We start from the raw sequence: 115,343 nt of genomic DNA, 5'->3' as shown, positions 1-115,343 counted from the left end.
TGTGGCCCAGCGGGCGGTCCGCCACCACCTCCGCCGGGCGCGGCGCTGAGCCTGGGAGGGTGCCCCTGGCCTTGCGGCCCCTGGCGCTCCGGCGCCCCCAGGGCTGGCGCCCCGCGTTGCCCGTCACCCGACGGCTTCGGTGCTGTGCCCACCCGTTCCGCCCTCTGGGCGGACCAGCTGCCCACAGCGGGGGGGGGGGGCTCCAAGGCTGCCGCTCCGCCCGCCGCGGGCCAGTTGCCCACAGCCGGGGGCGGGGCTCCGAGGCTGCCACGTGCCCTCGCCGCGGAGCGGCGGAGTGGTGTGGGCGGTGCGTGTGCTGCCGGGAAGGCTCGCCGCGGAGCGGCGGAGCGAGTGGGGGTCACCGCGCTGCGGGGAGGGGCGGGCGGGTGGGAAGGCCCGCCGCGGAGCGGCGGAGTGGTGGTGCGGTGCGCGTGCTGCCGGGAGGTGGGCGGGCGGGTGGGAAAGCCCGCCGCGGAGCGGCGGAGGTTCGCGCCGCGGAGCGGCGGAGGGCCGGGCCGGGGGTCGGGGCGGAACCCCGGGGTGCGAGGGGCCTGGGGGCCGGCCCGGCAGGGTAAAACCGCTCACTCGGACGCGCCCGGTTCGACACGCCGAAGAATCTCCCTTTTCGTGTGGGTATCGGCTCATTCGATCCCCAGGAGGGCACTGTGCGGCCGGAGGGCTACGACTACGACACCCACAGCCGGCTCGCCGGACCGCTCACCGAGCCCGAGAGCGGCGGCGAAGGCTACCGGGTCCAGTACCGGTCCCTCCTCGCCCACGAGCCCCGCCGAATACGCGCCGTCCTGCTGATGACGCTGGCCCCCCTCCTCACCGGCGCCCTGCTCGTCTACCTCGTCTGGCCGACCCACTGGACCAAGCGCGAGGGCGGCGACCGCTGGCTGGTCTGGCTCGACGTCACGATGCTGGTGGCGATCGGTCTGATCGAACTGTTCATGCTGGTCAACGTCGTGTCGATCGCCCACGCCACGATGGTGGCCCGCGACCCGGTGCCCGTCGTGCCCGAGCCGGGCACCCGCGTCGCCTTCCTGACGACGTACGTCCCGGGCAAGGAGCCCCTCTCCATGGTCCGCGCCACCCTCGAGGGCGCCGTGCGGATACACCACACCGGGCCGCTGGACGTCTGGCTGCTCGACGAGGGCGACGACGACGAGGCCAAGGCCCTGTGCGCGGAGCTCGGCGTGCGCCACTTCACCCGCAGCGGCGTACCGGAGTGGAACCGCAAGAAGGGCCCCCACAAGGCCCGTACCAAGCATGGCAATTACAACGCCTGGCTCGCCATGCACGGCGACGCCTACGAGTTCTTCGCCTCCGTCGACACCGACCACGTGCCGCTGCCGGGCTTCCTGGAGCGCATGATGGGCTTCTTCCGCGACCCGGACGTGGCGTTCGTGGTGGGGCCGCAGGTGTACGGCAACTACGTCTCGCCCGTCACCAAGGCCGCCGAGTCCCAGCAGTTCCTGTTCCACGCGCTGATCCAGCGGGCCGGGAACCGCTACCGGGCCCCCATGTTCGTCGGCACCAACAACGTGGTGCGCATCGCCGCGCTCAGACAGGTCGGCGGGCTCCACGACTCCATCACCGAGGACATGGCCACCGGCTTCGAACTGCACCGCCACCGCAACCCGGCGACCCGCCGCCACTGGCGGTCGGTGTACACCCCGGACGTGCTCGCCGTCGGCGAGGGCCCCGCTTCCTGGACCGACTTCTTCACCCAGCAGATGCGCTGGTCGCGCGGCACCTACGAGACGCTGTTCAAGCAGTACTGGAAGGCGCCCTTCACGATGCCTCCCGGGCGGCTCTTCTCGTACACCCTGATGCTCGTCTACTACCCGATGACCGCGGTGAACTGGCTGCTCGGCATCCTCAGCTGCGTGCTCTTCCTGTGGTTCGGCGCCTCCGGGACGCAGGTCGCCGCCTCCGTCTGGCTGATGCTGTATAGCGACGCCGCCGCCCTCCAGATCGGGCTCTACCTCTGGAACCGGCGGCACAACGTCTCCCCGCACGAGCCCGCGGGCTCCGGCGGGCTCGCGGGCATGGCGATGTCCGCCCTGTCCGCGCCCATCTACGCCAAGTCGCTCGGCGCCGCCCTCGTGCGCCGCCCCAGCCGCTTCGTCGTCACCCCCAAGGGCGGCGACGCCACCTGCGACCGGCTGCTGACCTTCCGCATCCATCTCTTCTGGGCGGCGGTCCTGGCCAGTTCGCTCGTCGCGTCGTTCGTGCTCGGCCACACCCATGTGGCGATGCGCACCTGGGCCGTGCTCGCCATGGCCATCTCGCTCGCGCCGGTCACGGTGTGGGGCGTCACCGCGGTCAGGGATCGCCGGGCCCGCAAGGCGGCGCGGCAGCGGCTCGCCGAGCGCGGCACCGACGGCGAGCCGGAGCCCGCGTTCGCCACCGGCACGACCACTGGAGGTAACTGACGTGGCCATGCGGCTCTCCAAGCTCTCCCCGCGCACCCGGAAGATCGCGCTCGGCGCGGGCGCGGGCGCCCTGCTCATCGGCCTGAACGCCCCGGCCGCCGTCTCCTTCGCCGAGGAGAAGTACCACGCGTACAAGATCGCCCAGCCCGGCTACAAGAAGAAGTACGGGTCCTGGAAGCAGCTCGCCATTCCCGAGGAGTTCCGCACCAACGCCATCCACGCGGCGCTCCTGCACACCGGCAAGGTGCTGATCGTCGCGGGCTCCGGCAACGAGCAGAAGAAATTCGACGCCGGGTCCTTCGACACCGTGCTGTGGGACCCGAAGCGGAACACCTTCAAGAAGGTGCCCACGCCCGCGGACTTCTTCTGCGCCGGACACGCCCAGCTGCCCGACGGACGGCTGCTCGTCGCCGGGGGCACCGCCCGCTATGAACTCCTCGACGACGAGGTGGAGCGCGCGGGCGGCGGCATGCGCGTGAAGAACGAGAACCCCGACGAACCCGTCGTCCTGAAGAAGGGCACGAAGTTCCGCTCCCCGTCGGGCGTCGAGTACGTCAGCAAGTTCGAGGTCGAAGTCCCCAAGGCCAAGCGGGACTTCGAGATCACGTACTCCAAGGCCGGAGTGATGCAGCCCTGGAAGACGAAGGTCACCGCGAGCGAGGCGCGCGTCTTCGTGGAGGCCGTGCGGGAGGGCGCGCAGTCCGTCACCGAGAAGTCCGCGCAGTACGAGATCGAGGGCCTCACCGGCAAGGAGGCCGACAACACGTACGGCATCGCCGAGAAGATCACCATGGAGAAGCAGGACTTCCAGGGCATCAAGGCGGCGTACGAGTTCGACCCGAAGGCCGAGCGGTACGTGCCGGTGGAGCCGATGGACAAGGCGCGCTGGTACCCCACGCTCGTCGGTCTGGAGGACGGGCGGGTGCTCGCGGTGTCCGGGCTCGACGACGTCGGCGTCATCGACCCTGGCGACAACGAGATCTACGACCCGAAGAGCAAGAAGTGGACCGACGGGCCCAAGCGCTACTTCCCGACCTATCCCGCGCTGTTCCTCACCAAGGGCGGCAAGCTGTTCTACCCCGCGTCCAACGCCGGGTACGGGCCCGCCGACAAGGGCCGCAAGCCCGGCCTGTGGGACCTGAAGACCAATAAGTTCACCAAGGTCCCCGGCCTCACCGACCTCGACCAGACGGAGACGTCCTCCTCGCTGCTCCTGCCGCCCGCACAGGACCAGAAGGTGATGATCCTCGGCGGCGGAGGCGTCGGCGAGTCCGACAAGGCCACCCGCCGCACGGCCGTCATCGACCTGAAGGAGGCGAACCCGTCCTTCAAGACGGGACCGCGACTTCCGCAGGGCACGCGGTACTTGAACAGCGTCATCATGCCGGACGACTCCGTCTTCACCACCAACGGCTCCAGCGACTACCGCGGCCGCAGCGCCAGCAACATCCTCAAGGCGCAGTTCTACGACCCGAAGGCCAACGCCGGCCGGGGCGCCTTCCGCACCGCCGCCGACCCGCTGGTGGGCCGCAACTACCACTCCGAGGCGCTGCTCCTGCCCGACGGGCGCGTCGCCACCTTCGGCTCCGACCCGCTCTTCGACAACGAGCAGAACACCAAGCTCGGCCACTTCGAGCAGCGCATGGAGATCTTCACCCCGCCCACGCTGCACAAGGCGGGCAAGGAGCGGCCCGTCCTCGGCGAGGGACCCGAGAACCTCCCGGCCGACGGCCGCGCCACCTTCCGCACCCCGCACCCCGAAAAGCTCGTCTCGGCCCGTCTGATGCGCCCGAGCGCGGTCACCCACACCACCGACGTCGAGCAGCGCTCCATCGCGCTGGGCCTGACCAAGGGCCCTGGCTCGGTGACGGTGGAGGTCCCGCGCGGGGACCCGGCGCTGGTGCCGCCCGGCTGGTACATGCTGTTCGTGACGGACGCGGGCGGCGCCTCCTCCGAGGCCCGCTGGGTGCACATCAAGTAACCGGCCGCCGGGCGGGGCGCGTTCGGGCGCGCGGCCCGAGCCGGAGCCGCGCCGCGGCCGGGAGCGCTCAGGCCGGGACGAACGCCCCGTGCCGAAGCACCGGCACCTGCTCGCACGCGTCCAGCTCCGTGGCGACCGCGACGTCCTCCGCGAAGCCGTCCTCGGTGAGCTCCCTGCCGGAGGCGCTGGCCGCGACGGCGGCCCCGACGGCCCTCTCGTCCCCGGCCGCCGCGAACGCCGCCGCGGCGGCGGCCGCCTCCGGCGACAGCGGCCCCCGGTCGTGCCCGCGCAGCGCGGCGATCACCGCGCCCGCCCCGAGCAGGTCCTCCACGGCGGGCCGCAGGCTGCCGTCCGGCCAGCGCTCGCCCGCGGCGATCACTCCGACGGGGCGTGCCGCGGTGCCGTGCCCCTGCGCGGCGAGCCACCGCCCGACGGCGGAGCCGTTGCGCAGCGACCCCGCGGCGACGGCCGCCCCGCCCGCCGCGGCCGCCGCGATGGCCGAGCCGTTGGGCGAGGGAAGCACCAGACGGGCCGCGAACGGCGCGCGGCGCAGCGCGGCCGGGGACAGCGACCACGGCGAGGCCTCGGTGACGGCGCGGCGCCCCACGGCCAGATGGGCGTCCATCTGGCGGGCGAAGGCCGTCGCGGTCTCGTCCCGCCACGGGTAGGGGAAGACTCTCGCCCCGGACTCCACGGCGACCGACACCGAGGTGGAGAACGACAGGACGTCCACGATGACCAGGCAGGACACCTGGGGGGCGAGCTGTTTCGCCCCGGCAGGACCCCACTCGAACCGTATGCCGTAGCCCGCTTGCGACAAGTCTTCCCGCATGGGCCACGAGGCTGCCACCCGCCGCCCCGCTTGGCCAGCGCGGACAGCGCGCCTCACGCGTCCCGGGAGTGACCTCCACACTTCGTCCACCTGGCCAACAGCGCGGCTACGCCTTCGCGTTGCGCGCCAGGCCGAGCGCGTAGTCCGGCCACCACTGTCCCGCCGCGGGGCCGCCCCGGCACGGGCCGTCCGAGTCTCCCGGCCGCTTGATCCACAGGTAGGCGTCGAGCAGCGGATCGCCCGTGCGGTCCGTGGGCCGGGTGCCGAGCCCGCGGCCCGGCGGGTTGCACCAGGCGTCCTGGCGGTCGCCGGCGAGCGGGCCGCGGCCGTTGCGGCTGCTGTCCATGACGAAGTGCTTGCCGCCGACGGCGGCGGACAGCGAACGGCCGTACGCCGTGGTGGTCTCGTCGCTCTGGAAGTTGGAGACGTTGAGCGAGAAGCCGTCGGCGGCGTCCACGCTCGCCCGCCGCAGCGGCCGCGCGAGCTTGCGGGCGTCGGCGATCCAGCCGGGGTTGCCCGCGTCCAGGTAGACCTTGACGCGCGGCTGCCGCTTGAGGCGCTGGATCGCCTCCGAGAGCAGCTGGTAGCGCTCCTCGTGGTACTCGGCGGGCGTGCAGCCGTCCACGATGTGCGCGACCGCGTCCGGCTCCAGGATCACCAGGGCCGGTCTTTCACCGATGGCGTCGGCGAAGGAGCCGAGCCACTGCCGGTAGTACGCCGCGTCGTGGGCGCCGCCCGCCGAGTGCTGCCCGCAGTCGCGGTGCGGGATGTTGTACGCCACGAGCACCGCCGTGCGGCCCTCGGCGGCGGCGCCCGCGGTGGCCTCGCGGATGTCCGGGGCCGGGTCGTCGCCCGCGGGCCAGACCGCCATCGGCTGCTCGGAGATCCGCTTGAGGGCCTCGGCGTCCTGGGTGCGGCCCTGTTCCTCCCAGGCGCGCACCTGCCGGGCGGCGGGGCTCTGCGGGTCCACCCAGAACGGGTGCGGCGGCGCCTTCGCGCCGGTGGCGGGCGTCTTGTCCTTCTTCTCCTTCTCGCCGGAGCCGCCCGAGCCCGGTCCGGAGGAGCACCCCGCCGCGAGCCCGAAGGCCGCGACGGCCGTGAGTGCCGTGAACGTGCGGAGCAGCCGGTGCATCCAGCCCCCTAGGGCGGTGGTGACGGTCGGGTGGGTGCCCGGCAATCGTGACATAGGGTACTAATCGCCCATGGGTGCGACACCGCCGACGCCCGGGGCGTCAGCCGCCCGCCGCAAGCGCGATGCCGAGCGGCGTCCGCTCGTACAGGACCTGGCGCCCGTACCGGCGCGAGACCAGCAGGCCCGCCGCGCGCAGCGCCCCCAGGTGCGCCGAGACCGACGACGGCGCGAGCGCGAGCCGCTCGGCAAGGGCGGACGTCGTGGCGGGCTCGGCGAGCGCGGCGAGCACGGCGGCGCGGTTGCGCCCGAGCAGCCGCACCAGCGACTCGGGGGCGCGGGTCTCGGACGTGGCTGACGCCGACGGCCCGGCCCACAGCCCCCCGATCCCGCGCGCCGGATACACCAGCGTCGGCTGCCACGGCGGGTCGAAGCCGCTCACCACGTCCGGCCAGCTGAACACGCTCGGCATCAGGACCAGGCCCCGCCCCTCCAGGCGCCGCGCGTGCCGCCCGCGCCACCGCACGGTCAGCGTCCCCGGCTCCCACGCGAGACGCCGGTCGAGCTCGGGAAGCAGCGCCCCGAGGCCGACCTCCGCGAGCCGCCGCGAGTGATAGGTGACATCGGCCTCCAGGAGCGCCCGGAGGCGGGGCCAGTGCGGCTCGACCAGGGCGTGCCAGGCCGCCTCCAGCGCGTCCGCCAACTCCGCCACCGCGCGTGCCGGTTCGGCCAGCATCCGACGGCCCAGGGGGCTCGCGGCGGCACCCGGCGTGTCCGCGAGCGCCCGCTCCATGTCGGCGCGCGCCGCCGTGGGCTCCGCCGCGCGCACTGCCGCGATCTCCTCCTCGAACGCCGCCGCCGGGCCCAGCGGCGGCGGCCCCAGGAAGTCCGGGCTGTGCCCGCGCGCGGGCATGAGCAGCCAGAGCGCCGCCAGGTCCAGGCGCGCGCACGCCGCCCGCGTTTCGCGCAGCCACCGCGGGTGGTAGCCGTGCCGCTCGCGCCGCTTGAGGGTGCGGACCGCCTCCTGCGTCTCCCACAGCGGCGACACCGCGAAGCGGCAGCGCAGCAGGTCGGCCTCGCCGAAGAACAGCTGGAAGGGCATCGGACCTCACGGGACGGCCGGGGCGCGGGCCGGGTGGATTCGGCTGGAGCCGAAACTCTAGGAGGCCCGATCCGGCTCCGCCAGGGTGGGCGCATGCCTGGAGAACCACCACCGCCCGCCGGTCAGGGCGGCTATCGGCACGTCTTCGCCGTCCCCGAGTTCAGGGCCGTCTTCGCCGCCCACGCCCTGTCGCTGCTCGGCGTCGTCGTCAGCGAGATCGCGCTCACCGTCCTCGTGTACGAGCTGACCGGGTCGCCGTTCCTGAGCGCGCTCGCCTTCGCGCTCGGCATGCTCCCCTACCTCGTCGGCGGCACGCTCTTCGCCGGGATCGCCGACCGCTACCCGCCGCGCCGCGTCCTCGTCACCTGCGACCTGCTGTGCGCCGCCTGCGCCGTGCTCATGGCGCTGCCCGCGACACCGGTCGCCGCGCTGCTCGCCCTGCGCTGCGCGATCGCCGCCGTCGCGCCCGTCTTCAACGGCACCCGGATGGCGACCCTCGCCGACGTCCTCGGCGACGGCGACCTGTTCGTCCTCGGGCGCTCGCTGCTGCGGATGGTGTCGCAGAGCGCCGTGCTCGTCGGCTTCGGGCTCGGCGGGGTGCTGCTCACCCTCGTCCCGCCGCGCGGGGCGCTCGTGATCACCGTCGGTACGTTCGCGGCGTCGGCGCTGCTGCTGCGCTGCGGCACCCGGCGGCGGCCCGCACGCGGCGGCACGGGCCCCGCCCTCCTGCGCTACTCCCTCGCCGGAGCCCGCCAGGTCCTCGGCGACCGGCGCGTCCGCTCCCTGGTCCTGCTGCTCTGGGCGCCGCCCATGTTCGCCGTCGTGCCGGAGGCCCTCGCCGCGCCCTACGCCGACCAGATCGGGGCGGGCTCCGCCGGGGTGGGGCTCCTCATGTGCGCCATGCCGGTGGGCACCATCGCCGGTGAGCTGTACGCGGGGTCCGCGCTCTCGGCCGCCACCCGCTCCCGGATCGTGTTGCCGCTGGCCGCCACCACGCTGCTGCCGCTCGCCGCCTACGCCCTCACGCCCGGCCTCGCCTGGGCGGTGCCCGCGCTGGTGCTCGCCGGGGCCGGATCGGCGTACACCCTCGGACTCGACCGCTGGTTCGTCGACTCCGTGCCCCCGGAGCTGCGCGGCCGGGCCATGACCCTGCACACGGCCGGTCTGATGACCCTCCAGGGTGTCGGCATGGCGCTCGGGGGCCTCGCGGCGGAGCTCCTCGCCGTGAGCACCGTCGTCGCCGGGGCCGGGGTGCTCGGCGCCGTCGTCTGCGCGCTGCTGTGCCTGCCGGTCCGCTCCACGGGGCGGCCAGCGCGCCGTGCGCGCCCCGCCCGGGCCCCCGAGCGGCCGAAATCCGAGACGGGGGCTGACCGGTATGGGGCCGACGGCTAAGGTCGACGCTGTGCCGAAGCCGCTCAGTCTCCCCTTCGATCCCATCGCCCGCGCCGACGAACTCTGGAAGCAGCGCTGGGGGTCCGTGCCCGCCATGGGCGCCATCACCTCGATCATGCGCGCCCAGCAGATCCTCCTCGCGGAGGTCGACGCGGTCGTCAAGCCGTATGGCCTGACGTTCGCGCGGTACGAGGCGCTGGTGCTGCTCTCCTTCTCCAAGGCGGGCGAGCTGCCGATGTCCAAGATCGGCGAGCGGCTGATGGTGCACCCCACGTCCGTCACCAACACCGTGGACCGGCTCGTCCGCTCCGGGCTCGTCGACAAGCGCCCCAACCCCCGGGACGGGCGCGGCACCCTCGCCTCCATCACGGAGAAGGGGCGCGAGGTCGTGGACGAGGCCACGCGGGAGCTGATGGCGATGGACTTCGGGCTCGGCGTCTACGACGCGGAGGGGTGCGGGGACATCTTTGACCTGCTCCGCCCCCTGCGCGTAGCCGCAGGCGACTTCACGGACTAGCCCACCGGCCCCTGACCGCGCAGCCACGCTGGTCCTCAATCGCCGGACGCGCTCTCTTCCCCACCCACCCGCCCCTTCCTCGCGCGTGCGCGCTTGTCCTCAATCGCCGGACGGGCTGAATACCTGCCGGTTGCGGCGAGATTTCAGCCCGTCCGGCGTTTGAGGACGAGGCGCGGAGCGCCGATGGGGTTTGGGAGCCCGTCCGGCGCTTGAGGACGAGTGCGGAGCGCGATGAAGGGGCGGGTGGGCGGGAGGAAAGAGCCTGCCCGGCGATCCGGCGGCGAAGGGGCGGTCGAAGATCGTGCAAAAGGGGCGGCTACGCTCGGGGGCATGAAACGCAGCGTGCTGACCCGGTACCGGGTAATGGCCTACGTCACCGCCGTCATGTTGTTGATCTTGTGCGCCTGCATGGTGGTCAAGTACGGCTTCGACAAGGCCGAAGGCCTGACGCTCGCCGTCTCGCAGATCCACGGCGTCCTCTTCATCATCTACCTGGTCTTCGCCTTCGACCTCGGCTCCAAGGCGAAGTGGCCGTTCGGCAAGCTGCTCTGGGTCCTGGTGTCCGGCACCATCCCGACGGCCGCGTTCTTCGTCGAGCGCAAGGTCGTCCGCGAGGTCGAGCCGCTGCTCACGGACGCGTCGCCGGACCTGGCCAAGGCGTAGCCGCACCGCCACGGAGCGTTCCGTGGCGGTCAGCCATCGACATTTACTAGGACGTCCAAGTAAATTGGTGGCATGGACGCTGACGCCATCGAGGAGGGCCGCCGCCGCTGGCAGGCCCGGTACGACGCCGCCAAGAAGCGCGACGCCGATTTCACGACGCTCTCCGGTGACCCGGTCGAGCCTGCCTACGGGCCCAGGCCCGGGGACACCTACGAGGGCTTCGAGCGCATCGGATGGCCCGGCGAGTATCCGTTCACGCGAGGGCTGTATCCCACGGGATACCGAGGGCGTACGTGGACCATCCGCCAGTTCGCTGGCTTCGGCAACGCCGAGCAGACCAACGAGCGCTACAAGATGATCCTCGCCGCCGGTGGCGGCGGCCTCTCCGTCGCCTTCGACATGCCGACGCTCATGGGCCGTGACTCCGACGACCCGCGCGCCCTCGGCGAGGTCGGCCACTGCGGTGTCGCCATCGACTCCGCCGCCGACATGGAGGTCCTGTTCAAGGACATCCCCCTCGGCGACGTGACCACGTCCATGACGATCAGCGGTCCCGCCGTCCCGGCCTTCTGCATGTACCTGGTCGCCGCCGAGCGGCAGGGCGTCGACCCCGGCGTCCTGAACGGCACGCTCCAGACCGACATCTTCAAGGAGTACATCGCGCAGAAGGAGTGGCTCTTCGAACCCGAGCCCCACCTGCGCCTCATCGGCGACCTCATGGAGCACTGCGCCCGCGAGATCCCCGCCTACAAGCCGCTGTCCGTCTCCGGCTACCACATCCGCGAGGCCGGGGCGACGGCCGCGCAGGAGCTGGCGTACACCCTCGCGGACGGCTTCGGATACGTGGAGCTCGGCCTCAGCCGGGGCCTCGACGTCGACGTCTTCGCCCCCGGCCTCTCCTTCTTCTTCGACGCCCACGTCGACTTCTTCGAGGAGATCGCCAAGTTCCGCGCCGCCCGCCGGATCTGGGCCCGCTGGATGAAGGAGGTGTACGGCGCCAAGACCGACAAGGCCCAGTGGCTGCGCTTCCACACGCAGACCGCCGGGGTCTCGCTGACGGCCCAGCAGCCGTACAACAACGTGGTGCGCACGGCGGTGGAGGCCCTCGCCGCCGTCCTCGGCGGCACCAACTCCCTGCACACCAACGCCCTCGACGAGACCCTCGCCCTGCCCAGCGAGCAGGCCGCCGAGATCGCCCTGCGCACCCAGCAGGTCCTCATGGAGGAGACCGGCGTCGCCAACGTCGCCGACCCCCTCGGCGGTTCCTGGTACGTGGAGCAGCTCACCGACCGCATCGAGGCCGACGCCGAGAAGATCTTCGAGCAGATCAAGGAGCGGGGCCGTCGCGCCCACCCCGACGGGCAGCACCCCATCGGCCCCATCACCTCCGGCATCCTGCGCGGCATCGAGGACGGCTGGTTCACCGGCGAGATCGCCGAGTCCGCCTTCCAGTACCAGCGGTCCCTGGAGAAGGGCGACAAGCGCGTCGTCGGCGTCAACGTCGCCCACGGCTCCGTCACCGGAGACCTGGAGATCCTGCGCGTCAGCCACGAGGTCGAGCGCGAGCAGGTACGGGTGCTCGCCGACCGCAAGGGGCGCCGGGACGACGCCCGCGTGCGGGCCTCCCTCGACGCGATGCTCGCCGCCGCGCGCGACGGGTCCAACATGATCGCGCCCATGCTGGACGCGGTGCGGGCCGAGGCGACGCTGGGGGAGATCTGCGGTGCGCTCCGCGAGGAGTGGGGCGTGTACACGGAGCCGCCCGGCTTCTGACCTCGCGTAGTGCCCCAGGCCCGCCCCTTCCCGAACCGGGGGCTGCCGCCCCCGTCTCCCCGCTCAACAGCAATTGGCGCTTCGCGCCTCGTCCTCAAACGCCGGACGGGCTGAAACCATCCGGCTCGGGCCGCGAAGATTCAGCCCCTCCGGCGTTTGAGGAGCGGGGTCTGGGGCGGAGCCCCAGTTCGGGAAGCCCCGATGCTCGTTAGTAGGAGTTCTGAGGGTAGTGCCATGTCAGAGCGTGCAAAAGCCCCGCTCGGGATGTGGCCGAGCGGGGCGTGGTCTTCGGTGAGCTGATCAGTGCTGTGAGGTCCAGCGCAGTGCGGGCAGTTCGTCCCACTGCGCGAGCGGCCTGTAGCGGTGGATGCAGCCGGGGCACACGTAGTGCGTGAACCAGCCTCCACCGCTTTGCTGCTGCACCTCACCCACGGGCACGGGGGCCGTCGTCTGGTGGCCGCAGATGCCGAGCACGGACTGTGTGGGGGGTGTGTGCTTGCTGGTGGCTCCGTCGGGGGTCATGCGGTTACCCGCCGGACGGGAGTGATGTTCGTGGTGGGGTGGTCGTAGTCCAATCCGAGTTCTGCGAATGCTGCCGCGCGCCACCGTTCGCGTTGCAGGTAGGGCAGATCGGGGCGCTGTTCGAAGATTTCCCGGACTGTCTTGGCGCTCGGCGTCCGCCAGGGCTTGAACCACGCGGGGACGGGGCCAAGCTCCGGTTCGGGCTGCCGCAGAGGGGCAGTAGGCGGCGGCAACGGCGGGGTGGGCTGCCTTTCGGATCCTCGCCGACCGCCAAGGAATCTGGCGGTGTGGCGTCCCTTCTTGGCGCGGCGGGCGCGGGGCAGCAAGGCGAGCACCCAGATGAGTGCTCTGGCGATAGCATCACGCACGGTCGTTTCAGCTCCTTGGAAGCTGTCTCGGCAAGCCCCGGTGGACCGGTCCTACGCGGTCTGTCGGGGCGCTTTGGCTGCCTGGTCCCGTCTCGGCGGGCACGACGGGCGCCAGGACGGCGAAGCCCCGTCCATCCGCAGTGGAGAATTGCCGGGACGGACGGGGCGACGAGAGGTCAGCGCAGGGCGGCGAGGACGCGGCTGCGTAGCGTCTCGTCAGCGATCATGTCGATTCCCCGCCATGCGTACCCGCTGACCTCTTCCTCTTGGAGTGTTACGGAGTGTTCGCCCGTCACCTGGAAGACGTAGCGGAAGTCTGCGTGCCAGTGAGCGGGCTCGTCCTTGCTGTCGTTGGCGGGGATGGGGTGGACGTCCACGTGGATCGGGGTCGGCTGGACGGGAGCGACGCTCAGCGTGATCCCGGTTTCTTCGACCAGCTCGCGCAGGGCGGCGTGCATCAGGTTCGTGTCCTCGGGCTCTAGGTGCCCGCCAGGGGTCAGCCACTTGTTCAGGGCGACGTGGTGGATGAACAGTGCTTGGCGCTGGTCGTTGACGAGTACGGCGCCCGCGGTGGCGTGGCCCCGGAACTCCTTCCGGCTGGTCACGTCGGCTCCCTGGTCCAACAGCTCCGACAGGGGCGCGAGCGTGTGCTTGTCTTCCGGATGCGCGTCGGCGTACTCGGCGAGGGTGGTGCGGATGTGGCCTGTCGTGATGGGCATTCGATCACCTGTTGTAGTAATGGAGCCAGGTAGCTGCGATGGCTGCCCGGTCGGTAGCGGGGACTTCGTGGAGGGTGGCGTCAAGGCCGCCGCGAGCGAGCATGGCCGCGCCCGCGATGATTTCGGCTTGGACGAGGAAGATGAACGGTCCAACGCTCGCGCCGTGCAGGAAGTTGACGGCGTTGCCGCCGTTCAGCAGGTAGAAGTAGTGGCCCGTGGTGGTGTACCGGGTCACGTTCTCTCCGGCGCTGTCCCTGACGTAGCCCGCAGGCAAGCCGTCCAGCTCCAGCTCGTCTTCCGAGCTGGTCACAGTGGCCACGTAAGCGCCGTTCTTCAGGCGGGGGAAGTCCTCGCCGCGCAAGCTGAGTCCGCCGGTGGCGCACAGCACCAGTCCAGCGGTCTCAAGAGCCTGGTCACGGTCTCGGGCCACTTCGAACCCGTGTGACATGGCCTGTGTCTGCCGTACCGGGTTGATGTCGTAGACGATGACCCGCACACCCTTGACGTGCAGCAGCCGGGCGATGCTGGAACCGAGCTTGCCGAACCCGAGGACCAGCGCGGGGCGTCCGTGAAGGATGTCGCCACGCCCTCGGAGGAGGGCTTCGGCGGAGAAGACGACCGACTGCCCTACCAGGAAGTCTTCCGGGTCTTTGAGAGGCGAACGCGCGACGGACACCACAGGGCACGGCAGCTTGTCCCGGTCGGCGTACCGCTTGTGGCCGTTCTCGGTGTCCTCGACCACGCCGAGGATGTGTCCGGTGAAGCGGGCGCACAGCGCGTCCAGCGAAGGTGCGAAGTACCCGCCTACGTCGAGCAGCACGACCGGTTCCCCGGCCGCCCTCGTCTCCAGGTAGGTCACGGCGGTGTCCGGGTCGGCGAACGTCTCTCGCGTCAGTTCGTCACACGCCACGGCCTGTTCCACCTCGCGCCGGGCCGCCGCGTTGATGGACTTCGGTTTGGGCAGCACAGCCCGCAGGCTGGTCGCCTTACCGACCGCCCTGATGAACGCGGGGCGCTCAGGCAAGAGGTGTGTGATCAGCAGTGTGGACGGCCGCTCGGGCGGCGTGAACTCATCAGCGATCCTGCTGAAGTAGCTTTCCAGTCGCGCACGGTCCGTGGCTTCCATGGGGCCTCTCTCTCGGGTCCAGGCGAGAGCTGTTCGACTGCCCATCCAGGGAGATCCAGACGGCTTCAAAGAGCGCTTCGCCGATACCCCGTCTTGGGCGATTCACCAGTACAGGGCCGGGCATCATGAGGTGCCAGCGCGGGAGTGCCGCATCTCTGCCGCATCTCTGCCGCATACTGGACTCAACGGACCCTCTGACCTGGTACAACGGCAAGCCGGAGAGCGGGGAGGCGACATGGCCAGGCGAGAGAACTTCGTGAAGCGCCGCAAGGCGATGGGTTTCAGCCAGGAGTCGCTAGCTGAAGCCATCGGTGTGGAGCGAACAACCGTCAGCCGCTGGGAGACCGGTGAAACCGCTCCGCAATCCTTCCATCGACCGGACCTTTGCCGAGAGTTGAAGGTCTCCGCATCTCAACTGGATTCATTGATCCACTGTGTAGATGGCGTCCCTCAGACAGCACCCGCGACAACTGCCCAGTCGGCGTCGCCTCTCCCTGCACATGATGACGAAATGGAAGCTCTGGAACTTGTGCGGCGAGTGGCAGCCAGTGACGTCGGGGGTGAAACACTCTCACGCCTTGAGCTGGTTTTTGATGAACTAGCGAGGCTGTATCCGTCTTCTGCTCCGCAGGACCTCTTGGCGCGGGTGCGTAAGTATTCGGCGTACGTCAGTCACTTGCTGGACGCGAGGAAGACCCTGGCCGAGCATCGGCAGTTGCTGGTCCTCGGTGGTTGGTTCTCACTGTTGGGAGCAACACTCCATATCGACCTGAACCAGGAGCATGCCGCGACGGCACGGTTGCACACAGCCATGACGCTGGCCAAGCACGCCGGGCATGCTGAAATCCAAGCCTGGTGTTTCGAGACGGACGCGTGGCGGGTTCTTACTTCCGGTGATTATGTCAAGGCTGTAGAGCTGAGCAAGGCGGCTCAAGCTCTTGCACCGAAGGGGAGTTCCGTTGAAATCCAGGCGACGGCTCAAGAGGGGCGCGCGTACGCCAGGCTCGGACAAGCCAATGAGACGTACGGCGCCATAGGTCGAGTCAACACACTCGTCTCCCTCATGCAATTCCCCGATCACCCTGAACATCATTACCAGTACGACCCCGGCAAGTCCGTGTCCTACACCGCGACCACTCTGGCTTGGGCAGGTGACCCGGCAGCTGAAGATTACGCCCGCGAGGTGATCAACCGGCTCGCCCCATCGAATGACATCTCGAAATGGCCGCGCCGCGTAGCCTCGGCGAACATCGATCTCGCACTGTCGCTCGTCGTTTCCGATCGAGTGGACGAAGCCTGCGATGCAGCGCAGCGAGCCATTCTCTCGGGGCGAGTCGTTCCCTCCAACCGCTGGCGTGCCCTGGAAGTCGTACAGGCCGTTGAGTCTCGTAAGATTTCGGATGCTAGTGACCTGCGAGAGGCGTATGAGGGAATGCGGCAACCCGCAATAGAGGCACGCTAGTTAGCCTCCAAGTCACGCCAAGATCCCCCGTACTCGCCACCCTGATAAGGGTGACAAGTACGGGGGATTTGAGTGGGTTAGCCGTTGAGGGCGCCCGTCAGCCGCGCGGCTGCCTTGCCGCCGAACAGGGCGAGTCCGCAGTAGAAGTCGATGCGGGTGCGGCAGACGGGCTTGTCGTGGGACTCGCCGAGGTCGGCGACCTGGATGCCGCCGTTGGTCAGACCGGCGACAGCGGCATCGGCTTCGGAGGACCTGAAGCGCACGGCGTAGATGTCGCCGGTCTGCTTGCCGCCCGCGCCAGTGGCCAGCGGCAGAACGTCAGTGCCGTCGAGCTTCTGCCCTGCGTCCAGGAGCGGGATGCCGTTCCACGCGACCGTACGCTTCCCTGCGATTTCGGTGGGAAGGAGTTCCCCGCCGCCAAGCCGACGGAACCCGGACACGATCTTCGCGCGGATCTCGGGGTTCATGTAGAGCGCGCCGTTGGCGCCGTTGATGCCGCGCACCTGCGTGGTCAGCGCGTCCAGGGCATCAAAGAAATCCTAGCCGTTGGCGACCGGACCAAGCTCCTTCGCGTCCAGCACCTGTGCGCCGAGCAGCCTCTTACGCAATCCGTCGAACCCCTTGGGGTTCACCTCGGCGTCGCCGTTGAAGGACTGGTCCGCGAAGTGGATGGAAGCGGCCTTGACCTTCATCGTGGCCTGAATTGCTCGTTGATCATTGATGTTTCCCCGGGTCTGCACGATGAACTTGTCCACGTCCGCGTCACCGCCGAGGATGGCCAGCGTCTCGATGCGCTGGTTTACGGCACCGGTGCTCTCCGGGTACGTCTCGTTCACTGTACGGAAGGAAACTCCGGGCAGCTTTGATTCCTCGTTGTAGCGGTAGGCGTTTCCTTCCACGTTGATGAGCGGAAGCCGGTCCAGGATCGGGGACTCCTGAACGAACGTCTCGATCACTCCGCGTCGCAGATCGTCCTGCGAGAGCTTCGCGGACTCAGCCAGGGTCAAAGTCATGAGAATTCTCCTCAATGGTTAGCCAGATTCGGCACATCAAGTGAGCGCCAGCCGAAGGGGCGGCATGCACAGCTCACAGGAACGCTCAAATGAGCCATGCGAGTTTTTTGGCTCCCTGCCGATCAATCTCGGCGGGGTGAGGGAGTCCCCCTGGTCGCCGAGTCAGAGCCGGCGAGGCTTCACGCGCTCGGCAGCCCAACCGCCCGGTTGCCGCTTCGCGGTCTCACGGTTGTGGCACGACGTGCACAGCGGACGCAGACGAGAGAACGCGTCCGGATCGGCGACGCCCCGAGCGACCAGCGAGCGGCCCGACTCGGGGAAGTGGTCGGCCACGGTCGCGATGCGCGAGCACAGCACGCACCACGGATGCGCGTACAAGTAGCGGCGCCGGATGCGCTGCCAGCGGGTGTCATAGCCACGCTCGGCTGTCGTGCCGCGCTGTTGCTGTGCCTCACGCTCGTGCGTCGGGCAGCGTCCCCCGTTCGTCAGCTCGGGGCACCCGGGGATCGTGCAGGGGGTACGGGGCTTACGGGGCAAGGGAGGTCACCTCCAAACGGGGGATGGGCGCGATGGGATGGGCAGACCCGAAATGCCTCTACCGCAGCCTTCGCCCCTGGGACTAGCCAGGGGGCGCATAGCACCCGCCCTCAAGGAGCATCTGAGTTGCCCCGATGCGCTTATCGAGCCTACCCATGGCTGATAGCAGCCTTGCCCGCTAAACGATCATGCTCAAGACTGCACGTGCTGCAAAACGCAGTAACTCAACACAGGCGCCGGAGGCATAGATGCAACGCAAACTCACGAACGATCAAATTCTTGTCAACTTCATCGATCCCGACAAAGACATGCCGCAAGACTTCCAGTGGCCTTACGGTGCACGGGAAACCCATGTGTTGGGGGAGGTCGTCGCCGTTAGCCCCGGAAAGGTTCTGAACTCTGGTGAACTTCAAGCTCTGGACGTCAAGGTAGGCGACAAGGTCATCTTTGAGAAGCGCAGTGGTACCGAAATCAAGGTGGACGGTGAATCGCAATGGGTACTGCGTGAGATCGAGATAACGGGGGTCATCGAAGACTGACCAACATTGCAGCTCGGGCCGTTCTCACCCCGAGGTACGAACGGGCCCAGCAAAACCGCTGCTTCTCAGGAAGCAACGGTCTTGCTGTAACGGGACCGAACCGGAACCGCCAGGGCGGCGTCCACACCCATACCGCGCCCCTTCCGCTCTCCCGGCACAGCTCCGCAGAGTTGGCTGAACTCCGTACTCGTCTTCAGCCCGTGGCAGCCACGACACAGGACCTGAACGTTGCCCGCCGTGTCCGTCCCGCCCATCGCGAGGGGCCGCCCATGGTCCACGTCCACCGCATCCGCGGGGAAGTCGCCCAAGCACCAGTCACACCAGGCGTGACCGCGCTCCTGTACCCGTACGCGGAGCCGCGCCGCCGCATCATGGCGTCTCGCTCGGCGCCTACCGCGTGCACGTCGGGCACGCACCGAGGGACGCGCCTGGTGCTGCGCATCGTGAACGTCGCAGCGTCCGCGACGAGTTGCTGTGTCGTGGCACTCAATGCATGGGGTCATGGGTCACCGCCTGGTCGTCGTTGTCATGGAGTGCCCGCCCCCGGACTCGAACCGGGGAACTCTGCGGACTGCTTCTGGGTCTCCCCGAGGGGGCCGGTACCGCGCACCTATGCCGTTGGGTCAGCGAGCGTGGGCGCCCTCGCCGGCTCGGGCCGGTCCGGACGTTGTGGGGGCCGTACTGGCTTCCAACCCCGTTCGGCGCACTCGCGGACGAGTGGGTTACTGATGGGCGGTACGGCCCCCGCACGCTGCCTCACGACCCCCGCGGCCACCCCGAGTAACGCGGGGTGCGTGGTGCATGAACAGCGCTACGCGTGAGAGTGGGCACTCGGTCCGCCGAGGTCCCCCATGGGCATCATGAGCTGCCCCATGGGGTCCATGGGGTTGCGGAAGTCGAACACGAGCCGACCCCCGCCGATGCCCTCGGCAAAGACGATCATCTTGCGGTGGCTGCGGGCCCACTTGGCAAGCTCGTGCATGTCGTCCATGTCCCGGATGGCGCGGTCGAAGCGCCAGAACACCAGGGCGTCAAAGTCCTCGGGGCGCTTGAGCCATCCGCCGAGCTGCGGACGGTCGAAGGGGCCGACCAGGGACGCGGACACGTCCAGGTCGACCGCTTCACGCAGGGCGGCACCCTCGCCGAACTCAATACCGAGGGCCGCCGCCGCAATGTCGTCTGCCTCGCGCTGCCGCTCCGGGCTCGTCGTCTCATCCGTACGGACGGACAGCCGGATACAGCGGACGCCCCGCAGGGTCTCAGTGTTGGTCTGCCTTGTACTTCCGTTCCAGTCCTCCATGCCTCCCGGGAGGAGCGGAGGTTGCTGTACGTCCCTGACCTGCGCGGATGCCGCCATGACCCGACCACTCCAGAAGTGTCACTCTGGAGCACCGGGAAGGGGCGGGCCTGGGGCGTCCCACGCGGGCTACGGCCACGTCAGGCGGAAGCGGGCGCCGCCCCCCGGGGCCCGTTCCGCGAGGAGTTCCGCGCCGTGGGCGTGGGCGATCTGGCGGGCCATGGCCAGGCCGAGGCCGGAGCCGGGCAGGGCGCGGGCCTTCTCGGCGCGGTAGAAGCGGTCGAAGACGTGGGGGAGGTCCTCCTCCGCGATGCCGGGCCCGTGGTCGCGTACCGTCAGTTCGCGGCGGGAGAGGGAGACGTCCACGGGAGCCCCCGACGGGCTGAACTTCGCCGCGTTGTCCAGCAGGTTGGTGACGAGCCGGGCGAGCCGCGCGGGCACCCCCGCCACGGTGACGTCGGCGGCGTCGGGCGCGACGGCGAGCGTGAAGACGGTCCCCGGCCAGTGCCCGCGCGCGGCCTCCACCACGTGCGCCACCAGCGGCGCGAGCGCCACGTCCTCGACGAGCGGCCGCGGCTCCTCGTCGCGGGCCAGCTCGATCAGGTCGTTGACGAGGCCCGTGACCTCGCGGAGCTGACGGCCGAGCGCGGCTGAGGCCCGGTCCCGCTGTTCCGGCGTCAAGCGGTCGGCGCGGCCGAGGAGTTCCGCGTTCGTACGCAACGACGTCAGCGGCGTCCGCAGCTCGTGCGAGGCGTCGGCGACGAGGCGGCGGCGGGCCGCGACCGATTCCTCCAGCTCGCCGAGCATGGTGTTGAAGGCCGTGGCGAGCCGCGTCACCTCGTCCTCGCTGCGTCCGCCGGGCGGGCCGGGCGGCAGCTCGATGCGGTGCCGGGCGTCGCGGGTCGCCGCGATGCGCTCGGCGGTCGCGGTGAGCCGGGCCACGGGGGCGAGACCCGTGCGGGAGACCCAGTAGCCGCCGAGCGCCGACAGGAGCACGCCCGCGCCGCCCACCACCGACAGGATCGCGGCCGTCTGCCGGACCCCGCGCTCGGCGATGTCCGCGCGCAGCGCGACCTGCACGGCCGCGCCCTTGCCGTAGGTGGTGGTGAACATGCGCCCAGGCTTGCCGCCGGGGAGGGTGAAGTTCGAGTAGTAGGGGGCGAGTTCGCCCGCCGCGACCTGGCGCGTGGAGCGGTTCACGGGTAGCAGGTACGGCTTCTTCGGGTCCTCGGCCGCGGCGGCGGGGACGACCTGCGCGCAGGCCGGAGCGCCCAGGAAGCGGCACTCGCCCGCGAGCACGCCGTAGCCCCGGTCCTCGGAGCGGTGCTGCTGTGCGGCCAGGGTCGCGGACTGGGCGAGGTTCTGGTCCAGCTGCTGGTAGAGCTTGTAACGGAGTACGAAGAACGATGCCGTGCAGACGCAGATCGCTACCAGCGCCACCGCGGCGGACGCCGCCACCGCGAGGCGGGTGCGCAGCGGGCGGCGGCGCCGCCAGGGGGCGCCGAGACGGCGGCGGGCGGTCACGGCGTACCGAGCCGGTAGCCGACGCCGTGCACCGTGTGCACCAGGCGGGCCTCGCCGCCGGACTCCAGCTTGCGCCGCAGATAGCCGACGTACACCGCGAGCGAGTTGGAGTCCGGGCCGAAGTCGCGTCCCCACACCGCCTCGTGGATCAGCTCGCGCGGAAGCACCTGGCCCGCGTTGCGCAGCAGCAGTTCCAGCAGCGTGGCCTCGGTGCGGCTGAACTCGATGCGGCGCCCGGCGCGCACCCCGGTGCGGGTGCGCGCGTCGAAGCGGAGGTCGCCGTACGCCAGGTCGTCCCCGTCGGGCCCCGCATCCGCCGGGTCCGGGGCGGCGCGGCGCAGCAGCGCGCGGACGCGGGCGGCGAGCTCGTCCAGGGCGAACGGCTTGACGAGGTAGTCGTCGGCCCCCGCGTCGAGCCCGTCGACGCGGTCGCTCACCGAGTCCAGGGCGGTCAGGACGAGCACGGGGGTGCGGTCGCCCGCCGCCCGCAGCTGACGGCAGACGGCGAGGCCGTCCATGACGGGCATCATCACGTCGAGCACCAGGAGGTCCGGCTCCCAGCGGACGACCGCGGTCAGCGCCCGCTGCCCGTCCCCGGCGCCGCGCACCCGGTACCCCTCGATCGTCAGCGCGTCCTCCACGGCGGCCCGCACCTCGGGGTCGTCGTCGACGACGAGCACCTTCGGGGCGGGGCCCCGGAAGCGGGGCGGCGCGGGGGTCACGGCGCCGCCACCGGGCGGGTACGGGTGGTGCGCAGGGGGCGCTGGGGGCTCAGGCACAGGCTCATGCACCCAAAATGCCAAACGCGGCTCTTAAAACCCTCTTAGGGCGGGCCCCGACGCTGAGCCGGTATGAAACCACCAGCGCTCTCCTCCGCCCCCAGCGCCACCCGCCGCCCGCTGTCCGTCGTGATCGGCGCGGGCGGCACCGGCGGCCACATCTACCCCGGGCTCGCCCTCGCCGACGCCCTGCGCCGGGCCGTACCGGACGCGGTGATCTCCTTCGTGGGCACCGAGCGGGGCCTGGAGACCCGGCTCATCCCCGAGGCCGGGTACCGCCTGCACACCGTCGACATGATCCCCTTCGACCCGGCGCTCGGCGCGAAGCGCTATCTGCTGCCCGCCGCCCTCCTGAAGTCTGGCGCCCAGTGCCGGGCGATCCTGCGCGACCAGGGCGCGCACATCGCCGTCGGCATGGGCGGCTACCCCAGCGCGCCCGCTATCGTCGGCGCCCGCATGGCAGGCCTGCCGAGCCTCATCCACGAGTCCAACGCCGTCCCCGGCCGCGCCAACCGCTTCGCCGCGCGCCTCACCCCGCATATCGCCGTCGCCTTCGACCGCAGCCGCGCGCACCTGCCCGGCGGCCACCGCGCCCACACCACCGGCATGCCCATCGCCGCCGCCCTGGCCCGCCTGGACCGGACCGCCCTGCGCACGCGGGCCCGCCACGCGCTCGGCGTGCCCGACGGGGCGCGGCTCCTCCTCTTCAACGGCGGCAGCCTCGGCGCGACCCGCCTCACCGAGGCCGCCCTCGGGCTCGCCGCCCGCTGGCGGCACCGCAGTGACGTCCACCTCCTGATCAAGACGGGGCCCGCCGCGCTCGACGAGACCCGGGCGCGCCTCGCGCACGAGGGCGGGGACGCGGTCGCCCGCGTCGTGCCCTACCTGGACCGGATGGACCTCGCGTACGCGGCCGCCGACCTGGTGGTGTGCCGCGCGGGCTCCGCGACCGTCGCCGAGCTGGCCACCACCGGCGTGCCCGCCGTCCTCGTGCCCTACCCGCACGCCCCCGGCGACCACCAGACCCACAACGCGCGCGTCCTGTCCGACGCCGGGGCGGGCCTGCTGCTCCCCGACGCCGAGACCACCGCCGAGCGGCTCGACGCCCTCGCCGGACCGCTCCTCGCGGACCCCGCCCGGCTCGCGGCCATGAGCGCGGCCGCCGAGCCAGGACCCCACGCCCACGCGGCCGACCTCCTTGCGGCCCGCGTCCTCGACCTCGCCCAGGGCCACCAGGCCCCCTCCACCCCCGCCAACCACTGGGAGAACGCCGCATGACCACCTTCGACTGGCACGACCGCACCGTCCTCGTCACCGGCGCCGAGGGCTTCATCGGCTCCACCCTCGTCGACCTGCTCCTGGCACGCGGCGCGCGCGTGCGTGCCTTCGTCCACTACAAGCCGTACGCGGAGAAGGGCAACCTGGCGCATCTGCTCGGCGACCCGCGCGTGGAGTTCGTCGCCGGTGACGTGCGCGACCCGGGGCGCGTGAGCGACGCCGTCGCCGGCTGCGACACCGTCTTCCACCTGGCGGCGCTCATCGGCATCCCGTACTCGTACGACTCTCCCGGCGCGTACGTGCAGACCAACGTCGTCGGTACGGAGAACATCGCGGAGGCCTGCCGACGGCACGCGGTGCGGCGGCTCGTGCACACCTCCACGAGCGAGGTCTACGGCACCGCGCGCACCGTTCCCATCAGCGAGAGCCACCCGCTGCAGCCGCAGTCCCCGTACTCCGCGTCGAAGATCGGCGCCGATATGACCGTGCTCTCGCACTGGCACGCCTTCGAGCTGCCCGTCGCCGTCGTCCGCCCCTTCAACACCTACGGCCCCCGGCAGTCCGCCCGCGCCGTGATCCCCACCATCCTCGCCCAGCTCCACTCGGGTTCCCGCGAGATCAAGCTCGGCTCGCTCACGCCCACGCGGGACTTCACCTACGTCACCGACACCGCGCGCGGCTTCCTCGCCGTGGCGGAGAGCGAGCGGACCCTCGGGCACGTGGTGAACCTCGGTGTGGGCCGGGAGATCTCCGTGGGGGACCTGGCGCGGGCGCTCATCGCCGCGAGCGGGCGGCAGGCCGAGGTCGTGGTCGACCCGGCGCGGCTGCGGCCCTCCGGGAGCGAGGTGGAGCGGCTCGTCTCCGACAACGCGCGGGCGCGGGAGTGGGCCGGGTGGGAGCCGGAGGTCTCCCTCGCCGAGGGGCTGCGGCGCACGTCCGCGTGGGTCGCGGAGAACCTGGCCCTCTTCGCCCCCGGCCGCTACCAGGTCTGAACCCCGGGGGCGTTCAGCGCTCGCCCACGGCGGCGAGGCCGCCCAGGAGCAGCGCGGTGAAGCGGCGGGCCCACTCCGCGTCCACGGGCTCGGCGCTGACGAGCGCCCGGTGCACCACGGACCCGGCGATCACGTCGAAGATGAGGTCGGCGGTGCGGGCGGCGGCCTTGGCGTCGGGCTCGACGGGGAGTTCGCCGCGTGCCTGCGCGCGCTCGCGGCCCTCCAGGACGAGCCGCTTCTGCCGGTCGACGATGGACGCGCGGACCCGTTCCCGCAGCGGGGCGTCCGTCGTCGACTCGGCCACCACGGCCATCAGCGCCGTCTTCGTCTCGGGCCGCGCGAGGAGCGCCGCGAACCGCAGGACCACCTCTTCGATGTCGGTGGCGAGGCTGCCGCTGTCGGGGAGTTCGAGCTCGTCGAAGAGCTCGGCCACGGCGTCCACGACGAGTTCGCTCTTGCCCGGCCAGCGCCGGTAGAGCGTGGTCTTGGCGACCCCCGCCCGCGTCGCCACGTCGCCCAGGGTCAGCTTCGTCCAGCCGAGGTCGACCAGGGCCGCGCGGGTCGCTTCGAGGATGGCGGTGTCCGCCTCGGCGCTGCGCGGGCGGCCACCGGCGCGCGCGGGCGGTGTGCTGCGGCTCTGCATGCCCGCGACCATACCGGTGGGTACGGCTCCGGTGGCCAGGCGCGAGTGAGCTAGATCACCTGGAGCGCGCTGCCGCCCCGGGCCCCCTCCCGTTACGCTACGACCCGTAGCGAAAGCGGCGTTCGAAGGCCGCCCGGCCGTCCGTGACGGCACGGCGTCGCGCACGAACGAAGCGTTCCACCGCCCCAGAGGCGGCAACCACCACGCGGGGTGGGGACCCCGCGGACACAGCGGTCCTCCTCGGGACCATCGAGCCGGGACGTCCGGCGGCCCCGCAATCCGGCGGGAGGCCACGGACGGGCGCGGTTCGCGCGCGGCTTGGGGGAGGATGTACTCATGCAGCCACGGAACATGTCCATGAGCGGAGTCGTCGACCTCGCCGCGGTGAAGGCGGCCCAGGAGGCCAAGGCGAAGGCGGAGCAGGCGCGCGCCGAAGCGGCCAGGCAGGGCGGCGGGGGCGCGGTGCCCCCGGCCAGTCTCGTGATCGACGTCGACGAGGCGGGCTTCGAGCGGGATGTCCTGCAGCGCTCCACCGAGGTGCCCGTCGTCATCGACTTCTGGGCCGAGTGGTGCGAGCCGTGCAAGCAGCTCAGCCCCCTCCTGGAGCGGCTGACGCGGGAATACAACGGCCGCTTCCTCCTCGCGAAGATCGATGTCGACGCGAACCAGATGCTGATGCAGCAGTTCGGGGTGCAGGGCATCCCGGCGGTGTTCGCGGTGGTGGCCGGGCAGGCCCTGCCCCTCTTCCAGGGCGCGGCCCCCGAGGCCCAGATCCGCCAGACCCTGGACCAGTTGGTCCAGGTCGCGGAGGAGCGCTTCGGGCTCACCGGCCTCACCGTCGACGCGGACGCCCCGGAGGGTGAGCCGCAGCCCGCCGCCGCCCCGGCCGGACCGCACGACGCGGCGCTCGCCGCCGCCGTCCAGGCCCTGGACGCGGGCGACTTGGGCGGCGCCGTCCAGGCGTACAAGAACGTGCTCGCCGACGACCCGGCCAACACCGAGGCCAAGCTCGGCCTCGCCCAGGCCGAACTGCTCACCCGGGTCCAGGACATGGACCCGCAGCGGGTGCGCCAGGACGCCGCCGGGAATCCGGCCGACGTCGCGGCGCAGATCGCGGCGGCCGACCTGGACCTGGTCGGCGGGCACGTCGAGGACGCCTTCGGGCGCCTGGTCGACGCGGTGCGGCGCACGGCGGGCGAGGACCGGGACGCGGCCCGGGTGCGGCTGCTCGAACTCTTCGAGGTGGTCGGCGCGGACGACCCGCGGGTGACGGCGGCGCGCACGGCGCTCGCCCGGGTGCTCTTCTGAGCGTCCTTCCAGACATGCGATGTCCGGAGCCTTACGTTCCGCCGGATTTGCCCCGGCGTGGGCGACGTACTGTCCGCTGAGCGGTCATCCGTTGCCGGGGATTCTGATGCACAAGTGAACGAGTCTTTCTCGGTAGTGCCACAGTGGCCGCGCTTTACCAAATATTGGTAAGCGCGGCCACTGTTACTTGGAGTAAGGGCAAGGCGGCGATCTGCCCGATTCTGTTCGTCAATCGACCCATCCTGCCCGGCTGTTGACAACACCGTCCGTCGCTGGTCGTTTCCGGGGGGTAGGGGTCCGGTTATGCGTTCGTTACCAGTGAGTAACGAACCCCCTTGTGCGGGCGCCGAGAATGCACCACGATCGGCCACGCTCGGTCCATCGCCCGCCGTCCGACAGCCATTCGGGAGACGGGTTTTCTGGGTCCCCACCGAGTAGGCCGGCGACGCCGTCGCCGGTCTGGGACAGGGGGGTCTCTGCCCGTGAGAACGGCAGGGCCTGTCCGGCGGGTTGTGCGTGATGAGTCAGGCGCGACCAGTGGTTGTCGCTCGGGGGTGATCGCCGATGACTCAGGCGCGAGGCGCCTGCCGACATGGGCGCTCTCCTGACCGAGGACGTAGCACTTCTCCCATCCCCGCCCCGCTGAGCCGACCCCTCGGGATCGGCGGGCCGGAGATGTACGTCCGAGAAGGAGGAAAGTCATGGAGTCCGTGGCTCGTGGCGGAACCAGATGGAAGCGGTTCGCCGTGGTCATGGTGCCGAGCGTCGCGGCGACGGCCGCGATAGGCGTGGCCCTCTCGCAGGGTGCGCTCGCGGCATCGTTCAGTGTGTCCGGTCAGCAGTTCAAGGTGCGGGCCAAGCAGATCGACGGTACGGGGTTCGTCCAGTACGGGGCGATGGACGTCGGCAAGTCGGGCAAGCACCCGGTCGCCGTCGTCGGCCTGGACTCGGCGGAGATCACCAACCTGTGCCAGTCCGTGGTCATCCCGGTGCCGCTCTTCGGCGATGTGTCGATGAAGCTCAAGGCCGGTTGGGGTGACGAGCCCGTCGAGGCCAAGAAGCTCTTCATCGACGCCGACGACCTGCGCGCCAACGCGACGTTCACCAACGTCGACATCGGTGTCTCGGTCGACCGCACGACGAAGGGTCCGGGTGTCAACCCGCAGGACAAGCCGGGCAAGCAGTACGTCCCCGACTCGTTCGCCCAGCAGGCCGAATCGGTGCTGTTCACCGACGTCAAGCAGCGCGCTTGGGCGACCAGCGCCGGCACCTTCAAGCTCTCCGGCCTGAAGATGTCGGTCAAGAAGGGCAAGCACGAGTGCTACTGAGGCAGCCGCCGCCTCAGTCTCCCCAGCCCCGACCGCGTCGTTCTCGTCGAGCCGCGGTGGAGGCCCGTGCTGAGGCCCGTGCTGTCTGAGCCGCACTCGTCGCGCTGAACGGCCGGGCGCGGGGGCGCCGTACCTCTCGTACGACTTCCGTACGTCTTCGCACAGTCGTCCCCGTGCCCGCATCCGCACACACAGAACCACACGCCAGTCCCGAGGAGCTGTACGACATGAGCGCCGAAGCGCAACTGGGCCTTGGTAGCAAGCTTGGTCGAATGCGCCTGGGTTTCCGAGGGTGGCGCGGTCAGCGCCCGTTCTGGGGTGGCCTGCTGACCCTGCTCGGCGGCATCCCGATCATGTACTTCCCGTATGCGAACCTCACGCTCGGCACGATGACGATCCGGATGGCGACCACCGCCGGGGCCGGATCGCTGATCATCGGTGTGCTGTTGATCGTGCTCGGCCTGACCATGTGGTTCCAGCCGATGTCCCGCGTGTTCGCGGGCGTCGCGGCGATCCTGCTCGCTCTGGTCTCCCTGGTGGTGTCCAACTTCGGCGGCTTCGTCATGGGCTTCCTGCTCGCTCTCATCGGCGGCGCGCTCGGCGTCTCCTGGGTGCACGAGAAGCCACAGAAGCGTACGAAGCGACGCGCGCAGTCTCCGGCGGCCAAGGGCCTCGGCAGAGGCGCGCCCCCAGCGGGCGGCACGACCGATGACTTGTCAGGAACGAGCCCGGCCAACGGGACGAACGGGAGGCACCGTGCCGACTGACGAGGCGCACCGCCGGAGCGACGCGGTCACGTCCCGGGTGAGAACGGGGCCGCGGCACGCGGCCCCCAAGAAGCCGCTCCTCACCCGCCTCCAGGTCCCGGCGGGCAAGGCGATCGCGATCGCGGCGATGCCGACGGCCGTCCTCATGGGCATGGGCCTGACGCCGCAGCTCGCCCAGGCGAAGCCGGGCGTGCCCGAGAACCCCTTCCAGGACGGGCCGTGCGTGACGGCCCCGGACGAACCGTCCAAGGACAAGGACAAGGGCAAGGACGCGGAGGACGCGGAGAAGGAAGCGGCGGAGAAGAAGGCCGCCGAGAAGGACGCCGCGGACAAGGCCAGGGAAGAGGCCAAGCGGAAGAAGCGGGCAGAGGGCGACAAGGGTTCCGGTGACTCCAAGGGCGAGGACTCCAAGCCGAATCCCGCGCCGTCCGCCGACCGGCCCGACACGTCCGTGCCGGAGGCCAAGCCCGTGCCGCCCGGCGACGCGGACAAGGACGCCGACAGCGACTCCGGCAACGACGCCGACAACGACTCCGAGGCGGAGCCCGCCAAGCCCAAGAACCCGCTGGATCCGCTGGGTCTCGGCGACGCCCTCAAGGACATCTTCACGCCCGACGGGGCCAAGAAGACCCCGGCCCCGAAGCCGTCCAACGACGAGGCCGATGAGCGCGATGAGCGCGATGAGGGCGACAAGGACGGCACGGGCAGCAGGGACGGCAAGGAGGCCAAGGCCAAGGACCCGGCCGACGACAAGCCCGACGACAAGCCCGACGACAAGCCCGAAGAAAAGCCCGACGACAAGCCCGACGACAAGCCCGAAGAAAAGCCCGACGACAAGCCCGAAGAAAAGCCCGACGACAAGGCCGGGACCGACGAGCCGAAGGGCGACGTCGAGGACGACGCCGAAGACAAGGCCGAGAAAGAGCCGTCCGGCCAAGAGCCGTCCGAGGACCCCATGGCCCCGGACGCGAACGGCAAGAAGCCGTTCCCCTGCGTCGTGGAGAAGAAGGTCTCGGGCGACGACGAGCAGACGCCCGTGCCGATCCCGAACCAGCCCTGGCACCTGGAGGCCAGCTCCCTGCTGCTCATGGGCGCCGACTACCAGGGCGTCGTGAACCTGACGATGCCCGACGGGCGCAAGAAGCAAGCCCTGAAGTACGTCATCAAGTCGGGCACGGACATCGGTGATCTGCACCAGATCGTCGAGGGTCCCGGCGGCAAGAAGTACCACGTCCAGGCCGCCAAGGGCTCCATGTCCACGATCCGCGACGGCGTCACGACGATGTACACGGAGCGCATCTCGGGCAAGCTGTTCGGCGTGTTCCCGGTCACCTTCGACCCGGAGCACCCGCCGCCGCCCCTGAACATCCCGGTGATCTACTTCACCGATGTGAAGGTCCAGCAGGCGGGCCAGTTCGGCGGCAACCTCACCATCCCCGGCCTGCACCAGTCGATCACGGACTGAGGCTGAGGCGGAGGCGCCGCGGGCCCGACGCGAAAGGAGGGCGCCCCCAGCGGGGGGCGCCCTCCTTTCGCGTACCGGCGGCGGCGTCAGTCGCGGCAGCCGTTGCCCAGGTGGTGGACCCGGACCATGTTGGTGGTGCCGGGGACGCCGGGGGGCGAGCCCGCGGTGATGACCATGGTGTCGCCCTCGTTGTAGCGCTTGAGCTTGAGCAGCTCGGCGTCGACGAGCTCGACCATCGCGTCCGTGTTGTCGACGTGCGGGACGACGAAGGACTCCACGCCCCAGCTCAGGGCGAGCTGGTTGCGGGTCTCCTGGTCGGTGGTGAAGGCGAGGATCGGCTGCGCCGCGCGGTAGCGGGACAGACGGCGGGCCGTGTCACCGGACTTGGTGAAGGCCACCAGGGCCTTGCCGCCGAGGAAGTCGGCGATCTCGCAGGCGGCGCGGGCCACCGAACCGCCCTGCGTGCGCGGCTTCTTGCCGGGGACCAGGGGCTGCAGGCCCTTGGAGAGGAGCTCCTCCTCGGCCGCCGTGACGATCTTCGACATCGTCTTGACGGTCTCGATCGGGTACGCGCCGACGCTGGACTCCGCCGACAGCATCACCGCGTCCGCGCCGTCCAGGATCGCGTTGGCGACGTCGGACGCCTCGGCGCGCGTGGGGCGGGAGTTGGTGATCATCGACTCCATCATCTGGGTCGCGACGATCACCGGCTTGGCGTTGCGGCGGCACATCTCCACGAGGCGCTTCTGCACCATCGGGACCTTCTCGAGCGGATACTCGACGGCGAGGTCGCCACGGGCCACCATGACGGCGTCGAACGCGGCGACGACGCCCTCCATGTTGGCGACCGCCTGCGGCTTCTCGACCTTGGCGATGACGGGGACGCGGCGGCCCACCTCGTCCATCACGCGGTGGACGTCCTTGACGTCGTTCGCGTCGCGGACGAAGGACAGCGCGACCAGGTCGCAGCCCATCTTCAGGGCGAAGCGCAGGTCCTCGATGTCCTTCTCGGACAGGGCGGGCACGTTCACGGCCGCGCCGGGCAGGTTGATGCCCTTGTGGTCGGAGATGACGCCGCCCTCGACGACGATCGTCTTGACCCGGGGCCCGTCGACCTCGACGACCTTCAGCTCGACGTTGCCGTCGTTGATGAGGATCTGGTCGCCCTTGTTGACGTCGCCGGGCAGGCCCTTGTACGTCGTACCGCAGATCGACTTGTCGCCGGGCACGTCCTCGGCGGTGATGGTGAACTCGTCACCGCGCACCAGCTCGACCGGGCCCTCGGCGAAGGTCTCCAGGCGGATCTTCGGGCCCTGGAGGTCGGCGAGGACGCCGATGGCACGGCCGGTGCGCTCCGCGGCGGCGCGCACGCGGTCGTACCGCCCCTGGTGCTCGGCGTGCGTGCCGTGGCTGAAGTTGAAGCGGGCCACGTTCATGCCGGCCTCGATCAGCGAGACGAGCTGGTCTTCGGAGTCGACGGCGGGGCCCAGAGTGCAGACGATTTTGGAACGGCGCATGGGGCGATCCTATCGGTTTGTTTCGCTGCGGAATATTCCGTCTGGCGGAAGATACAAATGGGCGGTGGGGTGCTCAGCTGTTCTTTCCTGCCAGCGCATAAGTCTGCGTGGCGATTTCCAGTTCTTCGTCGGTCGGCACGACCGCGACCTTCACCCGGGCGTACTCGGGGGAGATCAGCCGCGGCTCGTCGCCGCGCACCGCGTTGAGGTCGCCGTCCACCGCGAGGCCCAGCTCCTCGAGGCCCGCCACGGCGGCCTCGCGCACCGGTGCCGCGTTCTCGCCGACGCCCGCCGTGAAGGCGATGGCGTCCACCCGGCCGAGAACCGCGTAATAGGCGCCGATGTACTTCTTCAGCCGGTGAATGTAGATGTCGAAGGCGAGCCGGGCCTGTTCGTCGCCCTCGTCGATGCGGCGGCGGATCTCCCGCATGTCGTTGTCGCCGCACAGGCCGATAAGGCCGCTCTTCTTGTTGAGGAGCGTGTCGATTTCGTCGATGGAAAGACCGCCGACGCGCGCCAGGTGGAAGATCACCGCCGGGTCCAGATCTCCGGAGCGCGTGCCCATCACCAGGCCTTCCAGCGGCGTGAGCCCCATGGAGGTGTCCACGCAGCGGCCGCCGCGCACGGCGGAGGCGGACGCGCCGTTGCCGAGGTGGAGCACGATGACGTTCACGTCCTCGGGCGCCTTGCCGAGCAGCTCCGCGGTGGCCCGGGACACGTACGCGTGCGAGGTGCCGTGGAAGCCGTACCGGCGCACGCGGTGCGCGTCGGCCGTCTCGACGTCGAGCGCGTAGCGCGCGGCCGACTCCGGCATCGTCGTGTGGAAGGCGGTGTCGAAGACGGCGACCTGGGGCAGGTCGGGCCGCAGCGCCTGGGCGGTGCGGATGCCCGTGATGTTGGCGGGGTTGTGCAGCGGGGCCACCGGCACCAGGCGCTCGATCTCGGCGAGCACGGCGTCGTCGATGACCGTGGGCTCGGTGAACTTCAGGCCCCCGTGCACGACCCGGTGGCCGATCGCGGCCAGCTCGGGCGAGTCGAGGCCGAGGCCGTCCGCGGCCAGCTCCTCGGCGACGGCCTTCAGGGCGGCCTCGTGGTCGGCGATCGGGCCGATGCGCTCGCGCTCGGCGCCGCCGCCCGTCAGCGGGGTGTGCTTGAGCCGGGACGTCTCCTCGCCGATGCGCTCGACGAGGCCCACGGCCAGACGGCTGCTGTCCGCCATGTCGAGCAGCTGGTACTTCAGCGACGAGGAGCCGGAGTTGAGGACGAGGACGCGGGAGCTCACTGGTGGGGGGCCTTCTCGGTGGGGGACTGGGGCGTGGAGGTCTGGGACGTGGGGGACTGGGACTGGATCGCCGTGATGGCGACGGTGTTGACGATGTCCTGGACGAGCGCGCCCCGGGACAGGTCGTTGACGGGCTTGCGCAGGCCCTGGAGCACCGGGCCGACGGCGATCGCGCCGGCCGAGCGCTGCACGGCCTTGTAGGTGTTGTTGCCGGTGTTCAGGTCGGGGAAGATCAGCACGCTGGCCTGGCCCGCGACGTCGGAGCCCGGCAGCTTGGTGGCCGCGACCGACGGCTCGACGGCCGCGTCGTACTGGATCGGGCCCTCGATCTTCAGGTCCGGGCGCTGGCCGCGGACCAGCTCGGTGGCCTCGCGGACCTTGTCGACATCGGCGCCGGACCCTGAGGTGCCGGTGGAGTACGACAGCATCGCGATGCGCGGCTCGACGCCGAACTGCGCGGCCGTGCCCGCCGACTGGACGGCGATGTCCGCGAGCTGCGTGGCGTTCGGGTCGGGGTTGACCGCGCAGTCGCCGTACACCAGGACCTTGTCGGCCAGGCACATGAAGAAGACCGACGACACGATCGACGCGTCCGGCTTCGTCTTGATGATCTCGAAGGCGGGGCGGATCGTCGCGGCGGTGGAGTGCACGGACCCGGACACCATGCCGTCGGCGAGGCCGCGCTGCACCATCAGGGTGCCGAAGTAGTTCACGTCGGCCACGACGTCGTACGCGAGCTCCACCGTGACGCCCTTGTGGGCGCGCAGGCGCGCGTACTCCTCGGCGAAGCCCTGGCGGAGGTCGGACTTCTGCGGGTCGAGTATCTGGGAGTCCGCGAGGTCGACGCCGAGGTCGGCGGCCTTCTTGCGGATGGTCTCCTCGGGGCCGAGCAGCGTCAGGTCGCACACGCCGCGCCGGAGGAGCACGTCGGCGGCGCGCAGGACGCGCTCCTCGGTGCCCTCGGGCAGGACGACGCGGCGGCGGTCGGCGCGCGCCCGCTCCAGGAGCTTGTGCTCGAACATCATCGGCGTGACGCGGTCGCTGCCGGACACCGAGAGCCGCTTGAGCAGGTCGGCGGTGTCGATGTACCGCTCGAACAGGCCGAGCGCCGTCTCCGCCTTGCGGGGCGTGGCCGCGTTCAGCTTGCCCTCCAGGGCGAACAGCTCGGCCGCCGTCGGGAAGGAGCCGCCGGACACCGCGATGACCGGGGTGCCGGGCGCGAGGCGGTCCGCGAGACGCAGGATCTCCGGGCCCGGCCGCTCGTTCAGGGTGAGCAGGACGCCCGCGATCGGCGGGGTGCCCGCGCTGTGGGCGGCGAGCGCGCCCACGACGATGTCGGCGCGGTCGCCGGGCGTGACGACCATGCAGCCCGGGGTCAGGGCGTTCAGGACCTTCGGCAGCATCGCGCCGCCGAAGACGAAGTCGAGCGTGTCCCGGGCGAGCCCCGAGTCGTCGCCGAGGAGGACCTCGCCGCCGAGGGCGTGCGTGATCTGCGCGACCGTCGGCGCGGACAGGGCGGGCTCGTCGGGCAGGACGTAGCAGGGGACCGGGAGCCGGGCCTCCAGGCGCTCGTGGATCTCGGCGCGGTCGGCGGGGGCGACGCGGTTGGTGACCACCGCGAGGACGTCGCAGCCCAGGCTGTCGTAGGCGCGGTAGGCATTGCGGGTCTCGGCGCGCACCGACTCGGCGGTCTGGTTCTTGCCGCCGACCACGGCGAGCACGGAGGCGCCGAACTCGTTCGCGAGCCGCGCGTTGAGGGCCAGCTCGTCCGGCAGCTGCGTGGCGGCGAAGTCCGTGCCGAGCACCAGGACCACGTCATAGGCGCGCGCCACCTCGTGGAAGCGGTCGACGAGCCGGGAGACCAGCTCGTCGGTGCCCTGCTCGGCCTGGAGCGCGGACGCCTCGTGGTAGTCCATGCCGTACACGGTCGCCGGGTCCTGGGACAGCCGGTACCGCGCGCGCAGCAGGTCGAAGAGGCGGTCGGGTCCGTCGTGGACGAGCGGGCGGAAGACACCCACGCGGTCGACCTGGCGGGTCAGGAGTTCCATGACTCCCAGCTCGACGACCTGACGGCCGTCGCCCCGGTCGATCCCGGTCACGTACACGCTGCGCGTCACGCGTGCTCTCCGTTTCTTCTGTGCCTTCGCCGGCGTGGATTCGCTGGTCAGGAGGGGGAGGGCAGCTCCGGCAGCGCCGGAAAAACACCCGATATTGTTGGTTGTGCCCTCTTGACAATACCTCTGTGGCTGGCTAAGCCGCAGGCCGGACGATGGGCGGCGGCCCTCCCGGGGCCGTGGAACAATCGGACCGGCTCACAAGTAACAACAGCGAGCAGGAGACACAGCGCGATGCGTATCGGAATTCTCACCGCGGGCGGCGACTGCCCGGGCCTCAACGCAGTGATCCGGTCGGTCGTGCACCGAGCGGTCACCAACTACGGCGACGAGGTCATCGGCTTCGAGGACGGGTACGCGGGCCTCCTTGACGGGCGCTACCGCACCCTGGACCTGAACGCCGTCAGCGGCATCCTGGCCCGTGGCGGAACGATCCTCGGCTCCTCGCGCCTGGAGCGCGCCCGCTTCCGCGCCGCCTGCCACAACGCCAAGGAGCTCATCGAGAAGAGCGGCTTCGACGCGCTCATCCCGATCGGCGGCGAGGGCACGCTGACCGCGGCGAAGATGCTCCACGAGGCCGGGGTGCCCGTCGTCGGCGTGCCCAAGACCATCGACAACGACATCTCCTCCACGGACCGCACCTTCGGCTTCGACACCGCCGTCGGCGTCGCCACCGAGGCCATGGACCGCCTGAAGACCACCGCCGAGTCCCACCAGCGCGTGATGGTCGTCGAGGTCATGGGGCGGCACGCGGGCTGGATCGCCCTGGAGTCCGGCATGGCGGGCGGCGCCCACGGCATCTGCCTGCCCGAGCGGGCCTTCGACCCGGCCGACCTGGTCAAGCTCGTCGAGGAGCGGTTCGCGCGCGGCAAGAAGTTCGCCGTGATCTGTGTCGCCGAGGGCGCGCACCCCGCCGAAGGGACCATGGACTACGGCAAGGGCGCCATCGACCAGTTCGGCCACGAGCGCTTCCAGGGCATCGGCACGGCCCTCGCGTACGAGCTGGAGAAGCGGCTCGGCAAGGAGGCCAAGCCGGTCATCCTCGGCCACGTCCAGCGCGGCGGCACGCCCACCGCGTACGACCGCGTCCTCGCCACCCGCTTCGGCTGGCACGCCGTGGAGGCCGTCCACCGCGGCGACTACGGCCGCATGACCGCGCTGCGCGGCACGGACATCGAGATGGTGCCGCTCGCCGAGGCGGTCACGGAACTGAAGACGGTCCCCAAGGACCGCATGGACGAGGCCGAGTCGGTCTTCTAGACCCCCGGTCAGCCCCCCCCCGGGCAGCCAGCCCCCGGTCGGCCCCCAGGAGTCAGGCGCCCGCCTCGGGCAGCAGCGGCCAGAAGTGGTCGAGGACGCGGTCCAGGAAGTCCCGGCCCGCGTGGCCCGAGGCGTCGGCGCTCGCGCCGCCGCCCCAGCTGAGGGTGCGCACCATCCGCGACTGGTAGTCCTCGTGCAGTCGGCGCAGCGGGCCCTCGACGGCGCGCTTGTCGACGCCGAGCAGCTTGCTGACCGGCCGGACATGGCCCTGCCAGCGCGTCGTCGCCGCGCCGCGCAGCAGCTCGGCGAGCTCCTCCGCGCGCCCGGTGACCCGGACGAAGTCCGGCAGGGTCAGGCGCAGCGTCCGGGCGAGCGCGGCGGACTGCCGGTCGCTGCCGCGCCACTGGCCGGTCTCCTCCATCCGCAGATACGCCTGGAGCTCCACGCCCGCGCCGCGCGCCACGTCCTCCGGGGCGAGCCCGCGCGCGAGGCGGTGCTCCCGCAGCGTCGTGGCCGCGCCCATCAGATCGCCGGGCGAGCACCACAGGGTCGCCGCGAGCGCCGCCAGCTCGGCCGCGTCCGGCGTTGCTAGGCCCCGCTCCCAGGCCGCGATGGTGTCCGGCGTGATGTGGCTGAGCCCGTAGCCCGCCCGCATGCCGTACGCGACGTGTCCTGGCTCCATGCCCAGCGCCTCGCGCAGCCTGCGCGCGGCGGGGAAGTCGAAGGGCGGGGTGGGCTGGCTCGGTCGCACGGGGCACACGGTAGGGGGGTGCGGGGGTGGGGACCTACGGTGCGTTCGCACGAGGTGGCATCTCGTGCGAACGCACATCTGGCGGGGCGCCGTGCCGTGCGCCGGCGCGCGCCCTCGCGGGGCGCCCCGCTGTGTCCATTAGCGCGCTCCGCGCGCGGGCGCCCCTTCCCACTCCGGGTGCGGCTGCCCCCGTTCCCCCGCTCAAAGCTTTTCGGCGCTTCGCACCTCGTCCTCAAACGCCGGACGGGCTGAAATTCCCGCACCCGGGCTTGGAATTCCCGCACCCGGGAGATCAAGCCCAGGCCGGAACGATCCAGCCCGTCCGGCGTTTGAGGACGAGCGCGCTAGCGCGATGGAAGGGCGGGTGGGTGGGGAAGACAGGCTCAGCCCTTGACGGCGCCGCCCAAAGCGAAGCCGCCGCCCAGACGCCGCGCGATCAGGACGTACAGGAGGATCACCGGCGTTGAGTAGATCATGGAGAACGCCGCCAACTGGCCGTAGACGATGGCGCCTTTGCTGCCGAAGAAGTCGTTGATGCTAACCGCCGCGGGCATCTTGTCGGGGGAGAGCAGCAGCATGAACGGCACGAAGAAGTTGCCCCACATCAGGACGAAGGAGAAGACCGTCACGACGGCGACGCCCGGCCCCATCAGGGGCAGGACGATGCGCACGAGGGACTGGAGCGGGGACGCGCCGTCGGTCCAGGCGGCCTCCTCCAGCTCCTTGGGCACTCCGTCCATGAAGTTCTTCATCAGCCAGATGGCGAACGGCAGTTGGGACGCGGCGAAGAAGAAGATCGTGCCCTGCACCGTGTCGATGAGGTCGACGCGCACGAACAGCGCGTACACCGGCACCATGATCGCGGTGATGGGCAGGCTCGTCGCGAACAGGATGGTGAGCATGAACGGGCGGTTCAGACGCGAGGGGTAGCGGGACAGGGGGTAGGCGGCGAGGGCCGCGCCCACCACCGTCAGGAGCGTGCCGCCGCCGCACAGCAGCAGGCTGTTGAGCATCGGCGTGAAGGTGATCTCGTCGGTGAGGACGGCGTCGAAGTTGTCGAGGGTCAGGCCGTCCGGGGCCTTCATGCCGACGTCGGCCTTCGGGTCGAGCGCGGACAGCAGGACCCAGGCGAGCGGCAGCGCGAACGCCGCCGCCAGTGTCAGCAGGCCCAGGTTGGCGGCGAGCGCGCGGCTTCGGGAGCGGCGTCGTGACACTCAGACCTCCGTGCGCAGCAGACGCATATAGACGAGCGAGAACAGGGAGCCCACGAGGAGCAGGAGCAGGGCCACCGCGGTGCCGTAGCCGATCATGCTCTTCTGGAAGGCCTGTTCGTACATGAACAGCGGCAGCGTCTGGCTGCGGTTTCCCGGGCCGCCGCGCGTCATCACCCAGATCAGGCCGAAGACCGAGAGCGTCTGCAGCGTGTTGAGCATCAGGTTCGTGCCGATGGAGCGGCGGATCATCGGCAGCGTGATGTGCCACATCCGGCGCCAGCCGCCCGCGCCGTCCACCTCGGCGGCCTCGTTGACCTCCTGGGGGATCTCGCTGAGGGCCGCCGAGTACACCAGCATCGAGAAGGCCGTGCCGCGCCACATGTTCGCGAACGACACGGCGAGGATCGGCAGCGTGAACAGCCAGTTCTGGGACGGCAGATGCAGGGTGTCGAGGATCGCGTTGAGCGTGCCGTCGCGGCGGAAGAACGCGTACAGCAGGAAGCCCGCCACGACCTCGGGGATGACCCAGGCCGCGATGACGACCGCCCCCGTGATCGTGCGCACCGGCTTCGAGGCCCGCCGCATCAGCGTCGCCAGGGCGAGCCCGAGCGTGTTCTGCCCGACGATCGACGACAGGAACGTGAAGACGAGCGTCAGCCAGACCGCGTTGACGAAGTCCTCGTCGCCGAAGGCCGTGCGGAAGTTCTCGAAGCCGACGAAGCTCTCGTGCGCCTGGCCCGTCAGCTGGAGGTCGGTGAACGCGATGTACGCGCAGTAGCCGATGGGGCCCGCCAGGAAGAGCAGCATCAGGACGACGGCGGGCGACACGGGCAGGGCCCGGACCAGCGAGCGCGCGAGGCGCCCGCGGCCCCGCGGGTCCTTCACCTCTCGATCACCTCGCCGTCCGTCACCGACTTGACCTCCTCGTCGTACTCCTTCGCCGCCTCGTCCACCGAGCCGTCACCGGTGGTGACCTTCTCCATGGCCTCCTGCATCGCCGTGGAGACCTTCGGATACGCGGGGTAGGCGGGCCGGTAGTGGGTGGCGGCGACCAGGTCCGTGAAGAACGCGATGCCGGGCTGCGCCGTCACGTACGAGGGGTCCTTAGCGACGTCCTTGCGCACGGAGATCCCGGAGTTGGCGATGTACCACTTCTTGGCGTTCTCTTTGGTCTGCATCGTCTCGATGAACTTGAAGGCGAGGTCGGGGTTGCCCGCCTTCGCGGGGACCGCCCAGGTCCAGCCGCCGGACATGCTGACCTTGCCGGGCGCCTGGCCGTCCTTCGTCGGCATGTACGCGAGGCCCAGCTCCTTGGACCAGTCGGGCCACTCGTGGCCGGAGCCCTCCAGCCAGTCCTGCGGCAGCCAGGAGCCGTCGAGGTTGATGGCGAGCTTGCCCTTCGGCAGGAACTCGCCGCGCACGCGCGTGGCCATGTTCGGGTCGAGCGCGTCCTCGACGTCAGGCCCGAGCTTCTCTTCGTAGACCGTCTCCACGAACTTCAGCGAGTCCTTGAAGCCCTGCCCGCCCACGACCCACTTCTTCGCCTTCGCGTCGTACAGGGGGTCCTTGCCCGTGCCGTACAGCAGCATCTCCATGCCCTGCATCGCGGACGTCTCACCGCCGGGTTTGCCCGTGTACACGTTCAGCGGGACGACGTCCGGCACCTTCTCCTTCACCGTGCGGGCCGCGTCCAGGATGTCGGCCCAGGTCTTGGGCTGCCAGTTCGCGGGCAGCCCCGCCTTCTTGAAGATGTCCTTGCTGAACCACAGGCCGCGCGTGTCCGTGCCGTCCGGCACGCCGTAGGTCTTGCCGTCCTCGCCGCGCGCCGCGGCCTTGGCCGTGTCGATGAACTTCGGCCACTCCTTCCACTTCTCCAGATACGGGTCCAGGGGCTTCAGATACCCGCTGGTGATGTCGGAGTTGATGAGGAAGGTGTCCTCGTACACGAGGTCGGGCGCGGTCTTGGGGGAGCGCAGCATCTGCTGCACCTTCGTGTAGTACTCGGCGTCCGGCGCCTTGATCGGCACCAGCTTCACCTTCTTGCCCGGGTTGGCCTTCTCGAACTGCTTCTTCACGGACTCCAGATAGGTGTCCATGACCCGGATCTTGTTGTCCATGGACTGCTTGTACGACACCTTCACGGTGTCCGGGTCGTCGCCGGAGCCGCCGCCGCAGGCGGTGAGGGCGGAGGCGGCGAGGACGGCTGTCGCTGCGAGGAGCCGGGGGGCGGGGGCGGTGGGGCGCACGGGCACGACCTCCTACGGTCCGGCACGGCTGCGCTGCCGCGCGCGGCTGCTGCGGGTGAACGTAAGCGGTTGCTATGACCAAGGTCAATGGCCCTGCGGGTGGCGCGCCCCCGAAAAGCATCGGCCTTCAGCCTCGTCCTCAAACGCCGGACGGGCTGGATCGTTCCGGCCCGGGCTTGATCTCCCGGGTGCGGGAATTCCAAGCCCGGGTGCGGGAATTCCAGCCCGTCCGGCGTTTGAGGACGAGGCGCGAAGCGCCAATTGTCTTTGAGCGGGGGAACGGGGGCAGCCGCACCCGGAGCGGGAAGGGGCGGGCCTGGGGCGCACCCGCGAGGGCTAGTCCGCAGGACGCCAGTGGTAGACCAGTTCCGGCCGGCCCACCTGCCCGTACTGCGGGGCCCGCGTGGCACGCCCCGTGGCGACGAGGTGCTCCAGATACCGCCGCGCGGTGATCCGGGACAGCCCCGTGGTGTCGGCGGCGGCCGCCGCGGTGAGCCCCGAGGGAGCGACGTCCCGCAGCGTCCGGGTGACCCGCTCGAGCGTCGGCCCGCTCAGCCCCTTGGGCAGCGTCGCCGGGGCGGGCGCCCGCAGCGCCGCGAGCGCGCGGTCCACCTCGTCCTGCCCCGAGGCCTCGCCCGCCGCGGCCCGGAACTCCGCGTAGCGGGTGAGCCGGTCCCTGAGGGTGGCGAACGTGAACGGCTTCAGGACGTACTGGACGACGCCGAGCGACACCCCTTCGCGCACGACCGCCAGGTCCCGGGCCGAGGTCACGGCGATGACGTCGGCCTTGTGGCCCGCGGCGCGCAGGGAGCGGGCGAGGGCGAGCCCGTGCCCGTCGGGCAGGTGGAGGTCGAGCAGGATCAGGTCGATGGGGGCGCGGTCGAGGGTCCGGCGGGCCTGGGCGGCGGTGTGGGCCGTGGCGGCCGCCTCGAAACCGGGCACCCGGTTGACGTACAGGACGTGGGCGTCGGCGGCGACGGGGTCGTCCTCGACGACGAGGACCCTGATCGGGCCCCGCTGACTGCTCCGCTGGCTCATCCGCTGGCCTTTCCGCCGGTCGTGGCGGTGAGCGGCAGCCGCGCCGTGAAGCGCGCGCCGCCCTCGGCCCGGTCCGCCAGGGTCAGTGTGCCGCCGTTGCGCGTCGCCGCCTGGTGCGCGAGGGCCAGGCCGAGGCCCCTGCCGTCGGGGGACTTCGTGGACCAGCCGCGGGTGAAGACGGCGTCCCGGTGGGCGGGCGGCACGCCGGGCCCGGTGTCCTCGACGCGCAGCAGCAGGGCGGCGCCCTCCGCCCGCACCGTCACCGTGACGCGGGCGGACGGGGAGCCCTGGGCCGCGTCGACGGCGTTGTCGATGAGGTTGCCGAGGATGGTGACCAGGTCGCGCGGGGGCAGGGCCGCCGGGAGCCTGCCGTCGTCGACGCTGGTGTCGCCCGAGACGACCAGCTCCACGCCGTGCTCGTTGGCCTGCGCGGCCTTCCCCAGGAGCAGCGCGGCGAGGACCGGTTCGCTGACGGCGGCGACGACCCGGTCGGTGAGGGCCTGCGCCAGCTCCAGCTCCGCCGTGGCGAACTCGACGGCCTCGTCGGCGCGGCCGAGCTCGATCAGGGACACCACGGTGTGCAGGCGGTTCGCGGCCTCGTGGGCCTGGGAGCGCAGGGCGCGGGTGAAGCCGCGCTCGGAGGTCAGCTCACCGGCGAGGGCCTGCAGCTCGGTGTGGTCGCGCAGGGTCACGACGGTGCCCTTGCGGTCGCCGCCGGACACCGGCGAGGTGTTGACGACGAGGACCCGGTCCGCCGTGAGGTGCACCTCGTCGACCCGGGGCCGCGCGTCGAGCAGCGCCCCGGTGAGCGGCGCGGGCAGCCCGAGGTCGGTGACGTTCCGGCCGACGACGCCGTCGTCCGTGCCGAGCAGCTCGCGCGCGGCGTCGTTGACGAGGGCAACGCGCCGCTGCCCGTCGAGCATCAGCAGCCCCTCGCGCACGGCGTGCAGGGCGGCCTCGTGGTAGTCGTGCATGCGGCTGAGCTCGGCCGCGTTCATGCCGTGGGTGCTGCGCCGCAGGCGCGCGTTGATGACGTACGTGCCCACCGCGCCGAGGACGAGGGCGGCCGCCGCGACGCCGAGCAGCGCGAGCAGCTGGCCGCGCGCCTTGGCGCTGATCTCCTCGATCGTGATGCCCGCGCTGACGAGCCCGACGATGCGCCCGCCGTCGTGGACGGGCGTGACCACGCGGACGGACGAGCCGAGCGTGCCCGTGTACGTCTCGGTGAAGGTCTGCCCGCGCAGCGCCTGAGCGGTGTGGCCGAGAAAGCGCTCACCGATGCGGTCCGGGTCGGGGTGGGTCCAGCGGATGCCGTCGGTGTCCATGATCGTGACGAAGGCGACGCCGGTGTGCCGCTGCACCCGCGAGGCGTACGGCTGGAGCCTGCGGGACGGGTCGTCGCCGAGGATCGCGTCCCGCACCGACGGCGCGTCGGCGACCGCGCGCGCCGCCGCCGTGGCCTGGCGCCGCGCCGCCTCCTCCGCCTGGTGCCGGTCACTGAGGTACGTGAACAGCGCGCACCCGGCGACCACGACCGCCACCAGGACCACCTGCATCGCGAACAGCTGACCGGCGAGGCTGCGCGGGGCGCGCGGCGCGCGCGGCGGACGCAGACCGCGAGGTCGGCGCGGTGGACGGGGGGCCTGGGGCATGGTTCCAGTCTGCCGCGCCGCCCGCGTGTGGCCTAAAAGCGCCCAGAGCCCTGGGAGCCCTGGGATCACGGTCCCGGCCGCGGGCCCGAGGAGGACCGGGGGCCCAGGTCCGGGTCATCCGCTGTCGGGACGCTGCCCGGTTCCTCGCCGTGATGATCTGGAATCCGGCCGGGAGCCCCGGTCCACCGCGTTAACCATCACGTTAACCAGCGCTTTCACCAAAGGAGTTCACCCATGTCCGCTCGCCCGCAGCAGCTCCAGCGTGTTCGTACGACGTCCCGGTCCCGGTCGCGGCGGGTGGCCGCGGCGGTGGCGGTGATGGCCGCGGGTCTGGCCGTGGCGGGCACGCTGCCGTCGGCGGCGGCGCAGCCGTCCGGGGCGCGGGCGTCCGGGGCGCAGTCGTCCGCGGCGCGGGCGTCCGCCACGCCGTCCCACGGCCCGAATGACGCCGTGCGCAAGGGCGTGGAGCGCCTGGTGACCGACGCCAGGTTCCCCGCCGCCCTGGCCGCGACGGTCGGCCGCGACGGGCGCACGCGCGACTACACCGCCGGATTCGGCGACCTGAGGACGAAGTCGAAGGTGCCCGTCGACGGGCAGGTGCGCGCGGGCAGCAACACCAAGACGTTCGTCGCCACCGTCGTCCTGCAGCTCGTCGGCGAGGGCAAGGTCCGCCTCGACGCCCCCGTCGAGAAGTACCTGCCCGACCTGATACGCGGCAAGGGCATCGACGGCCGCGAGATCACCGTCCGCCAGCTGCTCCAGCACACCAGCGGGCTGCCCAGCTACACCGACTACATGCTGAAGGACGTCTTCGGAAAGGCCCGGCACACCTACTACCAGCCCCGCGACCTGCTCGACGTGGCGCTGGCCCACAAGGCCCGGTTCGCCCCGGGGAAGGACATCGCGTACAGCAACACCAACTACCTCGTCGCCGGGCTGCTCATCGAGAAGGTCACCCGGCGCCCGCTCGCCGAGCAGATCACCCAGCGGGTCATCGACCGTGCCGGGCTGCGCCACACGTACTTCCCCGGCGTCGGCGACGAGGGCATCCGCGAAGCCCACCCCCGCGGCTACCACGCGGCCAGGCCCGGGGCGCCGCTGGCGGACATCACGAAGCTCGACCCCTCCTGGATGTGGTCCGCGGGCCAGCTCGTCTCCACCCCCGGCGATCTGAACCGCTTCTACTCCGCCCTCATCGGCGGCGACCTCCTGAAGCCCGCCCAGCTCGCCCAGATGCGCAAGACCGTCAAGGGCCCCAAGGGCCCGGACCGCGAGGCCCGCACCCGGTTCGGCCTTGGCCTCACCAGCACCCCGCTGAGCTGCGGCGGCCTGCGCTGGGGCCACGGCGGTGACACCCCCGGCTACCACTCCGTCCCCGGCGTGACCGACGACGGGCGCGCCGCCACCGTCGTCGTCACCGCCAATCAGCCGCCCACGCGGAAGGGCTTCGAGAAGGTCGACCAGGTGCTCGACACCGCGCTGTGCCGCTGAGGTGACGCCCGCGGGGAACGACCGTGCGAACTAAATGAACGCAAGGGTGACCGCCCTCACACCCCGGGAGATAGTCACCCGGAATCGCCAGGACGTGAGCCGCACGACTCGCGAGGACGCAGTGGTCGTAGTCCCCCAAGGAGGCACCCGTGGCAGATGGAACGACGGCGGCGGAGGCCGCCGGAACCGGCACCCCGCCGGCCAAGCGTGACCGTACGCACTACCTCTACATCGCCGTCATCGCGGCCGTGCTGATCGGCATCGCGGTCGGTTTCGCCGCGCCGGACTTCGCCAAGGAGCTCAAGCCCCTCGGCACCGGCTTCGTGAACCTGATCAAGATGATGATCTCGCCGATCATCTTCTGCACGATCGTGCTCGGCGTCGGCTCGGTGCGGCAGGCCGCGAAGGTCGGCAAGGTCGGCGGGCTAGCGCTCGCCTACTTCGTCGCCATGTCGGTGGTCGCGCTGGCCATCGGCCTGCTCGTCGGCAACATCCTGCACCCCGGCTCCGGCATGGACCTCACCACGTCGGACAAGGCCGCGGGCCATGACGCGGCCGACGAGGCGGACAAGGGCCTCGTCGACTTCGCGCTCGGCATCATCCCGAAGACGATGGTCTCCGCCTTCACCCAGGGCGAGGTCCTCCAGACCCTGCTCGTCGCGCTCCTCGTCGGCTTCGCCCTCCAGGCCATGGGCCGCACGGGCGAGCCGATCCTGCGCGGGGTGGGGCACATCCAGAAGCTGGTCTTCCGCATCCTCGGCATGATCATGTGGGCGGCGCCCATCGGTGCGTTCGGCGCGATGGCGGCCGTGATCGGCGAGACCGGCACGGACGCGCTCAAGGCGCTTGCCACCATCATGATCGGCTTCTACGTCACCTGCGCGCTGTTCATCCTGCTGGTGCTCGGTACGCTGCTGCGCCTGGTCACCGGCGTGAACCTCTTCAAGCTGCTGAGGTATCTGGGCCGGGAGTTCCTGCTCATCCTCTCCACCTCGTCCTCGGAGTCGGCGCTGCCCCGCCTCATCGCCAAGATGGAGCACCTCGGCGTCAGCCGCCCCGTCGTCGGCATCACCGTGCCGACCGGCTACTCCTTCAACCTCGACGGCACCATGATCTACCTGACCATGGCGTCGCTCTTCATCGCCGACGCGATGGACCAGCCCCTCGGCGTGGGCGAGCAGATCTCCCTGCTCCTCTTCATGATGATCGCCTCCAAGGGCGCGGCGGGCGTCTCCGGCTCCGGCATCGCGGTCCTCGCCAGCGGCCTCCAGTCCCACAAGCCCGCCCTCGTCGACGGCGTCGGCCTGATCATCGGCGTCGACCGCTTCATGAGCGAGGCGCGCGCCCTGACGAACTTCGCGGGGAACGCGGTGGCGACGCTTCTGATCGGCACGTGGACCAAGGAGGTCGACCGGGAGCGGGTCGCTCTCGTCCTCGACGGGTCGCTTCCGTTCGACGAGCGGACGCTGGTGGATGACGGGCATGGGGACGTCCCGACTGCGGAGTCGGTGCCCGAGCAGGTGCCGATGGAGAAGGCCCCGGCCCAGGCCTAGCCCTCGCGGGGCGCCCCAGGCCCGCCCCTTCCCGAACCGGGGGCTGCCGCCCCCGTTCCCCCGCTCAACAGACGTTGGCGCTTCGCGCCTCGTCCTCAAACGCCGGACGGGCTGGAACTGTCCGGCGTTTGGGTGTGTGGCTCAGCTGGGGTAGAGGTCTACCTCTTCGCCGTCGGGGACCTTGTAGCAGCCGGATACGAGGTCCAGGCTCAGCATCGGCCGGTCACCCTTCGACATTTTGACGATGTTGACGCTGACCTTCTTCTTGTCGTTGTCAGCGGTCAGGTTGATGTTCTTGTTCTTGCTGGTGTCAGGGCCGTACTCGACGATCTTCCACCCGTGCTTCGGAAGTTCTCTCTTGATTCGCTCCATCGCTTCGTCGAGATCACCGGCCGAAGCGGGGCGGAAGCTCCACGGATGGTAGATCCGGAAGTACGTCTTCTTGTCCTTGCCCGCGCACTCGGTGACTCCCGGGAAGTTCTCCGATGCCTTTCCCTTCACACCGATCAGCTCGTAGATGCCGCTGGAGGTCTTCTTCATCGCATCGGCGGCGTCACGTGAGGTGCTCGTTCCCGCGAACGGGACGCCGGACTTCTCGTCTTTGTCGTCACTCATGCCGCATCCTGTCAGGGCTGCCAGTGCAAGGGGGACAGCGAGCACTGAGGCGCGCGTTCTGGTCTTCACGTCAGGCTCTCTCCTACTTCGCACGCATCAACTCTTCGGGGATTCCGGGAGGTTCCACCAACTTCACGTCGCCCTCCCTTCCGACCACCACCAGGGCTTGGTTCAGCAGACTCCTGGAGTCTTCATCCCAGTAACCGCTGTGGCCTTGGGTGTCCGTGGCCATCTGGTTGGCTCCGAATTCCTCATCACTGGGAATAATGGGCTCTTCAAGAACGCTCTCGCGCCCGCCGTGCAGAAGGCGCCCGGCTTCCGGAACGACGTCGCCCTTGGCCTCCTCGTTCCACACATGCCCCTTGGGGACATCCAGTTGATCGGCGTGCGACACCTTGGCACCCGGGCTGCCCGCGAAGACGACGTCATCGGAGTTGAGGTCCCCTGTCTGGGCCGCCGCTCCGATCAGGGTCGATCCGTACGAATGGCCGATCACCGTGCGGTGCGGTGCCGTGTCGCCGGTGTGCGATGTCTCTAGACCGTCCAGGAACCGGTTCAACGCGGGAGCTCCGTCGTACGCGTAGTGCTCGAAGGTGGCGTCCTTGACGACGGCATCGGGTGCGTCGTATCCGAGCCAGGTGATGGTGGAAACGGAATCTCCGCCGGATTTGGCGTCGGCCGAGTTCCAGATCTTCACTCCACGGTTGATGTCCCCCTCGATGTTCCCCAGTGCGGCCTTCGTCCCCGGCACGTAGACAGCCTGGTGATCCGCCGTATCCGGGTTCCCGTTGGCGACGATCGCGCGGCCGTCCGCCTCGGTGCTGAATCCCAGCAGGTACGCCTGGGGCATTCCGCCCGCGCCGGACGCGTCGAACCGGCGCTGGATCGCATCCATACCGTCGATGGACTTATGGGCGCTCTTCCGCGCCGCCTCCCACTCCTTCCAGGCCACGCTCTCGACCTTGACGTTCTTCATGATGGTGCCGGTCATGGGGTTGATGTAGCTCGTGTACCGGGTGGGCTCCGGGTGCTTCCTCAGCCACGTGTCGTACGCGACCTGCGCGGAACCCCGCGACTCGGCCAGCACCGTGCGGTTCGCCTCGTCGCGGACCGTGGTGGGGAGGCCGTCCAGGTTGCCGACGGTGTTGGGGCGCATGGAGGACCACGCTGCCTGTTCGTCGGCGTTGAGGCTTTTCCACCACTCCGCGTTGGCCTTGGGGTCGCCCTTCGCGGGTGGTTGGGGCAGGGAGTCGAGGTACTCCTTGCCCGCCGCCTTCACGCCCTTGGCGTCCGAGGCGGTGTCGGCCCAGTCGCGGGCGCTGACGGTCAGGTCGTCGTCGGCCTTCAGGGCCCGTAGCTTCGGGGCCCACTTGGCGTCGGCCTCGGTGGCCTCCTTGAGGGCGGTGGCGATCAGGTCCGCGCAGTCCTGGGCGAGGCGGTGCTTGGGGTTGGGGTCGAACCGGGCCGCCTGGCGGCCGACGGCGGCGGCGGTGGCGTCCGTCAGGCCGGTGGCCGTGCCGCCCTGCGGAGTCTTGCCGTCCGTGCCCTTCTCGCCGCCCGGCGGATAGCTGACCGAGCCGTCGGAGCGCACCGTGAGACCGCCCGCGTCGGCGTCCGCCAGGGCCGCGTCCAGTTTGCGCTTGGCCGCTTCCATCTCGTACGAGAACGCGTCGAGCGCCGAGCTGACGAGGCCGCACTCGGTCTGGACGTAGTGGAAGTTCTCGGCCAGCTGGCGCAGTTGGCCGATCGCGGCCGTCGCGGCGTCTCCCTTCAGCTCGTCGCGCATGGCCACGACGATCCGCGTCGCGAGGCGGTCACGGGCGGCGTCGGCCATCTCGGAGGTGCGGCGGTAGCCGTCGGCCGCGTCCGCGTACTCCTTCGGCCTGAGGGCTTTGAGCGTGGCGAGATCCATGACGTGCGCCTACCGCCCCTTGCCCTGGCCGCCGGTCGCGGGCGTGTCGGCGTACTCCACCTTCATGGTGCCGATCTCGGCCGTGATCGCCTCCTCGGTCTTCACCTGGTTGTTGCCCGCCTTCTCCAGCAGGCCCGCGAGCTTCGCGCACCGCTGGTTCACGCTCTTCACGTACCGCTCCCAGGAAGCGTGGACTTCCATCTGCGCGGCCGCCGTTCGGCAGCCGGTGTCCTTGCCGAGGCCGCTCTGGCCGTCGGCGAGCGCGTCGAGCGCCTTGCCGATGCCCTCGCGGAGCGAGCCGACGTCGTGGCCCGCCTTGGCCCACGACGCCTTGTCCGACACCAGCGTGCCGGAGACGCCGCCCGGCGCTGGCTCCGCCTGGTTCAGTTGCATCCGCGTGCTGTGCTGCTCCACCGCCGCGGACTTGACCCGCTCCCACTCCTCCCACGCCATGCGTGTCCCCCTCGCTCCGCCAGTCAACATGCGTGTGCCACCGCAACGTTGCGGTGATCGACAAGTACCGTACGGCCTCTGTCCGGTGCGCCGGGTCCGTTTTCGGTCACAACCGCTGACGTCCCTTTGGGCCCCCGAGCGCGCACCTCGGGTGCATGCTCTGTGCCATGGACGCGGGGAGGCGGGGCGTCACCGGGCCGCGGTGGCTGCTCGGAGGCGGGGTCGTGGTCCTGGTCGCGGGGTGCGGCTGGGCGGGGTGGTCGCTGCGGCACGGCGCGCTCGCGCCGCAGGACGTGGCGGGCGTGCTCGGGCTGCCGCTCGGCGTGTTCGGGGTGCTCGTCGGCACCGCCGTCGGCCTCGGCGCGCTCCGGCTCCAGCGGGCCGCCGACGCCCGCGCGGTGGCGCTCGACCGGCTCGCCCGCGCCGTCCAGGACGTGGAGGTCGCCGAGCGCACCCACATCCTTGGCACCGGCGCGCACCTCATCGACCTGCCCGTGGAGGTGACGCCACGCCAGGGCGGCGCGGAGCCCGCCGGGCGGCAGCGGATCTCCGACGTCGCGGAGTGGTACGCCGCCGCGCCGGGGCGCCTGGTGGTGACCGGGCCGCCCGGCGCCGGGAAGACCGTCCTCGCCGTGCACCTGGTGGTGCGGCTGCTCGCCGCGCGCGCGGACACCGACCCCGTGCCGGTGCGGCTCGCCATCCGCGATCTGCCGCAGGACCGCGCCCAGCGCCGCTGGTGGGGCCGCCGCCGTACGGTCGGTGGCTTCGAGCACTGGCTCAGGGACAGCCTCGTCAAGGCGTACGAGGTGCCGGGCGCGGCCGCCGCCGATCTCGTGGCGCGGCGGCTCGTCGTCCCCGTACTGGACGGCCTCGACGAGATGGACCCCGACCTCGCGGAGCCGGAGCGGGCGAGCGCGGCGCTCGCCGACCTCAACGAGTACCAGTCCGTCGGCGGCAGCGCGCCGCTCGTCCTGACCTGCCGCGCACAGCGCTACGAGGAGCTGTCCGAGCGGCACGCCTGGCTGCGCGAGGCGACGCTGTTGTCCGTGGGCGGCGTCGACGCCGAGCAGGCCCGCCGCCATGTCGCCCTGCGCTCGGACGGCCGGGCTTCCCCCATGGACGCCGTCGTCGACGCGATGCGCGACGGCACGGCGGGCGGCGCCATGGCCGAGGCCCTGAGCTCGCCGTTCTATCTGGGGCTCGCGATCGCCGTGTACGGAGGGCCGGATGGTGTGGCCGCGCCCACCGACGGTTCCTCGGCGGCCGACATCCGCCAGCAGCTGCTCGCGCGCTACGTCCCGGCCGCGACCCGGTCCGCCAACGCCGCCGTGCGGCGGGCGGGGGAGAGCCTCACCGGGGACCGGACCGTGTGGGGGCGGCTGCGGACGTACGAGCCGGAGTCGGTCCAGCGGTGGCTCGGGCGCATGGCCGAGGCCGGGGCGACGGACGAGGCGACGCTCGGCCGGGTCGCCGGGAAGGCCGTGACCACGTTCGCGTCCCTGACGGTGGCCTTGTCGGTCGTCACCGCCGCGCTGTGCCTGGTGCCGGATGTCGTACGGGGGCTGGTGCCCCGGGGGTGGTGGGTGCACCGAGCGGGGCTGCTGTGGAGCCTGTGGATGGCGGGGGCAGCGGTCCTCGTCTCGGCCATCACGTGGGCGTTCACGCTGTACGAGTACGCTCCGCTGGCGCCTCCGGAGCACGCCCGCCACCCCCGCCCCCGGTGGGGGGAACGCGCGCGCGGCGCCCTCCGACCCGCTCTGTCGAACGGCGCCGCGACACTGGTGCCGGTGGGCTTCCTCGTCCTTGGCGCGGCGGCCCGCTTCACTTCCGCCTTCGCGGCCGTGCCACCGGAGGGCTGGTACGCGCTGGGGGCCGCCGTCGCGTTCTTCGGGTGGCTGGCCCTCGCCGTGGACGCGCCCCAACCCGTGTACGGCGGCAGGCGGGGCCTGGTCTCGTGTGTCGCGGTGCCGGTACTCACCGGTGCGGGTGCCTGGGCCATCGAGGGGTTTCCGCTCTGGGGGTGGTCGGTGGCCCTGGGCGTGGCCGCCGTCCTCGTCGGCACCCTGCTGCGGGGCGACGGCGTCATGCCGCGCTTTGTACTGATGGGCGGTTTCGCGGCGATCGCCGCCGGTGGCCTTGGTCCCGGCCTGGCGCCGAACGGCGGCTTCGAGTCCGGCGTCGTGGCGGGGCTCGCCGTCTTCTACGCCTTCGGGTGCGCCTTCCTCGGCCCGGCCTCGGGCCCGCGGATTCTGAACGCCATCGCCCGCCTGGGCCGACGGGTCGGCTGGCTGTCGCGGCCGGTCACCCTGGCCGGGGTCCTCCTCATCGGCTTGGGCGCTGAGGTCATGCTCGGGTTCGCCGGGGTCGTCTTCATCGCCGTCGCGTTCACCGCCACCACCTTCGCCGGTGGCCTGGCCCGCGTCGCCACGACGCTCACCGGAGCCGCCACCGGCCGCGTGCCCCCACGCCCCGGCCCCTTCCTGGCCTGGGCCTACCACGCGGGCCTGCTCCGGGTGGTAGGCGGCACATACGAGTTCCGCCACCGGGAGCTACAGGACTGGCTGAACCGGGACCGGCTGATTCCTGGCCAGCCGTTTCCCCCGCTCCGGTGAGGTACGCACGCCGGAATGAGCCGAGCGCACGGTGAACGCGCTCACGTTCCTCCGTGCCGTCTGCGACGGGAGCCCTGTCCGGCCAGCACAGTCGGGGCTCGGCCTTTGGGGGCGTCCACGAGACCCTGTCAGATCTTGTGTACCTTGACGCCGTCCCTGAAGAACGTGAAGTACGGAGTGCCGCCGTCTGCCCTGTGGTTCAGCAGGGCGACCATGGCGTCGGGGTCCATCCCCTGCCCGGTATAGAACTCATAGGCGTCGAAGTCCGCCAGGATCTTCTTGACGAGGGCGGGAGCTCCCTTCCTGAAGTCCTCGAGGCGTCCGGGATTCGTCTGCCTCAACTTGGCTTCAACGGCCTTCATGTACCCCTTGATGTACGTCATGTATGACTTCTTGTCGAATGACGTCTGTTGCAGACGGAATGAGGCGACCACGTTGTTCACTGTGGTGACGCTCTCGTCCAGCTCTTCGTCACCGTCTTCGGCGGGCGGGGTTGCTCCCAGATCCACATCAACACCCAACTTGACCTGGATCATCCGACAGTCCACCTCGTAGGCGCCCTCGACCTCCTTGATCGGGAACGCGTCGCTGAAAAGCTCATCACCGCTGATGACGTCCGTGTAGAGCAGCATGGCCACTCATCTCCCCACTCTCGCGTTCGCCGACTCGAGCCGCGTGCCCCCTGCCCGGGGACCACGGGGCGTGCGTACCCCTCGCCCGGAAACAACAAACGGACCATGCCCCTCCGTTCCACTCTTTGTGGTGACCTGTCGGGCAAGTCCTAGACAAGTGTGGCGAGTTGGGCTGGCGAAGTGGGCGGTGTCTGGTGGCGGCGACCTCTATGCGGATATTGCCTGTGCCGCCGCTGTACGGCGACTTGGATCAGGCGCTTTCGGAGGCGAGTTTGTGTGCTGTCCCGTGCTGTCCCGTGCTGGGGCTCGCGGGAGTAGAACGCTCTATCTAGTTGGGGTCGTGAAGTGGGTGGGGGCAGAGTGATCCGACGGATGCCGTCCAGGCGGGGAGCGTGAGGAGGGGGGCGGGGCCTGCTGGGTTCTTGGAGTCGGGGACGCCGATGCCTTCGGTGGGGTGCGGGGGGAGGTCGGCGACCTCTAGATGATCAATTCCAAGGGGTCAGTGGTCGGGCCGCTACCGTTCGCCCTTGCGGGTCGGCCGGAGCAACTGGATTCCGTACTCGGCCAGTTCGCGTGCGAAGTCGCGGCCGAAGTAGTTCTTGTCCCCGATCAGTGTCCGGCCGGGCCGGGCGGCGAGGAGGTGCGGTTCGGCCGCGAAGAGGTCCAGCACGGTCTCCCGCGAGCGGCCGCATTCCACAGGTGTGGAGTCCACGATCCATACGTCGTCGCTCCACACCGTGGTGCTGGTGGCCAGGCTCCGAGTGACTCGGCGGCCTTGCGCAGCCGCTTGTTGTAGCCGGGTTGCTGGGGCAGGTACGGAAAGAGGTGCCGCAGGTGGGCCCGGGCATGCCGGAGCCACCTGGCCTCGGAGGTGAAGCCGAGCATGGCCTGCATCATCGCGAGGGTGGCCAGCTCGGGGTCGGTGAACTGCGGCGCGATGCCCACGGCCGGCCGCCACGGCGCCAGGTCCGGACGCTCTTTCAGCAGGTCGTCGGTCGTCGCCTAGAGTGCTGTCGCGAGGGTGTCCAGGTTGTTCGTCACAAAACGATCTTGGACGTCCTCGTTTTCGTCTTCGTCGGCACCCCTTGACTTCGATCGTCCGGTGGGCCTTGTCCAGTCACCGGTTCGCGGAAAGGATCGTGGCATGTCCAGCGACCGTCTCATGCGCATCCACAGCGCCGAGTTCCAGGCCATGGCCGAGAGGGTCCTGCGGGTCACCGAGCTCACCTCCCGCCTGAACGTCCTGCCCTTCGAAGACGAAGCGGGAAAGGCGGAACTGCTCGAACAGATCCTTGGTAAGCCGCTGCCGCCGAGAGTCACGATCTATCCGCCCTTCTACACGGACCACGGCCTGAACCTCGACCTCGCCGAGCGCGTCTTCATCAACCAGAACTGCACGTTCCTGGACTATGCCGGCATCCGGCTCGGCGAGCGCGTGATGATCGGACCGAAGGTCACATTCATCACCAGCGGCCACCCGGTCGATCCCGAGGAGCGGCGGCTGTACCTCACCGGCGCACCCATCGACGTGGCAGAGAATGTGTGGATCGGTGCCGGTGCCACGATCCTGCCCGGCGTCAGCATTGGCCGTGACGCCGTGGTTGCCGCTGGCGCGGTCGTGGCCGATGACGTTCCGTCGGCCAGCTTGGTGACCGGAAGCAAGGCAACCGTGCACCGAAAGTGGTGACGACCCCTCAGGGCCATGCCGCGCCCACGACTGCGGGCAGCCATAAACCACATCGGAAGCCCGGACTCTCCCCCAAAGCCACTACTACAACCCAGGGGCAAGAGGCCCTCCGCTCGCTCACTGACCCCTTGGAACTGATCGTCTAGGCAGCTGCTCGGAGTGCCGTCGCTGTACGAGGACTTGCGCCAGGCCCCTTCGGGGGCGAGGTCGTGGGCGTTGAAGCGGGCGTTCATGGGTTCACACCTCTCGTCCTCGTTCCAGGCGGTGCGGGAGGTCGGCGGTGCCCTCGGGAGGAAGGCCGAGATGACCATGGCATCGAACCGACGTGTGAGGCAGGCGACTTCGCGCCGCCTGTCCGAGGTGGAGACGGGACACCAGGCGGTCCCGCCGCCCGGTGGGGTCAGAGTGACCCGACGAACGCCTTCCAGGCGGGGAGCGTCAGGAGCAGGGCGGGGCCTGCTGGGTTCTTGGAGCCGCGGACGCCGACGCCTCCGGCGGGGTGCGAGAGGTGGGCGGTGACCTCTATGCAGTTGTTGCCTGCGCCGCCGCTGTACGACGACTTGAACCAGGTGTTCTCGGGGGCGAGTTTGTGTGCTGTCCGGTGCTAAGTGCTCATGGACTAGAACGTTCTATCTAGTTGGTTGGTACTGGTTCGAGGGGGGCGGGGGCTGCTTTCGCCGCCCCGGTGAGGTTCAGAGTGATCCGACGAACGCCGTCCAGGCGGGGAGCGTGAGGGGAGGGCGGGGCCTGTGGGGTTCTTGGAGTCGCGGATGCCGACGCCTCCGGCGGGGTGCGAGTGGTGGGCGGTGACCTCTATGCAGTTGTTGCCTGTGCCGCCGCCGTACGACGATGTGAACCAGGCGTTGTCGGGGGCGAGTTTGTGCGCTCTCTGGTGTCTGGTGCTCGTGGACTAGAACGCTCTATCTAGTGGTGGGTGATGTAGTCCGGGGGGGAAGGCGGAGGCGGGCATGGCGCCGAACCGACGGGTGAAGCGGGGACCGGCTGATTCTTGGTCGGCCGCTCCCCGTCGGCTCGTGAGGTCAGAGCGATCCGATGAATGCCGTCCAGGCGGGGAGCGCGAGGAGGAGGGCGGGGCCTGTGGGGTTCTTGGAGTCGCGGATGCCTACGCCTCCGGCGGGGTGTGAGGGGAGGGCGGCAACCTCTAGGCAGTTGTTTCCTGTGCCGCCGCTGTACGAGGACTTGCGCCACGCCCTTTCTGGGGCGAGGTTGTGGGCGTTGCGGCGAGCGTTCATGGGTTCACGCCTCTCGACTCTGCGCCTCCGGCCGGAGAGCTCGGTGCGGTCTCGCTGAGGATGACGTGCGGTTCAGGTGCCGGGAGCTACGGGACCGGCTGATTCTTGGTCGGCCGATCCCGCCGCCCCGGTGAGGTTCAGAGTGATCCGACGAACGCCTTCCAGGCGGGGAGCCCGAGGAGCAGGGCGGGACCCGACGGGTTCTTGGAGTCGCGGACGCCGACGCCTTCGGCGGGGTGTGGGAAGTCGCAGACCTCTATGCAGTTGTTGCCTGTGCCGCCGCTGTACGACGATGTGAACCAGGTGGTGAGGTCGGCGACCTCAAGGCAACTCTGGCCCTGCCCGTCGCTGTACGACGACTTGAACCAGGCGCCATGGGGGGCGAGTTCGGTTGCATTGGCATAGGTGGTCATAGGTTCAGAGCTCTCGTTGTAGTTGGGTCATGAATTGAGGAGTGTCCTCAGGAGGAAGGGCGGAGGCTGCCATGGCATCGAACCGACGGGCGAACCGGTCGACCTCGCGTAGCTTGTCCGACGTGTGCACCGCGCCCCAGGCGCTGTCGATCTGGACACGGGGCGGCAGTCGGTCGCCGAGATCGAGGATCCCAAAATCGTTCGTCGAGCGGTAACCGTTGCGGAATGGCAACACCTGGAGCGTGATGTGCTCCCAGGACGCCAGCTCGGCGAGTTTCTCGTACTGCTCACGCATCACCTCCGCCCCGCCGACCGGATAGCGCAGGGCTGCTTCGCCGAGGATCGCGCGAAGCTTGACTGGGTTCTCGCGGGTGATGCACTCCTGGCGTTTCATCCTCAACGCCACGCTGTTGCGGATGAACTCCGACGTGGTCTCTTCCACGGGCTTGTTCAAGTCGTGGAGCGCCTGTGCATACCGCTGCGTCTGGAGCAGGCCGTGGACCAGCGTGGGGTGGTAGATCCGCATGCTTCTGGCCTCTGGTTCGAGGCCAACGAAGGCGGGCATGCCGGGTGGCATCAGCCCGCGGTACTGCGTTGTCCAGTCCCAGCGGGATGATTCCCGGTTGAGGTCGACGAAGGACTCGATGACGTCCTCGTCAGTCACCCCGTACTTGGCCAGTGCCTTCCGGAGATCCCCCACGTTGCGGAAGTTCAGGGCTCCGTTCTCGATCCGCAGCAGCGATGCCTCGGAGATCCTCAGTCCCTGCACCGCCTGCTTGCGTGTCAGGCCACGCTCTTCCCTCAACTGTCGCATCTGCAGGCCCAGTTCCAGCCTTTGTCCAGTCTGCCCGCGCTTGGCTGCCATGCGCACCGTCCGCGTTTCCTTGTGCGTGTCACCTGCCCTTGCGTTCGGAGTGTGACACCTCATGTGCGGCTGTCGCAGTCAGTTGTGCACATTCCTGCATAGTCCAATTCTCACTGCCTGGAAATTTCAGGGAAGTTCGATTGCAGTCGAACGGGAAATGTCGAGAGCGTAGTTGCATGAGAAACCCCACCCCCTCCCCCCTTCCGGCGCCCCTCACCCACGAATGGGTCTCCAGCTACCCCATGACCCCGGCGGCCGCCAGGCTCGCGCGTTCCCATGCGCGGCGGCGGCTCGTCTCGTGGCCCTGGTCCGGCGACGTCGACGACGCCGTGCTCGTCGTCTCCGAACTCGTCGCCAACGCCGCGCGCCACGGCAGGGTGGCAGGCCACCACCTGTGGCTGCGGCTCGCCCTCGCCGAGGGCGGGGGCCTCGTCGTCGACGTGTCCGACCCGGTCCACCGCTTCCCCGGGTTCGACGGGGGCGTCGCGGACGCGATGGGGGAGGGTGGGCGGGGGCTGATGGTCGTACGCCGACTCGCCGCCGACGTCGGCTGGTTCGTACACCCGGAGCGCGGCAAGACCGTTCGCGCCGAACTGCCCCGCAGCGGCTAGGCCGAGGCCACCTCGGCGACGAGGGCGGTCGCCTCCGGCAGCGGCACCCCGGCCGCCGTCAGAAACGTGGCCGCCGCCGCGCGACCCGCCTCCTCCGACTCAAGCACGCCGTCGTTCACCGCCTCCATGAGGCCGAAGACGATGCTTTCGAGGACGTAGACGAGGGCGCGGGGTGGCACCGGCGTGGTGAAGCGCCCCTCGTCCAGGGCCCGTTGGAACATGGCGACGCCCGCCGCGTGCATGGGGGCGAGGCGTTCGCGGATGCCGTCCATGGTGACCGCGCGCTGCGCGAGGGAGAGCAGCAGGCGGTAGGGCGCGGTGACGCGCCACACCCCGAGCATCGCGCCCGCGACGGCCCGCACCGGGTCGTCGGCGTCCTCCTCGTACGCGGCGGCGTGCACGGTCATCACCGCCGCCACGGCCTCGTCCAGGAGTGCGGTGACCAGCGCGTCGCGGCTGGGGAAGTGGCCGTAGACCGTGCGGCGCACCACCCCGGCGGCGCGGGCGATCTGGTCCATGGACGCGTCCGGGTCCCGGGACAGCTCGGCGAAGGCGACGTCGAGGATGCGGCGCCGGTTGGCGTCAGCACGGGTCGTGGCGGCGGGCGCGGGCGCGGGCGGGGGCGCGGAGGCTGCGGGTCCGGTGCCCCCGGAGGGCCCGGCACCCGTGGTGGCCCCGCTCGCACCCGGCGTCGGCGTCGGCTTCGTACGGCTCATGACGTCATTCTGCCGCCCGGCAGCCGACTTGCACACCGGTGTGCAAAACCAGGCGCCGTCGCGTACATTGCACAGCGACGTGCAATTGCACAGGGCTGTGCAAGGCCTGGAGCGCCGCCACGCACCGCCGCGCACCGCCCCGTGCCCGCCGAACCCTCGAGGGGTGGACCCGATGCCCTTGCTGATCACGGAACCGGTCGAGAAGTCGGACCGTCCTTACGCCCGCCGCTGGTGGGCCCTGCTCGTGCTGTGCCTGAGCCTGCTGATCGCCGTCATGGCGAACACCGCGCTCACGGTCGCGGCGCCCGACATGACCCTCGACCTCGGCCTGTCCAGCTCGGACCTGCAGTGGGTCATCGACGCCTACACCGTCCCGTACGCCGCGCTGATGCTGCTGCTCGGCGCGATCGGCGACAAGTACAGCCGCCGGGGCGCGCTGGTGCTCGGCCTGCTGGTGATGGGCGCGGGCGCGGCGGCCGGGGCGATGGTCGACAGCGCGGGCGCGGTGATCGCCGTACGCGCCGTCATGGGCGTCGGCGCGGCCATGATCATGCCCGCGACGCTCTCGCTGCTCGCCGCCACCTTCCCGCGTAAGGAGCGGGCCAAGGCCATCACGATCTGGGCGGCCACGTCCGGCATCGCCATCGCCGCCGGGCCGCTGATCGCGGGCGTGCTGCTCAAGGACCACGGCTGGCAGTCGACCTTCCTGATCAACCTGCCGGTGTGCGCGGTCGCGATCGTCGGCGCGTTCGTCCTGGTGCCGCCGTCCAAGGCCGCCGCGCACGGCCGGATCGACTACGTCGGCGGGCTGCTGTCGGTGGTCTGGGTGGGCTCCCTGATCTTTATGATCATCGACGGTCCGCACTTCGGGTGGGGCGCGCGGGCGCTCACGGCGGCGGCCGTCGCGGGCGTCGGGCTCGTCGTGTTCGTCCTGTGGGAGCTGCGCCACCCGCGGCCCGTCCTGGACGTGCGCCGGTTCGCGCGGCGCGGCTTCGCCGGGGCCAACCTCGCCGTCGCCGTCTTCTTCCTCGCCGTGTTCGGCGTCTTCTACTACCTGACGCAGCACCTCCAGTTCGTCCTCGAGTACGACGCCCTGGAGACCGGCGTACGCATGCTGCCGCTCGCGGGCGCGGTCTTCGTGGGCTCGGCCCTCACCGGCGTGCTCGCGCCGCGGCTCGGCGCGAAGGTCATGGTGACCACGGGCATGGTCGGCGGCACGACCGCCCTGGCACTGCTCACACGGATCGACGCGACCTCCACGTACGCGGACTTCGTGCCGTCGCTCGTCGTGCTCGGTGTCTCGCTCGGCTTCGCCGTGTCACCCTGCACCGACGCGATCATGGGGGCCTTCCCCGAGTCGGAGCTCGGCGTCGGCGGCGCCGTCAACGACACCTCCCTGGAACTCGGCGGCTCCCTCGGCATCGCCGCGCTCGGCTCGATCCTGGCCTCCGCGTACTCCTCGAACCTCGCGGAGGAGACCAAGGGCTCCAAGCTGCCGCCCGAGGCGCTGGAGCAGGCGCAGGACTCCGTGGGCGCGGGCGGCGGCGTCGCGCAGGCCATCGGGGGCCGGGCCCGCGAACTCGCCGAGCAGGCCGCCGCGGCCCACTCGCCGCAGCAGGCCGCACAGCTGAAGGCGCAGGCCGGCGAACTGGCCCAGGGCGCCCAGGAGATGCGGCACGCGGTCGGCTCGGCGTTCTCCGACGCGGTGTCCCACACCAGCCTGGTCGGCGCCCTGATCCTCGGCGCCGGAACGGTGGCGGTGGCGCTGCTGCTGCCCCGCAAGGGCACGGGGCAGGGTGCCTCGGCCGGTGCCGTTCCGGACCCCGCCGTCCGTGCTCCCGAGAAGGAGCCGGTGCCCTAGCCGCCACCCCCGAGCCCTCCGGCCGCATCCGTCGACTACTGTGGCCGACCGGTGCCTGACCAGCACCGATGCTCAATCGGAGACCTCGGGGGAAGGACAGGCCATGGGCAAGCCGGTGCGTGCCGCGATAGGCGAGCGGTGGATCACCTGCCACATCTGCGGAGGCGGCGCCTTCCGCGACCGCGAAGTCAAGCTCAACAGCTCCGGCATGGAGTTCTTCAACCTCGCCTGGGCCAATGAGTCCGCGACCGGCCTCATCTGCCTGACCTGCGGGTACGTCCACCTCTTCGTGAACCGGGAACTGCGCCTGTTCTGGGTGGACTCGTAACGGAGGCCGCCCGCGCGGGCCTCAGCCGAAGGGGATCCGTACGACCGACTGGTTGCCCGTGCCCAGCGTGCTCGGTCCGTTCCCGATCGCGTTCCACACCTCGACCCGCACCGTCCCGCCGCGCATCGCGCCGTGCTCGCCCGTGGCCGACTTCAGGCCCCGGCCCTGGGTGTAGCGCTCGTATCCCGGCACCGGGTCCGTCGCGAAGTAGTGGTACGTCTCCGTCCGGTCCCAGGAGCCGTCGCCCGTACGGTCGTAACTCACCCGCACCTGCTGGCCGTTGGCCACGGTCGAGCCCGCGTCGACGAGCAGGTCGAACTGGGTCGCGCCACCGGTGTGGGTGCCGTTGACGCCGGTCGCGGTGAACGTCTGCGGGGCGTGCGGGGTGCCGTCGTGGTTGGCGCCGCCCGCCGAGGCGAGGGTCGCGGTGGATGCGGTGGGCGTGGCCTCGCCCAGCGTGCCGCCGGGGCGCAGGTGCAGCGTGGCGGGTGTGCCGGGGTCGCCGCCCCCGCCGCCGCGTGTCCACACCGCCACGTAGTCCACGAGCATGGACCGGCCAGGGGTCGTCGCCGCGACCGGCGTGGCGCGGCCCGCGACGCCATCGGGGAAGCCGCCGCCCATCGCGACGTTCAGGAGGATGAAGTACCCGGCGTGGCTCGTCATATTGGTCCACGCCTCGGCGCCCACGCGGTTCTCGTCCACGCTGTGGAACAGCTGTCCGTCGACGTACCAGCGCAGCATGTTCGGGCTCGCAGAGCGGTCCCACTCGAAGCGGTAGGTGTGGAACGCGGACTGGCACGAGGCGCCCGGGCAGGCGCGGCTCGCGCCGATGCCGTTGGTCTCGTTGCACGGGCCGCCGGGGTTTACCCCGCAGTGCAGCACGCCCCACACCGAGTTGATCCCGTTCACGTTCTCCATCACGTCGAACTCGCCGATCGACGGCCAGTTCCAGTAGTTCCCCCGGTAGGGCGAGCCGAGCGCCCAGAACGCGGGCCAGTAGCCGAGCGCCTGCTCGCCGGTGACGTTCGGCATCTGGACGCGGCCCTCGATGGCGAGGGTGCCGCCCGCCGGGGCCTTGAAGTCGGCGCGCCGCGTCTCGATCCGGCCGGACGTCCAGTTCCCCGCGCCGTCCCGCAGCGGCGTGATCCGGAGGTTGCCGCCGCCGTCGAGCGCCAGGTTGTCGGGGGACGAGGTGTAGTTCTGGACCTCGCCCGTGCCCCAGTTCGCGGGCCCGCCGGGGTAGTTGTGGCCGGTGTCGACCTGCCAGTTCGCGGCGGAGGGCAGCGAACGGGCGGGGCCGTTGAAGTCGTCGCTCCACTGGAGGGTCCAGCCGGGCGCCGGGGGGACGTCGGCGCTCGCCGCGCCGGGGGCGAGCAGCGGGGCCGTCAGGCCGAGGGCGGCCAGGCCGGTGAGGAGGGCGGTGCGGAAGGGGGTGCGGAAGGGGGTGCGCGGGAGGAGGCGGAACGGGGTGCGGAACGGGGTGCGTCTTGTTCGCATGGGGCACCTCGGAGGGTGGAAGGGCAGCCGGTACTGAGAGCGCTCTCAGAGTTGTTTAGTTGTGGACATGCCATGCGTCAATGGGGTGCGTGCGTCAACTTCCCGAAGGCGTGGGGGAGTCCGACCGCCGCCGGTACGGGAGTCCGCGCGCGCTCGACCGGGGAGTCCGCCCGCCCCGGGAAATCGCGTTGACGGTGCTCTTCCGTCGCGGCCACGCTGAGTACTCCTGAACTGCCGGGCCAGCGGCAGCGTGACGGGGGAGCGGACGACCATGACCACACGGATCGTGAACGTGCACGACATGGGCGACGGTGACGGCGACGGCGAGCAGGCCGAACTGGAGCGCGTGGGCGAGCTGTTCACCCAGTTCGTCGAGGCCGTCGCGCGCCGGCCCCGGGCGCAGGAGGGCGAGGGGCGCGACGTCACCGCGCGGCTGCGCGCCCACCTCGGCACCGAGCCGGGCCAGCTCCCCGTCGTCAAGGGCGCGTACGCGCCGTACGACCACCCGAACGTCCACCTGGCCCTGGAGCGCTGGTTCGCCGCCGAGGGACGCTCGTACGAACTGATCGGCATGACCGGCTCCGACCACCGGGGGCACTACACGCTCTCCGAGATCCTGGAGACCGCGAGCCGCTACGAGAAGTTCGTGATCGGCGCCGTCGACTACGCCCACCTGCCCGTCTCCCCCGACCAGGAGATGGCCTGCGTCTCCTTCGGCTTCTACCTGGGCACCGAGCGCGCCGCCGACGGCACCGAGGAGCGCTGCGTGGTCCTCCTGCGCGGCCCGGGCGACGAGTTCGGCAACGAGAAGGTCCAGCTGGAGGTGCTCGCCGCCTCCCGCGACACCGCCAAGCGCCTGCTCGCCGGGGTCGACGCGCTGGTCCGCGAGCACAACGTCTTCCGGGGCCAGGTCCTCTCCTTCGAGGGCTCGGCCTTCAGCGAGGGCCTCGGCCCGTTCCGCTTCCACCGCCGCCCGGACCTCGCCCGCGACGGCATCGTCCTGCCGCCGGGGCTCCTGGACCGGGTGGAGCGCCACGTCGTGGGCGTGGCCCGCCAGCGCGAGCGGCTGCGCGCGGCCGGGCAGCACCTGCGGCGCGGCCTGCTGCTCTACGGCCCGCCCGGCACCGGCAAGACCCACACCATCCGCTATCTCCTCTCCGGCCTGCAGGACTTCACGGTCGTGCTGCTCTCCGGCGTCACGATCGAGGCCATCGGCCCGGCCTGCGCGCTCGCCCGCATGCTCCAGCCCGCCCTCGTCGTCCTGGAGGACTGCGACCTGGTCGCGGAGGCCCGTGACTTCGGCGACGGCGAGCAGCCGCTGCTCTTCCAGGTCATGAACGAGATGGACGGCCTCGGTGACGACGCGGACGTGGCGTTCCTGCTCACCACGAACCGCGCCGACCTCCTGGAGCCCGCCCTCGTGCAGCGCCCCGGCCGCGTGGACCTCGCGGTGGAGATCCCGCTGCCCGACACGGAGGGCCGCCGTCGGCTGCTCGCCCTCTACGGCGGCGGGCTCGGCCTCGACGAAGACGTCACCGAGGAGGCCGTCGCGCGGACGGCGGGCACCACGGCGTCCTTCACCAAGGAACTGGTGCGCCGCGCGGTCCTCATCGCCGCCGAACGCGACGCGGACACCACGGGCGACGACGTCCGTGCCGCCCTCGACGAGCTCCTGTCGGACCGGGACAAGCTGACACGACGGCTGCTCGGGGTGCCGGGGGACGACGAGGACGGTGAGGACGATGAGGAGGGTGAGGGCGGGGTGTACGACAGCGAGGAGTACGACGAGGACTTCGACGGTGGGCCCGGGCCGGGGCCTGGGCCGAAGGGGCGCCCCGGTGAGAACGGCGGCGGCTTCTTCAGGGCGTCGTACCGGCCGCAGCGCTGACCCCACCGAAAACGCCCCCGTCGGGGACGGAGGCGGGGGCCGGGGCTGGGGCGTGGGGCGTGGGGCTCAGAGCGTCCAGAGCCGGACGGTCCCGTCGTAGCTGCCGCTGGCCAGAGTGGTGCGGTCGGGGCTGAACGCCACGGAGGTGACCGGTCCCGTGTGCCCCTCCAGGGTGCGTTGGAGTTCGCCGGTGCCCACGCCCCATAAGTGGATGACCTGGTTGTGGCAGGCGCCCGCGAGGGTGCGGCCGTCGGGGCTGAACGCGAGGGACAGCGGTGCGTCGCTGCCCGCCTCCAAGGACCGGCGGACGTCGCCAGTGCGCACCTCCCACAGGTGGAGGGACCGGTCGGCGTATCCAGTGGCCAGGACGCGGCCGTCGGGGCTGAACGCGAGGGCCGTGTGGGAGTGCCGCTCGGGCAGTTTGCGGCGCAGCTCGCCCGAGGGGACGTGCCACAGGCGGACCGAGCCGTTGATGCCGCCGCTCGCGACGGTGCGGCCGTCCGGGCTGAACGCGACGGAGCGCACCACGCCGCCGGGGCAGGGCAGTTCGAACAGCGGGGCGCGGGTGTCCGCGTCCCAGAGCCGCACCACGCGCTCGTCCGCGCCGCTGGCGAGCGTCCTGCGGTCGGGGCTGAAGGCCAGGCACGAGACCGCGTTGAGGATCCCCGGGACCTTCAGCATGGCCAGCGGCCGGCCGCTGGGCAGCTCCCAGAGCTGGACCAGTCTGGCGCACCCGGTGGCCAGCGTGTTCCCGTCCGGGCTGAACGCCACGTGGGCGCCCGCCGCGCTCTTCAGGCGGATCGGGGTGTGGGGTTCGCCGGTGTAGGGGTCCCACAGGCGTACGCGCTTGTCGTAGCCGCCGCTGGCCAGGGTGGTGCCGTCCGGGCTGAAGGCGACCGAGCGCACGCCGTTGCGGTGCCCCGGCAGCGTCAGGCGCCGCTCCCGGGCGGGGGCGGCGCGGGGGAGGTCGGCGGCCGTGGCCGGCGCGGGCCCGGCGAGCTCGCGGGCAAGGGCGGCCGCGTCGGGCCGGTCGTCCGGCTTCTTGGCGAGCAGCGCGAGCACCAGCTCGTCCTGCGGCCCGGGCACGTCGGGCCGCAGGTCGCGCGGGCGCGGCGGCGGGTCCTCCACGTGCTGGCGCATCAGCCCGAAGACGGACGCGTCGGCGTGGAACGGCGGCCGCCCGGTGAGCAGTTCGAACAGCACGCACCCCAGGGAGTACAGATCGGCGCGGGCGTCGACGACCTCCGCCCGGCACTGCTCAGGCGACATGTAGACGGGGGTGCCCACGACGCGCCCTGTGGTGGTGAGGACGGACGTGGCGTCGGTGGTGCGGGCGATGCCGAAGTCGCAGATCTTCACCCGGTCCTCGGCCTGCACGAACAGGTTGCCGGGCTTCAGGTCCCGGTGGACGACGCCGCAGGCGTGCGCGGCGGCCAGCGCGGCCGCGGTCTGGCGGGCGAGGCGCACGACGCGCTCGACGCACAGACCGCCGGGGTGCTCGGCGAGCAGCCGCGACAGGTCACGGCCGCGCAGCAGCTCCATGACGATGAACAGGCACCCCTCGTGGCGGCCCGCGTCGTGCACCACGGTGATGCCCGGGTGCTGGAGCCTCGCGAGCGTGGCGGCCTCGCGCTGGAAGCGCCGCTCCGCCTCCTCGCCGAACAGGGTGGGCAGCACCTTCACGGCGACGTCGCGCCGCAGCAGCGAGGAGTCGCGGGCCTGCCACACCTCGCCCATGCCGCCCCGGCCGAGCAGCCGCTCCAGGCGGTAGCGTTCCGCCAGCGTCACGCCGGACAGATTCATCGTGCCCCCGGTGAGTGCCCCTAGAGCCCCGCGCCGGTGACGGTCTTCCGTCGGCTTCCCGTCGGTCACGGGACCGGCTGCCCACCGGCCGCGCACCGCCGTCCCGTCGAGGCGAACGTACGTCACGAAGGCTACTCAGAAAGGGAGTTGGGTACCCACAGGGCGTACCGGAGCGTCGCTCACCGTGGGGCGCGTCTCCCGCTCGCGTCGGGGGCGCGCACCGGCGGCCGCGCGCCCTCGGGCGGGATGCGGGTGATCAGCAGGAGCACGGCCGGAATCGGGAAGAGCAGCAGCGCCAGGTTGGGGAGCCACCACGTCGGCGACCAGTCGCCGCGCAGCGCCCAGAAGGCGACGGCCTGCAGCCCGGCCGTGCTGGTCAGGGTGAGCGAGACCAGCATCAGCGGGCGCCAGGCGGCGGCGTGCCGGTGGCCGGGGCGGCGGGTCAGGTACAGGGCGGCGAGGCCGGTGGCGCTCGCCGCGAGGTCCAGGGGCAGGAACGAGTAGTTCCAGTCGCTCATCACCGGGTCGTCGTAGTCCTTGTACGCGTACGCGGCCGGGATCAGGCCGAGCAGCGCGGCGCTCCAGTACGCGAGGAAGCCGAGGTCGGTGACGAGCATGGCGAGCTTGACGGCGGCGAGGCTGCGGGGCCGGTCGGACATCAGTGCTCCAGGCCCCCGCCCAGGTACAGGACGGCCACGCCCGCGACGATGAGGAGCGCGCCCGCCACGGTGGCCAGGCGCACGTTCTCGTCGAACAGGAGCACGCCCCCCGCGAGCGCGCCCACCGTGCCGAGGCCGGACCACACGGCGTACACCGGGCCGACGTGGAGCGTCTTGAGCGCCTGCGCGAGCAGGACGAACGCGGCGGCGTACCCGATGACGACGAGGACGCTCGGGCCGAGGCGGGTCAGGCCGTGGGAGGCCCGCAGCGACAGCGTGGCGGCGATCTCGGAGACGATGGCTCCGGCGACCAGGACGAAGCCCATCAGGGTGACTCCCGCTCTCGTTCCGGCTGTTCGGGGTGGATTCGGGGGTGGACTTGGGGGCGGATCAGGTCGCTGACCAGGGCCCGCAGTCGGCGGTGGTCCTCGCCCTTGGGGTCGGCGAGGCCGAGGAGGCGGGCCGTCCACCAGCCGTCGACGGCCATGCGGACGAGCGTGGCGACGCCGGGCGGCAGTCCGTCGCTCTCCAGGCGCCGCTGCCAGGAGTCGTACCGCTCCTGGAGGATGCCGAGCACCTCGGGGCCGTTGGCCGCCGCGAGGAGCGCCACGGGCACCGAGTCCGACGGCGTGCGCTCGCCCTCGGGGGCCTCGGGCGGGACCGACGCGTCGAGCCAGGCCCGGGTGTAGGCGCCGGGCGGCGCGTCCGGTCCCGGCAGGGCCGCGTCGAAGCGGTCCACGAGCCGTACGACGACGCCCCGCACCAGGGCCTGTTTGCTCGGGAAGTGATACAGCAGGCCGCCCTTGCTGACATGGGCCTCGGCCGCCACCGCGTCCAGGCGGATGGCGTCGACGCCCTGCTTGACCAGGAGTCTCTCGGCGGCGTTCAGGAGCCGGTCGCGCACGCGTCACCCCGTTCCGGGAATCCGGGGCCACCGAATTCCACCGATCTTGAATTGCGGTGATCATCTTGAATTGCGGTGATCTCGCGGCGATCTCGCGGAGATCTTGATTGGCGGCGATCTTGATTCGGTCAGTTTCCGACCGTCCGGACGGTCGAATGCAGGCTAGCAGTCGCGGCGGATGGCTACTACTGGACTTTCCGCCAGGCGCGCGGAGAAGTGGAGTGGTTTATTCTGCGAAGCCTTTACGCGCCTGTTCAAGTTGCTAGTTGACGCTTCACCGACGCCCTCCTACAGTCGCTGAATGGCTGATTCGGGCGCCGGATCGACGACGAATCCACGCCATTTAATGATCATCAATCGGGGGATTCATGTTCATCATGTCCGCGTACTAGCTCTGTGCGTTCGATGACCTTCTCGCCGGTGTGGGAGGCCGCTGGCCGCCACCGGTTCCTGTGTGCCGTGCCGCGCCGCCGCCTGCCCGTATACCGGCCGCCCCGGCATCCGCGAAGCCCTGCGCGCATTCCTCGACCACGCCCGGAATGATCTGGTCAATTCTTTCGGGGTGCGTTCGTGGTGCGCCTGAACTCACAGAGGAAAACACATGCTGAGTACCACCCAGCCGCCCGACCTCTTTTCTCGATGCGAGCGTTTCACCGAGGCGAACGACCTGATGAAGGCCGGCCTCTACCCGTACTTCCTGCCCCTCGGCGGGCAGGAAGGCGCGATCGTCCGGCGCGCCGGACGCGAGCTCATCATGTGCGGCTCGAACAACTATCTGGGCCTCACCAACGACCCGCGCGTCCACGCCGCCGCCCGCGCCGCGCTCGACCGCTACGGCAGTTCGAGCACCGGCTCCCGCTTCCTGAACGGCAACACCGATCTGCACGAGGAGCTGGAGACGGAGCTCGCCGCGTTCCTCGGCAAGCCCGCGGCCCTCGTCCTGTCCACCGGCTACCAGGCCAACCTCGGCGCCCTCACCGGACTGCTCACCCCGCGCGACTACGTGCTCGTCGACCGCGACGCGCACGCCTCGCTCGTCGACGGCTGCCGCCTCAGCGGCGCCAAGGTGCGCCGCTTCCCGCACAACGACGCCGAAGGGCTGCGCCGCGCCCTCGCCCGGCTGCCGCGGGACGCCGCCCGCCTCGTCGTCGTCGACGGGGTCTACTCCATGGAGGGCGACCTCTGCGACCTGCCCGCCATCGCCGCGGTGTGCGCCGCGCACGGTGCCCGGCTCCTGGTCGACGACGCCCACGGGCTCGGCGTCCTTGCCCAGGGCCGCGGCACCGCCGCCCACTTCGGCCTCACCGACCAGGTGGACCTGATCACCGTCACGTTCAGCAAGTCCCTCGCGTCCCTCGGCGGTGCCGTCGCGGGCAGCGAGGAGGCCATCCACTACCTCAAGCACAAGGCCCGCAGCCTGATGTTCAGCGCCTCCATGACCCCGGCGAGCACCGCCGCCGCGCTCGCCGCCCTGCGCGTCCTGCGCGCCGAGCCGCACCTCGCCGACGCCGTGCGCGACCGCGCCGACTACGTGCGGCGCGGGCTGCGCGCGGCTGGGGTCGGCACCGGGGACAGCACCACGCCGATCATCCCCGTCCCCGTGCGCGACGCCGAGAGCACGCTCGTCGTCTGGGAGCGCCTGATCCGGACCGGGGTGTACGTCAACCCGGTCCTTCCGCCCGCCGCCAGCCCGCGCCTGCGCACCAGCTACATGGCCACCCACACCCTCGCCCAGCTCGACCGGGTCGTCGACGCCCTCGCCGCCCAGCCGGAGCTGCGCGCCACGGCCGGTCGCGCGCCCACCACCCCGGCGAGCGCGCCGCCGAGCACGGCGAGCGCGGCGTGAGCCGTGACGCCGGGTGGCTCGCCGGAGCCTCGGCGGGCCTCGGGCTCGGCTGCGCCATCGGCGGCATCGGGCCGCCGCAACTGCGGGCCGCCGTCGGGGCGTTCGCCTGCGGATACGCGCTGCTGCGGCTGACCCGCCTGGTCCCGGAGGGGGCCCGCGACACCCTGGCGCCGCTGCCTTCGCCGCCTTCGCCGCCTCCGCGGCCCGCCTTTCCACCGCTTCCGCCCGTTCCGCCTTCCGTCGGCCCTTCGGGCCCCGCCCTCGACCGCCGGATGGGCCCGCGGCCCTCCGGCCCCCTTCGCACAAGGAGCAGCCTCATGTCCCGCCTCGGTCTCGCCGCCCGCGCCCTGCGCCTGGCCGTCCACCGCGCGCACGCCGACCCCATCGCCGACTACGACGCCGCGAGCGGCGACTACGACACCTTCTTCAGCCCCGTCATGGGCGGGCACTCCACCGCCGCCCTCGACGAGGTGTCCCCGCGGCCCGGCGACCGGGTCGTCGAACTCGCCTGCGGTACGGGCCACTTGACCGCCGAGATCGTCCGCAGGCTCGACGGGCGCGGCTCCCTACGGGCCGTCGACAAGTCGCCGGGCATGCTGGCGGTCGCCAGGGCCAAGGTGGGGCCGCTCGTCGAACTCGCCCCCGAGCTTGGCGTGACGCTCGACGTGGACGACATGGACGCCTTCATCCGGCGGCAGCCCGCGGCGAGCGCCGACCTCGTCGTCGTCGGCTGGGCCATCTGCTACACCAAGCCCACGCGGCTCCTCGCCGAGATCGAACGGGTCCTCAGGCCCGGCGGCCGCGTCCTGGTCATCGAGACGCGGGCGGACGCCCACCAGGCGCTCACGCGGGGCCTTGAGCGGGTCTTCGCCGACGATCCGTCGCTGCTCACCGGGCTGATCCGGGTGGCGCTGCCGAAGAACGCGGCCGCGGTGGCCCGCTGGTTCGCCAAGGCCGGGCTCACCGTCACCGGGCAGCGCGACGGCGCCCAGGTCATCCCCGCGCACACCCCGGAAGCCGTCCTCGAATGGGTGCAGCGCTCCGGCGCGGCGGCGGGCTTCAAGACCGCCGTCGACAACGGCCGCGAGCAGCTCGTCCTCGACCGCGTCCGCGCGGCCCTCGCCGAACTCCTCGCCCGCGACGGCACCCTGGACATCCAGCACACCTTCGTCGTCGTCACCGGGGCCAAGCCCGGCGCCGCCCGCCACGGGGCCCGTACCGGCGAGGAGGCCGGCGTCGCATGAGCGAGCCGACCGGGGCCGCGGCGCCGCCCGCGCCTTCGCCGCCGCCGGACTCCGGCACCCCGGCGCCGCCCGCCGCGGCCCGGGGCGCCGTCCAGCGGGCCCTGCGCCGCCTGGCGGAGAAGCTGGCCGCCCGGCCCAAGACCGTGCTCCTGGTGTGGGCGGCGCTCATCGCGCTGTGCACGCCCTACGGCCTGGCCCTCGACGACGTGCTCACCGACCAGGGCGCGTCCAAGGTGGTGCCCGGCACCAGCGGCGCCCGCGCCGACGCACTCACCAAGAGAGCCTTCCCGCACCGCTCCGAGCGGGAGGTCACCGTCGTCGTCGAGGCGCCCGACGTGCGCGCCCCCGCCGTACGGTCCCTGCTCGCCGACCTCGACGCCCGGCTCGCGAAGCCGCGCGCGGACGGCGAGGTGGAGCGCACGTCGTCCGCGTACACGCTGTACCGGGACACGGCCGCGGCCTTCCTGAACGGCGTGCGCAAGGACGCCCGCGCCTCGGGCGACGCCCGCGCCTTCGTCGAGCGGCGGGTGGCGGACGGCCGGGTGCCGCCCGCCCTCGCCGGGCCCGCCCGCGAGGCCGCGCGGGCGCAGGACGCCAGGGCCGTGGCGCGGATCGCGGGCGCGTTCGCGGCCCGCGCCGACTGGAAGGCGTACCCGCTGCCCGTGCCCGGCGACGCCCTCGGCAGGCTCATCGCGGAGGACGACAGGGCCGCGCTCGCCTCCGTCAGCTACACCGAGAAGGCCGGGGCCGACCCGGACGTCGACGGCCTTCGCGCGACCGCCCGCGAACTGCTCGCCGCGCACGACCCGGGCGGCGGCGCGCGGGTCCACGTCACCGGGGAACTGGCGCTCATCCACGACACGTACGACCAGGCGGAAGCCGACAACTCCCTGATGGAGTCGGTGGCCTACGTCCTCGTCCTCGTCATCCTCGTGGTGTTCTTCCGCGCCCTGGTGCCCGCCGTCCTCACGCTCGTCGTGATCGGCCTCTCGCTCAACGTCAGCCAGGCCGCGCTGCACCTGCTCGGCACGCAGGTGACGCTCACTCAGTTCACGGTCACCATCATGACGTTCGTGATGCTCGGCGCGGGCGTCGACTACAGCATGCTCCTGTCGTCCCGCTACCGGCAGGAGCGCCTCGCGGGCAGCCCGCCGCGCGAGGCCGCCGTGCGCGCCACCGTGCACGCGGGCGAGAGCATGCTGCTCGCCGCCGGGGCCGTGGCCCTCGCCTTCGGCGCGACCCTGCTGTCCCCGGTGGACTGGATCCCGCCGCTCGGCTACGGCGGGCTCATCGGCATCCCCCTCGTGCTCGCCGCCGCGCTCACCCTCACGCCGTGCCTGCTCGTGCTGCTCGGCGACCGGTTCTTCGCGCTCGGCCGGGGCCCGCTCGCCGACCTGGAGCACCACGGCGCCATGGGCGGACACCTGCGCCGCACCGCCGCGTTCGCGCGCCGCCGCAAGGTCGCCGTCGTCGTGGTGTTCCTCGCCGCGACGGTCCCCTTCGCGCTGCTCGCCGCCTCCAGCCGGTCCACGTCGGACCCGGTCGCGCTCAGCCCCGCGACCGACTCGCGCGAAGGCTTCGAGACCGTCAAGCGGCAGTGGGGCGACGCCGCCGTCATGCCGACGGTTGCCCTCGGCCGCGCCGCGCCCGGAGTCGTCCGCGACGGCGAACTGACCGCCGAGGGCCGCGCCGCCGTCACCCGGCTCACCGAACGCCTCGCCGAGGTGCCCGGCGTCGCCTCCGTGGACTCCGTGACCCACCCCTACGGCAGGCCCTGGACGGCCGGGCGACTGGCCGAAGCGGGCCGTTCGGTCAGCGACGACTATCTCGCCCGCGACGGCACCCTGCGCTTCGTCATCGCCCTGGACGAGGACCCGTACGCGAAGGCCGCCGCCGACACGGTCCGGCGCGTCGAACGCGTCGCCCACGACGACGCGGCCCGCGCCGTCGCCGCCCTGGAGGTCGGCGGCACCACCCTGGTCGACCAGCAGTACGGCGCCGCCCTGCGGTCCAGCTTCTGGCAGATGGTCGCGCTCGTCAGCGCGGGCGTGTTCGTGATGCTGGTGATCACCCTGCGGTCGCTGCTCGTGCCGCTGCGGCTGATCGCCACCATCATGCTGAGCAACGTCTGGGCCGTCGGCCTGACCGTCCTTGTCTTCCACCACTGGCGCGGCGAGGCGATCATCGACGATCTGCCGATCTTCCTCACCGTCCTGATGATGGGCCTCGGCATGGACTACGAGATCTTCCTGGTCACCCGGGTGCGGGACCTGCTGCGCTCCGGGCTCAGCCAGGAGGAGGCCACGATGAGAGCCGTCGTGGACACCGGGCGCGTCATCAACGCCGCCGGTCTCGTCATGGCCGGGAGCCTCGGCACCATGGTCCTGTCGTCGACGCTGATGCTCCAGGAGTACGGCGCCGGACTCGGCCTCGCCGTGCTGCTCGACGCCACCGTCATCCGCATGCTGTTCGTGCCCGCCACGCTGCTGCTCCTGCGCAAGTACAACTGGTGGCTGCCGAGCCTGCCCGCCCGGCGCCGCCCCGCCAAGACAGCGGCGGGGTGAGGACGTTGACCCTCACCGAGCCGGACCGCCGCCCCGGCGCCCTCGGCCGCCTGCGCCAGCATCACGCGGCCCGCCCCGTCGCCACCGCCGCCGCCCTGTTCGCGGTGCTCGCGGCGGTGCGCGTCGCCGGTGCCTTCACCTTCACGGTGATGGTCCTGTCCGTGGCGCTCAGCGCGGCGGTGCTGCTCGTGCTCCCGCGTGAGCGGTGGGCCGAGGCGGGGGTGCGCGGCTTCCAGGTGGCGCCCGCCGCCCTCGGCACCGCGCTCGTCGCGGTCGTGTACGGGCAGACGTTCCTCGCCACCCGCGACGCCTTCGGCGGCGGCGACGACAACTGGATCACCTGGATACCGAAGCTCTTCGAAGGCCTGGTGCCGGGCGCGCCCTGGGCGGACGCGGCGGCGATGGTCCTCGCGCTCGGCGTCCTGGTGCCGCTGGTGGAGGAGGTCTGCTACCGGGGCGTCCTGTACCGGGCGGTCGAGGACCGGTGGGGCGTCCGCTCGGCCGTGGTCGTCACGGCGGCGGGCTGGGCGGCCGTCCACCTCGGCGACTACGGCCTCAACCCGTACAACCCCAAGGTGATCTGCGGACTGCTCCCGTCCGTGTTCCTGATGGGCCTCGCCCTCGGCCTGTGCCGGGCCCTCACCGGCTCTGCCCTCGCCTGCGCCGCCGCCCAGGGCACCTGCAACCTCCTGCTGCTCGGCGCGGCCACCGCGTGGCTGTGACGCCGGGAGCGGGCCAAAGGACCGCTCGACGCGCGAGCCGAAGCCCGCCCCACACTTACCCGTTGGTCAGTACCTCACCAAATAGTCGGTACTTGTGGTGTGGTGCGTGCCGATCAAGCATGGAGGCATGCCAAACGAAACGAATCCCAAGACCCCCGTCACCGTCATCGGCCTCGGCGCGATGGGCCGAGCCCTCGCCGGAGCCTTCCTCGCCGCCGGTCACCCGACGACCGTGTGGAACCGCTCGGCGGGCAAGGGCGAGGAGCTGGTGGCCCGGGGCGCCGTGCGCGCGGCGAGCGCCGCCGACGCGGTCCGCGCCGGTGATCTCGTCGTGGTGTGCGTCGTCGACTACGACGCCTCGCAGGCCGTCCTCGAACCCCTGGCCGCCGACCTCGCCGGGCGCACCGTCGTGAACCTCACCTCCGACAGCCCGGACCGCGCCCGCGAGGCCGCCGCCTGGGCCGCGAAGGCGGGCGTCGACTATCTGGACGGCGCGGTCATGGTGCCGACGGTCGTCGTCGGCACGCCGGACGCGCTGCTGTTCCACGCCGGGCCGCGCGCTGTGTACGAGAAGCACGAGGCGGCGTTGAAGGCGCTGGGCGGGCAGACCACGTACGTGGGTGAGGACCACGGGCTCGGCGCGGTCTACGACCTGTCGCTGCTCGACTTCTTCTGGACCTCGATGTCGGGCCTGGTGCACGCCTTCGCCCTGGCCACGGCGGAGGGCGTCCCGGCCACGGCCGTCGCGCCCTTCCTCAAGGCCAACGCTGGTCTCGTCGCGACCATCGCGGACGGCATGGCCGAGGAGGTCGACTCCGGCGCCTACCTGGGCGCGGAGGCGAACCTGGCGATGGAGGTGGCGGGCATCGACCACATCGTGCACGCCGCCGAGCACCGGGGCCTCGACACCTCGGTCCTGCGTGCGGTCAACACGGTGGCCAGGCGCGCCGTGGACCTGGGGCACGGCGCCGACGACTGGACGTCGACGGTGGAGGCCGTCCGCAAGCCCTGAGGCCACCGGTCGTGAGCGGTCCGCGAGGGCTGGCGTTGACGCCGACGTCAAGGGTTACGGTCGCGGCATGCGCATCGGCGAACTCGCGTCGCGCGTGGGGACGACCACGCGGACGCTGCGGTACTACGAGTCGCGCGGGCTGCTGCCCGCGCGGCGCGACGGCAACGGCCATCGCACGTACGGCGAGGACGACGTCCGGCTCCTGGAGCAGATCAGGACGCTCCAGGACTTCGGGTTCGAGCTTGAGGAGACCCGGCCGTTCGTGGAGTGCCTGCGGTCGGGGCACCCGGAGGGCGACTCCTGTCCGGCGTCGGTCGCCGTCTACCGCCGCAAGCTCGCCGAGCTCGACGCGCTGATCGGCGAGTTGGGCGCGGTACGGGCGCAGGTCGGCGCGCAGCTGGCGCGGGCCGAGCGGGCGATGGCCGAGCTGGCCGCCGATGCCGGGGCTCCGGGGGGTCCGGGGCCCGGGTGCGAGCTGAACGGGCTGAACCGACTGAAGGGGATGGGCGGATGAGCGTGGCGCGGGCCGAGGGTGTGGCCGAGGTGACGGACGCGGACTTCGGGTTCGAGGTCCTGGGCGGGGACCGGCCGGTCCTGGTGCAGTTCACGGCCGAGTGGTGCGGTCCGTGCCGCCAGCTGGCGCCGGTGCTGGGCGAACTGGCGCGCGATGAGGGGGACCGGCTGAAGGTCGTCGCCCTGGACGTGGACCGGAATCCGGAGACGACGGTGGCTTACGGCGTCCTTTCGACGCCGACGCTGATGGTGTTCCGGGACGGCGAGCCGGTGTGGCAGTCGGTGGGGGCACGGGCGAAGAGGCGCCTGGTGGGTGATCTGGAGGGCGCGGGCGTGCTGTGAGCCGCGCGGGCGTGCGCTGAAAGGTGCGGGCGTGCGCCGAGAAAGAGAAAAGCCCCGGACGTGATTGACGTCCGGGGCTTTTCTCTGCGTATAGTGGATTCTTTCGCATTGCCCTGCCCAATTAGGCATAACGGTAACGCGAGAATCAATATACAAGCACTGTAACGGGCGAGGGGCTGAATTGTCAAGCGAGGAATTGCGGGAAGAGCAGCAATTCGTCACCGGTCTGTACGCACGCCTCGACGCGCTGCGCGAGGAGGCGGAGGCCGCCGTGCGCGCGTCGCTGCGACAGGTCGGCAACGGACTCCAGGCGCGCCTGGAGCGCGACGTGATGGTGGCCGAGGGCTCCGGGCTGCTCGCCGCCTTCGAAGCGGGCGAGAACGGGCTGTGCTTCGGGCGGCTCGCGTTCCGTGACGGCCGCGACCACCACATCGGGCGGATCGGCATCCGCGCCTCCGACACCGAGCGCACCCCGCTGGTGATCGACTGGCGGGCGGAGGTGGCGCGCCCCTTCTACCTCGCCACCGGCCACACCCCGATGGGCCTGCGCAGGCGACGGCACATCACCACCAAGGGCCGCGACGTCACGGCCCTGCACGACGAGATCCTCGACCTGGCCGACACGAGCCGCACCGGCCACGAGAGCGCCGACGCCGACGAGGTGCTGCTCGCCGCGCTGAACTCCGCGCGCACCGGCCGCATGCAGGACATCGTCCAGACCATCCAGGCCGAGCAGGACCGCATCATCCGCGCCCCGCACCAGGGCGTCCTCGTCGTCGAGGGCGGCCCCGGCACCGGCAAGACCGTCGTCGCGCTGCACCGCGCCGCGTACCTGCTGTACGCCCACCGGGAGCTCCTCGCCAAGCGGGCCGTGCTGATCGTCGGCCCGAACCCGGCCTTCCTCGGCTACATCGGCGACGTGCTGCCCGCGCTCGGCGAGACCGGGGTGCTGCTCGCCACGCTCGGCGAGCTGTTCCCCGGCGTCACGGCCACCGGCACGGACACGCCCGAGGCGGCCGAGGTCAAGGGCCGCGCGGAGCTCGCCGACGTCCTCAAGCGGGCCCTTGAGGACCGGCAGCGGCTGCCCGAGCCGGGCGCGCCGCTGATCGTCGAGCACGACGACGGCGATCTGATCCTGGACTGGGAGATCGCCTACGAGGCGCGGGCCGCCGCGCGCGCGACGCTGCTCCCGCACAACCTCGCGCGGCCGACGTTCGCCTTCCACGTCATCGACGCGCTCACCCAGCAGCTCGCCGAGCGCATCGGCCACGACCCGTACGGCGGGCCGAACTTCCTCGGTCCCGACGACATCGCCCAGCTCGGCAAGGGCATCGCGGCCAGCGCCGAGGTGCACGCCGCGATCGAGGAGCTGTGGCCCGCGCTCACCCCGCAGCGGTTCGTCGACGACTACCTGGCCGACCCCGCGCACCTGCCGGACGCGGACGCCGCCGCCGTGCGCCGGGCGCCCGGCGCCCCCTGGACGCCCGCCGACGTGCCGCTGCTCGACGAGGCCGCCGAGCTGCTCGGCAAGGACGACAGCGCGGCCCTTGCCCGCGCGGAGGCCGAGCGGCAGCGGCAGGTCGCGTACGCGCAGGGCGTGCTCGACGTGTCGTACGCCTCGCGCACCTACGAGTTCGAGGACAAGGAGGACACCGACCCCGACGGCGCCGAGGTCCTCTTCGCCCACGACCTCATCGACGCCGAGCGCATGGCCGAGCGGCAGGAGGAGGCCGACCACCGCAGCGCCGCCGAGCGTGCCGCCGCCGACCGGACCTGGGCGTTCGGGCACATCATCGTCGACGAGGCGCAGGAGCTGTCCGCCATGGCCTGGCGGCTGCTCATGCGGCGGTCACCGACGCGGTCCATGACGCTCGTCGGCGACCCCGCGCAGACCGCCGAGTCCGGCGGCGTCGGCTCCTGGGCGGACATCCTCACGCCGTACGTCGAGGACCGCTGGGAGTACCGGCGCCTCGGCGTCAACTACCGGACGCCCGCCGAGATCATGGCCGTCGCCGCGGAGGTGCCGCGCGCGGCGGGGCGGGGCGACTTCGAGCCGCCCCGGTCCGTGCGGGCCACCGGCGTGCGGCCGTGGGCGCGGGCTGTGGAGGCCCTCGACCTTCCGGCCGCCGTCGCGGACGCGCTCCCGGGTGCCGGCGAGGGGCGGTTCGCCGTCATCGCGCCCCGGTCGCTGCACGCGGCGCTGGCGCCGAAGCTGCCTGACGTCACCGCCGAGGGCGTGCCCGACCTCACGCGCTCCGTCGTCCTCCTCGACCCCCGGCAGGCCAAGGGCCTGGAGTTCGACGCGGTCGTGGTCGTCGAGCCCGCCCTCTTCGGCCCGAGCGACCTGTACGTCGCCCTGACCCGCGCCACGCAGGACTTGGGCGTCCTGCACACCGGGCCCTTGCCGGAGGCGCTGCTCGGCGGGGGGCTTGCGGTGCGGTGAGCGGGTGCGGGCGCGTGGGTGGTTCCCCGCCGCTACCGCGGCGGGATGTTTCCCACCCGCCCACCCGTGCGCCCCTGAGCTGCGAAACGGCGCCCTCGACGCGTGGCGCTTTCCCGCCGTCCCTCTCTGTGGGCAGCTGGTCCGCCCAGAGGGCGGAACGGGTGGGCACAGCGCCGAAGCCGCCGGGCACCCGGTCAAGCCGGGCGCAGCCACACCGTGGCAAGGGGCGGCAGCGTCAGGCGCAGGGACACGGGACGGCCGTGGGCGGGGGTGGGGTCGGGCTTCAGGGGGTCGGGGTTGAGGACGCCGCTGCCGCCGTACGCGGACGCGTCCGTGTTCAGGACCTCCCGCCACGCCTCGAACTCCTCCGGCACCCCAAGCCGGTAGCCGTGCCGCACCACGGGGGCGAAGTGCGAGACGGCGAGCAGCGGCCCCCCGGAGCCGTCCGCCGCGTACCGCAGGAAGGCGAACACGTTGTCCTCCGCCGCGTCCCCCACCACCCACGAGAACCCCCCGGGGTCGGTGTCCCGCTGCCAAAGCGCGGGCTCCGCCCGGTAGCGCGCGTTCAGCTCCCGCACGAGGTCCCGCACCCCCCGGTGGTCCGGCTCCGCCCCGTACGCCGGATCGAGCAGCCACCAGTCGGGCCCGTGCGCCTCCGCCCACTCCGCGCCCTGCGCGAACTCCTGGCCCATGAAGAGGAGCTGCTTGCCGGGGTGCGCCCACATGAACCCCAGGTACGCCCGGTGCCCGGCGCGCCGCTGCCACCAGTCGCCCGGCATCTTCGACACCAGCGCCCCCTTGCCGTGCACCACCTCGTCGTGCGAGATCGGCAGGACGTAGTTCTCGCTGTAGGCGTACACCATCGAGAAGGTCATCTCGTGGTGGTGGTACTTGCGGTGCACCGGGTCCTTGGCCATATAGCCGAGCGAGTCGTGCATCCAGCCCATGTTCCACTTCAGGCCGAAGCCGAGCCCGCCGAAGCCGCCGGGGCCCGTGTGGTGGGTCGCGCGCGTCACCCCGTCCCAGGCCGTGGACTCCTCGGCGATGGTGACGACGCCGGGGGAGCGGCGGTAGACGGTGGCGTTCATCTCCTGGAGGAAGGACACGGCGTCGAGGTTCTCGCGGCCGCCCCGCTCGTTCGGCGTCCACTCGCCGTGCTCGCGCGAGTAGTCGAGGTAGAGCATCGAGGCGACGGCGTCCACGCGCAGGCCGTCGATGTGGAACTCCTCGCACCAGTACGTGGCGTTGGCGACGAGGAAGTTGCGGACCTCCCGGCGGCCGTAGTCGAACTCCAGGGTCCCCCAGTCGGGGTGCGCCGCCCGCGCCGGGTCCTCGTGCTCGTACAGCGGCCGCCCGTCGAACTCGGCGAGCGCCCAGTCGTCGCGCGGGAAGTGCGCGGGCACCCAGTCCATGAGGACGCCGATGCCCGCCTGGTGCAGGGCGTCGACGAGGTGCTTGAAGTCGTCGGGCGTGCCGAGCCGCGCGGTGGGCGCGTAGAAGCCGGTGACCTGGTAGCCCCAGGAGCCGCCGAAGGGGTGCTCGGCGACCGGCATCAGCTCGACGTGGGTGAACCCCAGGTCCCGTACGTACGCGGGCAGTTGCTCGGCCAGCTGGCGGTAGGTCAGGCCGGGGCGCCAGGACGGCAGGTGCACCTCGTACACCGAGAACGGCGCCTCGTGCGCGGGCGGCGCCTCGGCGCGGCGCTCCAGCCACGCCTCGTCGTGCCAGGTGTGGTGCGAGGCGTGCACGATCGAGGAGTTGGCGGGTGGCTCCTCGGTGCGGCGGGCCAGCGGGTCCGCGCGGAACGTCATGGCGCCGTCGGGCCGGGTGATCTGGAACTTGTACAGCTCGCCCTCGTCGAGCGCGGGCACGAACAGCTCCCACACGCCGCTGCCGCCGAGCGACCGCATCGGGAAGCCCGTGCCGTCCCAGTAGTTGAAGTCGCCGACGACGCGCACGCCCAGCGCGTTCGGCGCCCACACCGTGAAGCGGGTCCCGGCGGTGCCCTGGTGCGTCATCGGCCGCGCCCCGAGCGCGTCCCACAGCCGCTCGTGCCGCCCCTCGCCGATCAGATGCAGATCGAACGCGCCGAGCGCGGGCAGGAAGCGGTACGCGTCGTGGGTCTCCAGTTCCGTGTCGGCGTACGTGACGTGCAGGCGGTAGTCCTCGGGGACGGCCCGCAGCGGAAGCACGGCCGAGAAGAAGCCCTCGCCGTCGTCGCGCAGGTCCGCGCGGACGCCCCCGCTGACGACGGTCACCGAGCGGGCGTGCGGGCGCAGCGCCCGGAACGCCACCCCGTCGGCGACGGGGTGCGCGCCGAGGACCGCGTGCGGGTCGTGGTGGGTGCCGGAGAGGAGCCGCGCCCGGTCGTCGCCGGGCACGGGGGAGCCGGCGGGCTCCCCGGACGCACGGGCCCCGGAAGCCTTCGCCTTCGCCTGGGGCTGGGACTTGGACTTGGACGTGGCCTTGGGCTGTGGCTTGGCCTTCGCCCTGGGCTTGGCCGCCGCCCTCCGGGGCGCCTTCGGCGTGACCTCGGGATCGGGTTCGTTCGCGGGGACGGAGGAGGGGGGACGGCGGGTCACGGGGGCGGCCTCCTGTGCGTGTCTGCGGCGGACGTACGGGCGGACGAGTCAGGGTGCGGGCGTGCGGGCGTACGGGGTCAGCGGGCGTCGTCCGCCGCGAGCTGGTCGAGCGCCGCGAGCGGCACCGGCAGCCAGTCGGGGCGGTGCCGGGCCTCGTACACGGCCTCGTAGACGGCCTTGTCGGTCTCGTGCGCCCGCAGCAGCACCGGCTCGGTGCGCGGGTCGCGGCCGCTGACGTCGGCGTAGCCCGCGCAGTACGCGGCCCGGCAGGCGCCCGCCCACGCGGGGGACCAGGGGCGTGAGGTGCGGGCGGCGTAGTCGAAGGAGCGCAGCATGCCCGCCACGTCGCGGGCCGGTGGCTGCGGCATGCGGCGCTCGGCGAGCGGCCGGGCGGGCTCGCCCTCGAAGTCGATGAGGAACCAGTCGCCTGCGGGCGCCCGCAGGCACTGCCCCAGGTGCAGGTCGCCGTGGACGCGCTGGGCGGTCCAGTCGGTGCCGCTGTCGGTGCCGAGGTCGGCGAGTGCCTGGTAGGCGGTGCGCAGCGCGGGCTCATAGGGGCGCAGCGCGGGGACCGCCCGCGCGGCGGCCGCCAGGCGTTCGGTCATGCCCTGCGCGAGGAGCCGCACCTGGGCGCGGCCCAGGGAGACCGTGGGCAGCGCGGCGGCGAGCGCCGCGTGCACCTCGGCGGTGGCCCGGCCGAGCGCGCGGGCCTCGGCGGTGAAGTCCTCGCCCTTGGCGAGGACCCGCAGGGCGAGCTCCCAGCCGTCGGTGGCGCCGCGCACGTACGGCTGGAGGACCCCGAGGACCAGCGGTTCGTCGGCGGACTCCGCGAGCATCCAGGCGGCGGGCGCGGGGACGCGGGCGCAGCCGCGCCGGGCGAGGGCGTGGGGGAGTTCGAGGTCGGGGTTGACGCCGGGCACCACCCGGCGGAACAGCTTCAGGATGAACGTATCGCCGTAGACCAGCGAGGAGTTGGACTGCTCGGCGCCGAGGGGGCGGGGCGCGAGCCCCACGGGTATCTCCGTCCCCCCGGCGCGCGCGAAGCGCAGCACGCCGATCCTGCCGGGTATCCGCAGCCGCTCGATGAGCAGGGCGGTCAGGCGCGCGTCGTGGGGTGCCGCGTAGACCGTACGGCCCGCGAGCGCGCCCTCGGTGACATGGCCGATGAGCGCGGGCGCGAGCCGGGGCGGCAGTTCGGCGCGCACGCCGAGCAGCAGCTGGTAGCAGTCGGCGGGCGGCTCGTGCCCGTCGGCGGCGCCCGGGGCGGGGACGTGCGGCTGGTGCACCCGGATCAGCAGGTGCAGCAGGCCGGGGTCCGCCCCGGGCGGCAGGAGCTCCGTCGCCGCCACGAGCTCGAAGCCCGTGACGGGACGGCCCTTGCCCGCGAACCACCGCTGGCGGGGCAGCCAGCCGCGCAGCAGCGGGTCGAGCGACGCGATCAGCGCGGCGGCGTGGGCACTGGGGCGGGTGGCGGCTTCCGACATGGCGTCGTGTCCTTTCCGCGCCCTCGACGAGGGGTGTCAAGGGGAGGTGCCGAAGGTGCCGGGCAAGGGGAGTGCCGGGTACGAGTGCCCTGTGCGGTGTGGCTCACGCCCGACGGTGGGCGTGTTCACACCGTCGTCACGGCGACCTTACGCCGGGTCCTCACGCAGCCGGAACCAGTAGAACCCGTGCCCCGCGAGGGTCAGCAGGTACGGCAGTTCGCCGATGGCCGGAAAGCGCACACCGCCGATGAGTTCCACGGGATGGCGGCCGTTGAACGCGCGCAGATCGAGCTCGGTGGGCTGGGCGAACCGGGAGAAGTTGTGCACGCACAGTACGAGGTCGTCAGGGCCGTCGGGACCGCCGTCCGTGCCGCCGTCGCCGGTGGCGGGCGCCTCGCGCAGGAAGGCGAGAACGGCCGGATTCGACGAGGGCAGCTCGGTGTACGAGCCGAGGCCGAACGCCGGGTTCTGCTTGCGGATCTCGATCATGCGGCGGGTCCAGTGGAGCAGCGAAGAGGGCGAGGACATGGCGGCCTCGACGTTGGTCACCTGGTAGCCGTAGACCGGGTCCATGATCGTGGGCAGGTACAGCCGTCCCGGGTCGCAGGAGGAGAAGCCCGCGTTGCGGTCGGGCGTCCACTGCATCGGTGTGCGCACGGCGTCCCGGTCGCCGAGCCAGATGTTGTCGCCCATGCCGATCTCGTCGCCGTAGTAGAGGATCGGCGAGCCCGGCAGGGACAGGAGCAGCGCGGTGAACAGCTCGATCTGGTTGCGGTCGTTGTCGAGCAGGGGCGCGAGGCGGCGGCGGATGCCGATGTTGGCGCGCATGCGCGGGTCCTTGGCGTACTCCGCGTACATGTAGTCGCGCTCCTCGTCGGTGACCATCTCCAGGGTCAGCTCGTCGTGGTTGCGCAGGAAGATGCCCCACTGGCAGCCGTAGGGGATCTTCGGGGTCTTGGCGAGGATCTCCGAGACCGGGTAGCGCGACTCGCGGCGCACGGCCATGAAGATGCGCGGCATCACCGGGAAGTGGAACGCCATATGGCATTCGTCGCCGCCGTTCTCGAAGTCGCCGAAGTAGTCGACGACGTCCTCGGGCCACTGGTTGGCCTCGGCGAGCAGCACCGTGTCGGGGTAGTGGGCGTCGATCTCGGCGCGCACGCGCTTGAGGAGGTGGTGGGTGCGCGGGAGGTTCTCGCAGTTGGTGCCCTCCTCCGCGTACAGGTACGGCACGGCGTCCAGGCGGAAGCCGTCGATGCCGAGGTCGAGCCAGAACCGCAGGGCGGAGACGATCTCCTCCTGGACGGCCGGGTTCTCGTAGTTGAGGTCCGGCTGGTGGGAGAAGAAGCGGTGCCAGTAGTACTGCTTGCGGACCGGGTCGAAGGTCCAGTTGGAGGCCTCGGTGTCGACGAAGATGATGCGGGCGTCCTGGTACTGCTTGTCGTCGTCGGCCCAGACGTAGTAGTCGCCGTAGGGTCCCTCGGGGTCGGTGCGAGAGGCCTGGAACCACGGGTGCTGGTCGCTGGTGTGGTTCATGACGAAGTCGATGATCACGCGCATGCCGCGCTGGTGGGCGCAGTCGACGAACTCCACGAAGTCCGCGAGGTCCCCGAACTCGGGCAGGACGGCCGTGTAGTCGGAGACGTCGTAACCGCCGTCGCGCAGCGGGGACTTGAAGAACGGCGGCAGCCACAGGCAGTCCACGCCGAGCCACTGGAGGTAGTCCAGCTTGGCGGTGAGGCCCTTGAGGTCTCCGACGCCGTCGCCGTTGCTGTCCTGGAAGGAGCGCACCAGGACCTCGTAGAAGACGGCGCGCTTGAACCACTGGGGGTCGCGGTCCTTCGCGGGAGTGTCCTCGAAGGTGTCCTGGACGGGCTCGTTGACGATCATGGTGTGGGTGACCCTCCGATCAGCGGTAGGACGGTCGCAGGACGAGTACGTGCGCGGGCGTGACGCCCGGGTCCAGGCGCACGTAGTTGGCCCTGCCCCAGTAGTAGGTCTCGCCGGTGAGCTCGTCGCGCACCGGCACGGACTCGTGCCAGTCGAGGCCGAGCCGTGGCATGTCCAACGAGACCGTGGCCTCCTGGGTGTGGTGGGGGTCGAGGTTCACGACGATCAGAACCGTGTTCGAGCCTTCGGGGTGGTGTGCGGTCTTCGAGTACGCGATCACCGAGGCGTTGTCGGTGTCGTGGAAGCGCAGGTCGCGCAGGCGGCCGAGGGCCGGGTGGGCGCGCCGGAGCTCGTTGAGCCGGGTGATGAGGGGCGCGATGGAGCGGCCCTCGCGCTCGGCGGACGCCCAGTCGCGCGGGCGCAGTTCGTACTTCTCCGAGTGCAGGTACTCCTCGCTGCCGGGGCGCAGCGGGGTGTTCTCGCACAGCTCGAAGCCGCTGTACACGCCCCAGGCCGGGGAGAGCGTCGCGGCGAGCACCGCGCGCGCGGCGAAGGCGGGGCGGCCGCCGTCCTGGAGGTAGGCGTGCAGGATGTCCGGCGTGTTCACGAAGAGGTTCGGCCGCAGATAGTGCGCGGTCTCGGTCGACAGCTCCGTGAGGTAGTCGGTGAGTTCCTCCTTGTCGTTGCGCCAGGTGAAGTACGTGTACGACTGGTGGAAGCCGATCGCGGCGAGGGTGCGCAGCATCGCGGGGCGGGTGAAGGCCTCGGCGAGGAAGAGCACGTCCGGATCGGTGCGGTGGATGTCGGCGAGGACCTCCTCCCAGAACGCGACGGGCTTGGTGTGCGGATTGTCCACGCGGAACACGCGCACCCCGTGCCCCATCCAGAACCGCAGCAGCCGGATGGTCTCGGCGGTGAGGCCGGGCAGGTCCCGGTCGAAGTGCAGGGGGTAGATGTCCTGGTACTTCTTCGGCGGGTTCTCCGCGTACGCCAGCGAGCCGTCGGCGCGGCGGGCGAACCAGTCGGGGTGCTTGTCCACCCACGGGTGGTCGGGGGAGCACTGGAGCGCGAAGTCCAGGGCCACCTCGAGGCCGAGCCGGGCCGCCTCGGCCACGAAGCCGTCGAAGTCGTCGAGCGTGCCGAGGCCGGGGTGGACGGCGTCGTGGCCGCCCTCCGGGGAGCCGATGGCCCAGGGCACGCCGACGTCGTGGGGCCCGGCCGACAGGGAGTTGTTGGCGCCCTTGCGGTGGGTGGTGCCGATGGGGTGGACGGGCGGCAGGTACACGATGTCGAAGCCCATGTCCGCGATCGCGGGCAGCCGCTTGGCCGCCGTGCGGAACGTGCCGGACACGGGCGGCTCGCCCGCGCGGACCACCGCGCCCTCCGAGCGCGGGAAGAACTCGTACCAGGAGCCGAAAAGGGCCCGCTCCCGGTCCACCCGCAGCGGGAACGCCTCGGAGGCGGTGAGCAGGTCGCGCGGCGGATGGGCGGCGAGGGCGGCGTCCGCCTCGGGGGTGAGCGCGCCCGCGAGGCGGGCGGCGGGCGGGCGCGTGGTGTCGCGCAGGGCGGCGACGGCGGCGAGCACCGGGTCGCGCAGTTCCTCGGGCACCCCGGCGGCCGCGCGCGCGTACAGCCGCGCGCCCTCCTCGAGGACCAGGTCGGTGTCGATGCCCGCCGGTATCTTGATGCCCGCGTGGTGCCGCCAGGTCGTGAGCGGGTCGCCCCAGGCCTCCACGGTGAACGTCCAGTCGCCTTCCCGGTCCGGCGTGACGTCGGCGCCCCAGCGGTCGGTGCCCGGGGCGAGCTCCCGCAGGGGGGTCCAGGGCGCCGGGTGGCCCGCCGGGTCGCGAAGCACCACGTTCGCGGCGACCGCGTCATGGCCTTCGCGGAACACGGTGGCGCTGACCTGGAAGGTCTCGCCGACCACGGCTTTGGCGGGGCGCCGGCCGCCGAGCACGAGGGGCTCGACGTCAAGGATCGGGATCCGTCCGGTGACCGGCGCGGGGGTGGACTCCCTTGCGGGCTGACGGGTTCGGGGCATGACCGCTCCTGTTCCGCGAATACGTAGGCGGATGCTGGGTGTGGAGGGGTTCCGCGGGGCGCGCGCACGGGGTCGTTCGGGGCGCGTGCACGCGCGTACCGGAGGAGCCTTCCCACGGTTCTCGGGTGGGCAATCCGGCGCTTTGTTAACTACTCGCGCGTAACGGCATACACAAGACCGGTCACACGGAGAACGTGCGGCGCGTGCCGTCCCAGGGGGGAACGGCGAACCCCCGGCAGGAGGTGGTGCTTCCTGCCGGGGGCGGGTGCAGCGGTGGAACTGTCTTGGTGGAACTGTCCTGGCGAACGGGCTAGTTGGCCTGGAGGAGCCGGTTGGCGGTGCCGGGGCCCGGGTTGGTGATCAGGTTCTTCGCGGACCGGAGCATCAGCATCCGGGCCACCTCGGCGGGCGGCGCGAGGCGGCGCTGGTCCAGGTACAGGGCGGCCGCCCCGGCGACGTGCGGCGCCGCCATCGACGTGCCGGACAGCGTCCTGGACGCGTTGTCGTTCGCGATGCCCGCCGAGGTGATGCCGACGCCGGGCGCGAACATGTCCACGCTCAGGCCGTAGTTGGAGAACGGGGCGCGCACGTCGCCGCGGTCGGACGCCGCGACGGTGAGCGCCTCGGCCACGCGCGCGGGCGAGACCAGGCTGGCCGGCCTGTTCTCGTTCCCGGCGGCGACGGAGTACGTCACGCCGGACGCGATGGACCTCCGCACGGCCTGGTCGAGCAGCGCGTTGGCGCCCGCGCCGAGGCTCATGTTGGCCACGGCGGGCTTGCGCGCGTTGCGGGTCACGAAGTCGACGCCCGCGATGACCTGGCCGAGGGTGCCGGAGCCCTGGTTGTTCAGGACGCGCACGGCCACGACGTTGGACCGCTTGGCCACGCCGTAGTTGCGGCCCGCGATGGTTCCGGCGACGTGGGTGCCGTGCCCGTTGCCGTCCTGCGCGATGGGGTCGTTGTCCACGAAGTCGAAGCCGGAGCGGGCGCGTCCGCCGAAGTCGCGGTGGGTGGTGCGCACGCCGGTGTCGATGACGTACACGGTGACGCCCTGGCCCGCGGGCTCCGGGTAACGGAAGGATCGATTCAGCGGCAGCCGCTGCTGGTCGATGCGGTCGAGGCCCCACGACGGCGGGTTCGGCTGGAGCCCGTCGGCGTGGACCGTGATGTCGCGGCTGATCGCGGTGACGGACGGGTCGGCGGCGAGCCGCTTGGCCTCCGCCGAAGTGGCCCGCACGGCGAAGCCGTTGAGGGCCGAGCGGTAGGTGTGCGTGACCTTCAGGCCGTACTTCTCGGCCAGGTCCCGCCCCTCGCCGGACGCGGCGCGCGTGTCCGACGCGAGGGTGACGACATAGCCGCGCTCGGACGAGTCCTTGTCCGAGGCGGCCTGTGACGACGGGGCGACGGCGGCGAGACCGGCCGTCAGAGCGACGGCTATCCCGGCCGCGGCGGCCCGCCGCGCGTTTCCTGATACTGGCATGCGCATGTGCTGGTTCCCTCCCCATTGGACGCGACCTTCCCTCCCCTGGGAGCGACCCTCGTGCTGGGTCGCCTGACGGTGCGCGTCCCTCGAAGCGTGGCGGGGCCGGGTGAACCGCCACAAGCCTGTACGAGACGGGGGAGACCGCCTTTACTCCCACTTGACCAGGCACTTCATGGGCCTACACGTGCCACTTGAGGCGAAGCGTGGGGGAGGGCGGGAAAGGGCGAGCGGCGGCTTGGGTGCCGGGTCCCCCAGGCGGACGACAGCGGCCCCCGGCAGGGGGTGGAGACTCCTGCCGGGGGCCGCTGGTCGGGGCTACTTAACTTGGAGCAGGCGGTTCGGAGAGCCCGAGCCCACGCCGGACAGCTTGTTCTTGGCGGCCCGGTCGGTGAGCGCCTTGCTCACCTTGGCGGGCTTGGCCGTGGGGTGCGAGGAGAGGTAGAGCGCGGCCGCGCCCGCGGCGTGCGGCGCCGCCATCGACGTACCGTCGAAGACCTCCGTGCCGGTGTCGCTGCGGTGCGACGCCGACTTGATCGCGACGCCAGGCGCGAACAGGTCAAGGCGGGAGCCGTAGTTGGAGAACGAGGGGCGCTTGTCGCGGCGGTCGGAGGCGCCGACGGTGACGGCCTCCTTGACGCGGGCGGGCGACCAGTTGCTCGCGGGGTCGCTGTCGTTGCCCGCGCCGACCGTGTACGTGATGCCGGCCGCGATCGACTTGCGCACGGCCGCGTCCAGCTGCGCGTTGCCGGGGCCGACGAGGCTCATGTTGGCGACGGCGGGCTTGCGCGCGTGCCGGGTCACCCAGTCGATGCCGCCGATGACCTGGGCCAGGCTGCCCGAGCCCTGGTTGTCGAGCACGCGCACGGCCACGATCTTGGCCTTCTTGGCGACGCCGTACTTGGAGCCCGCGACGGTTCCCGCCACGTGCGTGCCGTGTCCGTTGCCGTCCTGGGCCTTGGCGTCGTTGTCCACGAAGTCCCAGCCGGAGCGGGCCCGGCCGCCGAAGTCCTTGTGCGAGGTGCGCACGCCGGTGTCCAGGACGTAGACCGTGACGCCCCTGCCGCCGGACGCGGGCGGCGAGTACCGCTTGTTCAGCGGCAGGCTCTTCTGGTCGATGCGGTCCAGGCCCCACGGCGGGTTCGTCTGCGCCGCGCGCACCGCGCCCGAGGCGCCCGGCGTCCGCGCGCCCAGGTCCACGTTCACCCGCTGGTCCTTGGTGACGGACACGACCGACGGGTCGGCGGCGAGGCGGCGCGCCTGCTCCGCGGTGGCCCGCACGGCGTAGCCGTTGAGCACCGCGCTGTACGTGTGCTGGATGCGCGCGTCGTACCGCGCGGCGACGTCCTTGCCCGCGCCGGACGTGGACGCGGTGCCCGCCTTCAGCGTGACGATGTAGATCCCGCCGCGGCTCTCGCCCCCGGAGCCCGGAGCGGCGTGGGACGCGGGCGTCACGGCGGCCAGCAGGCCCGCCGCGGCGACGGCCGTGACGGCCGCGGTCCGGCGTCTGTGGCTTCTCGCTCGAAATATGCTCATGTACTTTTCCCTCCCCTGGGAAACGGCTGGTTCGGCGCCTTGCGCGCGCCGCGTGCCGCTTACGCGTGCCAGGCAGCGTCTCGTGTGCGGGTGATCGGCCACAAGGCGGCCCGAGTGGCGGAATCGGTCATATCGACCCGCCGTTTGGCTGATTGAGGCTCAACCCAAGCCTGAGCTTGGAATGATGCCAGTAAATCCTAGGATTGACTTGGATTTTGCCTCTCATCGAAGATCTACGCAGGGCCCGGGCGGCAACCCGCCCCGAGTCCTCGTCGGCGTCCGGACGGCGGCGAGGGGAACGGGCGGGTGCCGACCCATCTCTCTTCGGCCGGGCGGGAACACGGCGTCCGAAGTCCGCCAGCAGCCCGTGCCGCGACCGGCCACCCTGACCGCATGACCATCACCACACCCCCGGCGAGCGTCCGTTCCGTTCTGGCCGGAATGTACGCCGCCGAACTCCGCTACCTGGAGGCGGGGGGTCCAGGACGGGCCTCCTTCGCCACCCTCGCGCCGTCCTTCGCGCCCGACGTCGTCCTCCACCAGGCCGACGCCCTGCCCTACGGCGGCACCTGGCGCGGACACGAGGGCCTGGAGCGGTTCTTCCTCGCGATGAGCGACACCTGGGCGGAGTTCGCCATCGCGGAGCAGGAGTTCGTGGCCGACGGCGGCCCGGGGCCCAGCGGCACGGCCGTCGTGCGCAGCGACATCCGGGCCCGCTCCCGGGCCACCGGGCGCGCCCTTGCGTTCCCGATCCTCCAGACGGTCCGGGTCGAGTCCGGGCGGATCGCCGAGGTCCACCCCTTCTACTGGGACACGGCCGCGATCGCGGCGGCCTGCCGCTAGGGCCCTGACCGGCCCCGCGTTGACAGGGCGCGGGGCCGCCGCGTGTAATGGGCACCGTGCCGCGTGGCTTGGGCCAAAGAGCAGTGGGCGGGCCTTCGACCGGGCGAGCACCTTCACCAAGGGACATGACCTTGCGTTCACACCGACGCGCGCGTCGCCTCGTCGTCTGACGTAGCCGCGACCCCGCGTCCCGCCCCGTGACGAAGCTCCGGGACGCACTCTCCCTCGCCTTCACCGCGCTCGCGCCCGCGCGCGTCCGCGCCACCTGTCTGGAGTTCCCTTCCGCATGCCCACGACCACGCCCACACCCGCGTCCCCGCAGGCGCCCCGCGAGATCCGTACGCTCGCCGACAAGCTCCTTGAGGTCCACGACTGGCTGCGCGAGCAGCTCGGTCACATCCGGGCCGAGGCCGACGCCCATCTCGCCGCGCGCGCCGCCCACCAGGGTCCCGGCGCGCCGCCCGCGCCCGGCCTCGGCCTGCAGATCCGCCAGCGCTGCCTGGAGTTCTGCGACGCGCTCACCTTCCACCACACCGGCGAGGACGAGCACGTCTTCCCCGGCGTCGCCGCCCACCACCCCCACCTGCGTGAGCACCTCGCCCGCCTCAGCGAGGAGCACCGCGAGGTGGCCCGCCTCAAGCAGGGCGTCCTCGATCTCCTCGGCGAGATCGACCTCACCGAAGCCGACCGGTTCCGCACGGAATTCGAAAACCTGTCGCAGCGTTTGACCGCTCACCTGGATCATGAAGAGTCATGGCTGGTGCCGGTCCTGGCCGAGGTGCCGTTTCCGCCCGGTCCGGCAGGCCCGCCCGCATCCGTACCCGAGGAATCCGTAGCCAAGGATTCCGTACCCGAGGAGGACACCCCGATGACCGAAACCGCGAAGCCGAGCCTCGTCCGCGTCAAGGACTTCGACCACCTGGTGCTCAACGTCCAGGACGTCGAGCGCTCCCTGGAGTTCTACTGCGGCACGCTCGGCCTCGAACCCGTGCGCGTCGACGAGTGGCGCGCGAAGAAGGTCGGGTTCCCGTCGGCCAGAGTGAACCCGGTGACCATCATCGACCTGGTCGCGAGAGAGCGCGGCGAGTCCAACGTCGACCACATCTGTCTGGTCGTGGACCCCCTGGACTGGCAGGAGGTCATCGACTCCGGCGCGTTCACGGTCCTCGAAGGCCCCGTCCCGCGCTTCGGCGCGCGCGGCAGCGCCCAGTCGGTCTACGTCCAGGACCCCGACGGCAACACCGTGGAACTGCGCTGGTACCCGCAGGACCGCGAAGACGGCGGGGCCTAAGGGCCCGCGGGCCTGAGGCCTCAGGCCCGCGGGAGCAGCTCCCCGACGCGCGCCGCGTCCAGCGTGCGCCGCTGGGTGACCGCGATCGCGGCGGTGACGACATGCTGCCCGGCAGCTCCTCGGCGAGGACCAACAGGCCCTCGTCGAGGAGCTGTCGGCGCAGCCCGTCGGGGAACCGGCCCCGGCCGAGCAGCCGCATCAGGGTCCGCCACAGGGGATGCACACGGTGGCGATACCCGCCCCGCCCCACCGGAAAGCCGCCGTCCGCCGGGCGGGACCGGTGGCGGCACGGCCCATGAGCTGCCGTGGCCCGGGTGGAGCGAGTAATCTGCCGGGGCGCTCGACGGGACGGCGGCGCACGGGTGAACAGGTAAACAGGTAAACAAGGGGGGACGGGGCGGGATGATCGGTCAGTTGAGGGACGCGTCCCCGCGCCGGATCGGTCCGTACGAGACGGTCGCGCGCCTCGGCGCGGGCGGCATGGGCGAGGTCTTCCTGGCCGTGCCGGAGCGCCCGGCGGGGGCACCGGCGGGCCCGTACGACCCGGAGGGGCTCGTCGCCGTCAAGGCCGTCCGGCGGGAGGTCGCGGGCGAGCCCGCGTTCCGCGCCCGCTTCCGCCGCGAGATCGCCGTCGCCCGCTCCGTCGGCCACCCGCACGTCGCGCGGCTCGTCGCCGGTGACGCCGACGCCGAACAGCCCTGGCTCGCCACCGAGTACGTGCCCGGGCCCACGCTCGCCGCGGCCGTGCGGCGGCACGGGCCGCTGCCCGCCGCGGGCGTCGCCGCGCTCGGCGCCGCCCTGGCGCGGGCGCTCGCCGCCGTGCACGCCGCCGGTGCCCTGCACCGCGACCTGAAGCCCGCCAACGTCCTCATCGGCCCCGAAGGCCCCAAGCTCATCGACTTCGGCGTCGCGCGGACCCCCGGCGCCACCACGATGACCTCCACCGGGCTGCTCGTCGGCACCCCCGGGTTCATGTCGCCCGAGCACGTCGCGGGCGGACGGCACGTCGTGGCGGGGTCCGACGTCTTCTGCCTCGCCTCCGTGCTCGGGTACGCGGCGGCGGGCCGCGACCCGTTCGGGGACGGCCCCGTGGCCGCCGTCCTGTACCGGGTGTCCCGCGCCGAGGCCGACCTGGACGGCGTGCCGGACGGGCTGCGCGAGGTGCTCGGGGCCTGCCTGGTCGCGGACGCGGCCGAGCGCCCCGAACCGGAGGTCCTCGCCGAGGAGTTGGCGGCCCTTGGCGAAGGACCCGGCTTCGTGTGGCCCGCGCCCGTCCTGGAGGCCATCGGCTCCATCCGGCGCGACGTGGAGCAGCTGTGCGCCGCCGGGCGGCCGCTCCTTCCGCTGCCCGCGCCGCCCGCGGCGCCGCCGGGCCAGGAGCCCACGCCCACGTGGACGCCGACCGCGCTCAACACGCCCACCGCGCCGGGCACGGCGCCCGCGTCGGCCCACGACCTGCCGACGATGGGCGCGCGGCCCGCCGCGAGCACTGGCGCCACGGCCGCCGCGGCCAGCACAGCCGCCACAGCTGTCCCCGGGCCGCCCCGCCGTCGTCGCCGCGCCACCCTCGCCGTCATCGCCGCCGTCGCCGTGGCCGGAGGGGCGGCGGGCGCCCTCCTCGCCCTGTTCGGCCCGGAGTCGGGCGACGGCGGCGACGGCGGCGAAGGCGGCCGAGGGGGTGGCGGCGCAGGAGCGGGCGGCGTCGCACCCGCCCAGCTCATCGCCGCCGCGGGCGTCGACAAGAGCGGCACCGACGACCGCAGCGGCGTCGTCCCCCAGCTCCCCGCCCAGCGCCCCAAGGGCTGGAAGCCCTGGCGCGGCTCCTTCAGCCACGCGCCCATGAACTGCGCCGCCGACACCCGCGCGGTCGTATGCCTGCTGACCAACGGCGTGTACGAGGCGCTCGGCGCCGCCGACGGCAAGCGCCTGTGGATGTCCGACGGCCGGACGGGCACCGACGGCGGCACCGGGGGAGAGGCCTACATCAGCCCGTCCGGGAAGCTCTTCATGCCCGGCGACGCACAGGCGCCGGTCGTGCGCGGCGGCACCGCCGTCATCGCGCACCAGGGCCGCCTCCAGGTCCGCGACTCCGCGAGCGGCGCCGTGCGCTGGTCCGCGAACCCGCCCGCGGGCCGGTACTTCACCCGCGCCCTGCTCGGCGACGACCTGCTGCTCGTCGCCGCCGAGGCCAAGCCCGAGGGCAACGGCGGGGTCCGCGGCGCGGAGCTCCTCGCGTACCCGGTCAAGGGCGGCGCGCCCCGCTGGACCGCGCCGCTGAGCACCGAGGACCTCGCGGGCGCCGAACAGAACGGCCAGTACGGCGCCGAGGTCATCCGGCACGGGCGGGTCTACACCGACGCCAAGGAGGGCCTGGTCGCCCTCGACGCCAGGACCGGCGCGCGCGTGGGCAAGCCCTACGCCAAGACGCAGTGCCACTCCGTGATGGCCGTCGGCGGGCAGATCCTGTGCCCGCACGTGCTGACCGGGTCCTCCGGCTTCGGCGACGCCACCGACGCCCCCCAGACCCGGGTGACCCGGCTCGACGCCCGGACCCTGGACGCCAAGGGGTCGTTCGGCCTGAAGGCACCGCCGGTCCAGGCGGACGGGACGGTGCCGCCCGACGTCGTCGTCAGCGCGGTCGGCGCCCGCAGCGCGGCCGCCTACGACGTCCAGCGCCGCCGGCTCCTCGTGGCCGACACGGGCAGCGGGCGCGTCACCCGCCAGGAGCCGCTCAGCGTCGTCGACGACCAGATCGAGCGGACCGTGTCCTCGCCGCCGCTCCTCATCGGCGGCCGCGCGCTGACCGCCGACAACACCACGCTGCGCACGGTGCCGCTGACGGCGTCCGGCGGGGTCCGTTCGCTGCGGGTGCCGGGCGCGCCGGGCGACCGGGCCCCGAAGCGGGGCGACGACCCCGGCACCGTCATCGCCGACCACCTGCGGCCGCCGACGGTCCTGCCGCTCGGCGGGGTCGCCACGATCGTGTACGACCAGGGGACGGTCGCCTCGGTCCGCGTCCCGTCCTGACGCCCCGCGCTCGCCCTCACGTTCCGCTTCCCGGCCGCCCCGCACTCCCGCGGCCCCGACTTCCGGAGACCTCCGTGCTCGAACCGCTGACCGGGCCGCCGCGGCACGTCGGCCCGTACCGGCTGCTCGCCCGCGTCGGCGCGGGCGGCATGGGCGAGGTGTTCCTCGCGCGGTCCGCTCCCGGCGCGCCGCTCGTCGCCGTGAAGACGGTCCGCGCCGACCTCGACATCGACCACGAGTTCCGGGTCCGCTTCCGCCGGGAGATCGCCGCGGCGCGCGCCGTCTCCGGGACCGGCACCGCCGCGCTCCTCGCGGGCGACGCGGACGCCGAAGTGCCCTGGCTGGCCACGGAGTACGTGGCCGGGCCCGCGCTGTCCCAGGCCGTGCGCCGGTGCGGGCCGCTGCCCGCGGGCGCGGTGCGCGCGCTCGGCGCCCGGCTCGCGGACGCCCTCGCCGCCGTCCACCGGGAACAGGTCCTGCACCGCGACCTCAAGCCCGGCAACGTCCTGCTCACCCCCGGCGGGCCCAAGCTCATCGACTTCGGCATCGCGCAGGCCTTCGACGCCACCGCGCTCACCACCGCGGGCATGATCGTGGGCACGCCCGGCTTCATGGCGCCCGAACAGCTCCTGGGCAGCCACGCGGTCGTCCCCGCCTCCGACGTGTTCGCGCTCGGCGCGGTGCTCGCGTACGCGGCGAGCGGGCGCGGGCCCTTCGACGACGAGGAGCTCGCCGCCGTCATCTTCCGCATCACGCGCGGCGACGCGGACCTCGAAGGGGTGCCCCGGGAGAGCGGCCTGCGCGAGACCGTCGCGGCCTGTCTGGCGCCCGAGCCCGGTGACCGGCCCACGGCACCGGAGCTCGCGGCCCGCCTCGGGGGCGGCGCGGCGGCCGTGCCCTGGCCCGCCGAGGTCCTGTCCCTGTTCGCGGAGCACCGCGAGGCCGTGGAGCGGTGCGAACGGGCCGTCGCCGCACGGGAGTTCGCGGGCGCGGACACGGTGACGGGCGGCGCGGCGGGTCCGCCGCCGGGCCTCCCGGCGCCACCAGTCGCCGCCCCTGACCGCCCTGCTCCGCGCCGCCACTGGCCCTGGATCACCGCCGCCGCGCTCGCCGCGGCCGCCGTGACCCTCACCGCCGTGCTCCTCCCGGGCGGCGACGGTGACGACGGCGGACCCAAGGGCGGCGGCACGAGCGACACGGGGTCCTCTGGAGGCGAGGGCGGCCAGAAGGGTTCCGGGCCGCGCGTCGTCACCGCGTACGGCGATGTCTTCCGCGGCGGCGACCACGGCCGCGAAGGCACCCGCGCCGCAGCCCGCCCCCAGGGCTGGAAGCCCTGGACCGCCAACCGGCCGGAGGGCCTGGACGACCAGGGCGACGGCTGCGTCCTCGCCGCCGCCACGCTGGTGTGCCGCGACGGCAAGGGCGCGGCCGCCGCCTTCGACGCGGCGAGCGGCCGCCACCGCTGGACCACCCGCGGCTTCCCCGGCGCCGAGGGGAACCTGACCGGCCTGCACACGGTCGCGCCCGAGGCCACCGCCGACGGCCGTGCCGTCTTCGTACCGAGCGAACTCGGCGTCACCAAGGTCGACGTGGCGACCGGCGCCGAGCGCTGGCGCAAGGCCGTCGTCGGCACCTCCGGCACGCTCGCCATGGCGTACGCCAAGGGCGTGGTGTACGTCGCCGAACTCCGCTACGGCGGCTCCGGCCCCGGCGACTCGGCGGGCACCACCGTCATCCGCGCCCGCTCCGCCGCCGACGGCCGCCAGCTGTGGCGTTCCAAGGAGCTGCCGAAGACGTCCACGTCCCTGGTCGTGCACGGCGGCCGGGTGTTCACCGCCCTGGAGAAGGGCGCCGTGGTCCGCCTCGACGCGCGGACGGGCGCCGTCGAGCGCACGGCCGACGTCCCCTGCGGGCAGCTGATGCTGCGCGGCGCGGACGCGGTGGCCTGCTGGGGCGACGGCCGCGCGGGCGTGCGCGACCTCGACCCCGAGACGCTGCGGACCCGGCGCGTCCTCGCCCCCGGAGTGGAGCCCTCCGGGCCGCGGCCCGTGGTCGGCGCGGCGGGCGTCCTCGTCGTGGCGAGCCGGAACCCCGATCAGGACGCCGTCGTCGACCACCACCTGAGCGGCTACGACTGGCGCACCGGCCGACGCCTGTGGCGCTACGGCGCCCCGACCGGCCTGAGCACCCTCGCGCTCGCCGACGACCGGGTGCTGTCCACCGGGGACTTCGAGATGCGCGGCCTGCGCCTCGACGGCGACGTCGACACCCTGCGCACCAAGCGGGTCGACCGGGGCGACGCCAGCGGCTCGAAGCCCGGCTTCGCCTGGTTCGGCCAGCCGCTCTACGCGGGCGGAGCCGTCTTCACGACGGTCGACGGAAAGGTGATCTCCGGGTACGCGCCCTGACCCCCAGGCCCGCCGTCGCCGCGCGCACGGCGGCGTGAACGCCCCGTGGTGGCGGGCCCTGCCGACGCCCTACCGTCGACGCGACACGTACGTCCTCCGACAGGGGTGCCTTCCGTGAAAGCCATCCGCCGCTTCACCGTACGTCCCGTCCTGCCGTCCCCGCTCGCCCCGCTCGCCGAACTCGCCCGCAATCTGCGCTGGTCCTGGCACGCGGGGACCCGCGACCTCTTCCGGGACGTCGACCCCGACCGGTGGGACGCCTCGGGCGGCGACCCCGTGCGCCTCCTCGGCTCCGTGCCGCCCGCCCGCCTGGCCGCGCTCGCCGCCGACGCGGACTTCCCGCGCCGCCTCGCCCAGGCGGCCGACGACCTGCGCGCGTACCTCACGGAACCCCGCTGGTACCAGGAGCAGGGCGGCCGCGATGCCGAACTGCCCGCCGCCATCGCCTACTTCTCGCCCGAGTTCGGCATCACGGCCGCCCTGCCGCAGTACTCCGGCGGCCTCGGCATCCTCGCGGGCGACCACCTGAAGGCGGCCAGCGACCTCGGCGTCCCGCTCGTCGGCGTCGGCCTGCTCTACCGGCACGGCTACTTCCGGCAGTCCCTCACCCGCGACGGCTGGCAGCAGGAGCACTACCCCGTGCTCGACCCCAACGAGCTGCCCCTGACCCTGCTCCGCGAGCCGGACGGCGCGCCCGCCCTGGTGCGGATCGCCCTGCCCGGCGCCCGCGCGCTGCGCGCCCACGTCTGGCTGGCCCGGGTCGGCCGCGTCCCGCTGCTGCTCCTGGACTCCGACGTCGAGGAGAACGACCCCGGCGCCCGCGAGGTCACCGACCGGCTCTACGGCGGCGGCAGCGAGCACCGGCTGCTCCAGGAGATGCTGCTCGGCATCGGCGGCGTCCGCGCCGTACGGACGTACTGCCGTCTGACCGGCCACCCGGAGCCCGAGGTCTTCCACACCAACGAGGGCCACGCGGGCTTCCTCGGCCTGGAGCGCGTCCATGAACTCGTGCGGGACGGGATCGGCTTCGACGCCGCCCTGGAGGCCGTGCGCGGCGCCGCCGTCTTCACCACCCACACCCCCGTGCCCGCCGGGATCGACCGCTTCGACCGCGAGCTGGTCGCCCGCCACTTCGGCCCCGACGCGGAACTGCCGCACATCGACGTCGAGGTGATCCTGCGCCTGGGCATGGAGACCTACCCGGGCGGGGAGCCCAACGTCTTCAACATGGCCGTGATGGGGCTGCGGCTCGCGCGCGGCGCCAACGGCGTGTCCACGCTGCACGGCCGGGTCAGCAGGGAGATGTTCCAGGGCCTGTGGCCGGGCTTCGACCCCGAGGAGGTGCCCATCGGCTCCATCACCAACGGGGTGCACGCGCCCACTTGGGTGGCCCCCGAGGTGATCCGGCTCGGCGCCCGCCAGATCGGCGAGCGGCGCACCGAACAGGCCCTGTCCGTCGGGGACTCCGAGCGCTGGGACGCCGTCGCCGACATCCCGGACGGCGACATCTGGCGGCTGCGCCGCGAGCTGCGCGGACAGCTCGTCGACGAGGTCCGGCGGCGGCTGCGCCTCTCCTGGCGCCAGCGCGGCGCGGCCACCGCCGAACTGGGCTGGATCGACGAGGTCCTCGACCCGGACGTCCTCACCGTCGGCTTCGCCCGCCGCGTGCCCGCGTACAAGCGCCTGACGCTCATGCTGCGCGACCGCGACCGGCTCATGGAGCTGCTCCTGCACCCCGAGCGGCCGCTGCAGATCGTCGTGGCGGGCAAGGCGCACCCGGCCGACGACGGCGGCAAGCGGCTCATCCAGGACCTGGTGCGCTTCACCGACGACCCGCGCGTGCGGCACCGGATCGTGTTCCTGCCGGACTACGGCATGGCGATGGCCCGGACGCTGTACGCGGGCTGCGACGTGTGGCTCAACAACCCGCTGCGCCCGCTGGAGGCCTGCGGTACCTCCGGCATGAAGGCCGCCCTCAACGGCTGCCTCAACCTGTCGGTCCTGGACGGCTGGTGGGACGAATGGTTCGACCCTGACTTCGGCTGGGCCATCCCCACCGCCGACGGCGCCGCCACCGACGACCACCGCCGCGACGACCTGGAGGCCGCCGCCCTGCACGACCTCCTTGAGCGGCGCGTCGCCCCCCGCTTCTACGAGCACGGCCCCGGCGGCCTGCCCGACCGGTGGATCGAGATGGTCCGCAGGACCCTGACCAGGCTCGGCCCGAAGGTCCTGGCCGGACGCATGGTGCGGGAGTACGTGGAGCGCCTGTACGTCCCGGCCGCGCGCGCCCACCGCACGCTCGACGCGCGGTCGGCCGCCGACCTCGCGGCCTGGAAGTCCCGGGTACGGGCGGCCTGGCCGGGCGTAGCGGTCGACCACGTGGAAAGCGCGGCGAGCACGGCGGCCGCCACCGCCGAGCTCGGCACGACCCTTGCGCTGCGGGTGCGCGTCCGGCTCGGGGACCTGACGCCCGACGACGTCGAGGTGCAGGCCGTCGCGGGCCGCGTCGACCCCGAGGACCACATCACGGACGCGACCCCGGTGCCGCTGAAGCCCACCGCCGCACCGGACGGCGAAGGGGGCCTCCTCTACGAGGGCCCCCTGTCCCTGGACCGCACCGGCCCCTTCGGCTACACCGTCCGCGTCCTGCCCGCCCACCACCTCCTGGCGTCCGCCCCGGAACTGGGCCTGGTGACGGTGCCTTCGGAGACACCGGGGGAGGCGGCCGGGGTCTTGATGAGGTAGGTGAGGCGCGCCCCGTAGGGGCGCGGGGCTGTGCACATGTGCGGCTCCGCCGCGTGGGCGCGACCAGCCACAACGATGCCCGCACATGCCCACCACGTGGTACGGGCGGCACCCAGGGGTGAAGACCCCCGGATGCCGCCCGGTTCAAGAGGGCAGGAGCCCCGATTACTTGACGTTCACGCCGGTCCACGCGGCAGCGACGGCCTTGGCCTCCGCGGAGCTGGCCCCATAAAGGTCACCCGCAGCCTTGACGGTGTCCTTGCGCGCCTGCGCGTAGTCCGTCGTGGTGGTGAAGTACGTCGTCAGGGCCTTGAACCAGATCTTCGCGGCCTTGTCGCGCCCGATGCCGGTGACCTTGGAGCCGTCCTTGGTCGGGCTGTCGTACGTCACGCCGTCGATCGTCTTCTTTCCGCTGCCCTCGCTCAGCAGGTAGAAGAAGTGGTTGGCGATGCCGGAGGAGTAGTGGACGTCCACGTTCCCGGCGTTGCTGCTCCAGTAGTCGAGCGACGAGCCGTCCTTGGAGGGCTTGTCCATGTAGCGCAGCGGGGTGCCGTCGCCGTTGATGTCGATCTTCTCGCCGACGAGGTAGTCGCCCTTGTCGGAGCCGTTCTTGGCGTTGAACTCGACGGCGGCGGCGAAGATATCGCTGGTGGCCTCGTTCAGGCCGCCGGACTCACCGCTGTACTCCATGTTGCCGGTGGCCGAGGTGACGCCGTGGGTCATCTCGTGGGCGGCCACGTCGATGGAGGTGAGCGGCTTGGCATTGCCCTCGCCGTCGCCGTACGTCATGCAGAAGCAGGAGTCCTGCCAGAACGCGTTGACGTAGGCGTTGCCGTAGTGCACGCGGGACGTGGCGCCCTTGCCGTCGCCCTTGATGCCGCTGCGGCCGTGCACGGACTTGTAGTAGTCCCAGGTCAGACCGGCGCCGTAGGCGGCGTCGACGGCGGCGGTCTGGGTGTTGGCGGGCTTGCCGGTGCCCCAGACGTCGTCGGCGTCGGTGTAGAGCTTGCCGCCGCTGGAGCCGTGGTTCAGGTCGAGGGTCTTGTGGTTGCCGCGCCCGGAGTCGGTCAGCTGGTAGGTGCTGCCGCTCTTGACGGAGCCGACCGTGACCTTGCCGCTGTACTGGCTGTTGCCGACGCCGTTCTCGACGGCCTGGTACTGGTAGAGCTTCTTGCCGGTGGCCGCGTCCGTGATGACGTGCAGCTCGCTCGGCGTGCCGTCCTTCTGCACGCCGGTGACGACGGTCTCGAAGGCGAGGACCGGCTTGCCCTGCGCGGCCCAGATGACCTTGCGGGGCTCGCGGGCGTCGGCCTTCTTGGTCTCGCCGGACGTCGCCGCGGTGGCCTGGGCCGACTTGGCCACGGCCTTCGGGGCGAGCTTGGCGGAGGTCGAGGCCACCTTCAGGGCGGCCTTGGTGGCCTTGGTGACGCCCTGGACCGAGCCGTCCTTCGCGGTGTGGACGACGAGGTCGCCGCCCAGGACCGGCAGGCCCGCGTACGTCCGCTCGTAGCGCGTGTGGGTGGTGCCGTCGCGGTCCTTGATGACGTCCTTGACGACCAGCTTCTCCTTGGCGCCGAGGCCGATGCGGTCGGCGGTGGCACCGGACGCGGCCGTGGCGCTCTTCAGGAGACCGGCGTGCGCCGCGGCGGAGAGCTTCGCCGGGGCGGCCGCGGGCTGGGGCGCGGCGGCCGGGTCGGGCTGTGCGGAGGCGCCGGTGGTCAGTCCGGCGGTGAGAAGCGCTCCCGCGGCCACGGCGGTGGCGAGGGCCAGGGTGGAACGCTTCTTCGTTATGTGGGGGGTCACGCAGGCTCCTTCGTGGGGAGGCCCGGATGGCATGGGGGACCACCCGGGCCGGTCGGTGCTGTGCGGGTGTACTCGTGTGCCGTGCGTGAGCAGCGTGCCATTTGAGCCAGGTACATGTCAGGACCTTGATTGAATGTTGGCCAAATCATGTCCGTTGGCCGATGGTCAGGGTCCGTCATGCGAACAGCGTGTGAACCGGGCGGCCGCTCCGGGGGGTTGGTGGTACCGGGCTCCCCGGAGCGGCGCCCGCGAACCGGCCGGTCACCCGCTCACCGGCCGTCCGTCGCTCAGGGGCGAGCGCCGACGTTCACGGCGGCCCAGGCGTTGGCGACCGCGGTGTGCTCCGGGCTGCCGGCGCCGTAGAGCTCGCTCGCCGCGGCCAGCGTGCCGGTGCGCGCCGCCGCGTAGTTGGTGGTCGTCGTGAACTTCGTGGTGAGCGCCCGGAACCAGATCTTCGCGGCCTTGTCGATGCCGATTCCGGTCACGGGCTTGTTGTCATACGTCGGAGAGTCGTACGACACGCCGTTGACGACCTTCTTCCCGCTGCCTTCGCTCAGCAGGTAGAAGAAGTGGTTGGCGATGCCCGAGGAGTAGTGCACGTCCACGTTGCCCGCGCTGCTGCTCCAGTTGTCGAGCGAACGGCCGTCCTTGGACGGCTTGTCCATGTAGCGCAGCGGCGTGCCGTTGCCCCGGATGTCGATCTTCTCGCCGACCAGGTAGTCGCCCACGTCGTTCGGGTTCTTGGCGTTGAACTCGACGGCGGCGGCGAAGATATCGCTGGTCGCCTCGTTCAGACCGCCGGGCTCGCGGCTGTACTGCATGTTGCCGGTCGCGGCCGTGACGCCGTGGGTCATCTCGTGCGCGGCCACGTCGATCGACGTCAGCGGCTTGGCGTTCCCCGAGCCGTCGCCGTACGTCATGCAGAAGCAGGAGTCCTGCCAGAACGCGTTCACGTAGTTGTTGCCGTAGTGCACGCGCGAGGTGGCGCCGCGGCCGTCGTTCCTGATGCCGTTGCGGCCGTGCACGTTCTTGTAGTAGTCCCAGGTCAGCGCCGCGCCGTAGTGGGCGTCCGCGCCCGCGGTCTCGGCGTTGGAGGCCTGGCCGTTGCCCCAGATGTCGTCCGGGCCGCTGAAGAGGGTGCCCGATCCTGACGTGCCGCGGTTGAGGTTGCGCGTCTGGTGGTTGCCGCGCGCGGTGTCGGTCAGCGTGTACTGCGAGCCCGACTGCTGCGTGGTGAGCGGGACCTGGCCGCTGTACTGCGTGTTTCCGGTGCCCTGGTGGACGCCCTGCCACTCGCCGAGCCTCTTGCCGGTCGCGGCGTCGGTGACCACGTGCAGCTCGTTCGGCGTGCCGTCCTGCTGGAAGCCGCCGACGACCGTCTCGTACGCGAGCCGCGGCGCGCCGCCCTTGCTGTCGGCCAGCCAGATCACCTTGCGGGGCGCCCGCTCGGCCTTCAGCTTCTTCGAGCCGTCCGCCTTGGCCGCGCCCAGGGCCTGCCGCTTCGCGGCGGCGGCCGTCACGTCGGCGCTCGTGTCGATGCCCGCGAGGCGCGCCTTGGAGGCGCGGTTGACGTCCCGTACGTCACCCGACTTGCCGGTGGCGACCACCAGGTCGCCGCCGAGCACGGGCAGACCCGCGTACGTGCGCTCGTAGCGGGTGTGCGTGGTGCCGTCGCGGTCCTTGATGACGTCGCGGACGACCAGTTTCTCCTGGGCGCCGAGCCGCAGTTCCCTGGCGGTGGCCGCCTTGGCGGAGTCGGCGTCGCGGAGCAGCTCCGCGCGCTGCGACGGCGTCAGCTTCACGGGCGCGACCCCGGCGTTCGCCTTCGTGCCGGAGCCGCCCGGGTCGGCCGTGGCCGTGGTCGCCTGCACGGTGACGCCGACCAGGGCCGCGGCCGAGAGGAACGCGGCGGCGGCGGTGGCGCGCCTGCGGGTGGAGCGTCTGCGCGGTGTGGGGGATGTGCTCAACACGGACTCCTTCTGCGGGCCGCGGGGTTGCGGCCGGGGGCAACCGGGCGGCGGGTGACCGTCCGGGGCTGAGCAGGGCAGTACGTGGTGCGTGAGCCGCCGGTGCGTGGACCGTGCGACTGGTGAGGGGAAGAGTGCCATTCGAGACAGGTACATGTCATTCAGTTGGCGTACTTTGGCTGGAAAACGTCCGGTGCCTGGGTTCGGGCGTCCGGTATGCGGGCGCAAAGCCCGCACGCCGGGGGGTGGTTGAGACGCCGCCCCCCCTCAGACGGGGGGAGGGAAACTCGCCCCGGCATATGTCTCACCCTCCCTGGGCGGCCGGGTCCACGAGCGGGTCGCCCGTGCCCGGCGAAGGACGCGTACCGTTCGGGCGGGCTCGCCCGCCATGGCGGCGGCGGGGGGCGGCCCACGCACTCCTCAAGGGCGCTCACGCGTGCGGCCGTCACGGGTGCGAACCCCGGTCAGCGGGTGCGCGAGGCCTCCTCGTCGCCCTTGTCCCGCACTTCGTCCGGATCGCACGGCGTCCGCCCGCTCACCGCTCCACGCGTCCGGGCCCCGGCACATCGGCACATCGGCGCATCGACGCAGGTCGGCGCGGTCGGCGCCGGCCCGCACGGACGCCGCCGCGCTCACCTGATCGGGGCACTGGCGAAACGATCCACCGGGTGAAGGGCGCGAACGTGGATCAACTGCCGGGCGCGGCGCCGCGATCCTGAGGCGGCCGGTCGGCCGACCGGCCGCCGGGCAGCGGCTCGTCCGAGCCCGCGCCACGCCCGCACCGCCCCCCGCTCGAAGGAGTTCCCTTGCGCATGCGCCGTACGGTCACCAGCGCCCTTGGTTCCGCCGCCCTCGTCCTCGCCTCCCTGGGCGCGGTGACCGCCACCGCGAGCCCCGCGGCCGCCGATCCGTGCGGCTTCTACGAGACCGGCTCCGACGCCTTCTACAACCACTGCACCGCGGACGGCTCGAACGTGGTCATCCACGTCAGGGTCGCCTTCGCGCCCGACTACGAGCGGTGTGTCGGCCCCGGCAGGACCTGGCTTGGCTCGGCCAGCAAGATCCAGGGCGCCCACTACGCGGGCCGCACCTGCTGACGTCCACCCGCCCGTGGCGGGTCAGCCCACCAGGCTGTCCCGCCACGCCCGGTGCAGGTCCGCGAACGGGCCCGTGCCCGCGATGAGTTCGGCCGGTGAGCCGTCCTCGACGACGCGGCCGCGCTCCATGACCAGGACCCGGTCGGCGATCTCCACCGTGGAGAGCCGGTGGGCGATCACCACCGCCGTGCGGCCGCGCAGGACCGTGTCCATCGCGCGCTGCACGGCCCGCTCCCCGGGGATGTCCAGGGAGCTGGTGGCCTCGTCCAGGATCAGCACGGCCGGGTCGGCGAGCAGCGCCCGCGCGAACGCGACCAGCTGCCGCTGCCCGGCCGAGATGCGGCCGCCGCGCTTGCGGACGTCCGTGTCGTAGCCGTCGGGCAGGGCGCTGATGAAGTCATGGGCGCCGATGGCCTTCGCGGCCGCCTCGATCTCCTCGCGGGTGGCGTCCGGGCGGCCGATCGCGATGTTCTCCGCTACCGTGCCGGAGAACAGGAACGCCTCCTGCGTGACCATGACCACCCCGCGCCGCAGCTCGGTGACCGCGAGCTCGCGCAGGTCGACGCCGTCCAGCAGGACGCGCCCCTCGGTGGGGTCGTAGAGCCGGGCGAGCAGCTTGGCGAGCGTCGACTTGCCCGCGCCCGTGGAGCCGACGACGGCGACCGTCTGCCCGGCGGGCAGCGTGAGGTCGAAGCGCGGCAGGACCTCGCCGCCGGTGCGGTACGCGAACCGCACGCCCTGGAAGTCCACGGTCCGCCCGGGGTGTTCGGAGGCGAGGGCGGGCAGCGGCCGGGCGTCCTTGGGTGCGGGCTCGGGCACGGACGGCGTCTGCGCGAGGAGCCCCGCGATCTTCTCCAGGGAGGCCGCCGCCGACTGGTAGGAGTTGAGGAACATCCCGAGCCGGTCGATCGGGTCGTAAAGCCGCCGCAGGAACAGCACGGAGGCCGCGAGCACCCCCAGGTCGAGGTCGCCCCGCGCGACGCGGTGGGCGCCCCACAGGACGATCCCGGCGACGGCGGTGTTCGCGACGAGCCGCGAGCCGACCACGTACCGGGCCATCTCAAGGAGCGCGTCGCCGTTGGTGCGCTCGTGCAGGTGGTTCAGGACGTCGAACTGCTCGTCGTTGGCCCGCTCGCGCCTGAACGCCCGCACCGGGCGGATGCCGTTCATCGTCTCCGTGAACTTCACGATCACGGCGGCGATGGCCGTGGAGCGGACGCGGTACACCCGGCCCGCGCGCCGCTGGTACAGCCGTATCAGCAGGTACAGCGGCACGAACGACGCCACCGCCACCGCGCCGAGGCCGACGTCGAGCCAGAGCAGCATCGCCGAGATGTACACGAACGACAGGACGACCGTGAGCAGCTCCTGCAGACCCTCGCTGAGCAGTTCGCGCAGCGACTCCACGTCCGTGGTGGACCGCGAGATGAGCCGCCCGGACGTGTACCGCTCGTGGAAGTCCACGCTCAGCGCCTGCGCGTGCCGGAAGATCCGCCCGCGCAGGTCGAGCAGTACGTCCTGGTTGACCCGCGCCGAGGCGATGATGAACGCGTACTGCAGCGCCCCCGCGGCCCCCGCGCACAGCGCGTACCCGACGCCCACCGCGATCAGCGGGCCGTAGTCGTCCGCGCGCACCGCGGGCACCGCCCGGTCGATGGCGTACGCGACGAGCAGCGGGCCCGCCTGCACGACGGCCTGCTGGAGCAGCAGCAGGACCGCGGCGAGCGTGACGCGGGCGCGCCGGGGCGCGAGCAGCGAGCGCAGCAGCCGCCCGGTGGCGCCGGGCGGCGCGGGCAGCGCGTCGCTGTCGAAGGCGTCGCCGTCGAAGGCGCCGCCCCCGTCGCCGCCGGGCCCGCCGTGGGTGCCCGTGGTGTCCGCCGTCGCCCCTGCCGCCGCCGGGTCCGGCCGCTCGGGCCGCGCCGCCTTGGCCGTGTTGACCGTGCTCACTTCGCCCTACCCCCAGACATCAGCCACGCGTACTCCGCGTTGTCCCGCAGCAGTTCGTGATGGGTGCCCACGGCCGCGATCTTCCCCTCGGAAAGCAGCGCGACCCGGTCCGCGAGGAGCACCGTGGACGGGCGGTGCGCCACGACCAGGGCCGTGGTGTCGCTCAGGACCCGCCGCAGTGCGGCCTCCACGAGGGCCTCGGTGTGCACGTCGAGCGCCGAAAGCGGGTCGTCGAGGACGAGGAACCTCGGCTGCCCCACCACGGCGCGGGCCAGCGCCAGGCGCTGCCGCTGCCCGCCGGACAGGCTCAGGCCCTGCTCGCCGACCTGCGTCGCGGCCCCCTGCGGCAGCCGGTGCACGAACTCCGCCTGGGCCACGGCGAGGGCCCGGTCGAGCGCCGCCTTCCCGGCGTCGTCGGCGGCCCCGCGAGCGGCGCCCTCGGCGGCCCCCGCGCGAGAGGTGTCCTCGGCGTCCCCCGAGCGATCGGCGCTCCCGGCGCCCGCGCCCATGAGGACGTTCTCGCCCACGGACGCCGAGAACAGCGTGGGCTCCTCGAAGGCCACGGCCACCAGCTCGCGCACCCGTGCCCGGGGCAGGGCGGCGATGTCCTCGCCGTCCAGCGTGATGCGGCCCTTCGTCACGTCGTGCAGCCGGGGCACGAGCGCGGTCAGGGTGGTCTTGCCGCTTCCGGTGGCCCCGACGAGGGCCATCGTCTCGCCCGGTCTTATGTGCAGGTCGATGTGGTCCAGGACCGGAGGCTCGTCGTCGGGGGCGTCGGGGTAGCGGAACGAGACCCCCTCGAAGCGGAGCCCGCCCTCGCGCGCGGCCGGGGCGGCGGGGGCCGCGCCGGGCGCCGGGTCCGACTCCCCTTCCTCGTCCAGGACTTCGAAGTACCGCTCGGTCGCCGTCGCCGCCTCCTGGCTCATCGCGAGCAGGAAGCCGATCGACTCCACCGGCCAGCGCAGCGCGAGCGCCGTGGACAGGAACGCCACGAGCGTGCCCGCCGACAGATCGCCGTCGGCCACCCGCACGGAGCCCAGGACGAGCGCCCCGCCGATCGCCACCTCTGGCAGCGTCGTGATCACGCCCCAGATCGCGGCGAGCAGCCGCGCCTTGGCCAGCTCCGTGCCCCGCAGCCGCCCGGACAGCTCGCGGAACGCGCGGGCCTGACTGCGGTGCCGCCCGAAGCCCTTGATGATCCGGATGCCGAGGACGCTCTCCTCGACGACCGTCGTCAGATCGCCGACCTGGTCCTGCGCGCGCCGCGCCACGGCCGCGTACCGCCCCTCGAAGTACGAGAGGAAGACCACCATCGGCACCACCGGGGCGAGCAGCACCAGGCCGAGCGTCCAGTCCTGGGCGAGCATGATGAGCACGCCCACCACGATCGTCGCGCCGTTCACCACCAGGAACGTCAGCGGGAACGCCAGGAACATGCGCACCAGCATCAGGTCCGTCGTGCCGCGCGAGAGCAGCTGGCCCGAGGCCCAGCGGTCGTGGAACGCCACCGGCACCCGCTGGAGATGGCGGAACAGGTCCGCCCGCATCGCCGCCTCCACGCCCGCGAGCGGCCGCGCCACCAGCCACCGCCGGAAGCCGAAGAGCAGGGCCTCCGCGACGCCGAGAAGGAGCAGGCACAGGGCCCCGAGCCAGACCCCGCCCGTGTCCCCTTCGGCCACCGGGCCGTCCACCATCCACTTCAGGACGAGGGGGAAGACCAGGCCCGTACAGGACGCGACGATCGCGACGAACGCCGCGCTGAACAAGCGCGTTCGGACGGGGCGCACGTACGGCCACAGCCGGGAGAGCGTCCGGACGGCGGAGCGGCCGTCGGGGAGCGAGGCGGGTTCAGGTGAGGTGGACATCAGGGGTGAGCCTACGTTTCACCACTGACACCGCCCACTGAGTTTCGACCCGGCCGCGGTCCTCCGTTGGTCCTAGGCCCACGCGTACGTGCCCCCGGCGACGAGTCGTTGAGCACCCGCGAACGGGATGTGCTCACACACGCGTCACCAGGGGCACGTCGAACCGTGGCGTCGTCAGGGAGTCGCGCACCATCGACGCCGCGGTCAAGACCCAGTCCCGCCCCGGAGCGGGGCGGCGGACGTCGAGGACCGGGCCGCGGCCGTGTTCGGAGGGTTACCGCCGCGGCCTCCTCGGCTGACCCCCCGTAGCGGTCCAGCCAAGTCCGGAATCCGGTCCTCCGGGGCCGCGCACCCCCCAGCGCGCGACCCCTTCAGCCCTGGGTCCTACCCGCGTTCCCACAACGCGGGCGTGTTCGGGGGCTCCCACCCCGGCTGCGCCTGGTGCGGCTGCAGGCAGGTGAAGGTCTCGCCGCCGTACGTGACCGTGTCACCGGCCGCGTAGACGGTGCCCTCGGCCCAGCTGCCGGTCGGGTCACCCGGGCCGGGGCCCGGGTCCTGGCCGCCGCCCGTGGTCTTCAGCGTCAGCTGGTACTGCTGGAGCAGCGGGTTGATCGGCTGGTGGAACGTGGTCCCGCCGCTGCGGCAGTTGCCGGAGCCGCCGGAGGTCACGCCCTGCGCCTGGCTGCCGGAGATGTACGAGCCGCCGGAGTCACCGGGCTCGGCGCACACCGTCGTGCGGGTCACGCCGCGGATGGTGCCCTCGGGGTAGGTGACGCTCGTGTTGTGCTGCGAGATCGTGCCGCAGTGCCAGCCGGTGGTCGACCCGGACCGGCAGATGGAGGCGCCCACCGGGGACTGCGTGGAGCCCGCGACGCCCACGCGCGCGCCGCCCTGGCCCTTGACGTAGGGAGTCGCCGTCCACTGGGCGTTGGTGGCCACCCACGCCATGTCGTTGCCCGGGAAGATCGAGGCCCGGAACGTGCCCTGGGCCTGCTGGTTGGCGCCGCGCGTGGTGGTGCCCGCGCGGCCGCAGTGCCCGGCGGTCGCGAAGCCCTGCGTGGCGCCCTGCGTCACGGAGAACCCGACGGAGCAGCGGCCGCCGCTGCCCATGTAGTAGGCCTCGCCGCCGATGATGTCGTACAGCTGCTTGGGCCGGTCACTGGTCTTCGCGATCCGCACCAGGGCGCGGTCGACGCCCGCGGCGGCGACGAACTTCTGGGCTGCCGAGGCCTTGACGGCGTTGACGACGACCGCGTTGGTGCGGACGTCGACGTACCAGACGGGCGCGTCGAGGGTCTTCGTCTTCTTGGCGGCCCGGTCCAGGGTGGCCTTGGCGGCGTCGAGGGCGGCGACGGAGTGCCGCACGACCTTGGCCTTGGCGCCCTTCGCCGTGATGGCGGCGACGTCCCGGGCGTCCGTGGTGGCGACCGTGAGCGTGCCCGAGGTGGCGCCGTGGACCCAGGCGCCCGCGAAGTCACGGCCGAGAGCGTTGCGCAGGGCGCCGGCGGCGGCGCCCGCCTCCGCCTCGTTGACCAGACGCGCCTTGGCCTGTGCGGGGGTCAGGCCAAGGTCGCGCTGCATCGCCTTCAGGACCTGGGGTGAGGTCTTGGCGACGGCGGCGGTCTCGGAGGCGGAGGCGGCGGGGGACGGGGTGCTCTGGGCCGACGCCGTGCCGGAGAGCCCGGCGAGGACGAGCGCACCGGCGGCGACGAACGAGGCGCCCGCCGCCGCGAGGCGACGGGGCTCACTACACGTGTGGAGGAACGGGGAGGCATGTCTGCGCTGCATGGGGGTCTCCTCGGTGTCATCGGGGAGAGAGGGATCCGATAAGCGGGGAAGCGGATCCGCTCACTCTCCGGTCGCCCACACCGTAAAAGGGTCAACAGCCCTTAAAGGAGATGCCAGTTACCCCCCTACACCGGTGTTATGGCAGCCCCCCGACCAAGCAGCTCCAGCCCGTCCGGCGTTTGAGGACGAGGCGCGAAGCGCCGATAAGGGGAGGCGGGCAGCGGGGGAGGCGGGTCAAGGCAGGGGCCGGGACCGAGGCCCGCCCGGCAGGGCAGCCGCCCCAGGGGAGGCCAGCCACGCCGCATAACTGTCACTGCGGGCGGCAGCCTCCGCATGGACCCCGCGCGCATGCGCGAACACCGCGGGCGCGGTGTCGTGCGCGTACGTCTCCGGATGCCACCCCAGCAGATGCCGCCAGTACAGCGGCGTCCCCGCAAGCGGCCGCGTCACCACCCCGGCCGTCGGCGGGAACGTCGCCCGGCACAGCCCCACCGCCCGCCCCACCTGCACCAGGTGCACGCAGGACGCGGTGTCCGTCTCGTACACGGACGAGGGCGTGAACCCGGCCCGCGCGCACGCCGCGGTGAAGCAGTCCCCGAAGCAGCCGTCCCCGGGCACGTCCGTCCACGCCTCGTCCGCGAGGTCCGCGAGGCCGATCTCGTCGGCCCCGGCGAGCCGGTGGTCCGAGGCGAGCATGACGAACACCGGGTCCCGGGCGACCTCCCGCCACACGAGCCGCTCCCGCTCCGGCGGCCCGCTCGCCCCGCAGACGCCGACGAGCGCGAAGTCCAGGCGCCCGGAGGCCACCTGCGCGGCGATCTCCCGCTCGGACCACGAGGTGTACGTCGACACGGACTGGTCGGGGTGCGCGGTGGCGAGCCGGTCCACGAGGCCGCCGAGCAGCGGCCCGTGCGTACCGCCGAGCCGAAACCCGCGCTGGTCGCGCCAGGCGCGCGTGAACCGCTCCGCCTCCTCCTGGAGCCCGGTGACCGCGGGCAGCACGATCCGCGCCCGCGCGAGGACGAACTCACCGAGCGCGGTGGGCCGGACCCCGAAGCGGCCGCGCTCGAACAGCTCGCCCCCCAGCGTCCGTTCGATCCGCTTCAGCTGGGCGCTGAGCGCGGGCTGCGCGAGCCCGAGCGCGGTGGCGGCCTTGGTCAGGCTGCCCGCGTCGGCGATCGCCCGGATCGTCTTCAGGTGCCGCAACTCCAGGTCCATGCCGTGAGCTTCGTCGGCCACCGGTCCCTGGGCAATACCTTGGTACGTACCTGAATTCCCGGCGCCGCCCGGCGCCACCCGTCACGCCGTCCCCGGTGCCGTCCCCGGCACCGCCCGCAGCAGCAGCGCCGACCGCGCCACGACCGGCACCGCCGCCCCGGCCGCGAGCAGCGTCCCCGGCGCCTCCCCCTGCTCCTCGCGCGCGGTGTCCACCACCACCTCGTACGCCGACGCCCACGGCGGCCCCGGCAGGGTGAAGTCGGCCTCCCGGTCGGCGGCGTGCAGGACCGCGAGGAAGCTGTCGTCCGTCACCGGCGCCCCGCGCGCGTCCCGGCCCGGGATGTCGCGCCCCGACAGATACATGCCGAGCGTCGCCGCGGGCGCGTACCAGTCGGACTCCGTCATCTCCGTGCCCCGCGCGGTGAACCACGCCAGGTCCCGCAGCCCGTCCGCCGAGTGCGCCCGGCCGGAGAAGAACGCGCGCCGCCGCAGCACCGGATGCGCGTGGCGCAGGCCGATCAGGCGGCAGGTGAGGGCGAACAGGTCCCGCCAGCCCGGCGCCTCGCGCAGCCCCCAGTCCACCCAGCCGGTCTCGTTGTCCTGGCAGTAGGCGTTGTTGTTGCCGCCTTGGGTGCGCCCCATCTCGTCGCCCGCGACCAGCATCGGCACGCCGGTGGACAGCAGGAGCGTGGTCAGCAGGTTGCGCAGCTGCCGCCGCCGCAGGGCGCGGACGTCCGCGTCGTCCGTCTCGCCCTCGGTGCCGCAGTTGAAGGAGCGGTTGTCGGTGGAGCCGTCCCTGTTCCCCTCGCCGTTGGCCTCGTTGTGCTTGCGCTCGTAACTGACGAGGTCGCGCAGCGTGAAGCCGTCGTGGGCGGTCACGAAGTTCACCGACGCGTACGGCCGCCTTCCGCCCCACGCGTACAGGTCGCTCGACCCGGACAGGCGGTAGCCGAGGTCCCGCACGTCCGGCAGGGCGCCCCGCCAGAAGTCCCGTACCGCGTCGCGGTAGCGGTCGTTCCACTCCGTCCACAGCGGCGGGAACGCCCCCACCTGATAGCCGCCCGAGCCGACGTCCCAGGGCTCGGCGATCAGCTTCACGCGCCGCAGGACCGGGTCCTGGGCGATCACCGCGAGGAACGGCGAGAGCATGTCGACGTCGTGGAAGGAGCGGGCGAGCGCCGCCGCGAGATCGAAGCGGAAGCCGTCCACGCCCATCTCGCTCACCCAGTAGCGCAGCGAGTCCGTGATGAGCCGCAGCACGTGCGGCCGCACGACGTGCAGCGTGTTGCCGCACCCTGTGTAGTCCGCGTACCGCCGCGCGTCCGCCTGGAGGCGGTAGTAGCCGTGGTTGTCGATGCCCTTCAAGGACAGCGTCGGGCCCCGCTCCCCGGCCTCCGCCGTGTGGTTGTAGACGACGTCGAGGATCACCTCGATGCCCGCCGCGTGCAGCGCCCGCACCATCCGCCGGAACTCGCCGACCTGCGCTCCCGCGGTGCCCGTCGCCGCGTACGCCGCGTGCGGGGCGAAGTAGCCGATGGAGTTGTAGCCCCAGTAGTTTCTCAGGCCCCGGCGCAGCAGATGGTCCTCGTGCGCGAACTGGTGCACCGGGAGCAGCTCGACGGCCGTCACGCCGAGGCGTACGAGGTGGTCGACCGCCGCCGGGTGCGCGAGGCCCGCGTAGGTGCCCCGCAGCGGCTCCGGCACGTCCGGGTGCAGCCGGGTGAAGCCGCGCACGTGGAGCTCGTAGATGACGGAGTCCGCCCACGGCGTCTTCGGGCGGCGGTCGTCGGCCCACTCGTCGCCCGGCGCGTCGTCGTGCACGACGACGCCCTTGGGCACGTACGGCGCCGAGTCGCGGTCGTCGCGCACGGTGTCCGCGACGTGCTGCTGCGGCCAGTCCCGCACGTGGCCGTACACCTCCGGCGGCAGCGCGCCGTAGTCACGCCCGGGACCGGCGTCGACCGCGCGCGCGTACGGGTCGAGGAGCAGCTTCGCCGGGTTGAAGCGGGCGCCGGTCCACGGGTCCCAGCGGCCGTGCACCCGGTAGCCGTACCGCTGCCCCGGCCGCACCCCCGGCACGAAGCCGTGCCAGATCTCGTGCGTGAGCTCGGTGAGCGGGCAGCGCGTCTCGGCGCCGTCCGCGTCGAACAGACACAGGTCGACGGCGCCCGCCCCGCCCGCCCAGAGCGCGAAGTTGGTGCCCGCCACGCCGTCGGGCCCCACCCGGAAGCGGGCGCCGAGCGGCGTCGGCGCCCCCGGCCACACCGTGCGCGTGGGCGCGGGGCGGACCCGGCCGCCGCGCGCGCCGTTGTAGTCGGCGGCTCCCGCGGGCCTGACCCGGCTCACGGCACGCGCCCCCTTGACTGCCTCCTGCTCGGTCGACACCCCTCAGCCTCCCGCGGCTCGGCCCGGTCGACGCGTGCGCTCGGGGCGCGCGGCGTCCCGGCCGCGGCGCCCCAGACGACGTCCTTCCCCCTGTTCTGCCCAGCGGGCGCGTCGCACTCACGTTTCCCCGGGCGGGGCACCCTCGTTGGGACCGACGTGAGACAGGCAACGAGGCGCGCTCGGCGCGCACGGACCGCGCTGACCGCGGTGGCGGCATGGACAGGACTGGCACTGGGAGCCACGGGCTGCTCCGGCACGGCGCTCGACGGGGTCCTCGGCGCCCCCCGCTCGCCCGCCGACGCGATCCGCGTCACCCCCGGCGACGGCGACAAGAGCGTACGGCCCGAGGAGCGCCTTGAGGTGAAGGTGCCGGACGGGCGCCTGGAGTCCGTGCGGGTGGTCAGGTCCCAGGACGCCCGGGAGTCCGAGGTGCCGGGGCGGATCGCCCCTGACGGCATGAGCTGGCGCCCCGCGAACGGGGGGAAGCTGGCGCTCGCCGCCAAGTACACGGTGGACGCCGTCGCCCTCGACGGCCACGGCCGCCGCTCCGCGCGCCACACGACGTTCACCACGTACGTGCCCGACGAGCGCTTCATCGGCTACGTGTCGCCGGAGAACCGCGCCACGGTCGGCACCGGCATGATCGTCTCGCTGGAGTTCAACCGCGAGATCAAGGACCGCGCCGCCGTGCAGCGCGCCATCGAGGTGACGGCGAAGCCCGCCGTGGAGGTCCGCCCGCACTGGTTCGGCGCCACCCGCGTCGACTTCCGCCCCGAGCGGTACTGGAAGCCCGGCACCGAGGTCACCGTCGCCCTGCGGCTGCGCGACGTGGAGGCCGCGCCCGGCGTGTACGGCCTGCAGCACAAGTCCTTCTCCTTCACCGTGGGACGCAGCCAGGTGAGCCTGGTGGACGCAGCCAGGCACACCATGCGGGTGCACCGCGACGGCGAGCTGATCTCCACGATCCCGATCACCGCGGGCGCCCCGAAGACCACCACGTACAACGGCAAGATGGTCGTCACCGAGATGCTGGAGGTGACCCGCATGAACAGCCGCACGGTCGGCTTCGGCGGGGAGTACGACATCCCGGACGTGCCGCACGCGATGCGCCTGACGACCTCCGGCACCTTCCTGCACGGCAACTACTGGGCCCCGAACGCGCCCGGCAACAGCAATGTCAGCCACGGCTGCGTCGGCCTGCGCGATGTGAAGGGCGGCAGCTCAAGCACCCCCGCGGGCTGGTTCTTCGACCGCAGCCTCATCGGTGACGTCGTCGAGGTCGTCAACAGCCGTGACGAGGAAGTAGCTCCCGACAACGGCCTCGGAGGCTGGAACATGGATTGGGAGGAATGGAAGACCGGGAAGAAATCAGGGCAGGTGCATAAGGCCACCAAGGGGGACAAGCGGGAGCGTTCAAGCCGCTGACGCCACCACCGGCCCGCACCAAGGTCGCAGTTGGAACTGAACGGTGACATTTGGCGGGGAGTCATCGGTGCGGGCCGTGTGGTTATCTAGCGCAGTGCGCGAGCCCGGTGGTCATTCCCGGCCGCGACGGGGCATTGGAGTGCGGGCCTGTCTGGGCCGTGCGAGGGGAGATACATCGTGAACGGGCGACCGATATCGGGGGCGTCGGCCCACGCGCGAAAGCGCGGGCGGCGGCGGGGCGCCAGGACAGTGACCGCGGTGGTGTCGGGGGCGACGCTGCTGCTCGTGGCCGCGTGCGGCGGCGGCTCCGACTCCGGGGACGGCGGCAAGGGCAAGGGCGGCGCGGACAGCGACAAGCCGTCGCAGGCCGTAGTGAGCATCGCCCCCAAGGACAACGCGGACGCCGTCGCGACGAGCGGGGCCCTGCGCATATCGGCCGCCAAGGGCAAGCTGACCGAGGTGACGGTCAAGGACTCCAAGGGCCGCGCGGTCCCCGGGAAGATCGTCTCGGGTGGCGTGAAATGGTCCCCCGAGCGGCACCTGGCCGCCGGGACCAAGTACCAGGTCCACGCGATCGCCAAGGACTCCGAGGGCCGGGTCGCCGCCAAGGACTCGACGTTCACGACGCTGGTGCCGAAGAACACCTTCGTCGGCCAGTTCACGCCGGAGGACGGCACCAAGGTCGGCGTCGGCATGCCGTTCTCGGTGCGCTTCACGCGCGGCATCACGGCGCCGGACGCCGTCGAGCGGGCCATCGACATCAAGACCGAGCCCTCGGTGCCGGTCGAGGGCCACTGGTTCGGCAACGACCGCATCGACTTCCGGCCCGAGAAGTACTGGAAGCCGGGCACCAAGGTCACCGTCAAGCTGAACCTGGACGGTGTCGAGGGCCGCCCGGGCGTCTACGGCAAGCAGGCCAAGACCCTGCGCTTCGAGATCGGCCGCAGCCAGGTCTCCGTCGTCGACGTCAAGACCAAGCAGATGACCGTCAAGCGTGACGGCAAGGTCATCAAGAAGATCCCGGTCACCACCGGCAAGCCCGGGTACGAGACCTGGAACGGCCAGATGGTCATCAGCGAGCGCCTCAAGGTCACCCGCATGAACGGCGAGACCGTGGGCTACGGAGGCGAGTACGACATCAAGGACGTGCCGCACGCGATGCGCCTGTCCACGTCGGGCACGTTCATCCACGGCAACTACTGGGGCGGCGGCGCCTTCGGCAACTACAACGCCTCGCACGGCTGCATCGGCCTGCGCGACGTGCGCGGCGGCTACGACAAGGACGTCTCCGCGGCCTGGTTCTTCGACCGCTCGATGATCGGCGACGTGGTGGTCGTGAAGAACTCCAACGACAAGATCATCGCCCCGGACAACGGCTACAACGGGTGGAACATGTCCTGGGAGAAGTGGAAGGCCTAGGCCCTGTCGTCAAAGTGATCTTGGGTTGTGGATCATGGGGTGGTGATACGCCGCCATGAACTGTCCGATGCCGAGTGGGAACTCGTGCA

General features: G+C 72.0%; 87 protein-coding genes and 5 pseudogenes (1 of these 92 running past the window's edge). 41 read left to right on the top strand and 51 right to left on the bottom strand.

Features of this window, described 5'->3' with window-relative positions; translation table 11 throughout:
- The 3 genes from AC07A4_RS39035 to glxA form a co-directional block, all read left to right on the top strand.
- On the top strand, positions 1-49 hold the final stretch of the coding sequence (locus tag AC07A4_RS39035) for a TetR/AcrR family transcriptional regulator (protein WP_478608685.1). The gene continues 581 nt to the left of window position 1, outside the view; only the last 49 of its 630 coding nucleotides appear in the window; its start codon lies beyond the left edge, outside the window; it ends in the stop codon at positions 47-49.
- Between the two features lie 616 nt (positions 50-665).
- Entirely contained in the window at positions 666-2,441 is a 1,776-nt protein-coding gene (locus tag AC07A4_RS39030) for a glycosyltransferase family 2 protein (protein ID WP_478608683.1), read from the top strand.
- 7 nt (positions 2,442-2,448) lie between these two features.
- Positions 2,449-4,422, top strand: a complete 1,974-nt coding sequence (glxA, locus tag AC07A4_RS39025; protein ID WP_478608751.1) for a radical copper oxidase GlxA — start codon at positions 2,449-2,451, stop codon at positions 4,420-4,422.
- Positions 4,423-4,489: 67 nt separating this feature from the next.
- Here the strand turns inward: glxA and AC07A4_RS39020 are convergent, their stop codons facing one another.
- From AC07A4_RS39020 to AC07A4_RS39010, 3 genes are all read right to left on the bottom strand, one after another.
- The gene (locus AC07A4_RS39020; protein WP_478608680.1) at positions 4,490-5,254 is read right to left on the bottom strand and encodes a 2-phosphosulfolactate phosphatase; all 765 of its coding nucleotides are present in this window, start codon (positions 5,252-5,254) and stop codon (positions 4,490-4,492) included.
- Between the two features lie 106 nt (positions 5,255-5,360).
- On the bottom strand, positions 5,361-6,386 hold the full coding sequence (locus AC07A4_RS39015) for a glycoside hydrolase family 6 protein (protein WP_478608749.1): 1,026 nt from the start codon (positions 6,384-6,386) through the stop codon (positions 5,361-5,363).
- Positions 6,387-6,486: 100 nt separating this feature from the next.
- Positions 6,487-7,485, bottom strand: a complete 999-nt coding sequence (locus tag AC07A4_RS39010) for an ArsR/SmtB family transcription factor (RefSeq protein ID WP_478608677.1) — start codon at positions 7,483-7,485, stop codon at positions 6,487-6,489.
- A 93-nt stretch (positions 7,486-7,578) separates the two neighbouring features.
- On the opposite strand from AC07A4_RS39010, the gene AC07A4_RS39005 reads away from it, so the two are divergent.
- From AC07A4_RS39005 to AC07A4_RS38990, 4 genes are all read left to right on the top strand, one after another.
- A complete protein-coding gene (locus tag AC07A4_RS39005) occupies positions 7,579-8,877 on the top strand; it encodes an MFS transporter (RefSeq protein WP_478608674.1) in 1,299 nt (432 codons plus the stop codon).
- Positions 8,878-8,887: 10 nt separating this feature from the next.
- Positions 8,888-9,394, top strand: coding sequence for a MarR family winged helix-turn-helix transcriptional regulator (locus tag AC07A4_RS39000; RefSeq protein WP_478608672.1), 507 nt, complete (start codon positions 8,888-8,890; stop codon positions 9,392-9,394).
- Between the two features lie 330 nt (positions 9,395-9,724).
- Positions 9,725-10,057: a DUF3817 domain-containing protein gene (locus tag AC07A4_RS38995; RefSeq protein ID WP_478608670.1), complete on the top strand. Its 333-nt coding sequence runs from the start codon at positions 9,725-9,727 to the stop codon at positions 10,055-10,057.
- Between the two features lie 72 nt (positions 10,058-10,129).
- The gene (locus tag AC07A4_RS38990) at positions 10,130-11,830 is read left to right on the top strand and encodes an acyl-CoA mutase large subunit family protein (protein WP_478608668.1); all 1,701 of its coding nucleotides are present in this window, start codon (positions 10,130-10,132) and stop codon (positions 11,828-11,830) included.
- Positions 11,831-12,130: 300 nt separating this feature from the next.
- Here AC07A4_RS38990 and AC07A4_RS38985 read toward each other — a convergent pair whose 3' ends face one another.
- From AC07A4_RS38985 to AC07A4_RS38975, 3 genes are all read right to left on the bottom strand, one after another.
- The gene (locus tag AC07A4_RS38985) at positions 12,131-12,352 is read right to left on the bottom strand and encodes a hypothetical protein (protein WP_478608666.1); all 222 of its coding nucleotides are present in this window, start codon (positions 12,350-12,352) and stop codon (positions 12,131-12,133) included.
- Positions 12,353-12,896: 544 nt separating this feature from the next.
- Complete coding sequence (locus AC07A4_RS38980; protein WP_478608663.1) at positions 12,897-13,439, bottom strand: NUDIX hydrolase; 543 nt, start codon at positions 13,437-13,439, stop codon at positions 12,897-12,899.
- 4 nt (positions 13,440-13,443) lie between these two features.
- Positions 13,444-14,565, bottom strand: a complete 1,122-nt coding sequence (locus tag AC07A4_RS38975) for an adenosylhomocysteinase (protein ID WP_478608661.1) — start codon at positions 14,563-14,565, stop codon at positions 13,444-13,446.
- A 235-nt stretch (positions 14,566-14,800) separates the two neighbouring features.
- Between AC07A4_RS38975 and AC07A4_RS38970 the strand changes: the two genes are divergently transcribed.
- On the top strand, positions 14,801-16,027 hold the full coding sequence (locus AC07A4_RS38970; protein ID WP_478608658.1) for a helix-turn-helix domain-containing protein: 1,227 nt from the start codon (positions 14,801-14,803) through the stop codon (positions 16,025-16,027).
- 77 nt (positions 16,028-16,104) lie between these two features.
- Here AC07A4_RS38970 and AC07A4_RS38965 read toward each other — a convergent pair whose 3' ends face one another.
- Together AC07A4_RS38965 and AC07A4_RS38960 are read right to left on the bottom strand one after the other, a co-directional pair.
- Entirely contained in the window at positions 16,105-16,530 is a 426-nt protein-coding gene (locus AC07A4_RS38965) for a hypothetical protein (protein ID WP_478608656.1), read from the bottom strand.
- Positions 16,531-16,566: 36 nt separating this feature from the next.
- Positions 16,567-17,040, bottom strand: a complete 474-nt coding sequence (locus AC07A4_RS38960) for a major capsid protein (protein WP_478608653.1) — start codon at positions 17,038-17,040, stop codon at positions 16,567-16,569.
- A gap of 785 nt (positions 17,041-17,825) precedes the next feature.
- On the opposite strand from AC07A4_RS38960, the gene AC07A4_RS38955 reads away from it, so the two are divergent.
- Entirely contained in the window at positions 17,826-18,116 is a 291-nt protein-coding gene (locus AC07A4_RS38955; RefSeq protein ID WP_478608651.1) for a co-chaperone GroES, read from the top strand.
- A 65-nt stretch (positions 18,117-18,181) separates the two neighbouring features.
- On the opposite strand, the gene AC07A4_RS38950 is transcribed toward AC07A4_RS38955, so the two are convergent.
- The 4 genes and pseudogenes from AC07A4_RS38950 to AC07A4_RS38935 all read right to left on the bottom strand — a co-directional run bounded on the left by AC07A4_RS38950 (position 18,182) and on the right by AC07A4_RS38935 (position 21,659).
- Positions 18,182-18,619 carry an HNH endonuclease gene (locus tag AC07A4_RS38950; protein ID WP_478608648.1) on the bottom strand — a complete coding sequence of 146 codons (438 nt, stop codon included), beginning with the start codon at positions 18,617-18,619 and terminating at the stop codon, positions 18,182-18,184.
- Between the two features lie 353 nt (positions 18,620-18,972).
- Positions 18,973-19,416, bottom strand: a pseudogene (locus tag AC07A4_RS38945) (recombinase family protein); the annotation flags it as partial.
- A gap of 126 nt (positions 19,417-19,542) precedes the next feature.
- A complete protein-coding gene (locus tag AC07A4_RS38940; protein WP_478608645.1) occupies positions 19,543-20,937 on the bottom strand; it encodes a sensor histidine kinase in 1,395 nt (464 codons plus the stop codon).
- Positions 20,934-21,659, bottom strand: a complete 726-nt coding sequence (locus AC07A4_RS38935) for a response regulator transcription factor (RefSeq protein WP_478608642.1) — start codon at positions 21,657-21,659, stop codon at positions 20,934-20,936. The genes AC07A4_RS38940 and AC07A4_RS38935 overlap by 4 nt, the downstream gene beginning before the upstream one ends.
- Before the next feature lie 129 nt (positions 21,660-21,788).
- Between AC07A4_RS38935 and AC07A4_RS38930 the strand changes: the two genes are divergently transcribed.
- Together AC07A4_RS38930 and AC07A4_RS38925 are read left to right on the top strand one after the other, a co-directional pair.
- Entirely contained in the window at positions 21,789-22,994 is a 1,206-nt protein-coding gene (locus tag AC07A4_RS38930; RefSeq protein ID WP_478608639.1) for a UDP-N-acetylglucosamine--N-acetylmuramyl-(pentapeptide) pyrophosphoryl-undecaprenol N-acetylglucosamine transferase, read from the top strand.
- Positions 22,991-23,986, top strand: a complete 996-nt coding sequence (locus AC07A4_RS38925; RefSeq protein ID WP_478608637.1) for a GDP-mannose 4,6-dehydratase — start codon at positions 22,991-22,993, stop codon at positions 23,984-23,986. The genes AC07A4_RS38930 and AC07A4_RS38925 overlap by 4 nt, the downstream gene beginning before the upstream one ends.
- A gap of 13 nt (positions 23,987-23,999) precedes the next feature.
- Here AC07A4_RS38925 and AC07A4_RS38920 read toward each other — a convergent pair whose 3' ends face one another.
- Positions 24,000-24,629, bottom strand: a complete 630-nt coding sequence (locus AC07A4_RS38920) for a TetR/AcrR family transcriptional regulator (protein WP_478608635.1) — start codon at positions 24,627-24,629, stop codon at positions 24,000-24,002.
- A gap of 336 nt (positions 24,630-24,965) precedes the next feature.
- On the opposite strand from AC07A4_RS38920, the gene AC07A4_RS38915 reads away from it, so the two are divergent.
- From AC07A4_RS38915 to AC07A4_RS38900, 4 genes are all read left to right on the top strand, one after another.
- Positions 24,966-25,937, top strand: coding sequence for a tetratricopeptide repeat protein (locus tag AC07A4_RS38915; protein ID WP_478608632.1), 972 nt, complete (start codon positions 24,966-24,968; stop codon positions 25,935-25,937).
- Between the two features lie 701 nt (positions 25,938-26,638).
- Positions 26,639-27,265, top strand: a complete 627-nt coding sequence (locus AC07A4_RS38910; protein WP_478608630.1) for a DUF6230 family protein — start codon at positions 26,639-26,641, stop codon at positions 27,263-27,265.
- Between the two features lie 227 nt (positions 27,266-27,492).
- Entirely contained in the window at positions 27,493-28,032 is a 540-nt protein-coding gene (locus AC07A4_RS38905) for a DUF6114 domain-containing protein (RefSeq protein ID WP_478608628.1), read from the top strand.
- Positions 28,022-29,497, top strand: a complete 1,476-nt coding sequence (locus tag AC07A4_RS38900; RefSeq protein WP_478608626.1) for a hypothetical protein — start codon at positions 28,022-28,024, stop codon at positions 29,495-29,497. Before AC07A4_RS38905 ends, AC07A4_RS38900 begins: the two co-directional genes overlap by 11 nt.
- 86 nt (positions 29,498-29,583) lie before the next feature.
- Here AC07A4_RS38900 and pyk read toward each other — a convergent pair whose 3' ends face one another.
- The 3 genes from pyk to pta form a co-directional block, all read right to left on the bottom strand.
- A complete protein-coding gene (pyk, locus tag AC07A4_RS38895; RefSeq protein ID WP_478608624.1) occupies positions 29,584-31,014 on the bottom strand; it encodes a pyruvate kinase in 1,431 nt (476 codons plus the stop codon).
- A gap of 73 nt (positions 31,015-31,087) precedes the next feature.
- Entirely contained in the window at positions 31,088-32,296 is a 1,209-nt protein-coding gene (locus AC07A4_RS38890) for an acetate kinase (RefSeq protein ID WP_478608622.1), read from the bottom strand.
- Positions 32,293-34,413: a phosphate acetyltransferase gene (pta, locus tag AC07A4_RS38885; RefSeq protein ID WP_478608620.1), complete on the bottom strand. Its 2,121-nt coding sequence runs from the start codon at positions 34,411-34,413 to the stop codon at positions 32,293-32,295. Before pta ends, AC07A4_RS38890 begins: the two co-directional genes overlap by 4 nt.
- A gap of 231 nt (positions 34,414-34,644) precedes the next feature.
- On the opposite strand from pta, the gene AC07A4_RS38880 reads away from it, so the two are divergent.
- Positions 34,645-35,670: an ATP-dependent 6-phosphofructokinase gene (locus tag AC07A4_RS38880; RefSeq protein ID WP_478608618.1), complete on the top strand. Its 1,026-nt coding sequence runs from the start codon at positions 34,645-34,647 to the stop codon at positions 35,668-35,670.
- 52 nt (positions 35,671-35,722) lie between these two features.
- On the opposite strand, the gene AC07A4_RS38875 is transcribed toward AC07A4_RS38880, so the two are convergent.
- The 6 genes from AC07A4_RS38875 to AC07A4_RS38850 form a co-directional block, all read right to left on the bottom strand.
- Positions 35,723-36,352 (bottom strand): helix-turn-helix domain-containing protein, encoded by a 630-nt coding sequence (locus AC07A4_RS38875; protein WP_478608746.1) that lies wholly within the window; start codon positions 36,350-36,352, stop codon positions 35,723-35,725.
- A 452-nt stretch (positions 36,353-36,804) separates the two neighbouring features.
- Positions 36,805-37,635: a carbohydrate ABC transporter permease gene (locus tag AC07A4_RS38870; RefSeq protein WP_478608616.1), complete on the bottom strand. Its 831-nt coding sequence runs from the start codon at positions 37,633-37,635 to the stop codon at positions 36,805-36,807.
- Positions 37,636-38,442 carry a carbohydrate ABC transporter permease gene (locus AC07A4_RS38865; RefSeq protein ID WP_478608744.1) on the bottom strand — a complete coding sequence of 269 codons (807 nt, stop codon included), beginning with the start codon at positions 38,440-38,442 and terminating at the stop codon, positions 37,636-37,638.
- Between the two features lie 74 nt (positions 38,443-38,516).
- Entirely contained in the window at positions 38,517-39,887 is a 1,371-nt protein-coding gene (locus AC07A4_RS38860; RefSeq protein ID WP_478608613.1) for an extracellular solute-binding protein, read from the bottom strand.
- Between the two features lie 330 nt (positions 39,888-40,217).
- Positions 40,218-40,919 carry a response regulator gene (locus AC07A4_RS38855; protein WP_478608610.1) on the bottom strand — a complete coding sequence of 234 codons (702 nt, stop codon included), beginning with the start codon at positions 40,917-40,919 and terminating at the stop codon, positions 40,218-40,220.
- The gene (locus AC07A4_RS38850; protein WP_478608742.1) at positions 40,916-42,532 is read right to left on the bottom strand and encodes a sensor histidine kinase; all 1,617 of its coding nucleotides are present in this window, start codon (positions 42,530-42,532) and stop codon (positions 40,916-40,918) included. The genes AC07A4_RS38855 and AC07A4_RS38850 overlap by 4 nt, the downstream gene beginning before the upstream one ends.
- A 273-nt stretch (positions 42,533-42,805) precedes the next feature.
- Here AC07A4_RS38850 and AC07A4_RS38845 point away from each other — a divergent pair, with 273 nt between their 5' ends.
- Positions 42,806-44,062 (top strand): serine hydrolase domain-containing protein, encoded by a 1,257-nt coding sequence (locus AC07A4_RS38845; protein ID WP_478608607.1) that lies wholly within the window; start codon positions 42,806-42,808, stop codon positions 44,060-44,062.
- Positions 44,063-44,211: 149 nt separating this feature from the next.
- Entirely contained in the window at positions 44,212-45,615 is a 1,404-nt protein-coding gene (locus AC07A4_RS38840; protein ID WP_478608605.1) for a cation:dicarboxylate symporter family transporter, read from the top strand.
- A gap of 141 nt (positions 45,616-45,756) precedes the next feature.
- Here the strand turns inward: AC07A4_RS38840 and AC07A4_RS38835 are convergent, their stop codons facing one another.
- The 3 genes from AC07A4_RS38835 to AC07A4_RS38825 are packed head-to-tail and all read right to left on the bottom strand — an operon-like array spanning position 45,757 to position 48,595.
- Complete coding sequence (locus AC07A4_RS38835; RefSeq protein ID WP_478608603.1) at positions 45,757-46,299, bottom strand: hypothetical protein; 543 nt, start codon at positions 46,297-46,299, stop codon at positions 45,757-45,759.
- A 13-nt stretch (positions 46,300-46,312) separates the two neighbouring features.
- Positions 46,313-48,142 (bottom strand): alpha/beta hydrolase, encoded by a 1,830-nt coding sequence (locus AC07A4_RS38830; protein WP_478608601.1) that lies wholly within the window; start codon positions 48,140-48,142, stop codon positions 46,313-46,315.
- A gap of 9 nt (positions 48,143-48,151) precedes the next feature.
- Positions 48,152-48,595, bottom strand: coding sequence for a hypothetical protein (locus tag AC07A4_RS38825; protein WP_478608598.1), 444 nt, complete (start codon positions 48,593-48,595; stop codon positions 48,152-48,154).
- Positions 48,596-48,762: 167 nt separating this feature from the next.
- Here AC07A4_RS38825 and AC07A4_RS38820 point away from each other — a divergent pair, with 167 nt between their 5' ends.
- The gene (locus AC07A4_RS38820; RefSeq protein WP_478608596.1) at positions 48,763-51,207 is read left to right on the top strand and encodes an NACHT domain-containing protein; all 2,445 of its coding nucleotides are present in this window, start codon (positions 48,763-48,765) and stop codon (positions 51,205-51,207) included.
- Positions 51,208-51,335: 128 nt separating this feature from the next.
- Here the strand turns inward: AC07A4_RS38820 and AC07A4_RS38815 are convergent, their stop codons facing one another.
- The gene (locus AC07A4_RS38815; RefSeq protein ID WP_478608594.1) at positions 51,336-51,839 is read right to left on the bottom strand and encodes a translationally-controlled tumor protein; all 504 of its coding nucleotides are present in this window, start codon (positions 51,837-51,839) and stop codon (positions 51,336-51,338) included.
- A gap of 520 nt (positions 51,840-52,359) precedes the next feature.
- Positions 52,360-52,826 (bottom strand): annotated as a pseudogene (locus AC07A4_RS38810) (transposase family protein); the annotation flags it as partial.
- Positions 52,827-52,983: 157 nt separating this feature from the next.
- Between AC07A4_RS38810 and AC07A4_RS38805 the strand changes: the two are divergent.
- On the top strand, positions 52,984-53,526 hold the full coding sequence (locus tag AC07A4_RS38805; RefSeq protein WP_242715290.1) for a sugar O-acetyltransferase: 543 nt from the start codon (positions 52,984-52,986) through the stop codon (positions 53,524-53,526).
- A gap of 400 nt (positions 53,527-53,926) precedes the next feature.
- On the opposite strand, the pseudogene AC07A4_RS38800 reads toward AC07A4_RS38805, so the two are convergent.
- The 5 genes and pseudogenes from AC07A4_RS38800 to AC07A4_RS38780 all read right to left on the bottom strand — a co-directional run.
- Positions 53,927-54,085 (bottom strand): annotated as a pseudogene (locus AC07A4_RS38800) (DUF397 domain-containing protein); the annotation flags it as partial.
- Between the two features lie 60 nt (positions 54,086-54,145).
- On the bottom strand, positions 54,146-54,343 hold the full coding sequence (locus AC07A4_RS38795; protein ID WP_478608740.1) for a DUF397 domain-containing protein: 198 nt from the start codon (positions 54,341-54,343) through the stop codon (positions 54,146-54,148).
- A 223-nt stretch (positions 54,344-54,566) separates the two neighbouring features.
- Entirely contained in the window at positions 54,567-54,779 is a 213-nt protein-coding gene (locus AC07A4_RS38790) for a DUF397 domain-containing protein (RefSeq protein ID WP_478608591.1), read from the bottom strand.
- Positions 54,780-54,916: 137 nt separating this feature from the next.
- Entirely contained in the window at positions 54,917-55,192 is a 276-nt protein-coding gene (locus tag AC07A4_RS38785; protein WP_478608589.1) for a DUF397 domain-containing protein, read from the bottom strand.
- Positions 55,193-55,196: 4 nt separating this feature from the next.
- A complete protein-coding gene (locus AC07A4_RS38780) occupies positions 55,197-56,057 on the bottom strand; it encodes a helix-turn-helix domain-containing protein (RefSeq protein ID WP_478608587.1) in 861 nt (286 codons plus the stop codon).
- Positions 56,058-56,233: 176 nt separating this feature from the next.
- On the opposite strand from AC07A4_RS38780, the gene AC07A4_RS38775 reads away from it, so the two are divergent.
- Positions 56,234-56,668 (top strand): ATP-binding protein, encoded by a 435-nt coding sequence (locus AC07A4_RS38775; RefSeq protein WP_478608584.1) that lies wholly within the window; start codon positions 56,234-56,236, stop codon positions 56,666-56,668.
- Here AC07A4_RS38775 and AC07A4_RS38770 read toward each other — a convergent pair.
- The gene (locus tag AC07A4_RS38770; protein WP_478608582.1) at positions 56,665-57,384 is read right to left on the bottom strand and encodes a TetR/AcrR family transcriptional regulator; all 720 of its coding nucleotides are present in this window, start codon (positions 57,382-57,384) and stop codon (positions 56,665-56,667) included. The two genes, AC07A4_RS38775 and AC07A4_RS38770, sit on opposite strands and share 4 nt — an antisense overlap.
- A 172-nt stretch (positions 57,385-57,556) precedes the next feature.
- On the opposite strand from AC07A4_RS38770, the gene AC07A4_RS38765 reads away from it, so the two are divergent.
- A complete protein-coding gene (locus AC07A4_RS38765) occupies positions 57,557-59,245 on the top strand; it encodes an MFS transporter (RefSeq protein ID WP_478608580.1) in 1,689 nt (562 codons plus the stop codon).
- A 103-nt stretch (positions 59,246-59,348) separates the two neighbouring features.
- Entirely contained in the window at positions 59,349-59,573 is a 225-nt protein-coding gene (locus tag AC07A4_RS38760; RefSeq protein ID WP_478608578.1) for a hypothetical protein, read from the top strand.
- 21 nt (positions 59,574-59,594) lie between these two features.
- Here the strand turns inward: AC07A4_RS38760 and AC07A4_RS38755 are convergent, their stop codons facing one another.
- Positions 59,595-61,070, bottom strand: coding sequence for a glycoside hydrolase family 16 protein (locus tag AC07A4_RS38755; RefSeq protein ID WP_478608575.1), 1,476 nt, complete (start codon positions 61,068-61,070; stop codon positions 59,595-59,597).
- A gap of 271 nt (positions 61,071-61,341) precedes the next feature.
- On the opposite strand from AC07A4_RS38755, the gene AC07A4_RS38750 reads away from it, so the two are divergent.
- Entirely contained in the window at positions 61,342-62,958 is a 1,617-nt protein-coding gene (locus tag AC07A4_RS38750) for an AAA family ATPase (RefSeq protein ID WP_478608572.1), read from the top strand.
- Between the two features lie 66 nt (positions 62,959-63,024).
- Here AC07A4_RS38750 and AC07A4_RS38745 read toward each other — a convergent pair whose 3' ends face one another.
- The 4 genes from AC07A4_RS38745 to AC07A4_RS38730 form a co-directional block, all read right to left on the bottom strand.
- Positions 63,025-64,746: a WD40 repeat domain-containing serine/threonine protein kinase gene (locus AC07A4_RS38745; protein ID WP_478608570.1), complete on the bottom strand. Its 1,722-nt coding sequence runs from the start codon at positions 64,744-64,746 to the stop codon at positions 63,025-63,027.
- Positions 64,747-64,940: 194 nt separating this feature from the next.
- Positions 64,941-65,420 carry a DUF5360 family protein gene (locus AC07A4_RS38740; RefSeq protein WP_478608568.1) on the bottom strand — a complete coding sequence of 160 codons (480 nt, stop codon included), beginning with the start codon at positions 65,418-65,420 and terminating at the stop codon, positions 64,941-64,943.
- On the bottom strand, positions 65,420-65,746 hold the full coding sequence (locus AC07A4_RS38735) for a DMT family transporter (protein ID WP_478608565.1): 327 nt from the start codon (positions 65,744-65,746) through the stop codon (positions 65,420-65,422). The genes AC07A4_RS38740 and AC07A4_RS38735 overlap by 1 nt, the downstream gene beginning before the upstream one ends.
- Positions 65,746-66,324, bottom strand: coding sequence for a TetR/AcrR family transcriptional regulator (locus AC07A4_RS38730; protein WP_478608563.1), 579 nt, complete (start codon positions 66,322-66,324; stop codon positions 65,746-65,748). Before AC07A4_RS38730 ends, AC07A4_RS38735 begins: the two co-directional genes overlap by 1 nt.
- A gap of 601 nt (positions 66,325-66,925) precedes the next feature.
- Between AC07A4_RS38730 and AC07A4_RS38725 the strand changes: the two genes are divergently transcribed.
- From AC07A4_RS38725 to AC07A4_RS38690, 8 genes are all read left to right on the top strand, one after another.
- Entirely contained in the window at positions 66,926-68,170 is a 1,245-nt protein-coding gene (locus tag AC07A4_RS38725; protein WP_478608560.1) for an aminotransferase class I/II-fold pyridoxal phosphate-dependent enzyme, read from the top strand.
- Positions 68,167-69,414: a class I SAM-dependent methyltransferase gene (locus tag AC07A4_RS38720; RefSeq protein WP_478608558.1), complete on the top strand. Its 1,248-nt coding sequence runs from the start codon at positions 68,167-68,169 to the stop codon at positions 69,412-69,414. Before AC07A4_RS38725 ends, AC07A4_RS38720 begins: the two co-directional genes overlap by 4 nt.
- Entirely contained in the window at positions 69,411-71,978 is a 2,568-nt protein-coding gene (locus tag AC07A4_RS38715; RefSeq protein WP_478608555.1) for an MMPL family transporter, read from the top strand. Before AC07A4_RS38720 ends, AC07A4_RS38715 begins: the two co-directional genes overlap by 4 nt.
- Positions 71,975-72,700, top strand: a complete 726-nt coding sequence (locus AC07A4_RS38710) for a lysostaphin resistance A-like protein (protein ID WP_478608553.1) — start codon at positions 71,975-71,977, stop codon at positions 72,698-72,700. Before AC07A4_RS38715 ends, AC07A4_RS38710 begins: the two co-directional genes overlap by 4 nt.
- Positions 72,701-72,827: 127 nt before the next feature.
- Positions 72,828-73,712: an NAD(P)-dependent oxidoreductase gene (locus AC07A4_RS38705; protein WP_478608551.1), complete on the top strand. Its 885-nt coding sequence runs from the start codon at positions 72,828-72,830 to the stop codon at positions 73,710-73,712.
- A gap of 67 nt (positions 73,713-73,779) precedes the next feature.
- On the top strand, positions 73,780-74,226 hold the full coding sequence (locus AC07A4_RS38700) for a MerR family transcriptional regulator (protein ID WP_478608548.1): 447 nt from the start codon (positions 73,780-73,782) through the stop codon (positions 74,224-74,226).
- Positions 74,223-74,567, top strand: coding sequence for a thioredoxin family protein (locus AC07A4_RS38695; RefSeq protein WP_478608546.1), 345 nt, complete (start codon positions 74,223-74,225; stop codon positions 74,565-74,567). The genes AC07A4_RS38700 and AC07A4_RS38695 overlap by 4 nt, the downstream gene beginning before the upstream one ends.
- 181 nt (positions 74,568-74,748) lie before the next feature.
- Complete coding sequence (locus tag AC07A4_RS38690; RefSeq protein WP_478608543.1) at positions 74,749-77,010, top strand: HelD family protein; 2,262 nt, start codon at positions 74,749-74,751, stop codon at positions 77,008-77,010.
- A 194-nt stretch (positions 77,011-77,204) separates the two neighbouring features.
- Here the strand turns inward: AC07A4_RS38690 and glgB are convergent, their stop codons facing one another.
- The 6 genes and pseudogenes from glgB to AC07A4_RS38660 form a co-directional block, all read right to left on the bottom strand.
- Positions 77,205-79,391: a 1,4-alpha-glucan branching enzyme gene (glgB, locus tag AC07A4_RS38685; protein WP_478608737.1), complete on the bottom strand. Its 2,187-nt coding sequence runs from the start codon at positions 79,389-79,391 to the stop codon at positions 77,205-77,207.
- A gap of 278 nt (positions 79,392-79,669) precedes the next feature.
- A complete protein-coding gene (locus AC07A4_RS38680) occupies positions 79,670-81,076 on the bottom strand; it encodes a maltokinase N-terminal cap-like domain-containing protein (RefSeq protein WP_478608541.1) in 1,407 nt (468 codons plus the stop codon).
- A 147-nt stretch (positions 81,077-81,223) separates the two neighbouring features.
- Entirely contained in the window at positions 81,224-82,966 is a 1,743-nt protein-coding gene (treS, locus tag AC07A4_RS38675; protein ID WP_478608539.1) for a maltose alpha-D-glucosyltransferase, read from the bottom strand.
- A pseudogene (locus tag AC07A4_RS38670) lies at positions 82,963-85,007 on the bottom strand (alpha-1,4-glucan--maltose-1-phosphate maltosyltransferase). The gene treS and the pseudogene AC07A4_RS38670 overlap by 4 nt, the downstream one beginning before the upstream one ends.
- Positions 85,008-85,317: 310 nt before the next feature.
- Positions 85,318-86,487: a S8 family peptidase gene (locus AC07A4_RS38665; RefSeq protein ID WP_478608537.1), complete on the bottom strand. Its 1,170-nt coding sequence runs from the start codon at positions 86,485-86,487 to the stop codon at positions 85,318-85,320.
- Between the two features lie 318 nt (positions 86,488-86,805).
- Positions 86,806-88,017, bottom strand: coding sequence for a S8 family peptidase (locus AC07A4_RS38660; RefSeq protein WP_478608735.1), 1,212 nt, complete (start codon positions 88,015-88,017; stop codon positions 86,806-86,808).
- Between the two features lie 399 nt (positions 88,018-88,416).
- Between AC07A4_RS38660 and AC07A4_RS38655 the strand changes: the two genes are divergently transcribed.
- The 6 genes and pseudogenes from AC07A4_RS38655 (at position 88,417) to glgP (ending at position 98,340) form a co-directional block, all read left to right on the top strand.
- On the top strand, positions 88,417-88,866 hold the full coding sequence (locus tag AC07A4_RS38655) for a nuclear transport factor 2 family protein (protein ID WP_478608535.1): 450 nt from the start codon (positions 88,417-88,419) through the stop codon (positions 88,864-88,866).
- A 286-nt stretch (positions 88,867-89,152) separates the two neighbouring features.
- Positions 89,153-89,626: pseudogene (locus tag AC07A4_RS38650) on the top strand (hemerythrin domain-containing protein); the annotation flags it as partial.
- Between the two features lie 108 nt (positions 89,627-89,734).
- Complete coding sequence (locus AC07A4_RS38645) at positions 89,735-90,157, top strand: VOC family protein (protein WP_478608732.1); 423 nt, start codon at positions 89,735-89,737, stop codon at positions 90,155-90,157.
- 414 nt (positions 90,158-90,571) lie between these two features.
- Positions 90,572-93,184 (top strand): serine/threonine-protein kinase, encoded by a 2,613-nt coding sequence (locus AC07A4_RS38640; protein WP_478608533.1) that lies wholly within the window; start codon positions 90,572-90,574, stop codon positions 93,182-93,184.
- 74 nt (positions 93,185-93,258) lie between these two features.
- A complete protein-coding gene (locus tag AC07A4_RS38635; RefSeq protein ID WP_478608530.1) occupies positions 93,259-95,592 on the top strand; it encodes a protein kinase domain-containing protein in 2,334 nt (777 codons plus the stop codon).
- A 114-nt stretch (positions 95,593-95,706) separates the two neighbouring features.
- Complete coding sequence (gene glgP, locus AC07A4_RS38630; protein ID WP_478608527.1) at positions 95,707-98,340, top strand: alpha-glucan family phosphorylase; 2,634 nt, start codon at positions 95,707-95,709, stop codon at positions 98,338-98,340.
- A 165-nt stretch (positions 98,341-98,505) separates the two neighbouring features.
- Here glgP and AC07A4_RS38625 read toward each other — a convergent pair whose 3' ends face one another.
- Complete coding sequence (locus AC07A4_RS38625; RefSeq protein ID WP_478608524.1) at positions 98,506-100,176, bottom strand: M4 family metallopeptidase; 1,671 nt, start codon at positions 100,174-100,176, stop codon at positions 98,506-98,508.
- Positions 100,177-100,430: 254 nt separating this feature from the next.
- A complete protein-coding gene (locus AC07A4_RS38620; RefSeq protein WP_478608521.1) occupies positions 100,431-102,110 on the bottom strand; it encodes a M4 family metallopeptidase in 1,680 nt (559 codons plus the stop codon).
- 812 nt (positions 102,111-102,922) lie between these two features.
- Here AC07A4_RS38620 and AC07A4_RS38615 point away from each other — a divergent pair.
- On the top strand, positions 102,923-103,207 hold the full coding sequence (locus AC07A4_RS38615) for a DUF6355 family natural product biosynthesis protein (RefSeq protein WP_478608518.1): 285 nt from the start codon (positions 102,923-102,925) through the stop codon (positions 103,205-103,207).
- A gap of 21 nt (positions 103,208-103,228) precedes the next feature.
- Here the strand turns inward: AC07A4_RS38615 and AC07A4_RS38610 are convergent, their stop codons facing one another.
- The 5 genes from AC07A4_RS38610 to glgX form a co-directional block, all read right to left on the bottom strand.
- Positions 103,229-105,154 carry an ABC transporter ATP-binding protein gene (locus tag AC07A4_RS38610; RefSeq protein ID WP_478608515.1) on the bottom strand — a complete coding sequence of 642 codons (1,926 nt, stop codon included), beginning with the start codon at positions 105,152-105,154 and terminating at the stop codon, positions 103,229-103,231.
- Positions 105,151-107,019 (bottom strand): ABC transporter ATP-binding protein, encoded by a 1,869-nt coding sequence (locus AC07A4_RS38605; RefSeq protein ID WP_478608512.1) that lies wholly within the window; start codon positions 107,017-107,019, stop codon positions 105,151-105,153. Before AC07A4_RS38605 ends, AC07A4_RS38610 begins: the two co-directional genes overlap by 4 nt.
- 384 nt (positions 107,020-107,403) lie before the next feature.
- Positions 107,404-108,807 carry a carbohydrate-binding protein gene (locus AC07A4_RS38600; RefSeq protein ID WP_478608509.1) on the bottom strand — a complete coding sequence of 468 codons (1,404 nt, stop codon included), beginning with the start codon at positions 108,805-108,807 and terminating at the stop codon, positions 107,404-107,406.
- 234 nt (positions 108,808-109,041) lie between these two features.
- Positions 109,042-110,025, bottom strand: a complete 984-nt coding sequence (locus tag AC07A4_RS38595) for a LysR family transcriptional regulator (RefSeq protein WP_478608729.1) — start codon at positions 110,023-110,025, stop codon at positions 109,042-109,044.
- An 81-nt stretch (positions 110,026-110,106) separates the two neighbouring features.
- Entirely contained in the window at positions 110,107-112,410 is a 2,304-nt protein-coding gene (glgX, locus tag AC07A4_RS38590; RefSeq protein ID WP_478608506.1) for a glycogen debranching protein GlgX, read from the bottom strand.
- Between the two features lie 156 nt (positions 112,411-112,566).
- Between glgX and AC07A4_RS38585 the strand changes: the two genes are divergently transcribed.
- Together AC07A4_RS38585 and AC07A4_RS38580 are read left to right on the top strand one after the other, a co-directional pair.
- The gene (locus AC07A4_RS38585; RefSeq protein WP_478608503.1) at positions 112,567-113,835 is read left to right on the top strand and encodes a L,D-transpeptidase; all 1,269 of its coding nucleotides are present in this window, start codon (positions 112,567-112,569) and stop codon (positions 113,833-113,835) included.
- 177 nt (positions 113,836-114,012) lie between these two features.
- Positions 114,013-115,254 carry a L,D-transpeptidase gene (locus tag AC07A4_RS38580; RefSeq protein ID WP_478608500.1) on the top strand — a complete coding sequence of 414 codons (1,242 nt, stop codon included), beginning with the start codon at positions 114,013-114,015 and terminating at the stop codon, positions 115,252-115,254.
- Positions 115,255-115,343: the final 89 nt, after the last annotated feature.

It is taken from the genome of Streptomyces sp. NPDC043996 (assembly GCF_056435225.1).
This window is presented reverse-complemented; position numbering and strand designations above follow the sequence as displayed.

Excerpts from the sequence above, each read along its gene's own strand:
- glxA (WP_478608751.1), top strand. The coding sequence starts at position 2,449 with ATGCGGCTCTCCAAGCTCTCCCCGCGCACCCGGAAGATCGCGCTCGGC.
- AC07A4_RS39020 (WP_478608680.1), bottom strand. The coding sequence starts at position 5,254 with ATGCGGGAAGACTTGTCGCAAGCGGGCTACGGCATACGGTTCGAGTGG.
- AC07A4_RS39015 (WP_478608749.1), bottom strand. The coding sequence starts at position 6,386 with ATGCACCGGCTGCTCCGCACGTTCACGGCACTCACGGCCGTCGCGGCC.
- AC07A4_RS39010 (WP_478608677.1), bottom strand. The coding sequence starts at position 7,485 with ATGCCCTTCCAGCTGTTCTTCGGCGAGGCCGACCTGCTGCGCTGCCGC.
- AC07A4_RS39005 (WP_478608674.1), top strand. The coding sequence starts at position 7,579 with ATGCCTGGAGAACCACCACCGCCCGCCGGTCAGGGCGGCTATCGGCAC.
- AC07A4_RS38995 (WP_478608670.1), top strand. The coding sequence starts at position 9,725 with ATGAAACGCAGCGTGCTGACCCGGTACCGGGTAATGGCCTACGTCACC.
- AC07A4_RS38990 (WP_478608668.1), top strand. The coding sequence starts at position 10,130 with ATGGACGCTGACGCCATCGAGGAGGGCCGCCGCCGCTGGCAGGCCCGG.
- AC07A4_RS38985 (WP_478608666.1), bottom strand. The coding sequence starts at position 12,352 with ATGACCCCCGACGGAGCCACCAGCAAGCACACACCCCCCACACAGTCC.
- AC07A4_RS38980 (WP_478608663.1), bottom strand. The coding sequence starts at position 13,439 with ATGCCCATCACGACAGGCCACATCCGCACCACCCTCGCCGAGTACGCC.
- AC07A4_RS38975 (WP_478608661.1), bottom strand. The coding sequence starts at position 14,565 with ATGGAAGCCACGGACCGTGCGCGACTGGAAAGCTACTTCAGCAGGATC.
- AC07A4_RS38970 (WP_478608658.1), top strand. The coding sequence starts at position 14,801 with ATGGCCAGGCGAGAGAACTTCGTGAAGCGCCGCAAGGCGATGGGTTTC.
- AC07A4_RS38960 (WP_478608653.1), bottom strand. The coding sequence starts at position 17,040 with ATGACTTTGACCCTGGCTGAGTCCGCGAAGCTCTCGCAGGACGATCTG.
- AC07A4_RS38955 (WP_478608651.1), top strand. The coding sequence starts at position 17,826 with ATGCAACGCAAACTCACGAACGATCAAATTCTTGTCAACTTCATCGAT.
- AC07A4_RS38950 (WP_478608648.1), bottom strand. The coding sequence starts at position 18,619 with ATGACCCCATGCATTGAGTGCCACGACACAGCAACTCGTCGCGGACGC.
- AC07A4_RS38930 (WP_478608639.1), top strand. The coding sequence starts at position 21,789 with ATGAAACCACCAGCGCTCTCCTCCGCCCCCAGCGCCACCCGCCGCCCG.
- AC07A4_RS38925 (WP_478608637.1), top strand. The coding sequence starts at position 22,991 with ATGACCACCTTCGACTGGCACGACCGCACCGTCCTCGTCACCGGCGCC.
- AC07A4_RS38920 (WP_478608635.1), bottom strand. The coding sequence starts at position 24,629 with ATGCAGAGCCGCAGCACACCGCCCGCGCGCGCCGGTGGCCGCCCGCGC.
- AC07A4_RS38915 (WP_478608632.1), top strand. The coding sequence starts at position 24,966 with ATGCAGCCACGGAACATGTCCATGAGCGGAGTCGTCGACCTCGCCGCG.
- AC07A4_RS38910 (WP_478608630.1), top strand. The coding sequence starts at position 26,639 with ATGGAGTCCGTGGCTCGTGGCGGAACCAGATGGAAGCGGTTCGCCGTG.
- AC07A4_RS38905 (WP_478608628.1), top strand. The coding sequence starts at position 27,493 with ATGAGCGCCGAAGCGCAACTGGGCCTTGGTAGCAAGCTTGGTCGAATG.
- pyk (WP_478608624.1), bottom strand. The coding sequence starts at position 31,014 with ATGCGCCGTTCCAAAATCGTCTGCACTCTGGGCCCCGCCGTCGACTCC.
- AC07A4_RS38880 (WP_478608618.1), top strand. The coding sequence starts at position 34,645 with ATGCGTATCGGAATTCTCACCGCGGGCGGCGACTGCCCGGGCCTCAAC.
- AC07A4_RS38875 (WP_478608746.1), bottom strand. The coding sequence starts at position 36,352 with ATGGAGCCAGGACACGTCGCGTACGGCATGCGGGCGGGCTACGGGCTC.
- AC07A4_RS38865 (WP_478608744.1), bottom strand. The coding sequence starts at position 38,442 with ATGCTGCTCTTCCTGGCGGGCCCCATCGGCTACTGCGCGTACATCGCG.
- AC07A4_RS38855 (WP_478608610.1), bottom strand. The coding sequence starts at position 40,919 with ATGAGCCAGCGGAGCAGTCAGCGGGGCCCGATCAGGGTCCTCGTCGTC.
- AC07A4_RS38845 (WP_478608607.1), top strand. The coding sequence starts at position 42,806 with ATGTCCGCTCGCCCGCAGCAGCTCCAGCGTGTTCGTACGACGTCCCGG.
- AC07A4_RS38830 (WP_478608601.1), bottom strand. The coding sequence starts at position 48,142 with ATGGATCTCGCCACGCTCAAAGCCCTCAGGCCGAAGGAGTACGCGGAC.
- AC07A4_RS38825 (WP_478608598.1), bottom strand. The coding sequence starts at position 48,595 with ATGGCGTGGGAGGAGTGGGAGCGGGTCAAGTCCGCGGCGGTGGAGCAG.
- AC07A4_RS38820 (WP_478608596.1), top strand. The coding sequence starts at position 48,763 with ATGGACGCGGGGAGGCGGGGCGTCACCGGGCCGCGGTGGCTGCTCGGA.
- AC07A4_RS38815 (WP_478608594.1), bottom strand. The coding sequence starts at position 51,839 with ATGCTGCTCTACACGGACGTCATCAGCGGTGATGAGCTTTTCAGCGAC.
- AC07A4_RS38805 (WP_242715290.1), top strand. The coding sequence starts at position 52,984 with ATGTCCAGCGACCGTCTCATGCGCATCCACAGCGCCGAGTTCCAGGCC.
- AC07A4_RS38790 (WP_478608591.1), bottom strand. The coding sequence starts at position 54,779 with ATGAACGCTCGCCGCAACGCCCACAACCTCGCCCCAGAAAGGGCGTGG.
- AC07A4_RS38785 (WP_478608589.1), bottom strand. The coding sequence starts at position 55,192 with ATGACCACCTATGCCAATGCAACCGAACTCGCCCCCCATGGCGCCTGG.
- AC07A4_RS38780 (WP_478608587.1), bottom strand. The coding sequence starts at position 56,057 with ATGGCAGCCAAGCGCGGGCAGACTGGACAAAGGCTGGAACTGGGCCTG.
- AC07A4_RS38775 (WP_478608584.1), top strand. The coding sequence starts at position 56,234 with ATGAGAAACCCCACCCCCTCCCCCCTTCCGGCGCCCCTCACCCACGAA.
- AC07A4_RS38770 (WP_478608582.1), bottom strand. The coding sequence starts at position 57,384 with ATGAGCCGTACGAAGCCGACGCCGACGCCGGGTGCGAGCGGGGCCACC.
- AC07A4_RS38765 (WP_478608580.1), top strand. The coding sequence starts at position 57,557 with ATGCCCTTGCTGATCACGGAACCGGTCGAGAAGTCGGACCGTCCTTAC.
- AC07A4_RS38760 (WP_478608578.1), top strand. The coding sequence starts at position 59,349 with ATGGGCAAGCCGGTGCGTGCCGCGATAGGCGAGCGGTGGATCACCTGC.
- AC07A4_RS38755 (WP_478608575.1), bottom strand. The coding sequence starts at position 61,070 with ATGCGAACAAGACGCACCCCGTTCCGCACCCCGTTCCGCCTCCTCCCG.
- AC07A4_RS38750 (WP_478608572.1), top strand. The coding sequence starts at position 61,342 with ATGACCACACGGATCGTGAACGTGCACGACATGGGCGACGGTGACGGC.
- AC07A4_RS38740 (WP_478608568.1), bottom strand. The coding sequence starts at position 65,420 with ATGTCCGACCGGCCCCGCAGCCTCGCCGCCGTCAAGCTCGCCATGCTC.
- AC07A4_RS38735 (WP_478608565.1), bottom strand. The coding sequence starts at position 65,746 with ATGGGCTTCGTCCTGGTCGCCGGAGCCATCGTCTCCGAGATCGCCGCC.
- AC07A4_RS38725 (WP_478608560.1), top strand. The coding sequence starts at position 66,926 with ATGCTGAGTACCACCCAGCCGCCCGACCTCTTTTCTCGATGCGAGCGT.
- AC07A4_RS38715 (WP_478608555.1), top strand. The coding sequence starts at position 69,411 with ATGAGCGAGCCGACCGGGGCCGCGGCGCCGCCCGCGCCTTCGCCGCCG.
- AC07A4_RS38705 (WP_478608551.1), top strand. The coding sequence starts at position 72,828 with ATGCCAAACGAAACGAATCCCAAGACCCCCGTCACCGTCATCGGCCTC.
- AC07A4_RS38700 (WP_478608548.1), top strand. The coding sequence starts at position 73,780 with ATGCGCATCGGCGAACTCGCGTCGCGCGTGGGGACGACCACGCGGACG.
- AC07A4_RS38695 (WP_478608546.1), top strand. The coding sequence starts at position 74,223 with ATGAGCGTGGCGCGGGCCGAGGGTGTGGCCGAGGTGACGGACGCGGAC.
- AC07A4_RS38680 (WP_478608541.1), bottom strand. The coding sequence starts at position 81,076 with ATGTCGGAAGCCGCCACCCGCCCCAGTGCCCACGCCGCCGCGCTGATC.
- treS (WP_478608539.1), bottom strand. The coding sequence starts at position 82,966 with ATGATCGTCAACGAGCCCGTCCAGGACACCTTCGAGGACACTCCCGCG.
- AC07A4_RS38665 (WP_478608537.1), bottom strand. The coding sequence starts at position 86,487 with ATGCCAGTATCAGGAAACGCGCGGCGGGCCGCCGCGGCCGGGATAGCC.
- AC07A4_RS38655 (WP_478608535.1), top strand. The coding sequence starts at position 88,417 with ATGACCATCACCACACCCCCGGCGAGCGTCCGTTCCGTTCTGGCCGGA.
- AC07A4_RS38645 (WP_478608732.1), top strand. The coding sequence starts at position 89,735 with ATGACCGAAACCGCGAAGCCGAGCCTCGTCCGCGTCAAGGACTTCGAC.
- AC07A4_RS38625 (WP_478608524.1), bottom strand. The coding sequence starts at position 100,176 with ATGCCATCCGGGCCTCCCCACGAAGGAGCCTGCGTGACCCCCCACATA.
- AC07A4_RS38615 (WP_478608518.1), top strand. The coding sequence starts at position 102,923 with ATGCGCCGTACGGTCACCAGCGCCCTTGGTTCCGCCGCCCTCGTCCTC.
- AC07A4_RS38605 (WP_478608512.1), bottom strand. The coding sequence starts at position 107,019 with ATGTCCACCTCACCTGAACCCGCCTCGCTCCCCGACGGCCGCTCCGCC.
- AC07A4_RS38600 (WP_478608509.1), bottom strand. The coding sequence starts at position 108,807 with ATGCAGCGCAGACATGCCTCCCCGTTCCTCCACACGTGTAGTGAGCCC.
- AC07A4_RS38595 (WP_478608729.1), bottom strand. The coding sequence starts at position 110,025 with ATGGACCTGGAGTTGCGGCACCTGAAGACGATCCGGGCGATCGCCGAC.